Source organism: Microbacterium esteraromaticum (assembly GCF_017303215.1).
GTDB lineage: Bacteria > Actinomycetota > Actinomycetes > Actinomycetales > Microbacteriaceae > Microbacterium > Microbacterium esteraromaticum_C.
The window spans coordinates 1,433,362-1,548,704 of sequence record NZ_JAEMWU010000001.1; the positions used below are offsets into that span (position 1 = coordinate 1,433,362).

Below are 115,343 nucleotides of genomic sequence, written 5' to 3' on the forward strand. Positions count from 1 at the left end.
AAGCTGGCAAGATTCGGAAGCCGCTCGTCGGGCGACCCGGTGAGCTCCGCCTGCGGAACGGAGCGCAGCACTGCGGCGATGAACTCCGCGGTCTGCGCGGCGACAGCGGTGACCGCCTGCTCTCGTTCGGATTCGATCAGGTCGAGTGCGGTGGCCAGCCCGACGGCGCCCGCGACGTTCTCGGTGCCGCTGCGCCGGCCGCGTTCCTGCCCACCGCCGTGCAGCAGGGGCTCCAACGGCACCCTGCCGCGCACCCCCAGCGCACCGATTCCTTTGGGCGTGCCCAGTTTGTGCCCGGCGATCGACACCGCATCAGCACCGAGCCCCGACAGATCGAGCCATCCCGCCGACTGCACAGCATCGACGTGTACCGGCACTGCGAGCTCACGCGCGGTGGCGATCAGGGCTGCAGCATCCTGCACCGTGCCGATCTCGTTGTTCGCGTGCCCGAAGCTGACCAGCGTGGCGCCGTCGGCGAGGGCCCCACCGAGGTCGGCGGGCGAGACGGTGCCAGCGGCGTCGACCGGCAGCAGTGTCACCCGAGCGTCGTGAAAGCGCTGCAGGTAGTGCGCCGACTCCAGAATCGACTCGTGCTCGATCGGCGTCGTGATCACATGCGGGCGGCGGTGCTCCGCCGCCGACATCGCGCCGAGCACGATGCCCTTGACGGCCAGGTTGTTCGATTCGGTGCCGCCCGCGGTGAACACGACATCGCCGGTGCGCATGCCCATCGCCACCGCGACGCGCGAGCGTGCCCACTCCAACGCCTCGGCCGCGGCTTCGCCCACGGTGTGATGACTGGAGGGGTTGCCGAACACACCGGTGAGGTACGGGCGCATCGCCTCGAGCACCTCCGGCCGCACCGGAGACGTCGCGGCGTGATCCAGGTAGAGCACGTCAGTCGATCCGCAGGTCGAGCCCGAGGTCGAGGGCGCGTGCCGAATGAGTGAGCGCGCCCACCGAGATCACCTGCACACCGGTCTCGGCGATGCTGCGCACCGTGTCGAGGGTGACACCACCGGAGGCCTCGGCCACGGCTCGCCCTGACAGCATCTGCACGCCTGCGCGCAGGTCGTCGAGGGAGAAGTTATCGAGCAGGACGGTGTCGGCTCCGCCTTCGAGCACTGCGGCGATCTGGTCGAGTCGATCGACCTCGATCACGACGTGCGTCGTGTGCGGAAGACGTGCGAGCCCGGCCCGCAGGGCCGACGCGAGATCCTGGCCACTCGCCTGCAGCACCGCCAGATGGTTGTCCTTCGCCATCACGGCGTCCGACAACGAGCGCCGATGGTTGCTGCCCCCGCCCGAGAGCACCGCGTGCCGTTCGAACTCGCGCAGGCCCGGCGTCGTCTTTCGCGTATCGGCGATGCGCACACCGGTGCCGGCGACAGCATCCACGTAGCGTGCGGTGAGCGTCGCGATGCCGCACATGCGCTGGGTGAAGTTCAGCGCGACGCGCTCGGCGGTCAGCACGCTGCGGGCGGGTCCCGTGACCGTGGCGAGCACGTCGCCCGCCACGAAGCGCGCACCGTCGGCGACCATGCCGTCGACCTGCACCGCGGAATCGGTGAGGTGGAAGGCGGCGGAGAACACGTCACCACCGCTGAAGACGCCGTCCTCACGCGCGACGAGGTCTGCTGTGGCCGTGGCCTCTTCCGGTAGCAGGGCGGTGCTGGTGATATCGCCCCAGGGGGCGTCCTCTTCCAGCGCGGCGCGCACCGTGCGTTCGAGTACGGCGGGGGTGATCATGCGGCTCCGATCAGGGCGGACGAGTGCGGGGACGACGAGAGATGGTGTGCGCCGCGCGACTGCGTGCGCGCGAGGGCGGCGGATGCCACGGCCCGGGCGACCGTCAGCAGATTGGCATCCTCCTGGGCGGTGGCGTCGCTGCCCGCTGGGACGTTCCAGGCGGACAGGCGCGCGCGGGCATCCGACATCCCGTCGGCATCGCGCAGCAGGCCGACGCTGTCCCACATGAGCTGCTGCAGGGCATTGCGGGAGAAGTCGGTGTGATTCCGGTCGCAGTTTCTCCCGCTTCGCGCGGGCGGTTGCGGGAGAAAGTGCGACGGGAGTGTGGAGGTAGGTGCCGGGTGCGGGAGAAACTGCGACCGGAGCGGGGGAGTGGCCGCCTCGTCGGCCAGCGCATCCGCTGCGCGGGCGCCGAACACCGCGCCTTCGAGCAGTGAGTTCGAGGCGAGGCGGTTGGCGCCGTGCACTCCGGAGCGCGCGGTCTCGCCCACGGCCCACAGCCCGGGCAGCGTGGCGCGCCCGTCGAGATCGGTCGCGATACCGCCCATCAGGTAGTGCGCGGCCGGCGTCACGGGCACCGGATCGCGTGCCCAGTCCAGTCCTCGTGCGCGCAGTTCTCTATCGATGGTGGGGAATCGGCGGGCGAGGGCCGTCGCGCCGAGCATTGTCGCGTCCAGCCGCACCGGAGCGTTCTGCGCGGCCGCCTGCCGGGCGACGGCGCGCGCGACCACGTCCCGTGGCGCGAGTTCGGCATTCGGATGCTGATCGATCAGGAACCGGTGGCCGTCGGCATCCACCAGCACGGCACCCGCCCCACGCACCGCTTCGGAGATGAGGAACGGGGAGCCGAGGGCCAGCACGGTGGGATGGAACTGCACGAACTCCAGGTCGGCGACGGCGGCCCCGGCCCGCAACGCCATGGCGATGCCGTCGCCCGTGCTGCCCGACGGGTTGGTCGTGTGCGCGAACAGCTGACCGGCGCCGCCGGTCGCCAGCACGACGGCATCCGCCTCGAGGGTCGTGCCGTCGAGGAGGCGGATGCCGCGGACGCGGCCGCCGACGACCAGAAGATCCGTCGCGAACGCCTGCTCGTGGATGCTGACCCCCGAGGCGCGCACCTGCGCGACCAGTGCCCGGGAGATCGCCGCGCCGGTGGCGTCCCCGCCTGCGTGCGCGATGCGCGGTCGGCTGTGCGCCGCCTCCAGGCCGCGGGCGATCTCGCCCTGCACTGTGCGATCGAACGGCACGCCGGCCGATAGCAGCCGGCCGAGTGCCGCCTGCGCTCCGTCGACGAGCGCGGCGATCGCCTGCGGATCGCCCAGACCGTCTCCCGCCTGCAGCGTGTCGAGGGCGTGCAGTGCGGGGGAGTCAGACGGGCCGTAGCATCCGGCGATGCCGCCCTGCGCCAACGGGGTGCAGCCGTCCTCCAACCCGCCCTTGACGATGAGATCGACGCGCTGACCCCGAGCCTGAGCGCGCAGCGCCGCGGTGAGCCCGGCGATGCCGGACCCCACGACGATCACACTGCGCCTGGCCACCGCGTCTCGGCTCATCGGGGCTTGGCGGCCAGCATGCGCTCGAGCGCGACCCGTGCGGGCGCTGCGACGTCATCGGCCACCCGGATGCGGTTCTGCACGCGGCCCGCCACGAGTTCTTCGAGCACCCAGGCGAGGTAGCCCGGGTGGATGCGGTACATCGTCGAGCACGGGCACACGACGGGGTCGAGGCAGAAGATCTCGTGCTGCGGGTGCTGGGCGGCCAGCCGCTTCACGAGGTTGATCTCGGTGCCGATCGCGAAGGTCGCAGGCGTGGTCGCGCCGGCGATGGCGCGTCGGATGTAGTCCGTGGACCCGGCCTCATCGGCGGCGTCGACCACCTCCATGGGGCACTCGGGGTGCACGATGACGCGCACGCCGGGGTGCTCAGCGCGGGCGGTGTCGATCTGGTCGACGGTGAACCGCCGGTGCACTGAGCAGAAGCCGTGCCACAGGATGACCTGTGAGTCGATGAGCTCCTGAGCGGACGATCCGCCGAGCGGGCGGCGCGGGTTCCACATCGGCATGCGGTCCAGGGTGACGCCCATCGCCTTCGCGGTGTTGCGGCCGAGGTGCTGGTCGGGGAAGAACAGCACACGGCTGCCCCGCTCGAAGGCCCACTCCAGCACGGTGGCTGCATTGGACGATGTGCACACGATGCCGCCGTGGCGTCCGACGAAGCCCTTGATCGCGGCGGAGGAGTTCATGTACGTCACCGGAATCACCGGCACGCGGCCCTCGGCATCGGGCTTGTCGAGGGGGCCCAGAACGTCGGCCAGCTGCTCCCAGCAGTCCTCGACCTGGTCGATGTCCGCCATGTCGGCCATCGAGCACCCCGCTGCCAGGTTGGGCAGGATCACCGACTGGTCGGGGCCCGAGAGCAGGTCTGCGGTCTCGGCCATGAAGTGCACGCCGCAGAAGACGATCGCCTCGGCGTCGGGGTGTTCGAGCGCGGCGTTGGCGAGCTGGAACGAGTCGCCGACGTAGTCGGCGTGGCGCACGACCTCCTCGCGCTGATAGAAGTGGCCGAGTACGACGACGCGGTCGCCGAGCGTCGCCTTCGCTGCGCGGATGCGGTCTTCGAGCTGCTGTTCGTCGGCTTCGCGGTACTCGGCGGGCAGCTCACCCTGGCGTGGTGCGCCGGTGGGGATGACGTCGCCCATGGACGAGCCGGGACCGTACCCGGGCCGCACATCGAAATCCCACGGCCCTGCGGCCAGGTCGGTGGTGCAGGTGGCATCCGTCGAGGCGCCGGAGACGATCGCCTGAATGGCGTGGTCGACGGACGGATCGGTCGTAGTGGGCATCGCGGCGCCGCCTTCTGGTCACTTCGACACTTAGTGTGTCGAGTTCAGATTATGTCGAAGTGACCCTAAGTGCAATCCGAGGCAGGGCTGATGACCGCGCCGGGGGATGGGTGCGGATGCTGCCGGCGGGCGTGACGGGCGGGTTCAGGCCGTCGCGACGTAGCGGTACAACCGGGCGGGCCGGTGCTTGCCGGTGCGGAACGACTCGGTCGGCACCAGCTCGTCGGAGCCTTCGAGCAGCCGTCGGAAGTTCGACGGGTCGAGGCGCTGACCGAGCACGGCCTCGTACACCTCGCGCAGCTCGGTGAGGGTGAACTCATCCGGCAGGAGGCCTGCGGCGATGCGGCTGTATCCCACCTTGTTGCGCAGTCGCCAGAGGGCGTAGTCGGCGATGCGGTTGTGGTCGAAGGCGAGAGTGGGGATGGCGTCGACATCGAACCATTCGACGTTCTCAGGGGCGCCGGCGGCTGCGCGCTGCGCGTCGACAAGGTCGGAGCGCAGCAGTGCCCAGTAGACGATCGCGATCGCGCGGTCGGGCGCGCGGTCGACGTCGCCGAAGGTGTACAGCTGCTCGAGGTAGCTCGGCTTGAGCGCGGTGGTCTGCGCGAGGGTGCGGGATGCCGCGCTGTCGAGGTTCTCGGTCGGGTCGAGCCAGCCGCCCGGCAACGCCCACTGGCCGAGGTGGGGCTCTCGCGTGCGCCTGACGAGGGGGAGCATCAATCGATCGCCGCCCGGCGCGCTGCGGAGCGTGAAGATCACGGTCGAGACGGCGACGCGGATCTCACCGGTACGGGTTTCTGACACGGTACCTCCTCGCCGACCGATCATAATCTCTCGGTGCCGCCCCTCCCGTTCACCGTCGTGTGTTCGTGTCGATGAAGCAGTATTCATAGGTGTTTCCGAGGAGTTCAAGAAAGGTATACAAGTCGTTCTGATCCGCGCACGAGAGTCGAGACGTTCGCTCACCTCCCCTTCTGAACGGAGCACCATGTCTGCCCCTCGTATGGTCGCCGCCCTCGTCGGCGGCTCCCTCCTCTTCGCCGGTGCCGCTGCGCCGGCCGCCTTCGCCGCCGGCGGGGCCACCGCTGAAGCCGCACCGCCGCGTGCGAGCGTCGACGGTGGTCGTCACATCGGCGCCCAGACCGTCACGCTGACCGCCGAGGCGGATGCCGAGATCCGCTACACGCTCGACGGTACGACGCCCACTCCGCGTAGTCCGCTCTACACCGAACCGCTGCGCATCGATGAGACGTCGACGCTCACAGCAGTGGCCTACACCGATGACGGGCGCAGTGCCCCGTTGCTGGAGGGGTACTTCATCAAGGCTGACGAGGAGCCCCTCGCGCAGTTCGCCGTCATGAGCGACATCCACCTCTCGTCAGACCGCCCCGACCTCGTGGCGAAGTGGGAGACCTACTTCGACGCGCTCGCCCGCATCGCCCCCGAGCCCGACGCGATCATCTCCAACGGAGATCAGATCAACGACAACTACTACAACAGCGCCGCCGACCACCGCTTTCCGCGCGCCATGCTCGAGCAGAACCTCGCCCGTACCGGCATGGACGACACTCAGGTGCTGCTGAGCTTCGGCAACCATGACGACTACGTTCAGCGCATGGCAGCCGAGTACCCCGCCGACTGGTTTCCTCAGGAGACCGAGAACGGCGGGTACTACCAGACCGAGATCGCGGGCTTCCCCGCCTTCATCGTCAACACCGAGCGGTGGAACAGCACGCAGGCGTCCTGGCTGTACGGGCGTCTGTCGTCGTTGACCGCAGATCCCGAGACGGCGGGGTCGCCGATCTTCGTCTTCGGCCACCGGCCGTTGCCGGCCACCGTGTGGGACGGCGCGCAGTCGTCGAACTCGGGGCTTCGCAGCAACCTCGCCGATTTTCCGCAGGTCGTCTACTTCTCGGGCCACTCGCACCTCAACATCAACGATGAGCGCTCGATCCACCAGGATGCCTTCACGTCGGTCAATGACGGTTCCATGTCGTATGGCGAGACCGATTCGGTGTATCAGTCCTTCGGCAACGGGCTCGTCAAGAATGCCACCCTGGCTTCGGCGCAGTCGGTGCTTGTCGAGGTGTACGACGACCGCGTCGAGATCGACCGGATCAACTATGCGGCCGATGAGGGACGCACCTATGACGAGAACGGTGTCTGGGGTTTCCAGAAGAACCCGCCCTTCGCGTCGACGGGTACCGTCGCCGGTCCCACGTGGGTGATCGCCCGCGGCGCCGACGGCGCCGCGACCAAGGCCGCGTTCACCTACACCGCCGCCAATCGCAATGCCGTCGCACCGGTCTGGGCGGATGCTGCCGAGCCGACCGTGCGGCGCACCGACGACGGACTGGTGTTGCGGCTGCCGCAGGCTCAGGACGACCAGTACGTCAAGAGCTACTCCCTGGTGCTCAACGACGTCACTGCCGGTGAGCCCGCGAACTTCCTCACCGCCCGTGACCGCATCAATGCGCAGTACACCCAGATGCCCCGTCCCGACGTGCTGCAGATCCCGCTCGGGCTACGGGCAGGCAACTCCGTGACCGGACCCATCGATCGCGAACTGACGCTCGGCCATGTCTATGAGGCGACCCTCGTGGCGTACGACTCATACGGAAACGCCGCAGAGCCTCGCTCGTTCCGCTTCGTCGCCGGTGCGCTCGACCGCGTCGCCCTCGATGCGGCGCTCGCCGAGGCGGAGGAGATCGCGGCGACCGTGCGCCGTGTGCTGGGGGAGGAGCTCGAGTCGGGCACCGCGGACCTCGGCATCCACATCGCCGACCCGGCCGCCGCGCTCGCCGCGCTTGCCGAACTCGACGAGGCCGTTTCCCAGGCGCCCACCGAGATCCCGGCGGATGCCCCGAGCGGGCCCTCGCAGGATGCCGTCGACGCGTTGGCGGTGCACATCTCGGCGCTGAGCGACGGCATCGCCGACCATCTCGTGGCTGTCGACCGCGCGGGGTTGGCCGACGCTCTTGCCGCGGCCGGTGACACCGTCGCGGCGGTGCGGGGTAAAGCTCCGTGGAAGCGCGCACTGGTCGATGCGTACGCACATGCGGACGCGCTGCGGACGACCCTGAACGTCTCGCAGACACGCCTTGACGCAGCCACCGATGACCTCGAGGCGGCGTTGGCGCACTATCTGGCAAAGATCGACGACTGATCCGCACCACCAAGGCCCTCCCGCCGCTGTGCGGGAGGGCCTTCGCGCGTCGCATCGCAGTGCGGCATCCGCGTCGCACGCCGAGTGGGCTCTGCCGCTATGCTGGGACTGCTAATTGAACACAGGCCGTACGACCTGCGCGGGAGAGCTCGGTGAACGCAACCGGGCACCGAAGGAGCAAGCCTCCCCGCCAATCTCTCAGGTACAGATACCGTGCACGTCCGGCCGCTCTGGAAAGCGATGCGTCAGCATCCGCCGACGGTGAAAGCCCCCTCCAAGACGATCGTGATCGTCGACGGGCCAGGGCGAAGCTCTCAGGCCCGATGACAGAGGGGGAGTTCCGAGGATGCCGACGACGGCATCCTGCCCGAACCAGACCGGGAGAACTCCGTGACCGAACAGCTCGAACCGCAGGGCGACAGCCCGCGCTACACCCCGCTCCGCGAGCGCCATGAGGCGCTCGGGGCGACCTTCACCGACTTCGGTGGCTGGCAGATGCCGGTGCGCTACACGTCGGACCTCGCCGAGCACCGCGCCGTACGCGAGGCCGCCGGCATCTTCGACATCTCGCACATGGCCGAGTTCACGGTGCGCGGCGCTTCTGCGGCGGCGTACCTCGACTTCGCGCTCGCGGGACGTCTGTCGGCCATGACCGTCGGCAAGGCGAAGTACTCGCTGCTGCTGACTGCGGATGGCGGCATCGTCGACGACGTGATCGTGTACCGTCTCGCCGACGACGACTTCCTGGTCATCTCCAACGCCGGAAACCGCGACGCCGTCCGCGAGGCGCTGACCGCCCGCGTCGAGGGCTTCGACGTGACAGTCGAGGACGTCTCCGACGCCTACGGCCTGATCGCCGTGCAGGGCCCCGTCTCCGAGGCCATCCTCGCCGCGACCGAGGCCATTGCCGACGTCAGCGTGCCGTGGGCCGAGCAGAAGTACTACGCGTGGGCGAGCGCCACCTTCAACGGCAAGCCGCTGCTGCTGGCCCGCACCGGGTACACCGGTGAGGACGGCTTCGAACTGCTGGTGGATGCTGCCGACGCGGCGTCGCTGTGGGATGCCCTCGTCGCTGCGGGCGCGGAGCACGGCCTCGTTGCTGCCGGCCTCGCCGCCCGCGACAGCCTGCGTCTTGAGGCGGGCATGCCGCTGTACGGCAACGAGCTCTCGCGAGAGATCCGCCCCGCACAGGCCGGGCTCGGCCGCGTCGTCGTCGCCGACAAGGACGACTTCGTCGGCAAGGGCGCGCACGTCCCCGCCGATGACGCGCGCGTGCTGATCGGTCTCACCGCCGAAGGTCGCCGCGCCGGCCGCGCCGGCTACCCCGTGGTTCTCGCCGACGGAACCGTGGTGGGCGAGATCACCAGCGGGGCGCTCAGCCCCACCCTCGGCCACCCGATCGCGATGGCCTACGTCGACCCCTCCGCAGCCGCGGAGGGCACCGAGCTGTTCCTGGACGTCCGGGGAACGAAGATCCCCGCCACCCGCACCGCCCTGCCTTTCTACCGGAGGAAGAAATGACCGATCTCAACACCCTCAAGTACAGCGAAGAGCACGAGTGGGTCGCCGTCGACGGCGCCACCGCGACGATCGGCATCACCGACTTCGCCGCGGACGCGCTCGGTGACATCGTCTTCGTGGAGCTGCCCGAGGTCGGCACCGACCTCACCCGCGGCGACGTGTTCGGCGAGGCCGAGTCGACCAAGTCGGTGTCCGAGCTGTACTCGCCCGTCACCGGCAAGGTCGTCGAGATCAACGACGCCGTCGTCGACGACCCGGCCCTCGTGAACTCCTCGCCGTTCGAGGACGCGTGGCTGATCAAGGTCGAGATCGCCGAGGGCGCGCTCGATGGTCTGCTCGACCGCGACGGCTACGTCGCGATCACGGAAGGCTGAGAGTGGTCTCTTTCGCGAACCGTCACATCGGTGTCACCGATGAGGCGCAGCAGCAGATGCTCGCCGCACTCGGCGTCGACGGAGACGCGCCGGTCGAGGCGCTGATGCGCCAGGCCGTGCCGCAGTCGATCTTCACCGAGCCGGCCGCCGACTCGGGCATCCCGACCGCCGCCAGCGAAGCCGAGGCGCTCGCCGAGTTGCGCGCGCTCGCTTCGCGCAACACCGTGAACCGGGCCATGATCGGCCTGGGCTACTACGGCACCTTCACGCCGAGCGTGATCCAGCGCAACGTCCTCGAGAACCCGTCCTGGTACACGGCGTACACGCCCTACCAGCCCGAGATCTCGCAGGGCCGTCTGGAAGCGCTGATCAACTTCCAGACCATGGTCGCCGACCTCACCGGGCTCACCACGGCCAACTCGTCGATGCTCGACGAGTCGACCGCCGTCGCCGAGGCGATGCTTCTCGCGCGTCGCGCCGCGAAGTCGAAGTCGAATGTGTTCGTCATCGACGCTGACGCGCTGCCGCAGACCAAGGCGCTCCTGCACACCCGTGCGGATGCCGTCGGCATCGAGCTCGTCGAGCGCGACCTCGCCGGTGGCGAGCAGATGCCGGACGAACTGTTCGGCGCGTTCGTGCAGTACCCGGGCGCTTCGGGGCGCATCTGGGATCCGTCGGCCGTCTTCGATGCGGTACACGTCGCGAACGGCATCGCCGTCGCCGCGGCCGACCTGCTCGCGCTGACGATGCTGCGCTCGCCGGGCTCGCTCGGCGCCGATGTCGCCGTGGGCACCACCCAGCGCTTCGGCGTGCCGATGGGCTTCGGCGGCCCGCACGCCGGCTACATGGCTGTGCGCGGGGGCCTGGAGCGCCAGCTGCCCGGTCGCCTGGTCGGAGTGTCTCAGGACGCCACGGGTCACCCTGCGTACCGTCTGGCATTGCAGACCCGCGAGCAGCACATCCGCCGTGAGAAGGCCACGTCGAACATCTGCACCGCCCAGGTGCTGCTGGCCGTGATGGCCTCGATGTACGCCGTCTACCACGGCCCGGACGGGCTGCGTGCGATCGCCGGTGAGGTGGCCGGCAAGGCCGCCCTGCTGCGCGACTGGCTGATCGAGGCCGGCGCGAGCGTCGTCCACGAGGCGTTCTTCGACACGCTTCTGGTGAGCACGCCCGGTCAGGCCGAGCAGATCGTCGCCCGCGCGCACAACGAGGGGATCCTGCTGCGTCTGGTGGATGCTGACACTGTCGGCATCGCGGTCGACGAGACCACCACGACCGCCGAGCTGCACCGAGTCGCCATGCTCTTCGGTGGCAAGCAGGAGCGTGTGTTCGGTTTTGTCGAGGCGGGGTCGACCGGCGCGCTGCCGCAGGAACTGCTGCGCGACGACGAGTACCTGACGCACCCGGTGTTCCACACGCACCGCTCCGAGACGGCGATGATGCGCTACCTCAAGCAGCTCGCCGACCGCGACTACGCGCTCGATCGCGGCATGATCCCCCTGGGATCGTGCACGATGAAGCTCAACGCCGCGACCGAGATGGCCGCTATCACCTGGCCCGAGATCGCCCAGCTGCACCCGTTCGCTCCGCGCGAGGACGTCGAGGGATCGCTGGCCCTGATCGATCAGCTCGAGGGGTGGCTCGCCGAGGTCACCGGTTACGACGCGGTCTCGCTGCAGCCGAACGCCGGTTCGCAGGGTGAGCTCGCGGGCCTCCTGGCCATCCGCGGCTACCACCTGTCGCGCGGGGATGAGCACCGCACGGTGTGCCTGATCCCGTCGTCGGCGCACGGCACGAACGCCGCGTCGGCAGTGCTCGCCGGTATGAAGGTCGTTGTCGTCGGCACCGACGAGTTCGGCAACGTCGACCTCGACGATCTGCGCGCCAAGATCGAGGTCCACGCCGAGTCGCTGTCGGCCCTGATGATCACCTACCCGTCCACGCACGGCGTGTACGAAGAGCTGGTGACCGACATCACGGCGGCTGTGCACGCGGCCGGCGGACAGGTGTACGTCGACGGCGCGAACCTGAACGCCCTGGTCGGCTACGGCCGCCCGGGTGATCTGGGTGGCGACGTCTCGCACCTCAACCTGCACAAGACCTTCGCCATCCCGCACGGCGGTGGCGGTCCCGGTGTGGGTCCCGTGGCGGCGAAGGCGCACCTCGCGCCGTTCCTGCCCGGGCATCCGCAGGCGCAGAAGAGCGAGCACGCGGGCGGCTACGTCTTCGAGGGCGGTCCGGTCTCGGGCGCACCGTACGGCTCGGCGGGTGTGCTGCCGATCACCTGGGCGTACGTGCGCATGATGGGCGCGGATGGTCTGCGTCGTGCCACGGCGGCGGCCGTGGTGTCGGCCAACTACATCGCCGCGCGTCTGGCCGAGCACTACCCGGTGCTCTACACGGGTGAGCAGGGACGGGTCGCGCACGAGTGCATCCTCGACCTGCGTCCGCTCAAGGAAGCGACCGGTATCACCGTCGACGATGTGGCCAAGCGCCTGATCGACTACGGCTTCCATGCGCCGACCATGTCGTTCCCGGTGGCGGGAACGCTGATGGTCGAGCCGACCGAATCCGAGGACCTCGGCGAGGTCGACCGGTTCATCGAGGCCATGATCAGCATCAAGGCAGAGGCGGATGCCGTCGCCGCGGGCACCTGGCCCGCCGACGACAACCCGCTGGTGAACGCCCCGCACACCGCGGCGAGCCTGATCGCAGGGGAGTGGTCGCACGCCTACCCGCGTGAGATCGCCGCCTACCCGGTGCGCTCGCTCATCGCGACCAAGTACTGGCCGCCGGTGCGCCGCATCGATCAGGCGTTCGGTGACCGCAACCTGGTGTGCGCCTGCCCGCCGATCGAGGCATTCGCGTAGCATCCGATCGCACGGTACCGACACCCCCGCTGTTTTCGCAGCGGGGGTGTCGTCGTCTGTGAACTCAGTAACGGTTCATTAACGGCGGACCCGGGATCCGGTTCACGCAGGGTAGCCTGGCGGCATAGCGGTGCGACGTAGACGTCGTGCTCTTGTACCGGTCCACAGGAGGACATAGCAATGAAGCGAAACAAGATCACCCTCGTCGGGGTCGGTCTGCTCACGGCGGGCACCCTGGTGCTGGCCGGCTGCGCAGGCGGCGACGACGCCGATTCCGGAGACACGGGTGGGGGCGCCGGCGATGCGGGCGCGATCATCACGGCGAACGGCTCCGAGCCGCAGAACCCGCTGATCCCGACCAACACGAACGAGACCGGTGGCGGCAAGATCCTCGACTCGATCTTCGCGGGCCTGGTCGGCTACGCCGCAGACGGCTCGGTGTTCAACGACGTCGCTGAAGAGATCACGGTCGACGACCCGCAGAACCTGACGGTCAAGATCCGCGAGGGTCTCACCTTCACCGACGGTGAAGAGATCACCGCCGACAACTTCATCAAGGCCTGGAACTACGGTGCACTCGCCTCGAACGAGCAGCTCTCCAGCTACTTCTTCGAAGACATCGAGGGCTTCAGCTACGAAGAGGACTCCGAGCTGAGCGGTCTGGAGCAGGTCGACGACTACACGTTCACGATCGCGCTGAACAAGCCGGCGTCGGACTTCGCGCAGCGCCTCGGCTACTCGGCCTACTACCCGCTGCCCGACGTGGCATTCGACGACCTCGACGCGTTCGGTGAGAACCCGATCGGCAACGGCCCCTACATGCTCGACGGCGAGGGTGCCTGGCAGCACGACGTCGGTATCGACCTGGTGGTCAACCCCGACTACGACGGTCCGCGCACCCCGGCCAACGGCGGACTGAACATCAAGTTCTACGCGTCGCAGGATGCCGCGTACGCCGACCTGCTCGGTGGCGAGCTCGACGTGCTCGACGCTCTGCCCGACTCGGCCTTCGCGACCTTCGAGTCCGACCTGGGTGACCGTGCGGTCAACCAGCCGGCTGCGATCTTCCAGTCGTTCACGATCCCCGAGCGCCTTGAGCACTTCAGCGGCGAAGAGGGCAACCTGCGCCGCCAGGCCATCTCGATGGCGATCAACCGCGCCGAGATCACCGATGTGATCTTCCAGGGCACCCGCACCCCGGCCAGCGACTTCACCTCGCCGGTCATCGACGGCTGGTCCGACTCGCTCACCGGCTCTGAGGTGCTCGACTTCAACGAGGCCAAGGCGCAGGAGCTCTGGGCCGAGGCCGACGCCATCAGCCCGTGGAGCGGTGAGTTCCAGCTCGCCTACAACGCCGACGGTGGCCACCAGGCCTGGGTCGACGCCACGGTCAACTCGATCAAGAACGTGCTGGGCATCGAGGCATCGGGCGCTCCGTACCCGACCTTCGCCGAACTGCGCGGCAAGGTCACCGACCGCACGATCGAGACCGCGTTCCGCACCGGCTGGCAGGCCGACTACCCGGGTCTGTACAACTTCCTGGGACCGCTGTACGCGACCAACGCCGGCTCGAACGACGGTGACTACTCCAGCGCCGAGTTCGACGGTCTGATCGCCGACGGCATCTCGTCGACCGACCCCGACACCGCCAACGGCCTGTTCCAGCAGGCTCAGGAAGTGCTGCTGAAGGACCTGCCGGTTCTTCCGCTGTGGTACTCCAACGTCGTCGGAGGCTTCTCCGAGAACGTCGAGAACGTCGAGTTCGGCTGGAACTCGGTGCCGCTGTTCTACCAGATCACCAAGGGCTAACACCCCTCTGATGACGAGGCGGTGGTGTGAATCCACCACCGCCTCGTCATCTTTGTGCCTTACCCGAAGGGAGGTCGAGGGTGGCTCTTTACATCCTCAGACGGATCCTGCAGGCAATCCCGGTGTTCTTCGGCGCCACCCTGCTGATCTATTTCATGGTCTTCGCGATGCCCGGCGATCCGATCGCCGCGCTGTTCGGAGATCGTCAGCCCAACCCGGCTCTGCTTGAGAGGCTGCGCGCGCAGTACCATCTCGACGAGCCGTTCATCGTGCAGTACTTCTATTACATCGCCGGTATCTTCCGGCTCGACTTCGGCACCAGCTTCTCAGGACAGCCGGTCGCTGACGTGCTCGCTCGTACCTTCCCCGTGACACTGCGCCTCGCCGTGATGGCCGTCGGGATCGCCTTCGTGCTCGCCATCGTGATCGGACTGTTCTCGGCGCTCAACAAGGGCCGGTTCTTCGATAACTCGATGCTCGTCGTGGCGCTGATCTTCGTCGCCCTGCCGATCTTCGTGCTCGCCTTCCTGGCGCAGTACTTCTTGGCAGTGCAACTGGGCTGGTTCAAACCGACGGTGGGCGCGAACAATGACTGGGGCGATCTCTGGTTGCCGGCGATCGTGCTGGGACTCAGCGTGTATGCGACCAGCATGCGGCTGACCCGCGCCTCGACGATCGAGACCCTCGGTCAGGACTGGGTGCGCACGGCGTACAGCAAGGGGCTGCCGCGCCGACGCGTCATCCCCGTGCATGTGCTGCGCAACTCACTGATCCCGATGGTCACCGACCTGGGCACCGTGTTCGGCGTGCTGATGGTCGGCGCCACCGTCACCGAGGGCATCTTCAATGTGCCCGGCGTCGGAAACACCCTGTACCAGGCGATCATTCGCGGCGAGAACCCGACAGTGGTGTCGTTCGTCACGGTGTTCGTCGTCGTGTACGTGTTCATCAACATCATCGTGGACCTGATCTACGGCCTGCTCGACCCGAGGATCCGCTATGTCTCGAACTGATTCGACTCCGGAGCACTACGTCGCTCCCGTCGAGACCACCACTGTGCGCGTCGATGCGGTGCGTGTCGACGCAAAGCCCAGCAACCTGTGGCTCGACGCGTGGCGCGACCTTCGGCGCAGGCCGATCTTCTGGATCTCGGCGGCCTTCGTGCTGCTGGTGATCGTCGTGTCGCTGTGGCCGTCACTGTTCACGAACGTGGCGCCGAACAACGGCTGCCAGCTCGCCGACAGCAACGGCGGGCCCGAGCCGGGGCACCCGCTGGGATTCACCCGGTTGGGGTGCGACGTCTACTCGCGCATCATCTGGGGCACCCGCACCTCGCTCGTGGTCGGCGTGCTGGCGACCCTGATCGGCACGGTCATCGGCGTGGTGATGGGCGCGTTCGCCGGGTTCTACGGCGGGTGGCTCGACTCGTTCCTCTCGCGCGTCGGCGACATCTTCTTCACGATCCCCTACATCATCGCGGCGATCGTGGTGATGTCGGTGATCCCGGTGCGCAACGAGTTCGTCCTGGCCTTCGCCATCGGTGGATTCGCGTGGGCCTCGACAGCGCGCATCATGCGCGCCGAGATCCTGCGCGTGAAACAGGCCGACTTCGTGATGGGCGCCGAGGCCGTGGGTATGTCACGGTTCAAGACGTTGCTCGTGCACGTATTGCCGAACGCCATGGCCCCGGTCATCGTGGTCGCGACTCTCGCACTCGCAGGGGCGATCGTCGCCGAGTCGGTGCTGTCGTTCCTCGGTGTCGGCCTCGGCGGCAGCACGATGTCGTGGGGAAATGACATCAGCCAGGCGCAGACCAGCATCCGCACCGCGCCGATGGCGCTGTTCTGGCCGTCGCTGGCTCTGACCCTGACGGTGCTGGCATTCATCACCCTCGGCGAGCTGCTGCGCGACGCCGTCGATCCGAAGGCGAGGGCACAGCGATGAGCGAACCTCTTCTCAGCATCCGCGACCTCAAGGTCGCCTTCCGCAGCGGCAAGAAGACGCGCCAGGTGCTGCACGGTGTCAGCTTCGACGTGATGGCGGGGGAGACCCTGGCGATCGTCGGCGAGTCCGGCTCGGGCAAGTCGACGACGGCGGCGGCCATCATCGACCTGCTGCCAGGAACCGGTGAGGTCACCGGCGGCAGCATCACCCTCGACGGGCGTGAGCTGACCACGGCCGATCGTCGGCAGATGGAGCGCATCCGTGGCCGTGAGATCGGCTACGTGCCTCAGGACCCGATGTCGAATCTCAACCCGGTGTGGTCGATCGGCTTCCAGGTCAAGGAGGCCGTGCGGGCCAACGGGCTGGCGCAGGGCAAGAAGCAGGTGCACGACCGCGCGGTCGAGGTTCTGCAGCAAGCGGGGCTGGCCGACGCTGCCAAGCGCATGCATCAGTTCCCGCATCAGTTCTCGGGCGGTATGCGCCAGCGCGCGTTGATCGGCATCGGGCTCGCGGCTGATCCCAAGCTGCTGATCGCCGACGAGCCCACCAGTGCTCTCGACGTCACCGTGCAGCGGGTGATCCTCGATCACCTCGCCTCGCTCACCAGTGAGCGCGGCACTTCGGTGCTGCTCATCACACACGACCTGGGACTGGCCGCCGAGCGCGCCGACCGGATCATCGTGATGAACCAGGGCGAGATCGTCGAGGCCGGTCCGAGTGTCGAGATCCTCACCAACCCGAGGCATCCGTACACACAGCGTCTCGTCGCTGCGGCCCCGAGTCTGGCGTCGAAGCGGATCGGCAGCAGCACTCGTGCGGCCGAGTCCGTGGCGCCTGCGGATGACGCTCCGGCGGTCGTCGAGGTGCGCGGGCTCGTGAAGGACTACTCGATTCGTACCGGTGGGTTGCGTCACGAGCAGTTCCGGGCGGTCGACGATGTGTCGTTCAGCATCCCGCGGGGCAAGACCCTTGCGCTGGTGGGCGAGTCCGGTTCGGGCAAGTCGACCGTGGCGAAGATGCTGCTGCAACTGGAGAACCCCACCGATGGCGAGATCGTCATCGACGGCAACCCGACGAGCACGCTGTCGCGCGCCGAGGTGTTCGCACTGCGTCGCCGCATGCAGCCAGTGTTCCAGGATCCGTACGGCTCCCTCGATCCGCTGCGCAGCATCGGCAGTCTCATCACCGAGCCGTTGCACGTGCACCGCATCGGATCGAAGGACGAGCAGCACAAGCGTGCGCTCGAGTTGCTCGACCAGGTCGCGTTGCCGCAGGAGCTCGCATCGCGCTACCCGAACGAGTTGTCGGGTGGTCAGCGCCAGCGTGTGGCTATCGCACGGGCGCTGGCGCTCAAGCCCGACATCGTCGTGCTCGATGAGGCCGTCTCGGCGCTGGATGTGCTGGTGCAGGATCAGATTCTGAACCTGCTCTCAGACCTGCAGCAGGAGCTCGGGTTGACGTACCTGTTCATCACGCACGACCTGGCCGTGGTGCGCGTCGCCGCCGACCTGGTGTGCGTGATGGAGAAGGGGCGCATCGTCGAGCAGGGCACCGTCGATGACATCTTCTCGGCACCTCAGGAGGAGTACACCAGGCGACTGCTCGACGCGATCCCCGGGGCGTCGCTGACCCTCGGCGGTGGCGCGGCGTGACGACGGAGAACGACAGATGAGTCGCACGCGGCCGCCGCGGATGTTCCGACGCTCCGGGAGCATGCTGCTTCTGGTGCTGACATCCGTGGTGGCCGCGTTGCTGCTCGTCGACGCGGCGGTGCGGTCGGGCCTAGTGAACACGCTGCTGCTCGCCCCCTGGCCGTTGCTCGTGGTGTGGTGCGTGTACGTGGTCGGGTTGGCCTCGGACGTGCGTGCCGATGAGCGGGGAGTGCAGGTGCAGAACCTGTTGCGTCGCATCGAGATCCCGTGGAGTCGGGTGCAGCGCATCGCGATGCGCTGGCAGCTCGAGATCACTCTTGTCGATGACGCCGTCGTGTCGTGCTTCGGCGGTCCCTCGCGCACGCGCGCGCGGCGTCTTGCGCCGGGACGCGTCAAGGAAGAGGGCGTTGCCGAGACCGACGATGGCATCGCCGCAATGAAGCGGTTGCGTGCGAATGCCGCCGGCTCGGTCGATGCGGATGCCCGAGTGCAGCGCACCTGGGACTGGCCCGCGCTCACTGCGCTCGCGGTTCTTGTGGTCTGGGCCGCCGTCGCGGTGGCCGTCACCCGCTGACGATCGGTGCGGTGGGGCGTCAGCCGGGCAGTCCGAACAGGGACGGCCAGGTCGCCGCTGCCCAGGGGTAGCCCACGAACACGGTCGCGTCGATCAGGAAGTGCGCCACCAGGAACGGCAGCAACCTGCCGGTCCGGGCGAACAGCCAGCCGAACAGCAGGCCCATGGCGAAGTTGCCGATGAACGCACCGGGCCCCTGATACAGGTGATAGGTGGCACGCAGCAGGCTGGTGGCGACGATGATCGGCCACGGTCCCCATCCCAGTTGGCGCAGGCGCGCGAAGAGATAGCCCAGCACCACGAACTCCTCTTGAATCGAAGCGCGTGCCGCCGACAGCAACAGGATGGGGACGGTCCACCAGTGCGCGTCGAGTCCGGCGGGGTCGACGGCGACGAACCAGCCGAGCGTCCGGCCGAGCAGGTAGAGGCCGAGCCCCGGGATGCCGATGGCGAGTAGGAGCAGGGCGCCGCGGCCGATGTCGCGGCCGGGGCGGGTGCCGTCCAGTCCGAGATCAGCGAGGTGCGGCGTACGCGGTTGCCAGAGCAGATAGCAGACGAGCAGCACGGGAACGATGCCGAAGCCGATGGAGAGCAGCTGATAGATGAGGTCGAAGAACTCGCGGTCGCTGCGAGAGGGGTTGAGCGTCGCGGTCTGATCGCCGAGCGGCGTCTCGTCGGTGAGGCGGTAGGCCAGCTGAACCACGGCGTACACCGCCGACTGCCCGAGCCCGAGCGCGAGCACGATTCCGATCTCCCACCAGATCCGTGCCCGACTCATCCCACCGATGCTAGTGCTCGGCACAGCGCGGGTACACGGTCAGCGGGCGGTCAGCGGCCGTGCGTTATTCTGTAACGTCGGCATCCCGGCGCATCCCACCAATTCTCTGAGGAATCCTCAATGGCGCACGCCCTCCGCTCTGATCTCCGAAACGTCGCGATCGTCGCACACGTCGATCACGGCAAGACCACGCTCGTTGACGCGATGCTCCGCCAGACGGGCTCCTTCGGCGAACACGCCCACGTCGACGAGCGCGCCATGGACTCCGGTGATCTTGAGCGTGAGAAGGGCATCACGATCCTCGCGAAGAACACCGCGATCACGTACAACGGTGCTCACACCGACGTGCCGGTGACGATCAACGTCATCGACACCCCCGGTCACGCCGACTTCGGTGGCGAGGTCGAGCGCGGCCTGTCAATGGTCGACGGCGTCGTGCTGCTGGTCGACTCGTCCGAGGGGCCGCTGCCGCAGACCCGCTTCGTGCTGCGCAAGGCGCTCGAGGCGAAGCTGCCGGTCATCCTGCTCGTGAACAAGACCGACCGCCCCGACGCGCGCATCGTCGAGGTCGAGGCCGAGGCACAGGACCTGCTGCTGGGTCTGGCATCCGATCTCGTCGACGACGTTCCCGACCTCGACGTCGACGCACTGCTCGACGTGCCCGTCGTCTACGCATCGGGTCGTGCCGGCGCTGCATCGCTCAACCGTCCCGCCAACGGTGACCTGCCCGACAACGACGACCTCGAGCCGCTGTTCGAGGCGATCCTCAAGCACATCCCCGCTCCGTCGTACGATGACGAGGCGCCGCTGCAGGCCTGGGTCACCAACCTCGACTCCAGCCCGTTCCTGGGCCGCCTTGCGCTGCTGCGCGTGTTCAACGGCACGCTGAAGAAGGGGCAGACGGTCGCCTGGGTGCGTGCCGACGGCACCACGGCCAATGCGCGTATCACCGAGCTGCTGATGACCCGTGCGCTGGAGCGCTACCCGGCCGAGTCCGCGGGCCCCGGTGACATCGTCGCGATCGCCGGCTTCGAGGACATCACCATCGGTGAGACGATCGCCGATCCCGACGACGTGCGCGCGCTGCCGCAGATCCATGTCGACGACCCCGCGATCTCGATGACCATCGGTACGAACACCTCGCCGCTGGTCGGCAAGGTGCGCGGCCACAAGCTCACCGCCCGTATGGTGAAGGACCGCCTCGACCGCGAGCTGATCGGTAACGTCTCGCTGAAGGTCGTCGACATCGGGCGCCCGGATGCCTGGGAGGTCCAGGGCCGCGGTGAGCTGGCGCTGGCGATCCTCGTCGAGAACATGCGACGCGAGGGCTTCGAGCTCACGGTCGGCAAGCCCCAGGTGGTGACCAAGAAGATCGACGGCAAGACGCATGAGCCGTTCGAGCACCTCACCATCGATGCCCCCGAGGAGTACCTCGGCGCGATCACCCAGTTGCTGGCGAACCGCAAGGGCCGCATGGAGGGCATGACCAACCACGGCACCGGTTGGGTGCGCATGGAGTTCGTCGTACCGGCCCGTGGTCTGATCGGGTTCCGCACCGAGTTCATGACCACGACGCGCGGCACCGGTATCGCCAACAGCATCTCGCACGGCTACGAGCCCTGGGCCGGCCTGATCACCACGCGCCAGAACGGCTCGATCGTGGCTGACCGTTCGGGTGTCGTCACGCCGTTCGCCATGATCGCCCTGCAGGAGCGCATGTCGTTCTTCGTCAAGCCGACGCAGGAGGTCTACGAGGGCATGGTCATCGGCGAGAACTCGCGTAGCGACGACATGGATGTGAACATCACCAAGGAGAAGAAGCTCACGAACATGCGTTCGGCGACCGCCGACTCGTTCGAGTCGATGACGCCGCCGCGTGAGCTGTCTCTGGAAGAGAGCCTCGAGTTCGCGCGCGACGACGAATGCGTCGAGGTGACCCCCGAGGTCGTGCGTATCCGCAAGGTGAACCTCGATCAGACCACCCGTGCGCGTGAGGCCTCCCGCCTCAAGCGTCAGGACGCCAACGCGTAAGTCGCGACAGCTCTCGAAGGCCCCGCACGCCGTATCCGGCATGCGGGGCCTTCGCGCTGTCCGAGCGTCCGCCGCCACTAAAGTAACGAACCCATAACACATCTTCCCTTGAGGATGCGGCGCGGATTCTCGGGCGGTGGTCAAGGATTGTCCAGGTGAGGGCAGGGTTTCATCCAGGTGGGTTCGTCAGACTCGTCTCTCGTGCCCGGGCGTTCGCTCCCGATGAGCAGCCCCCCAGCGGGTCCGGGCCGACGACGACCCGAAAGTCGAACCCATGCCCCACCTTCAGATCAGCCGCGCGTCCCGTCGGGCCGTCGCCACACCCTCTGCCCCGTCGACGAAGCGCCGCCCGATGATCGGGCTCGCTGCGGGAGCCGCGATCCTCGCCGCCGTCGCCGCCGGAATCGTCTACGCGCCGGCCGCGCTCGGCGCCGTGCCGAGCGAGACGGCGCTGGAAGAGGCGGCGGATGCTGTCGAAGACGGCAAGCTCGCGCTCGTCAATGCGCAGGCGCTGAACACGGTCGTGCTCGCCTCTGAGGTGCAGCCGGGATCCGTGGCGACGGCGGTGGACTTCGTCGAGCTGCGCAGCAACGTCAACACGCTGTCCGACACCGACGGTCTGTCCGCGGACCGTGTCGCCGAGCTCACTGCGGCGGTCGACCGCGAAGCGGATGCTGTACAGGGTCGCACCTCTGCTCTGCAGAACGCGCTGACCACGGCGAAGGAGATGAAGGTCGCCGAGGATGCCCGGCTCAAGGCCGAGGCTGAACGGATCGCCGCGGAGAAGGCGGCGAAGAAGGCGGCCGAGGACGCCCGTCGTGCCGCTGAGGCGCAGGCGGCCGCCAATACGCCGGAGGGCGCGAAGGCGACGGCACGAGCGATGGCCGCCGAGCGCTATGGCTGGGGCGAGGGAGAGTTCTCGTGCCTGGTCTCGCTGTGGACCAAGGAGTCCGGCTGGGACTACCAGGCGTACAACCCCAACGGCGGTGCCACGGGCATCCCGCAGTCACTCCCGGGCGACAAGATGGCCACTGCAGGCAGCGACTGGCGTACCAACGCGACCACCCAGATCTCGTGGGGGCTGGACTACATCCAGCGCGCGTATGGCTCGCCGTGCGCCGCGTGGGGGCATTCGCAGGCCGTCAACTGGTACTGACCTCTATCGCCGCGCGTCAGCGCAGCTCGGACACCAGTACGGCGCTCGTGCCGGGAAGGTGGGCCTCGAAGACGTGCGCTGCGTCGCCGGCATACGAGAGGTAGTCGCCGGGATGCATGAGCGCGGGCGCCTCGGTCGGGCCGATCAGCGCTTCACCGCTGATCAGGATGACGTGTTCGGTGGTTCCGACGTGGTGGGGGAGCGAACGGCGTGGTTCGCCGGGCTCTGCCTGGATGAGGTAGATGTCGCGGCGGGTGCCGGGGGCCGCGGCTGACAGCAGTGTCGCCAGATACGGAGCTGCGGCGGAAGGGACGCCGGCGTGATCCCCCAGGCGGATCAGACGCGGTGCTGTCGTGCGCTCCTCGACCAGTGTCGCGAACGGCACGCCGAGGGCATCGCCGATGGCCCACAGCGTCTCGACGCTTGGGTTGCCGGAGCCGCTCTCCAATTGCGAGATTGTCGCCTTTGATACGCCGGCGCGGCGCGCCAGCTCCGACACCGACAGCTCGGCTGCCTCGCGTTCGCGGCGCAGGGAGTGGGCGAGTCGTTCGCGCAGGTCCATCTGTTCAGTATGTCAAACGTTCGTTCGGTTTGACTGGATCCCGCTCATCGTTCAGAATGATGGGCATGCGTTCAACGGATCGAACACCGGCGGTCATCGATGATCGCGCGGCCGCGCGTGAAGTGTGGCGCGAAGGGCTGGGCGTGGCCATCGCGACTAGCGCCTACGGCATCTCATTCGGCGCGCTCGCCGTCGCCTCTGGTCTTGATGTCTGGCAGACGTGCGTGCTGAGCCTGGTGATGTTTACCGGCGGATCGCAGTACGCCTTCATCGGCGTCTTCAGCGCCGGCGGGATGGCGGCCCTGCCATCAGCCGTCGCGTCGGCCGCGCTGCTCGGCGTGCGCAACATCGCCTACGGCATGCGCATGTCGCCGATCATCGGCGAGGGATTCTGGCGCCGCACGGCGGCTGCGCAGTTGACCATCGACGAGTCCACCGCCGTCGCGATCTCGCAGGGCTCGACACGACTGCGCAGGCTCGGGTTCTGGATCACCGGACTCGGTGTCTTCATCGGGTGGAACCTGACGACCCTCGCCGGAGCACTGTTGGGCGACGTGCTCGGCGACCCGAAGGCCTGGGGGCTCGATGCCGCCGCCGCGGCGGCCTTCCTGGCGCTGCTGTGGCCGCGCCTGAAGCAGCGTCAGGCGATCGCCGTCGGCGTCGCCGCCGCGGTCGTGGCGGGCTCGCTCACCCCTTTTCTCATGCCCGGGCTGCCGGTGTTGGTGGCCGCTGTCGTCGCGATCGTCGTCGGGTGGTTCAACTGGTTCAGCCGCGATGATGATCGGACCCCGTCGGAGGAGGTCACGGCATGAGCGTCTGGAGCGCGGTACTGCTTGCCGCATGCATCTGTGTGGGCTTGAAGGCGTTCGGCTATCTGATCCCCGCGCGCGTCCTCGAGGCACCGCGCCCGGCGCGCATCTCGGATCTGCTCACCGTGGCGCTGCTGTCAGCCCTCGTCGCCGTGCAATCGTTGGGCGCGGGGCAGGCCGTGGTGGTGGATGCCAGGCTCCCGGCCGTGCTGGTCGCCGCGGGGCTGCTGTGGATGCGTCAGTCGTTCATCGTCGTCGTCGCGGCCGCCGCCGCCGTGGCGGCACTGCTGCGTATGCTCGGCTGGGCGGCCTGACGGTAGCATCCGACGTTCCGACGCACAGGTGCTCGCAGCCCGCGGGCGACTAGGGTTGAGCTGTGCGCAGCATCCTCTCCCGTGGCCTGTCCTGGCTGGCAGCAGCCCTCGTCGGCGCCGTTTACGGCGTCGCGGCCACCATCGCGCACAGCTTCATGCTCGGCCCCGTACCGGTCGGGATGATCGTCGGCGCCATCGGCTGCGCCGCGCTGCTGATCGCCCTGCGCGCGCTGACCGGCGACCGTTGGGCCGCGCTCGCCGCTGGGCTCGGCATGATGGCGCTCATCCTGATCATCTCCCAACGCGGGCCCGGGGGATCGGTCGTCGTGCCGAATACGCCGCTGGGCAACATCTGGATGTACATCGCGTCGGGGATCGTCCTGCTCACGGTGATGTGGCCGGACACGAGCCGGTTGCGCGAACTCTCGTCATCGATGTCGACATCGACGACGCCGCGCACACCCGAGTCCTGACCGCCGCCCCGGGGCACCCTGCGCCGCGGGGGTCGTAGACTGATCATGTGACGTACGTGATCGCCCTTCCCTGTGTCGATGTCAAGGACCGCGCCTGCGTCGACGAATGTCCCGTGGACTGCATCTACGAAGGGGATCGGATGCTGTACATCCACCCCGACGAGTGCGTCGACTGCGGCGCCTGCGAGCCGGTCTGCCCCGTCGAGGCGATCTATTACGAGGACGATCTGCCCGAGGAATGGGCCGACTATTACAAGGCGAACGTCGAGTTCTTCAACGAGATCGGCTCGCCCGGCGGCGCCGCGAAGGTCGGCGTCTACGACTTCGACCACCCCGTGGTCTCGGTGCTTCCCCCGCAGGGGGAGTAGGTGAGCGTCCGCGACCTCGCCGATTACCCGTGGGACGCCGTCGTCCCGTACCGTGAGCGCGCATCCCAGCATCCCGACGGACTCGTCGACCTCTCGATCGGCTCGCCGGTCGACCCGACGCCGGAAGTGATCCGCGCGGCGCTCGCCGAGGCGACCGACGCGCACGCGTACCCGCAGACCACCGGAACACCCAGCGTGCGCCAAGCGATCGTCGACTGGTACGCCCGGCGACGCGGCGTGCCCGACCTGCGTGAAGCGAATGTGCTGCCCACGATCGGGTCGAAAGAACTCGTCGCCCTGCTGCCGACCCTGCTCGGGCTCGGTGAAGGCGACATCGTCGTGCACCCGCGGGTGGCGTATCCGACGTACGCCGTCGGCGCGACGGTCGCCGGCGCGACGCCCGTCGCCGCGGACGACCCGGCCGAATGGCCAGAGGGTTCCAAGCTGATCTGGATCAACACTCCGGGCAACCCCGACGGGCGCACCTGGACGCTCGACGAGCTCCGCGTCGCAGTGAAGCGCGCCCGTGAACTCGGCGCCGTGCTCGCGAGTGACGAGTGCTACGCCGAACTCGGGTGGGACGGCCCCTGGCGAAACGAGTCGATCCCGTCGGTTCTCGACCCACGGGTCACCGGTGGCACGCGATCGGACCTTCTGAGCGTGTACTCGCTGAGCAAGCAGTCCAACCTCGCCGGCTATCGTGCGGCATTCATCGCGGGCTGCGCACGCGTCGTCGGCGGTATTCTCACCGCGCGCAAGCACCTGGGACTCATGCCACCAGCACCCGTGCAGCACGCCATGGCCGTTGCCCTGGGCGATGACGCGCATGTCGCCGCCCAGAAAGAGCTCTACCGGCAACGCCGCGACGCGCTCGTACCGGCGCTGGAGGCCGCGGGGTTCCGCATCGACGGCTCCGAGGCGGGACTGTACCTCTGGGCGACCGAGGGGCGCGACGCCTGGGAATCGATGGGGCGGCTCGCAGAGCTCGGCATCCTGGCAGGTCCCGGCCACTTCTACGGTGCGCACTCGGCACAGCACGTGCGCCTCTCGCTAACCGCACCGTCGGAGCGTGTGCAGCAGGCCGCGGCGCGGCTGATGGCATCCGCCTGAGGCTTTGTGTGGATCGCGCGCAAGCTGCGCTGATCTTTTGGTGGATGTCACAGTAGGCCGAACGCACGGCTAGGCTGTAAAAGCGATGTGAATGCGCGGAGCCCGCGGCCTCGTGTCGGTGCCCCGTGGCCATCGCCCCATGACGATACTGATTCAGCAGGAGGTTGGCGTGAGCGCAGCTCAGCCCGAGAAGGCGACTCTCTCGATCGGCGACACGACGGCGGAGTTCCCCCTGTTGCGCGCAACCAGCGGAATCGACAGCATCGATTTCTCGACGCTGACCCGCCAGACCGGGTACACCGGCCTCGACTACGGATTCGTCAACACCGCCTCGACCAAGTCGGCCGTCACCTACATCGACGGCGACAAGGGCATCCTGCGCTACCGCGGATACCCGATCGAGCAGGTCGCGAAGAACTGCTCGTACCTTGAGGTCGCCTGGTTGCTCATCTACGGCGAACTGCCCACACCCTCGGAACTCGCCGACTTCGACGAGCGCATCCGCCGGCACACGCTGCTGCACGAAGATCTCAAGCGCTTCTTCTCGGCGCTGCCCCACACGGCGCATCCGATGTCGGTGCTCTCGTCGGCCGTCGCGGCACTGTCGACCTACTACGAGGGGCAGACCGACCCGAACAACCCCGAGCACGTCGAGCTGAACATGGTGCGCATGCTCGCCAAGCTGCCGGTCATCGCCGCGTACGCGCACAAGAAGAGCGTCGGGCAGGCGTTCCTGTACCCCGACAACTCGCTGAGCTTCGTCGACAACTTCCTCAAGCTGAACTTCGGTGTGCTCTCTGAGCCGTACGAGGTCAACCCGGTGATGTCGAAGGCGCTCGAGCTGCTGCTGATCCTGCACGAGGACCACGAGCAGAACGCCTCGACCTCGACCGTGCGCCTGGTCGGTTCCACCGGTGCCAACCAGTTCGCCTCGGTTTCGGCCGGTATTCAGGCGCTGTCGGGCCCGCTGCACGGCGGGGCCAACGAGGCCGTTCTCACGATGCTCGGCCAGATCCGCGAATCGGGTCAGAGCGTGCAGCGTTTCGTCGAGCGCGTGAAGAACAAAGAAGAGGGCGTCAAGCTCATGGGCTTCGGCCACCGGGTCTACAAGAACTACGACCCGCGCGCGAAGCTCGTCAAGGAGGCCGCGGACGAGGTGCTCGCATCGCTCGGCGTCAACGACCCGCTGCTCGACCTCGCCAAGGAGCTCGAAGAGATCGCCCTCGCCGACGATTACTTCAAGGAGCGTCGCCTGTACCCGAACGTCGATTTCTACACCGGCGTCATCTACAAGGCCATGGGCTTCCCGACCCGCATGTTCACGGTGCTCTTCGCCATCGGTCGTCTGCCCGGTTGGCTGGCGCAGTGGCGCGAGCTCAACCTCGACCCGCAGAACAAGATCGGCCGCCCGCAGCAGCTGTACATCGGTTCGCCTGAGCGCACCTTCCCGACGCGCTGATCCGCGTCGTCACGCTCTGCCCCTGCCTCGGACGGCGGGGGCTTTGTGTTTTCCTGCTCCCGTAGCAAAAGGTCCCGCTTGCCGGCGCGGCAAGCGGGACCCAGTGGGGCAGGCGTCAGCGACCCTGGGGGCGGCTGACGCGCCGGGAGCCCTGCGGGCGTCCGGATCCTGCGGTCGGGCCGCCGTGGGCCGGACGGGACGAACCGCTCTGCTGCGCGCGCTCGGCGCGAGGAGCGTGCTGTCCGCGTGCAGCCTGATCGCGCGGAGCCTGACGCTCACCCCGAGGCTGCGGGGACGGGTTCTGTGCGCGCTGGCCCTCGCCACGCTGACCACGTGCGCCGCCCGTCGATGCGCTGTTTTGCGCACCAGCCTGCGCGCCGGCCTGGGCGCCGCCACGTCCGCGGCGGCGTCGCGACGAACGGCCTGCGGCCTGTTCGCCGGTCGCGGTGCCGGCTCCCGTCTGGGCGTTGCTCTTCTTCTTGCCCTGCGGCTGCTTGGGCTGCGGCGGAGCGGGCTTGACGTGCGGTGCGCGCTCGCACACCAGCTCGGCGACGGCGTCTGCGGTCGCCGGCTCGGGGGCGACCTTGATGCCTGCCTTGCGCAGCAGGTCATTCACATCGCGGCGCTGCTCGGGCAGCATCAGCGTGACGACGGTGCCCGCGGCGCCGGCGCGTGCGGTGCGGCCCGAGCGGTGCAGGTACGCCTTGTGCTCGACGGGCGGGTCGACGTGCACCACGAGCTCGACGTCGTCGACGTGCACACCGCGGGCGGCGACGTCGGTCGCCACCAGCACCCGCACGCCACCGGCGGAGGGGTCGGCACCGAAGGCCGCGAGGTTGCGCTCACGGGCGTTCTGGCCCAGGTTGCCGTGCAGATCAACGGAGGGGATGCCCGCCGCGGTGAGCTGCTTGGCGAGCTTCTTCGCGTGATGCTTGGTGCGGGTGAACAGGATGCGGCGGCCAAGGCCCGAGGCCAGATCCTGCACGAGCGCCTTCTTCGCGTCGGCGTCGGCGGCAACGAGCACGCGGTGAGTCATCTCGCCGACCGGCACGCTCGCCTCGTCGACCTCGTGGCTGACGGGGTTGTGCAGGAAGCGCTTGGCCAGTGCGTCGATGCCGCGGTCGAGGGTCGCGCTGAACAGCAGGCGCTGCCCGTTCTTCGGGGTCGCTGCGAGGATGCGGGTGACTCCGGGGAGGAAGCCGAGGTCGGCCATGTGATCGGCCTCGTCGAGCACGGCGATCTCGACGGCATCCAGCGAGACGACGCCCTGCTTCATCAGGTCCTCGAGCCGGCCGGGGCATGCCACGACGATGTCGACGCCGCCGCGCATCGCCTGCTCCTGCGGGCGCTGGCTGACGCCACCGAAGATGGTGGTGACGCGCATGCCGGTGGCCGCGGCGAGCGGGGTGATGGTCGCGGCGATCTGCGTCGCGAGCTCGCGGGTGGGGGCGAGCACGAGGCCGCGCGGGTGCCCCGGACGTCGCCGCGTCTCTGATTCTGCCAGGCGAGCGACGAGCGGCAGTGCGAAGGCGATGGTCTTGCCGCTGCCGGTGCGGCCGCGGCCGAGCAGATCGCGCCCGGCCAGGGAGTCGGGCAGCGTATCGCGCTGAATGGCGAACGCCTCGGTCTTGCCGTCGGCCGCGAGAACGTTCGCGAGAGCGGCGGGCACGCCGAGTTCGAGGAAGGTAGGCATAGGAGAACTCCAGGAGGCACGCGAGAGCGTGCGGAAGGTCGAGGGTGGGCGACGGCGCAGGCGTGCGCATCGTTTCGCCGTGCGAAAGGCCGGTCGGATGCCGGTAGGGGAGCGTGATGCTCGCTGTCAGTCTTCGCAGACTCCGTGTCGACGACGCATCGCCCGCTGAGCGGACGACCTGTCAAGTCTAGCAACACCGCGTCGAGAGACCCGACGTGCGCTCACAGCTTGCCGCCTCACAACCAGCCGCGACGCACGGCAGCGACGCCGAGCTGCAGACGTGTGTCGACATCGGCCCGGTCCATCAGCTCGCGCACCCGGCGTTGCACGGTGCGCACCGAGCTGCCCATGCGCAGCCCGATCGCGCGATCGGTCAGTCCCGCATCCATCAGGGCGAGGACTTCGCGCTCCTCGGCGTCGAGGTCCACTTCTTCGATATCGCCGGTGTCGCGGGTGATCAGGTGCGATGAGGCCTGCCAGGTGCGCTCGAACAGTGAGAGGGCGAGTCCGACCAGTCCTCCGGCGTGCAGCAGCAGGGCGCCGCTGGATTGGTCTTCGCCGTCCGCAGCCGAGGGCACCATGGCGATCGTGCGGTCGACGATGAGCATGCGCGTGGGGAGCGAGCCGGCGACGCGCACGTCGAGGCCACCCTCGATGGCACCGCGCACGGCGTCGAGCATGCCGGGCGCTTCCAGGCGTGCGCGTTCGAGAACGTACCGATACCGGATGCCGCGCTGATGCGCGAGCTCCTCCTCGACGTTCTGTTCGCGGTCGATCGCGACGATGTCGCCCTTGACGAACAGCAGCACCTCGCTGCGTGCGCTGCGTTGCAGTTGGTTGAAACGGTGGCCGACGGCCTCGCTGCCGCGCACGACGTCTACGACGTCGGCCTCGCCCGTGCCGGCGTTGCGGTACAGCTGCTCCAGCGCGAGCATCTCTGCCTGTGCCTGTCGGAGGCGGTCCTCGTGGTCGAGGATCAGGCCGCCGAGGGCAACGTCGGGCGGTGCGGCGATGAGGCGGCCCGGCGCCGGACCTTCTCGCGCGACCAGCCCGCGCGTCGTGAGCGCGTCGATCGCCGAGCCGACCTGTGCGTCGCGCAAGCCGAGTTCGATCGCGAGGTCGGCGGCAGAGAGCGCGCGGTGGCGCACGAGGTGCTCGTAGATGCGGTGTTCGACGATGCCGAGACCCAGCACGTCCAGTCCCATCATGTCCTCCACTCTCGCGGCTCGGACGCGGCCCCGTCGACGCCGGAGGGCGACGAGAAATGGCCATGTCGTATATGCGACACCATACGCGCATTCATGAGTGGCACTGTTGTGCCAGACACCCGTTCACTCCCGAGGAGAGTCACCCATGTCCCCCCGCCCCCACACCCGCCGCCACATCGGCGCGGCAGCCGTCGCGGCGACGGCGATGATCGGCACAATGCTCGTGCCGTCGTCAGCGTTCGCCGCGCAGCCGGATGCCTCCGATGTGCTCACCGCCACGACGTCAGACCAACGGCACGCGCTCGCCGCATCCGTGCGACTCGAGCGTCCCGAAGAGATCCGGATCGCCGACGGCGTCGACCTGGAATCCGCCGAGGTCGCGGACTTCGTCGTCGTACTGCGCCAGCCCGCACCGGCCACCGCCCGAGCGCTCGCCAAGATCGACGGCGAGAAGCTCTCGGCGGCCGACGCGAAGCGCGCCGTTGCCGCCTCGCAGAAGCGTCTGCGCGCCCACGCACAGGGCAACGGCATCAAGGTCGTTCGCAGCTACGACCAGGCGATCAACGCCGTGGTCGTGCGCGCCAAGGGCACCGACGTCCGCGCGCTGCTCGCCTCATCCGACGTCGCGTCGGTGTGGCCGAATCAGACGTTCACTGTCGATCTTCCCGAGGCGGATGCCGAGGCCGGAATCACGGGTGGGGGCGCGACGTACGACGAGGTCGCCGCGCTGCGCGCCGAGGGGATCGATGGCGACGGTATCAAGGTCGGTGTGCTCGATACCGGCATCGACTACCGGCACCCGGCGCTCGCCGACGCCTACCGCGGGGGCTATGACGCCGTCGACGATGACGACGACCCGATGGAAACCACGTACGACGACTGGAAGGGCTCCGGCCGTCCCGAGAAGGTGCGCGGCGCCACCTACTACACCAGTCACGGCACGCATGTGGCGGGCATCATCGCCGGCCAGGACAAGTCCTTCGGCGGCCGCAGCGCCTACGGAGTGGCGCCGGACGTCGACCTGTACGCCTATCGCGTGCTCGGCCCCTACGGCGGCGGCACCACCGAGGACATCCTCGAGGGCATGGAGCACGCGCTCGCCGACGGCATGGACATCGTGAACATGTCGCTCGGCGGCTCGTACAACGACCACCGCTCCCCGCTGAGCATCGCCGCTGACAACCTCACCCTGGCCGGCGTCACCACCGTCATTGCAGCGGGCAACGATGGTGAGGGCGGAGCAGCGACGCTCGGCTCTCCCGGTAGCTCGGCGCTCGCCCTCACCGTCGGCGCGAACGACAGCCCGCTCACGCTCGCCACCACCGACGCGACCGTGGGCTCAGCAGTCGCCGGACTGCGCGTGATCGCGCAGAAGCGCGATGATGCCTCGGTCACCGACCTCGCCGGGCGCACGGTCGCACTGGTCGACGTCGGTGACGGCAAACCCGCCGGCTACAGCGGAAAGGACGTCAAGGGCAAGATCGTCCTCATCCAGCGCGGGGCGATCACGTTCAACGACATGGTCGCCAATGCACGCAACCGCGGTGCCGTCGGTGCGATCGTCGTCAACAACCGCGCCGAAGGGCCCATCGATGTGTACCTCGGCGAGAACGACGGGTACGTTCCGACGTTCGGCACGACGGCAGACGCAGGCGAAGCGGTGCGCGGTGCCCTGGTCGACGGTGTCGGAGAGGTCACCTTCGGCGAGTTCGACACGGTGACGACCGAGGCCGACCGCCTGGCGGGCTTCAGCTCGAGGGGACCGGCCAACGGCACCACCGACATCAAACCCGAGATCACCGCTCCCGGTGTCTCGGTCATGTCGACCGTCCCGACCTGGGACGTCGACCCGAAGGCCGACATCCCCTACAGTGAGGCGTACGGCCGCAAGTCGGGCACGTCGATGGCGACGCCGTTCGTCGCGGGGCTCGCCGCACTCATGCTGCAGGCCGACTCCGAGCTGTCTCCTGCCGACATCAAGACGCGGCTGATGAACACCGCCGATGATCTTCGCGATGACAGCGGCGTGTTCGAATCGGGAGCCGGCCAGGTGGATCCGCGGCAGGCCGTTGCCACCACGGTCGACGTGCAGGTGATCGATGAGCTATGGATGCCGGCGCAGCGCGGCGTCAAGGCGATCAACGACATCACCGGAGCGCTGTCGCTGGGGATGGCACCCGCCACGGCCAAGAGCACGATCAGCCGCACGATCGAGGTCACCAACCACGGCTCGCGCACGCAGACGTACGAACTGTCGTACGACACCGCGCACGGTGCCGGCACCGGAGACATCGTCGCCTCGGGCATCCGCGTCGACGTTCCGTCGTCGGTCAAGGTCGGGGCAGGGAAGGCGAAGAAGGTCACGGTGACCGTGGAGGTGCCCGCCGGCGTTGAGGACGGCACCTACGGGGCATTCGTCCTCGTGACCGTCCCCGACGACGACGAGCCGCTGCGCCTGCCGCTCGGCTTGCGCGTCGACGACGCCGAGATCTCGGACTTCACGATGATCAAGCCGGTGATGACGACCGTTGCCGACTCGTACGATCCTGCCGCGAAATTCTCGCTGGGTGTGGCAACGCCGTCTCGTACGCTCGATCTCTTCCTCGTGGACGCCGACAGCGGGGCCGACATCGGCTACGTCGGCGGGATCGATCCGTCGCTGATGAAGGACGGCCTGCGCTACGGACCGTTCGCCTGGTACGGCGACTACCTGCCGCTGACAGGTGACAAGGACTTCCCGATCTCGCACAAGATCGCCACGGTCGCGCCCGGGTTGCACACGTTGCGTGCTGTCGGCAGCGATGACAACGGTGGCGAGTTCTCGCGAACGGTCGACTTCTACGTCGATGTCACGGCGCCGCAGTTCACCGCCGCCTATGAGACCGACTCGGTGCACGAGTTCACTCAGGGACAGTCGAGCTTCCCGCTGACGGGTTCGCTTGTCGACGGTGACGTCGAGACGATCCGTGCGGCGGGCATCGATATCGACCAGAGCGACAACAGCATCCAGCTGTTCTCGGCCCAGATCATGCCCTACAAGTCGATCGCCCCGGCCGCTGACGGTGGCTTCTCGACGGATATCGGGTTGCTGCCGAGCTCGGTGCAGTCGCACCGGTTCCTCGGCGTCGATGCGGCCGGCAACATCGGCGGACGCATCCAGACGATGTGGTTCAAGGACACGCAGGCGTACGTGCTTGGCGATGCTGACAAGACGTCGGCGCGCGTCGGCGACACCGTGACGATGTCGTTCACCACGCACAATGCGAGTGACTTCGGCGAGATGCGATTCGAAGCATACTTCCAGCCCCGTGACACGACGAACATCCGTCCGGTCGCGCAGGACGCGTTCGCCGACTACGGGAGGATCGCCGGCGAGATGACCGTGACTGAGACGAGCTCGGGCGTCAGCAAGCTCAGCGTGCCGATCGTGTTCGACGGCCCGAAGGAGTACACAGGTGATGACCTTCCGCTGATCGACATGGTGTTCGAGGTGGCCGACACGGTCGCCGCCGAGACGACCGGATTCGCGACGGTCAGCACCTACGTGAAGACCACCGGCGGCGCGGGCGTGCAGATGCAGCGTGCGTTCGATCAGGTCGCGGCCGTGGCTCCGACCGGCCTTGCCAGCGGCGGGTTCTTCGCCCAGGGGCTGCTGACCGATGCGGGTGCACCCGACCGCGACCTCGACCACTCGACCGTGGGCGCCGAGGCCACGCTGACAGCATCCGACGGCACGACGCGCTCGATGACCATCGGTGCGAGCGGATCGGTTGAGGCCGGTGGCGTTCCGCTGCGCGACCAGCCATGGCGGATGACGATCACGCTGCCGGGGCACTTCACGTGGTACCAGCCGCTCGCGCTGTCGACGAAGGACAGCGACGGCGGGCTCGCCGGCCAGACCGCGACCTTCACCGCCTCGATGGTCGCCGGTGATGTCAACGGCGACGACGTCGTCGACATTCTCGACGCCATCGCGATCCGCGATGCGCGGGGAACCGACATGCGTGCCGCCGACGTCGATTTCAGTGGCACGGTGGATGCCGACGATCTCGCCTATGTCGAGATGAACTACCTCGTGCGCAACCCCACCGCCGACACGGTTCCGACTCCGAAGAGCAAGCACAAGGGCATCACGCTCGACGAGGTGCTCGCGTCGTTCGCGGACTGACTCGCGTCCTGAAGCAAGACAGCATCGGCGCCGTCGGGAACTCTCCCGGCGGCGCCGTTGCGGTGTGTTCGGTCTCGAAGAACCCGTGCGCTCAGGCGTGCAGCGCGTCGTTCAGCGTGACGCCGTGACCGGAGCGCGACTTCGCCTCGATCGCGCCGGTGACCGAGTTGCGCCAGAACAGGACGCCGGGGCGCCCCGACAACTCGGCCGCCTTGACCGTCGGGCGCGTGCCGTCGGCGGTGCGTGGAGCGTCGCTGAGCACCACCTTCGATCCGGCGGTGACATACAGCCCCGCCTCGACCACGCTGTCGTCGCCGAGCGAGATGCCGATGCCGGCGTTGGCACCGAGCAGGGCCCGCTCGCCGATCGACACCCGGTGGCTGCCGCCGCCCGACAGCGTGCCCATGATCGAGGCACCCGCACCGATGTCGCTGTTCGCTCCGACGACGACGCCCTGCGAGATACGCCCCTCGACCATCGCCGGCCCGAGGGTGCCGGCGTTGAAGTTCACGAAACCCTCGTGCATCACCGTCGTCCCCGGCGACAGGTGCGCGCCCAGGCGCACGCGCGACGCGTCGGCGATGCGCACACCCTCGGGCTGCACGTAGTCGGTCAGCCGGGGGAACTTGTCGAGGCCCTGCACCTGCAGGCCGTGGCGCAGCAGCATGGGGCGCAGTCGGGCAGCGTCCTGGGGCAGCATCGGGCCGCCGTTCGTCCACGCGTTCGTCGGAAGGTGAGCGAAAATGCCTTCAAGATTGATCTCGTTCGGACGCACCAGCAGATGCGAGAGCGCGTGCAGACGCAGATACGCGTCCGGTGTAGAGGCGACCGGAGCGTCGAGATCGATCGACAGACGCACGATCTCGGTGCGCACGGCGCGGCGCTCATCGGCTCCGGCGTACGACTCGAGTGCGGGGTCGTCATCGGCATCCGACTCGCCGAGACCGACGCGGGCGAACCACGCGTCGAGCACGGTGTCGGGTGCGGCGGACTCCGCCGTCGTGATCGTCGCCAGACCGATGCCCCATACGCTGCTCATCCTTCTACGGTAACGCGCGCTCGCCGCGACAGCGCGCGCGTTCGCACCGGCGGCGCGCGGTGCGCGTCGATAGGCTGGAGCGCATGGTGCTCGATCTGACCGCATCCGCCGCCGACCTCACTCGCGCGCTGTGCGACATCCCCAGCGTCTCCGGCGGTGAGAGACCGCTCGCCGACGAGATCGAGACGGCGGTATCGCGCTGCGCCCACCTCGAGGTGAGTAGGCACGGCAACACGGTCGTCGCCCGCACGAACCTCCAACGCCCGCAGCGGGTGGTCATCGCCGGCCATATCGACACAGTGCCGATCAACGGCAACGTCCCGACGCGCGACGTCGTCATCGACGGCGAGGCGTACATTCACGGGCGCGGCACGGTCGACATGAAAGCGGGAGTGGCCGTACAGCTCAAGCTCGCCGCCGAGCTCGTCGATCCCGGTGTCGACATCACGTGGATGTGGTACGACAACGAAGAGGTGGATGAGTCGCAGAACGGCTTGTTCCTGCTGTCGGCATCGCGTCCTGACCTGTTCGCCGCCGATTTCGCCATCCTCGGCGAACCGTCGGACGGGCGGGTCGAGGGCGGGTGCAACGGCACACTGCGCGCCATCGTGCGCACGCACGGTGTGCGCGCCCACAGCGCGCGTTCGTGGGTGGGCGAGAACGCCATCCACGGGGCCGCTCCGATTCTCGCGCGGCTGGCCGAGTACCGCGCGCGCACGATCGACGTCGACGGGCTGTCGTACCGCGAAGGGCTGAGCGCCGTCGGCATCCGCGGCGGGATCGCCGGGAACGTCATCCCCGATCTCTGCGAGGTCGAGGTCAACTACCGCTTCGCCCCGAACAAGAGCATCGACGACGCGCAAGCGCATGTACGCAGCGCTTTCGAGGGGTTCGAGGTGGAGTTCACGGATGCTGCCGCCGGCGCGCGTCCTGGTCTGGACGCTCCGATCGCCCAGCGCTTCCTCGTCGCCGTCAGGGGAGAGGCTCACGCCAAATACGGCTGGACCGATGTGGCGCGCTTCTCGGCGATGGGCGTCCCCGCCGTCAACTACGGACCCGGGGATCCTCACCTGGCCCACCACGATGAGGAGCGTGTGCCGGTGGCCCAGATCGACGACGTCGAGCGCGGGCTGAGGGCGTGGCTGAGCGGGTTCTGACCGCCGGCGGGCGCGGCGGATCGTCGGCGCTGCGCGCCTGGCAGCGGATGCCGGTGGTCGGCCGCATCGCGATCATCTATCTGTGCGCGCGACTGGCCACCACTGGCCTGCTGATGCTGGCATCGAGCTTGTCGTCATCGTCGTCGAGGTTCGGAATCCAGCCCACGCTCGGCGAGTACGTGCTCGGGTGGGACGCGCAGTGGTACTGGTGGGTGGCCGAGAACGGCTACCCGTCGACGCTGCCGCTGACCCCGTCGGGTGAGGTCACCGAGAACGCCTGGGCGTTCATGCCGGTCTACGCCTATCTCGCGAAGTTCGTCGGGCTGGGTGACTGGGGCGTCGGCGCCCTGTTGATCTCGCTGACCGCCGGTTTCTTCGCCTGTCTCGCGCTGTATCGCCTGCTCCGACGACGGATCGGGGTGACGGCGGCGCTGTGGGCGGTCGCGTTCTTCGCGAACGGTCCGCTCGCGGCACTGTTCCAGGTCGGCTACGCCGAGTCGCTCTTCCTCATGCTGTTGCTGCTCGCGATCGACCTGGTCTCCCGGCACCGGTACGCGTGGGTGTACCTGCTGATTCCGGTCATGGGCTTCACGCGCCCCGGCATCCTCGCCTTCGCGCTGTTCCTCGGGCTGCACGGCATCGCGCGTTGGGTGCGCCGCACCAGCGAGCCGCTTCCCGTGCGCGACATGGTGCATATCGTTGCGCTCGGGGCGCTGGCCACGGTCGTCGGATTCAGCTGGCAGGTCATCGCCGGTGTCGTGACCCGAGACCCGGGCGCCTACCTGAAGACCGAGCTGTCGTGGCGCCGCAACTGGTTGGAAGACCCGAACCCGCACTTCTTCCCCTTCGAGGGGTTCGTGCGCGGTGCGGAGTTCTGGGCGCAGCAGTGGGGGATGCCGGCGTGGATGGGCTGGATCCTGCTGCTCGCGCTCGTCGCGGGGGCGGCATGGATGCTGTTGCGCGCGCGGGCCGTACGACGATTGGGCATCGATATCCGGCTGTGGAGCGCCAGCTACCTGCTGTATCTGCTGGCCGTGTTCTTCCCTCAGTCGAGTACGTTCCGCCTGCTGGTTCCACTGGCGCCGCTCGCGGGAGCGCTGGGCGTGCCGAAATCGCGGATCTACCGGTGGGGAGTGCTGCTGTTGTGCCTGTTTCTTCAGGCGCTGTGGATCCTCGCAATGTACGGCTCAGCGCAGACGTACTGGCAGGTGCCCTAGCGTCATACCGCGATATATCGTGTGGTTACGCGCGTAGGACCCCATCCATACCGATAAAGTGGTCTCATACCACCGAGGAAAGGGAGCCACGATGGCAGCGATGAAGCCGAGGACCGGCGACGGACCGATGGAGGCCGTGAAGGAAGGGCGACTCATCATCGTGCGGGTTCCGCTTGAAGGCGGCGGCCGTCTGGTCGTCTCCGTGAACGACGATGAAGCGAAGGAGCTTCACGACGTGCTGGCTGCCGTTGTGAACGCGGCCTGACAACAACGCACAGAAAAAGGGCGATGGAGGATTCCATCGCCCTTCTTCTGTCTTCGCTCTTGTTCGTGTCTGGGGCGCGCGCCGGTGTCAGTCGGCGACTCGGGCCAGCTGCAGCAGTCCTTCGCCGGTCGTCGACAGCGCGGCGATCACCGCCTGAGACTCCTGGGTCTCCTGGATGAGCGAGCGGTAGGCCGTCGTGACCGCATCGCGCTGCACAGGATCGGCGACTTTGCCTCCGGCGAGCACACGGGGGATCAGTACGAGCCCGCCGGTGCGCACCAGGCGCAGGCCGTGGGCCACATACTCGATGACGTTCTCGGGGTCGGCGTCGACGAGCACGATGTCGTAGGCGCCCTCGTTCATGCGGGGGAGCACATCAGCGGCACGACCGGTGATGAACCGCGTGCGCGACGGTGGCACCTTAGCCTCGGCGAGGCACTGGCGTGCGACGCCCAGGTGCTCGGGCTCGTTGTCGATCGTGGTCAGCACCGCTTGGGGAGCGCCACGCAGCAGCCACAGGCCGGAGACACCGGCGCCGGTACCGATCTCGACGATGGAGCGGGCTCCGACCGCAGCGGCCAGCACGGCGCACTGGGCGCCGACGCCGGGACTGATCGGGGTGGCGCCGAGCTCGAGGCCGTGCGCGCGGGCGCGGGCGATCGCCGACGGCTCCACGATGGTTTCGCGGGCGAATCGGGCGTTCGCGTCGTGCTCGCTCATGGTGCTTCTCCTGGAAAAACGGGTTACTGACAGCGTAGGCGCACCCGGTGGCTCAGAACGGGAGGCGCGGCGGGTAGCCTGGTGTGATGAATTGGGGCCTGGACATGGACAAGCTGCTGTTGATCGGCCTTGTCGCTGTGCTCATCATCGGCCCGGAGCGGCTGCCGAAGGCCGCCGAGGCGTTCTCGAAGTTCGTGCGGCGCGCGGGCGAGTATCTGCGTGACACCCGCAGCAAGATGCGCGACGAGCTGGGGCCCGAGATCGATGAGGTCGACTGGCGCAAGCTCGATCCGCGGCAGTACGACCCGCGCCGGATCATCCGCGATGCGCTGATCGAAGAGCCCGACTTCGAGCAGAAGCCGTCAGCGGCGGCGACCCCGGCCACGAGCAATCCCTTCACGAGCGACCCCACGGCGCCGGCGCGTCCGCCGATGACACGCACCGCGTTCTCACGCGCAACGCCGCCCCCGTTCGACGCCGAAGCCACCTGATCCGACCGGTGCGCGCGTCGGCCGGCCGGCTCAGTTCAGAGTCAGAGGCAATGGGCGACCGGCAAGACCGCGACCGTTGCGTGCGATGTCACGGGCCAGGGCGCTGATGGCCTGCGCGGCCACGTCGTCGGGCTGATCCAGGACGACGGGAACGCCCACGTCGCCCCCGTGTCGCAGCGTCGGGCTGAGCGGGATGGATGCCAGGAGTGGCACCTCCGCGGCATCCGCATCTGCGCTGAGCGCGGCAGCGACCTGCGCGCCGCCGCCCGCGCCGAAAAGCTCGAGCGCGGTGCCGTCGGGGAGGGTGAATCCCGACATGTTCTCGACGACGCCGATCACGCGCTGGCCCGTCTGGCGGGCGACCAGTCCCGAGCGGATCGCGACGTCGGACGCAGCCGGCTGCGGTGTTGTGACGACCAGAACCTCGGCGTGCGGCAGAAGCTGCCCGATCGAGATGGCGACGTCGCCCGTTCCCGGGGGCATATCGATCAGCAGCACATCGAGGTCGCCGAAGAACACGTCGGTGAGGAACTGCTGCACGGTGCGGTGCAGCATCGGCCCGCGCCATGCGACGGCCTCCTCGCCTTCGCGCAGGAACATGCCGATCGAGACGGTCTTCACATCGTGCGCCACCGGCGGGAGCATCAGATCGTCGATGCGCGTCGGCTGCGTGCCCGGTGCGATGCCCAACAAGCTCGGGATGGAGAAGCCGTGCACGTCCGCATCCACCAGTCCCACGCGCAACCCCTGCTGGGCGAGCGAGACGGCGAGGTTGGCGGTGAGGGTCGACTTGCCGACGCCGCCCTTTCCGCTGGAGACGAGGATCACTCGGGTCAGTGAGTCGGGACCGAACGGCATCTGCCGGGCCGGGCGGCCCTCGCGGAGCTTCTCGGTCAGCGCACGGCGCTCGTCAGACGTCATGACACCGACCTCGACCGTGACCTGGGCGATGCCCGCAACGGACGCTGCCGCATCGTGAACGTCTTTCTCGATGCGCGCGGCGGCAGGGCATCCCACGATGGTGAGCACGATGCCCACGCGTGCGGTCTCGCCTTCGATGGTGATGTCGCGCACCATGTCGAGGTCGCCGATCGGGCGGCGCAGCTCGGGGTCGCTGACGGCGGCGACGGCGGTGCGTACGCGGTCAGCGAGCGTCATCTGTCTTCTCCTCGTCCTGCAGTTCGGCCAGCATGGCCTTCAGCTCGTTTCTCAGCACGTCGCGGGTCACCGTCTGCGAGCTGCGCTCCTCGAGGGCGAGTCGCAGGGCCACGATCTCGCGGGCCAGGTACTCGGTGTCGGCGAGGTTGCGCTCGGCGCGTTGCCGATCCTGTTCGATCTGCACGCGGTCGCGGTCATCCTGGCGGTTCTGCGCGAGCAGGATCAGCGGCGCCGCATACGAGGCTTGCAAGGACAGCATGAGGGTGAGCGCTGTGAACCCCAGAGCCGCGTCGTCGAAGCGCACGGGCTCGGGCATGACCGTGTTCCATGTGATCCATGCCGCGCAGAACAGCGTGAGGATGACCAGGAACGCCGGGGTACCCATGGCGCGGGCGACCCACTCGGTGAACCGGCCGAACCTGTCACGCGAAGGGGCGGGCATGCGCCCGGTGGAGCGGCCGCCGGAGCGGTTGCGGGGCGTGTCCAGGCGAGGGGAGCGGGCCATCATCATGCACCGCCCTGGGGAGACTCGGACGGGTGCGCGGCGGTGCGCCAGTCGTCGGGCAGCAGGTAGTCGAGTACGTCGTCGACGCTGATGGCGCCGACCAGGCGGTGGGCGCCGTCGATGACCGGCAAGGACACCAGGTCGTAGCTGGCGAGCATGCGGGCGACCTCTTCGGCCGAGGCTCCCACCGATACCGGTTCGAGGCTGTCGTCGAGGATTGCGCCGAGGCGCTCATGCGGTGGGTAGCGCAGCATCCGTTGGAAGTGCACGACCCCCAGCAGGCGTCCGGTCGGGGTCTCGAAGGGCGGCAGGGTGACGAACACGGCCGCCGCGAGGGCAGGGTGCAGCTCATGCCGGCGGATGAGCGCGAGCGCTTCGGCGACAGTCGCGTCGGCCGACAGGATGATCGGCTCGGTCGTCATCAGCCCGCCGGCGGTATCGGGCCCGTATCGCAGCAGGGTGCGCACATCAGCGGCCTCTTCGGGTTCCATCAGCGCGAGGAGATGCTCGAGGCGATCCGGGGGCAGCTGCGCGAGAAGGTCGGCCGCGTCGTCGGGCTCCATCTCATCGAGCACGTCAGCGGCACGCTCGTCGCCGAGCCGGTCGATGATGCCGACCTGGTCGTCTTCGGGCATCTCTTCCAGCGCGTCGGCGAGGCGCTCGTCGGGAAGCTCACCGGCGACCTCGATGCGCCGCTGCTGGGGCAGGTCGAGCAACGAGGTGGCGAGGTCAGCGGCGTGCATCTCGGAGTACGAGGCGACGAGCTGCTCGGCGGACTGGCTCTCGCCGGGCATCCGCAGTTCCGCGACCTCGTTCCACGCAGCGAACGCGGTGGGGCCCTTCGCGAACGGCGAGGGGTTCGTCTTCGGTTTGCGCAGGAACAGTTGCGTGATCGCCCATTCGCCGTGGCGGTCCTGCTCGATCGCGGCGTCCTCGACGGTCGCTGTTTCTGAGCCGTCGATGAGGCGCACGCGCCGGCCGAGGAACTCGGCGAGCACGCGCACCTCGCCGTGCCGGGGCTGGAAGCGGCGCACGTTGATCAGACCGGTGCTGATGACCTGACCCGCGCGGATCGAGGTGACGCGTCCGATCGACAGGAACACCTGGCGACGCCCGGGGATCTCGATCACGAGACCGATGACGCGCGGTGCGGCGGTGCTGCGATACACGACGACGACGTCGCGGACCTTGCCGACGCGATCGCCGGCGGGATCGAACACGGCGCATCCGGCCAATCGCGCGACGAAGACCCGTTGTGTGCTCACGGCTCCAGCGTAGTGCGGAGCTTCGGCGGGATCGGTGCTCTCTGATAGGTGTCGATGGGACAATGGCGGGATGAGCATGCTGAATCGTCCGGTGACCGGCAATGACCTCGGTGAGGTGATTGCGTCGACGCGCGACTACGAAGCCGCCCAGAAGACGGTGTCGAAGCTGATTGCGGGCGAGGTTCCTGCCCGGGACATCGCGATCGTCGGTGAGGGGGTGCGCACTGTCGAGCGGGTGACGGGCCGGCTCGGTTATGCAGCGGCGGCTCGCTCGGGGGCGATCAACGGTGTGCTGATCGGTCTGCTGCTGTCGGCGATCATGCTGTTCGGCAACCCCGAGGCCCCGATCACGCTGTTCCTCGGATTCCTGCTCGTCGGCGTCGCGCTGGGCATGATCATGAGTCTGATCACGTACGCGATCGTGCGGCGCCGTCGGGACTTTGCCAGTGTCTCGCAGATGATCGCCGACCACTACGAGGTGCGTGTGCAGGCGGCGTCGCTCGCCAAGGCGCGTCAGGTGGTGGGGCACGTGCGGCCCGCGTCGACGCGGCCGCCGGTCGATCTGAGCGAGCCGCCGCGCTACGGCGAGCGGATCACTCCGGATGGAGCGCAGGGAGCCGGGGCGCCGGCGGCTGGTGCGCAGTCGTCTGGATCGCAGTCGACTCCGCACGTGGCTGCGCCCGCTCCGCACACGGCTCCGCCGCCCCCGCCGCCGCTTCCGGCGCCGGTCGCTGAGTCGGATGCCGGGGCTGGAAGCGCCTCCGGCTCGGAATCGGATGCTTCAGACGGCGCGAGTTCGGATGCCGCAGCCGGCGGCGACGCGTCGGATGCCGGTGACGGTGTGTCAGGTCAGCAGACCTCTGACCGCTGACGTCGACGTGACGATGAGCGTGCAGGTGGCGCTGCCGAGCGGCGATGTCTCGGTATCGACGGCGTGGGAGCGCCCGGAGGGTGAGTCGCGTGGCGTCGTGGCCATCGCGCACGGTGCGGGCGCAGGGATGGATCATCCGTTCCTGGTGGGATTCGCGGCGGGGCTGCGTGATCGTGGTTTCACGACGGTGCGGTTCAATTTTCCGTACGTCGAGGCGGGGCGGCGTATGCCGGGTCCTGCCGCGCATGCGATCCTGACGTGGCGCGCGGTCGTGTCGGCGATTCGTGCCGATGCCGACGGGGCGTCCGGGGCCGTCTGGGCCTGCGGAAAGTCCTATGGCGGCCGCATGGCGTCGATGGCTGTCGCTGAGGGGCTGGAAGTGGATGGGCTGGCGTATCTCGGGTATCCGTTGCATCCGCTGGGCAAGCCTGAGAAGCCGCGGATCGAGCATCTGCCCGCCGTGCGTCCCGCACAACTGTTCGTCGAGGGAACGAACGACCCGTTCGTTCAGCCGGTGCAGCAGTTGGAGCAGGCGGTTGCGGCGTGCCAGGATGCCCGGATCGCGTGGATCGAGGGCGGCGGGCATTCGTTCGAGGTGAAGGGGCGCAAGCGTCCCGCGGACGAGGTCGGTGCGTCACTGGCGCCGCTCGTCGCAGAGTTCATCGACGAGCGCGGCCGGTCTGCGACGGGGGAGTAGTTCTCTCTGACTTGCGCCGCAGCCTCACGCCGCGGGTGGCGGTCTGAATCTCTGAGGCGGCGGGTCGATGCCCGCCCACGCAGCGACGCGTGCGGCGCGCGGGCGAAGCGGCACAGGCGGTTCAGCACCCGGCGGATGCAACACGAAATCGCCCTTGTGCTCGCGCGTGATGCTCCATCCCCCGTGGTGCAACTGGCCGTGATGGTAGCGGCAGAGCAGGATTCCGCGGTCGATATCGGTGCGGCCCTGCTGGGCGTTCCATTCGTCAATGTGGTGTGCTTCGCAGTACGAGGCGGGGCGATCGCAGCCCCTCCACCGGCATCCGCCGTCACGCATCGACAGGGCGACGCGCTGTGTCGGCGTGAACAGGCGATGCTCCCGTCCGACGTTCAGTGGGTTCCCCGTGGGGTCGACCGTGATCTGCACGGTCCCCGTGTCGCAGACGCGCTGCTCGACGGCGCCGAACGGCAACGGCATGCCGTCGTCCTCGGTGTGCGCGCTGACCGGTGCGCCGGTGCCGGCCTCGTGTACCTGGACCAGTCGCACTCCGGCCTGTCGCGTGCCGAAGACGGTCTCTGATTCGGCGAGCGAACCTGCCCGCAGCAGGTCGATCAGCAGATCGTACGACAGCTGGTCGTTGGTGCGCGTGTCGGCGCTGAGATCGTCGGCCCGTTCTGTCTCTGACGCGTCGACGAATCGGGGGCCGCCCCGTCGTGGCCGCAGCGCGGCATCACGAATCGCACGCATCCAAGCGGCGCCTTCGTCCTCGAACTCGATCCGGCCGCACTCGCGCCCGTCCGCGTCGATCCACGTGCGGAAACAGCGCCGTTCGTACCGCTCCGCGAACCGGCGCGCAGCGCCGTCGGGGTCGAGCTGGTCGCGGATCGCTCGGGCCTGGATACGCAACTCCTCGACGGTGCGTTCCGCTGCGTCGGCGATCAACTGTTCGGCGGCGGCGCTCCACGCCGCGTGGTTGTCTTCGGTGTCGTCGGGCGGGGCGCCGAGGCCCCGCTGGATCGCATCCTGCTGAGTGGACGAGATGAGCCCGCGCATCATGGCCGCCGACAGCGGTGCGTGCCACGGTGTCCTTGTCGCCGCGCGGACGTCTGCGGGCTGTTCATCGATCGGGGACGCCGAGTCACCGGCATCCGATAACCCTGCCTCGAGTACCGACAGGCCGAGCCGAACCTGTCGCTGCGCTTCTGCCCGGCTGATTCCGGTGAGATCCTGCACGAGTGCGGCCGGCGTGCGGTGGCCGCGTGCCTGCGCGAAGCCGCCGTGCCCGTCGTCGCGAGTCGATCGCCGCGCGGTGATGCCAGCACCGACGACGCTGATGCGCTCCAGGGAACGCACGAGCGTCGCGGCTGACGTGACCGCATCCATCAGTTCGTCGCCGGCAAGTTGTGACATGACCGCGCCGAGTTCGGCGCTCTCGACATCGTCACCGAGCAGCGCACGCAAAGCGGCGACATGCTGCTCGATCTCGGTGAAGAGTGCCATGACTTCATTGTGCGCCCGGCCGCCGACATTCGAACGTTTGATCTAGTCGCGGAGTGCTCGCGCCCACTGTTCCCGATGCGTGCGCACGTGGTCGGCGACCGCAGACCAGTGCGCCCCGTGTCCGTCGGAGTGCATGGTTGCCCAGGGTTCGCGTCCGTGTGCGTGAGCGTCGGCAAGCATGTCGCGCATGGCGGCAGTGCGCTCAGCGAGGGCGTTCGGCAACGCGTCGCGTAGCGCATCGTCCGCGCCGTACCCGTCAACGAGCGCACGCAGCCTCGCCGCGGATTCGCCGATCCTCTCGGTGCGGTCGTTCAACGTGAAAGCTGATGCCGAGTACGCGAGATCCCACAGGCGAGTGCTGGGGCCGGCGCCGTCCCAATCGATGAACAGCCAGCGCTCGCCGACGATGAGGTTCCACGGCGCCAAGTCGTTGTGGCAGATCAGTTCAGGCGCTCCCGGTGCGGGCAGCAGCACATCCCAGTCGGCGTCGCCGACGGAGTGGAAGTCGGCCGCGGCGTCGTGGATACTGCGCACCAGCGCTCCCACGCGCGCGAGGTCGGCGAGGTCGAGGTGGTCGGGGGTCACGCCGGGAACGAACTCAAGCACCTGTCGTCCCTGCGCGTCGAATCCGTACGGTTCCGGTGCGGCGACACCGCGCGCCCGAACCGCGCGCAGCAAGGCGTGCACCGCGGGACTGGCGCCGGTCGCCGGCTTTCGCACCGAGCTGCCGATGCGCATCACCTCGTCTGCGACGTTGCCGCCCGTGAGCAGTTCCTCGTCTTCGAACACCGCACCAGCGTACGCGTGAGACGCTGGGACGCATGACGGCGCACACCCGGGGACGCAGAGCATGATTCGCGCGGTTGTCTTTGACCTCGATGGCGTGCTTCGTCACTTCGACCCGTCGCATGTGGGAGAGATCGAAGCGCGGCACGGTCTCGCGAGTGGGAGCATCCACTCTGCGGCTTTCGAAGAGACGCTGTTGTCCGCAGTCACGACGGGAGCGCTGACGCGGGCAGCGTGGATGCTACGCGTCGGTGCCGTGCTGGGTAGTCCCGGTGCTGCGCAGGAGTGGGCGGCTCACCCGTCCGAGCCCGATGAGTCGATGCTGGCGCTCAGCGATGAGCTTCGGGCATCGGGCATCCGCACTGCTGTCCTGACCAACGGAACCGACACGATCCGCACGGAACTGCACGAGCTCGGAATAGCCTCTCGGGTTGACATCGTCTTCAACTCCGCGGAGATCGGCTTCGCCAAGCCTGATGTGCGGATCTTCCAACACCTGCTCGATGCGCTTGCGCTCGAGCCGGACGAGGTGTTCTTCACCGACGACTCGCACTCGAAACTCGCCGGGGCCGTCTCTCTTGGCATTCCGACGCACCACTTCGTCGGACTCGACGGGCTGAGACAGGCGCTGCATGCTGCCGGGGTGCTTGAGTACGCGACGCCACGGGCGCCACTCGTGGGCGGCGTTCGCCGCTCCGACCGCACCCCATAGACACAGGAACTCGCGGGCGATCAGGTCGCCCGCGAGTTCCTCATCGACGGCCGGCGTGCCGTCGAGCACCTGTGACGGTGATCAGCCCTTCAGCCGCGCGATCCATGCCTCGACGTCGTCCGCGGTACGCGGGATGTCAGCCGAGAGGTTGACGGGGCCGTCCTCGGTCATGAGGATGTCGTCCTCGATGCGCACGCCGATACCGCGCAGCTCTTCGGGGACGGTGAGGTCGTCGATCTGGAAGTACAGACCCGGCTCGATCGTGAAGACCATGCCCGGCTCCAGCACGCCGTCGTAGTACATCTCGCGGCGCGCCTGGGCGCAGTCGTGCACATCGATGCCGAGGTGGTGCGAGGTGCCGTGCACCATGTACCGGCGGTGCTGACCGCCCTTGTCAGCGTCGAGCGCCTCTTCGGCGGTCACCGGCAGCACGCCCCACTCGGCGGTGCGCTTGGCGATGATCGACATGGCGGTCTCGTGCACCTCGCGGAACTTGGCGCCGGGCTTCGCCGCAGCGAAGGCGGCATCCGCGGCCTCGAGCACGACGTCATAGACACGACGCTGCACCTCGGAGAACGTGCCGTTGACCGGCAGCGTGCGCGTGATGTCGGCCGTGTACTGGCTGTCGACCTCGACACCGGCGTCGATCAGGATCAGGTCGCCGGGCACGACGGCCCCGTCATTGCGGGTCCAGTGCAGGTAGCAGGCGTGGTGGCCCGAGGCGGCGATGGTGTCGTAGCCCTCCCAGTGCCCGTCGCTGCGTGCGCGCTGGTGGAACGCACCCTCGACGATGCGCTCGCCACGCGGGTGGGCGATCGCCTTGTCGAAGTCGCGGATGATGTCGTCGAATCCGGATGCCGTCACCGCGACCGCATGGCGCATCTCGGCGACTTCGTACTCATCCTTGACCAGCCGCAGCTCGGAGACGAAACGGGTCAGGTCGGCGTCGTTCTCGACGACCAGGTCGTCACCGCCGGCGACGAAGGTGTCGACGTGCGCGGTCGCGACGTCGAGATCAGCGGCAACACCGGCCAGCGACGGGCGCGGACCGATCCAGAACTCACCGATCGTGGCATCCGAGTAGAACTCGCTGGTGGTGCGGTCGGCGCGCTCGCGGAAGTACAGCGTGACGTCGTGGCCGTCGTCGGTCGGGTCGAAGACGAGCAGCGAGTCGGGCTCGGAGTCGTTCGCCCAGCCGGTCAGGTGCACGAACGCCGAGTGGGCACGGAACGGGTAGTCGGTGTCGTTGCTGCGCTGCTTGAACGAACCGGCCGGAACCACCAGGCGCTTGCCGGGGAAAGCCGCAGAGACCTTCGCCCGCCGCGCCGCGGCGAACGGGGCCTGCGCACGGGCCGACGGCATCGACTCGGGGCGGTCGGCCCAACCCGTCGAGATGGTGTCGAGGAACCCCTGGGGGAACGGCTGCTTGCGAGGGTTCTCGGCGACGGCAGCGTCGTCGGAGGTCGTGGCGATCGTGTCGCTGTCAGCGGGAGTACTCATGCACCCATTCTCGCACCCTTCACTGACAGGGCCCGAGTGGGATCACTCGGGCCCTGCGTGCGTGAGATCAGATCACTGCACGGCCTTCAGGGCGTTGACGATCCCGTGACCGTAGTAGCTGTTCATCTCTTCCGTACCCTCGCAGGCCGGGCCATAGTCGTACTGCGGCGCAGAGCACGCCGTCGGTGTGGCATCGTCGCGCAGCTTGTCGATCATCTGCGCCGGCGTCAGCTCGGGGTGTACGGACTTCATCAGCGCGAGCACACCCGCGACGTGCGGTGACGCCATCGAGGTGCCGCTCTTGTACGCCCATCCGCCGGGAACGGTCGACGCGATACGGGAACCGGGGGCGGCGACGTCGATCTCGCCGAGTCCGCGGTTCGAGAAGTACGACAGCTGCCCGGTGTCGGTGAGCGACGACACGGTCACGACGCCCGGCAACTGGGTCGGCAGATCCTTGCAGCCGGAGTTGATGGTGCGCTCCACGGCCTCGCTGTCGTTCGGGCTGCCCGTGTCGACCGTGTTGGTCCGCAGGTCGAGCGCCGAGTTGCCGGCAGCGGCGGCACTGACGACGCCCTTGTCAGCCGACCACCTGACGGCACGCGCCACGGCCTCCTGAACGGCGGCCTGGTCGGGCTGGTCATCGCACCAGAACTCGAACGGGTCGATGTAGTAGCTGTTGTTCGTGACGTCCATGCCTCGCTGGGCGGCCCACATGAAGCCGCAGATCGCATACTCGGGATAGATGTATCCGTCGTCGTTGACGACCTTGACCGAAGCCAGACGCACATTCGGTGCGACGCCGACGATTCCGAGGTCGTTGCGCGCGGCGGCGATCGTGCCCGCCACGTGGGTGCCGTGGTCCGACGTGGTCGGGTACCAGCCGTCCTCGGACTGGTCGGGGCGACCGCCGACCGTGCAGTTGACCGACTCTGCCGGATCGATGTTGGCCACGAGATCGGGATGCGTGGGGTCAATGCCCGAGTCGAGCACGCCGACCAGCACATTGCGGCTGCCATCCGTGATCAGGTTGGCCTCGTCGGCCTGGATCATCTCCATGTCCCACTGCAGTTCGGAGTACAGGTCGGAGCTCGATCCGGGGATCGGCTCGGTGGGCTCATCGCCGTTCACGGGCTTGTTCTTCCCTTGGTTCCAGCCCGACGAACCCGGACCCCACGGGATTCCAGGTCCTGTGACCTTGTCCTTCACCTCTGCGGTGCGTGTGGCACCCACCGAGGCGATGGCGTTCTTGCCGGCGACCGTGACGTCGTCGCGGAACGCCGCACGGTCGGACTGCGCGATGATGACGCCGATCTGCGGCCAGCTCTGTACGACGATGCCGCCCGCCGCGGCTACCGCGTTCTCGGCCTTGCGCGTTTGACCGGGGTTGGCCTGGCCGGTGTTGACGACATAGCTCATCACGGTGCCGTCCGGTGGGGAGATCGGAACGGGCGTTGAGGTCTCGGCGGTGGCGGCGGTGGCGCTCAGGCCACCCGCGACGACGAGTGCGAGTGCGGCAGCGGCACTGATCATGCAGCGCAGCGCTCGACGTGGGGATTGGGGATTCATGACGGCCTTTCATCGTTGGAAGACCGGCTTCTGCCGGAAGGGCGGTGGCCCTCCTGAGCATTTCTATCGGTAGCTCACGGGCGATACAACGGCTTCTCAAAGATGCCGCCTACGGCGCGCTCAGTCCGTGGGCTCCAGCTGCGCAACGATCGCGCGGTGGTCGCTGCCACCGGCATCCGAGAGCACGATCGACCCGGACGCCCGCCACGTCTCACTGGCCATGATGTGGTCGATCGGCGCCCCGGCCAGACGGGGCAGGTCTGCGGGCCAGGTGCCGACCATGCCGTTGCCGGTGTCGATCGCCGCATCGCGGCAGTGCCCCATGGTGCCGTCATGCATGCCGAGCGCGGCCATATGGTCGACTGTGGCGTTGAAATCGCCCGCGAGGATGAAGTCGCCCTCGGGGCACTGGTCGGCGATCCAGGCGAGATCCGATCGCCACTGGTCCATCGCTGCGAGACGAGGGGCGATCGCGTGCACCGCGACGATCGTCGGGCCCTCGCCGTCGACGGGCATCGCGACGGCACTTGGCACGGATCCGGTGTTGCTCGTACCGTCCGTCGAGGACTCGATCACCGAGTAGTCGCCCAGCTCGGCCGAGATGAGGATCGTCGTCTGCCACGCCTGCGGCCCGTCAGGAACATCGGGATGGATGTTGACGTGGTGCACCCACATCGGATTGCCCGACTCGCGCATCATGAGCGCGATCTGCTCACCGACCTCTTCCGACGTCTCGGGGAGGGTGACGACGTCGATCTGCTGCTCCTCGATCACCCCGGCGATCGTCTCGGCCGAAACCGCAGCGCCGGCGGTGTTCCACGTGAGCACGCGCAGGCTGGCATCCGACTTCGCGGGGAGGGCATCGTCGCCGAAACCTCGCACCGCACCCACGATTCCGTTGGCCCCGGCGCCCAGCAACGCGATGATCAGGATTGATGCTGCGAAGCCGCGCAGCGGCCTGGCGAGCATCAGCAGCAGCGCCAGCACGGCGACGACGAGGAACGCAGCTATCAGCACGGGGCGCGCGGCAATGACCTGCGCGATCGGGAACGTCGTCTCGAGCCGGAAGAACTGCGGCCACACGAGTATCGCCGTCGCGATCGCGAACAGCACCGAGATGAGGATTCCGACCGTGCGTAGCATCGGACGAAAGCCTAGGGGAATCGGCTGTGTCCGCCCTGGCGGTACGCTCAGAGGATGACGTCGGATGCTGCGTTCCGCTTCTCGGGGCCGAGTGACCTGCATCTGCATTCGAACCACTCCGATGGCACCGAATCACCTGCGGAGGTCGTGCGCCAGGCACATGCCCACGGGGTGCGCACCTTCGCGCTCACCGACCACGATCGCACCACCGGTTGGGGCGAGGCGGCCGCCGCAGCCGCAGCGCTGCGCATGACCTTCCTGCCCGGCATGGAGTTCTCTGCCAAGCACGAGTGGCGCAGTGTGCATGTGCTCGGCTACCTGTTCGATCCGACCGATCCGGCGTTGACGGCCGAGACGGCGCGGATCCGCGACGACCGGGTGGGCCGGGCCGAACGCATTGTGCGCAACATCTCGCGGGACTACGAACTGGTCTGGGAAGACGTGCTCGCGCACACCACCGCGGATGCCACGGTCGGCCGCCCGCACATCGCCGACGCGCTGATCACCCGCGGGTTCGTCCGTGACCGCACCGAGGCGTTCGAGAGCATCCTGCACCCGCGCAGCGGGTACTACGAGCCGCACTACGCTCCTGACCCACTGACAGCAGTGCGGTTGATCACGCGCGCCGGCGGAGTTGCGATCATCGCGCACCCCGCCACGGCGGGACGCGATCGGATGCTACCGGTGAGCTACCTCGAACGGCTCATCGCCGAGGGGCTGGCCGGATTCGAGATCGATCATCGTGAGAACACTGCGGCAGGCAAGCGGACGTTGCGCGACCTCGCCGTGCGACACGACCTGATCGTCACCGGCTCCAGTGATTATCACGGTCTGACGGGCAAGCCGAACCGTCCCGGCGAGAACACGACCACGGACGAGATGGTGTCGCGTCTCATCGACCGCGCGACGGGGATTGCACCGCAGTACCCCTGAGCGAGCGCTGCGGACGGAGGGCAGTCCAGCGAACGGTCGGGTTGTTCCCGGGGGCCGCTCGGGTGGTGCCGCTAGCGTCCGAACCATGCAATGGGGAACCGCGCTCGAGCAGCGCATCGACGCGATCGCCGATCGGATGCTGCAGGATGCGGCCGCCCGTGGAGCGCGCGTCGCCGCGATCGAGTTCATCGTCTTCGTGCTCAAGCAGGCGTGGGCGTGCATCTTCGGTGCGGCGCTGCTCGTGGCGCTCATCGCGGCGCGACTGCTCTATCCGGATGACGCCGTACTCGCGCGGAACGATGCGCTGACCCTCGCGGCAGTGCTCATCCAGGTTGCGATGCTGGTGTTCGGGCTGGAGACCGTGCGAGAACTGCGGGTGATCGTGCTGTTCCACATCACGGGGACGGTGATGGAACTGTTCAAGACGGATGTCGGGTCGTGGGCCTATGCGGCCGAAGGAGTCCTTCGCATCGGTGGCGTGCCCCTCTTCAGCGGTTTCATGTACGCGGCTGTGGGGTCGTACATGGTGCGGGTGTACCGGCTGTTCGACCTGCGCTTCTCTCGCTACCCCCGTCGGTGGCTGACTGCGATCGTGGCCGCGGCGATCTATGTCAACTTCTTCACGCATCACTTCTGGTGGGATGCCCGATGGGTGCTGTTCGGCGCGGTTGTCGTGCTGTGGGGCGGCACCGTGATGCACGCGCGGATTCGTGTGCGCATCGTACGTCTGCCGCTGTTGCTCGTGTTCGCGGGCGTCGCCCTGTTCCTCTGGGCGGCCGAGAACATCGGCACGTGGGCCGGAGCATGGGTGTACCCGGATCAGGTCGCCGGATGGCAGCTCGTCTCGCTCAGCAAGATGGGCTCGTGGTTCCTGTTGATGATCATCTCGGTGGTGCTGGTCGCATGGGTGTATCCACCGCGCGCGCCGATGGCGTCGTCCCCGGAAGCGATCGAGGCCCCTCCTGTTCAGCAGGAGAGGCCTCGATGACGATCTGGTGTCAGGCACCGCTCGGAGCGGCACCCCCGCTACGGCGACGACGGCGGCGGCGCTGCGGGGCCGGTTTGCCGTCGCGGTGCTCTGAGGTCGCGTCACCGTCGTGCGTGCCCGCACCCTCGGCGTCGCGGTCGGTCGCGTGGGTGCCCGTCGACGGAGCGGATGCCTGAGCCTCTGCCCCCTCGGCGCCCTCGACGAACGTGGCACCGACCTGCTCGGCAGGCGAGCTGCGGCGCCGGCGCCGACGGCGGCGCGTGGTGCCCTCGTCGGTGCCCTCAGCGGCAGCATCCGCCGCCTTCTGCGGCTGACGCTGCTTGCGCTGCGCCGGCTTCTCGGCCTTCGGAGCCGTCCGCAGGCGCCCCTTCGTGCCCTCGGGGATGTCGAGGTCGGTGTACAGGTGCGGGCTCGACGAGTACGTCTCGACGGGCTCGGGCTGGCCGAACTCAAGCGCACGGTTGATCAAGGCCCACTTGTGCAGGTCTTCCCAGTCGACGAAGGTGACCGCGATGCCCGTGCGGCCCGCGCGGCCGGTGCGGCCGGCACGGTGCAGGTACGTCTTCTCCTCATCGGGGATGGTGTGGTTGATCACGTGCGTGATGTCGTCGACGTCGATACCGCGCGCGGCGACATCGGTGGCGACGAGAACATCGCGCTTGCCCGCCTTGAAGGCGGCCATGGAGCGCTCACGCTGCTCCTGGCCCATGTCGCCGTGCACCCCGCCGACATTGAAGCCGCGGTCGCTCAGCTCGTCGACGAGCTTCTGCGCCGCGCGCTTGGTGCGGGTGAAGATCACGGCCTTGCCGCGTCCCTCGGCCTGCAGGATGCGGGCGATGACCTCGTCCTTGTCGAGCGAGTGCGCCCGGTAGACGATGTGCTTGATGTTCGCCTGCGTCAGCCCCTCGTCGGGGTCGTTGGCGCGGATGTGGATCGGGTTGGTCATGAACCGGCGCGCGAGTGCGACGATCGGTCCGGGCATCGTGGCCGAGAACAGCTGCGTGTGACGCACCGGCGGCACCTTCGAGAAGATCTTCTCGATGTCGGCGAGGAAGCCCAGGTCAAGCATCTTGTCGGCCTCGTCGAGCACGACCTCGGTCGCGTTCGACAGGTCGAGCAGACGCTGGTTGGCCAGGTCGATCAGACGACCCGGGGTGCCGACGACGATCTGCGCGCCGGCCTTGAGCTGGTCGATCTGGCCCTCGTACGCCTTGCCGCCGTAGATCGCGACGACGCTCGTCGAGCGGTTCGAGGTCAGCAGGTCCATGTCTTCGTAGACCTGCACCGCCAGCTCGCGGGTGGGTACGACGATCAGAGCCTTGACGCCCGGCTCGGGGTTCTCGCCGAGGCGCTGCACCACGGGGATGCCGAAGCCGAAGGTCTTGCCGGTGCCGGTCTTGGCCTGGCCGATGATGTCCTGGCCCGGAAGGCCGAGGGGGATGGTCTGCTCCTGGATGGGGAACGCGTCGGCGATGCCCTTCGAGGCGAGTGCGTCGACGATGTCCTGATCAATTCCCAGATCAGCGAATGAGGTCACGGTATGTCATTGCCTGTCCGGCGCCCGGGCGGCGGTTGTCGTGCCAGCGGCGCCTCGTTACGGATCCACGCCGTCAAATGCTGCCACAGGCGCGGGGCCCTGCTCCGATGGCAGGACGCGACCAGCCTACCGGAGGGGGAGTCGGAAGCCCGAGAAAACCTGTGGTGCCCGGCCCGTGGCGGGCTGCCAGAATGCGGGGTGCGGTGGGCGAGGGCCCTGCCCGGTAACCTGATCACGTGGTCAACTGGTTCTGGAAGCGTAAACCGGCCCGGCGCACCCTGACGTTGCGCAGCAAGGGCGAGGGCAGTGGCGCGACCCGCGTCGACTTCGCCGAGCTCGCCCCTGAGCTGAACCGCTTCCTCGGACAGGCCGCCTACCTGCAGCTGGGGTACTTCGAGACGCTCACCCGTGGCATCCGCGGAACTCACGAGCTCGCCCGCAAAGAGGCCCTGTCTCGCGCCGCGGGTGCGGCGCTCGACAAGCACCGCGGCATCGTGGCGATCATCTCGGACCTGGGCGACGACCCCACCGAGGTCATGCTGCCCTTTCGTGAGAACCTCGACGCGTTTCGCCGCAAGACCATCGGCGTGCATCAGGAAGAGACGCTGCTGGCCGTGTATCTGACCGCCGGCATGCTCGACGATTTCTATCTCGCCCTCGCCTCGAGCTACGGCGAGACGGGGGAGCGCGTCGCCGCGATCCTGCGCGAGGACGATGGCGGCAGTGAGATCGTGTCGATCATCCAGCAGACGATCGAGAGCGACGATGAATGGCGTTCACTGCTGTCGATGTGGGGGCGTCGCCTGGTCGGTGACACGTTGCTCGTGTGCCGAGGTGCGCTGCGTCCTGGACGCCTCGAAGCGGACGACACACGTATCGAGCCGGTGTACACCGAGCTGATGGGTGCGCACGCGCGGCGGATGGACGCCATGGGGCTCGCTTCGTAGCATCCGACTTCCGCGCTTTGGTCGCGGGGGATTCCGCTGTCTCTGTCTGCGTGGGAAATCTCAGACGAGTCGCGGTGCGCGCGGCGTGTCGTTGGGCGACACGCCGCAGGCGACGCGCTCGGTCTGGGATTTCCGACACTGCGGACGCGTGACGGATGCCGGAAGCGCGGGGCGGATGCCCGGTGCCGGTCTCAGATGCCGAGTGCCTGCTTCTGCGCTCGGTCGTGGTGCGCGCGCTGCGCGCTGATACCGGCCGTCGCGAGGCCGGCGAGCAGCAGACCTCCGCCGATGCTCGCCACCCACAGCCAGACGTTGCCCTCGCCGATGCCCGCCCACTGCATGATCGTGTAGATCGCGGCGGCCGCTGCCGTCGCGACAGCGGGCGTGACCGTGATGCCGCGCAGGTCTCGGCGCGGCATCAGGAAGTGCAGAGCGACGCCGAGCGCGCACGCGGCGATGAGCGCCAGCAGGATGTACATGTCAGGCGACGAAACCGACCCGGCGCGACTCTTCGCTGCCGAGCTCGACGTACGCGAGGTTCGCGGTGGGCACGATGTACGAGCTGCCCTTGGCGTCGGCGAAGCTGAGGTGGCTCGCGTTCTGCTCGAGCGCCTCGGTCACCTGCTTGCGCACCTCGTCGGCGCTGCTGCTGGTCTCGAAGCTGAGCTCACGGCCGGTGTTGACGATGCCGATGCGGATTTCCACGCGATCTCCTGACGTTCTGCGAACATCGGCAACTCTACCGGCTGGCGCCGCGGGGCAGGCGGCGTCAGACGGTGCGTTCGCCAGGGGCGCACAGCGCTCGGTGGTGTGCGCCGGGGGAGTGTCGGCACGCGCCGATAGCGTGGATCTCATGACACAGGATGCTGCGCAGCGGGCCCTCGTCGACGCGCCGGCGGCGACCTCCGGGGTGGTCATCGGCGCACCGGGCACGGGCAAGACGACGGCTCTCGTCGACCGTGTCGTGCACCTGCTCGACTCGGGGCTGCGCCCCGAACAGATGCTGGTTCTGACCCCGAGCAGGCAGGCGGCGACGGTGCTGCGCGACCGCATCGGCGTGCGCATCGATCAGGCGACGCCGGGGCCGCTGGCGCGGTCGCTCGCCTCGTTCGCCTTTCAGATCGTGCGTGGTGTCACGGTGCACCGCGGCGACGACCCGCCGGCGCTGCTGACCGGCGCCGATCAGGACCGCATCTTCGCCGACCTGCTCGCGGGCGACGCCGAGGACGGCCTCCGGGAATGGCCCGAGGCGCTGAGCCCCGGCGTGCGCGCATCGAAGGCGTTCCGTTCCGAGCTGCGCGCGTTCCTGGCCGAATGCACTGAACTGGCCGTCGAACCCGGCGAGCTGGAGCGTTCGGGGCGCGCGACCTGGCAGGCCGCCGCCGACTTCCTCGACGAGTATCGCGACGTCATGGGGGGCATGCGCGTCGCGCACCGTGACATTCCCGAACTGCTCGGTGAGGCCACCGGCATCCTGCACACGGCGGATGCTGCCTCGCTCGGCCCGCTCGCGCAGCTTCGCGTCGTGCTGATCGACGATGCCCAGGAACTCACCCGCGGCGGCATCCGCCTGGTGCGTGCGTTGCGTGCGCGTGAGATCGCGGTGCTCGCATTCGGAGACCCCGATATCTCGTCCGGTGCGTTCCGTGGGGCGAGCCCGCAGCTGTTCGCCGACCTCGCGCAGGCGCTGGGCGAGGTGTTCGTGCTCGACCGGGCGCATCGTCAGAGCCCGGAGCTGACCGCGCTCACCCGTACCATCACGCAGGCGATCGGTGTGGCGGGCCGGGTGGATCACCGGCGTCCTCCCGAGGCAACGGAACCGGTTGTCGGGCATCGCACCGCCGGCGTGCGCACACTGATCGCGCCGTCGCCGTACGAAGAGGTCGATCGCATCGCCGCGACCTTGCGCGAGTGGCATCTGACGGACGGCATCCCGTGGAGCGGGATCGCCGTGATCGCACACGATACGCGGCAGATCGTCATGCTCGAAGCAGAGCTCGCCGCACGCGAGGTGCCCACCAGAGCCGCCGGTGTGCCGCGTCCCCTCGGAAGCGAGCGGATCGTGCGCGAGATCACCGAGGTGGTGCGGCTCGGTCTCACGGCGCCCGAGGACCGCGAGGCCGATCTGCTCGCCGAACTGCTCACCTCGCCGTTCGGCGGTCTCGACGCGGTGGGTCTGCGGCGGCTGCGCGCACGGTTGCGGCATGTCGAACTCGAAGACGGGGGATCAACACCCGCCCGCGAGCTGCTGCGCGAAGCGATGCAGTTCCCGGTTGCGTTCGACCGCGTCGATGCGGCCGATGCGCGCGTCGCCCAACGGTTCGCGCATACCCTCGCCCAGGTGCATGAGGCGGCGACGGCCGGTGCGACGGTGCACGAGCTGCTCTGGACGGTTTGGGACCGCGCCCGCACGATCGGCGGAACACCGTTGCAGAGCGCCTGGCGTGCCGCCGCTGAACAGCCCGGCGGAGCCGAGGTGGCGCGGTCGCTCGACAGTCTCGTCGCCCTGTTCGCCGCGGCCAAGCGCTTCGTCGAGCGCACGCCGCACGAGAAGGCCGCACTCTTCATCCGGGACATCCTCGACAGTGAGGTTCCCGAAGACACCCTGTCCACCCCCGAGCGGCCCGGGCTGGTCACGCTGATGACACCCGCGACCGCGCTGGGCGCCGAGTTCGAGGCCGTCGTCGTGGCGGGGGTGCAGGACGGCATCTGGCCCAACGTTCGGCTGCGTGGCGGAATGCTCGAGACGTGGCGGCTCGCCGAGGCCATCACGGCTGCGCGGGACGGCCTGCCCGAGGAGGTACCCGGGATTCTCGATCGGCGGCGCGCTGCACTGCACGACGAGCTGCGATTGTTCGTGCGCGCCGTATCGCGGGCACGCACGCGCCTGGTCGTGACGGCGGTGGATGACGACGACATGTCGCCGAGCCCGTTCTTCTCGTTCCTGCCGCCGGCGCCGCCCGCCGAGCACGACGAGGAGCGCTACGCGCACCCGCTGACGTTGCGCGGCCTCGTCGCCCGCCATCGTCGTGCGCTGAGCACGACCGACGACCCCGCCGACCTCGCGCACGCTGCCGGACAACTGCGGGTCCTCGCCGAGTCCGGAGTTCCCGGAGCCGCTCCCGACGAGTGGTACGGGCTCACTCCGCCGTCCACCACGGCGCCGCTGCGCGACCTCGACGCGGCACCGGTGCGCGTGTCGCCCTCACGTCTGGAGGCATTCGAGGAATGCGGATTGAACTGGGTGATCTCGTCGCTCGGGGGCGACACCGTCGCCCCGCCCTCTGCCGGCATCGGAACGATCGTGCACGAGGCGATGGAGAAGGTGCCCGATGGCGCGCTCGACGCCATGCGGGCCATCGTTGACGAGCACTGGCCCGAACTCGACTTCGAGACCGCGTGGATCGGACGCAAGGAACGTCGCCGCGCCGACCTCTACGTCGAGCGCGTGCACGACTACGTCGGCGAGGTCGCTCGCGACGGGGGGCGGGTCGTCGGCGCCGAGGCGCGGTTCCGATTCACCGTCGATCTCGAGACGGCGCAGGCGCAGGCGCTTCCCACCGAACCTGCTGCGGATGCTACGGCGACGACGCCCGGTGGAGCGGATGCGACGGTCATCGTCGAGCGTCCGCGTGCGCTGGTCAGCGGCGTGATCGACCGCGTGGAGGTCTACCCGGTGGACGGCGGCGAGCATGCTCCTGCGCGGGGGCAGAAATGGCAGCGGATGGGTGATGGTGACGGAGAGCAACGGGTGATCGTGGTCGACCTCAAGACGGGCAAGTACGAACCCGACACGGAAGCCAATGTGCTCGAGCACGCGCAACTGGCGGCCTATCAGGTCGCGGTGCAGGAGGGGCTGCTCGACGACGCGCCAGCCGAGGCTCTGGCCGGAGCCCGGCTGGTGATCGTATCGAAGACGGTGGGCAAGGCGAACTACCGGGTCGCCCATCAGCACACCCTGGATGACGACGCACGGGCAGCGTTTCTGCGCCGCGTCGCGGATGCCGGTCGCGGAATGGCCGCCAGCAGCTTCACCGCCCAGGTCGAGACGCACTGCGCTGACACCCAGGTGCGCGTCACACCGTGTCACATCCACACCGTGCCGGCGGTGAGCGCGTGAGCGCCGCGTGGGCGCGGCCGTCCGAGATCTCGGCCGAGCACATCGCCCTCGCGCTCGGGCTGCCCGTCCCCACCGAGGCACAACAGTGCGTCATCCATGCGCCGCCCGCGCCCGCGCTCGTGGTCGCCGGTGCCGGCAGCGGAAAGACCGAGACGATGTCCGGGCGCGTGGTGTGGCTGGTCGCGAACGGCCACGTGCGTCCGGACGAGGTGCTGGGCCTGACCTTCACCCGCAAAGCGGCCGGTGAGCTCGCCGAGCGCATCGGCCTCCGACTGGAGATGATCGATCATTTCGGTCGTCGTGGCCTCTTGCCGCACCTGCCCGAGATCGTGCGCACCGACGCCCTGCGCCGGGTGCACGACGCGGCAGCGGGAGCACAGCGCGATACGGTGCGCACACAGGTGCTCGATGACCTGGCCGAGCGCTTCGACACCGGCTGGGATCCGCGCACAGCACGCACGGCCGAGGACCTGCTCGTCAGACCACGCGTGTCGACGTACAACGCCTTCGCCGACAGCATCGTGCGCGAGCACGCCGCGCGGATCGGCCGTGACCCCGAGGCAGCGATGCTGAGCCAATCGGCATCCTGGCTGATCGCCCGAGCGGTCGTGCTGCGCGCCGACCTGCCGGGACTGGAAGAGATCGAACGGTCGCTCGGTTCCCTCATCGACGCCGTGCAGAAGCTCGCCGCGGACGTTCTCGATCACCGCGCCGACCTCGACGAGATCGAGCGCATCACGACGGCGCAGGCCGCCGCCTTCGAGCCGTACCGCACGAACCGCGACGTCGAGACCGCCGCGGTCAACCTGCTGGGGATGCCGGTGCTGGTGCGTCTGGTGCGCGACTACATCGCCGAGAAGCACCGCCGGGGCGTGCTCGATTTCGCCGATCAGGTCGGCGGCGCCTTCGACATCGTCGAGACGGCCCCCGATGTGCGTTCCGAACTGCGCGAGCAGCATCGTGTGGTGCTCCTCGACGAATACCAGGACACGTCGGTGATTCAGACGCGCTTCCTCGCGGCGCTCTTCCGCGACAGCGCCGTGATGGCGGTCGGCGACCCGCACCAGTCGATCTACGGCTGGCGCGGAGCGAGCGCCGACAACCTGTACGCGTTCGGACGCTCGTTCGCGCACGAGCAGTCGGCCACGACGTACAGCCTGATGACGAGCTGGCGCAATGACACCCGCATCCTCGACGTCGCCAACCGTGTGCTCGAACCGCTGCAGCGCGAGGGACTAGACGTTCCCGCGCTCGAACCGCGCCCCGGTGCGGGTGCGGGGCGGGTCGAGGTGCTCTTTCCGCACACCGTCGACGATGAGGCGGAGTGTGTGGCCGAGTGGTTCGGACAGCGGCGCGCGGCGCACGCCGCGTCCGGAGCCGATCGTGCCCACACCGGAGCCATCCTGTTCCGTTCGAAGCGGCACATGCAGACGTTCGCCGGAGCGCTGTCGCGCCACAGTATCCCGCACCGAATCCTCGGGCTCGGCGGGCTGCTGTCGACCCCCGAGGTCGTCGATGTCGTGTCGATGCTGCGCGTCATCCATGACCCGACCGCAGGATCGGCACTGATCCGACTGCTGGTGGGTCCGCGGTTCGCGATCGGCGTCGCCGACATGGCCGCCCTCTACGACCTCGCCGATGTGCTCGCCGGGCGCGACGCCTCGCTCTCGCCGCTCTCGGACGAGGTGCGAGAGCGGCTGCGCTCATCGCGCGGTGCCGACGAGGCCGTGTCGATCGTCGACGCCGTCGACTTCGTGCGCGGCACGCCCGACGACTATCGCGTGCTCGAAGGGATCAGCCCACAGGGGCGAAGCCGGCTGCGCGAGGCCGGTGAGATCCTCGAACGGCTGCGGCGTTCGGCGGGCCTGCCGATTCCCGAGCTGATCCGCCTGATCGAGCTCGAGCTGCGCCTGGACATCGAGCTGGCGGCGAACGAATCCCGCGGCCCTGCACGTGTGGCCGCCACGCAGCTGCGCGCGTTCGCCGATGAGGTGCGCGCGTTCCTCAGCGCCGACGACCGCGGCACGATCGGCAGCCTGCTGGCGTGGCTCGCCAAGGCCGAGAGCACCGACGAGCTCATGCCGCGCCCCGAGCCGCCCGAGCCGGGCGTCGTGCAGTTGCTGACCATCCATGGTTCGAAGGGACTGGAATGGGACGCCGTCGCGGTGGCGCGTCTCGTCGAGGACGAACTGCCCGGTCGCGCTCAAGACACCGCGGGCTGGTTCGGCTTCGGGGTCGTGCCGTTCGCTCTGCGTGGCGATCGCGATGCGCTTCCGGTGTTCCACTGGGATCCACAGGCCGAGATGGACGCGGCGGGTGATACGCCGGCCAAGCGTCACAAAGCGGCGCTTGATGCGCTCGCCGCGGGCGTTACCAAGGCCTACCCGCAGGGCGGGGCACTGCGACGCTTCAAGAACGCCTATCGCCAGTATCAGCAGCAGGAGGAACGGCGACTCGCCTATGTGGCGGTCACCCGCGCGCGGCAGGACCTGCTGCTCACCGGCGCGCACTGGGCCGGGCAGACCAAACCGCGCGTGCCCAGCCCGTTCCTGCGTGAGGCGATCGAGGTGCTCGGCCTCGACGACATCGCACCGGTCGATCCCGAGGAGAACCCTTATGACGGGCCGGGGTTGACCCGGAGCTGGCCGATGGATGCCCTGGGCGACCGTCGCTCCCGGGTAGCGCACGCCGAGCAGCACGCCCGCGCGGCCTATTCGTCGGAGGTCGTCGTCACGCCGTCCGCCCAGTTGGAGCGTCTCCTCGCCGAGCGAGCGGAGCGGTTGGTGGGAACAGCCGAGGAAGCGCCGGTGCGCGTGCCGGCGTCACGGTTCAAGGACTGGGTCACCGACTACCGGGGCACGCTGCGCGATCTCGGGCGTCCGATGCCCGAGCGTCCGTACACGCAGACCCGTATCGGCACGCTGTTTCACGCCTGGGTCGAACAGCGCTCAGGACTGGTCGGGGCGCATTCCGATCCCGAAGGGGCGCTGTGGGAGATCGACGCCGACGCTCCGGACACGTCCGCGCCCTTCGGTGAGATGGTCGCCGAGGGGGCCTCTGACGACGAGCGCGCGTTGGCGCAACTGCGCGAGACGTTCGAACGCAGCGAATGGGCCGGGCTGCAGCCGATCGCCGTCGAGATCGAGATCGACTTCGCTTTCGGCGGCGCCACCGACGCTCGGGGCCACATCGTGATCTGCAAACTCGACGCGGTGTACCGCCGCGAGGACCGCGGCGGACGCATCGAGATCGTCGACTGGAAGACCGGACGCGCACCGCGCAACGCCGAGGAACGCGAAGAGCGGATGCTGCAGCTCGCCCTCTACCGTCTCGCCTACCACCGCCGTTTCGGCGTGCCGTTGGAAGAGATCGACGTGGCGCTCTACTACGTCGCCGATGACCTCGTCATCCGCGGGGAGCGCGTCTACTCGGAACCCGAGTTGGTCCAGCGCTGGAGCGCCGCGCGCGCCGCACGCTGAGCCTCCTCCGCGGAGTCCATGTCGCTGTGCTCGGACTCGTCGCTGTGCTCGGTTTTACCCTGGTCGGCGTCTGCGTGCTCGCCGTCTCCGTGGCGTACGGCAGTGGGCTCGCCCGCGGCATCCGATGCTGTCGTCTCGGGGGAGTCGATGTCCGCTTCGGCCAGGCGCGCGGCGCCGGTGAGGTCCTGCGTCGGCTCCTCCCACGACGGCCGATCGGCTGAAGAGTCTTCCGCCGCGGCGTTCTCGTCCTCGGCAGCATCCGCATCCTCGTCGCCGGCATCGGTGTGCCATACGAGGTCTTCCGGGCGGTACGCGTCGGTCTGCATCGAGGTGTCGACCGACGCGGCCACCGTCTCGGGTACCTGATCCAGCACATCGAGTGCAGAATCCACACCACCGGTGTAGGTGGCGACCACGCGCAGGTCGTCGTTCCGCAGACCGTCGGAGAGCGACTCCAGCAGCGCGGCGGCGTCCTCGACGATCTCCGGACGGCGAAGCTCGGCACCGTGCACGAGCCACCGGGCAAAGCCCAGCTCGGCATGCAGGCGGGCCCGCACCCGCAACGCGTCGTCGATCGCCCGCGTTGATGCGGCCGTGTAGGCGTCGTGCACGTCGGCGCTGGCCTCGGGAGCGCCCGAGAGCCACCCGAGGTCCTCGGCCGGATCGCCGACGGCCAAGCCGCGCCAGCCCAGCACTCCGATGACTCGCGGGCCCGCGTCCGGATCGTCCTCGAACAGGAACGACTGCGCCTGCATTCCGCCCAGCACCACGGTCGTCTCGAAGCGCCACAGGTCGTCATCGGCGGCGGCATCGCGCCAGCGCGTGGTCAACCGCCCAGGGACCCGACCCGTGGCCGCGGCACGATCGATCATCTGCTGCACCTCGGTACGCACGGTCGTCGCATCGTGCATCGCGAGTCCCGCAGCGCGCACCACCGATTCGGGCAGGGCGTGCACCGCGGCGATCGTCTCACCGATCGACACCGCAGCACCGGGCCCCGCCGGAATCAACGGTGCATCGATCTGGAAGCCCGGCATCAGATCGGTCACCTGTGCCCGCGCCTCGCCGACGCGCGTCTCACCGACGTGCGTCGGCGCCCGGAACGGCAGCATCTCGCGGGCGCCCGCGGTGAGCGCCCGCAGCGCGAGCGCCTCCTCGGCGAGCTCCAGCGCGGCCGCGTCGTCCTCTGCGACACGGATCACCAGCTCGCGTCCGTCGGCGAGCGTCGCCACCGCGGAATCGAACCTTCCGTCACCGTCCGAGGTCAGCGCGCGGGCGCCGACGACCTCAGCGCCCGGCAGAGCCGCGGTGACCGCCGCCACTAGAGTGAAAGGAGAGCGTGCCATGTTCTCCAGGGTAGGTCTGCAGCCTCGCCGGTGTGCTCGCGCCACGCCCGCGCCGCGGGATAACCGGGCGGGTCGTGCCCCGCACAGGCGATCGGCGGCACCCGGGGAGCGAACCGTGAACACGGACGCAACGAGAACATGCACGAAGAAACACTGCACGACAACACCAGGGGGAACGCATGATCGCATCGGAAGCCCTCCTCGACAGGGCCGCTGATCTGCGTACTGAGCCAGGCGTCATCGAACGTCTGATCGCCGAACAGGGCACACGTGTGATCGTGGTCAGACAGGCGCGGTTGCGCATCGCCGACGGAACGCTGTTGCGCGTCGACGCCAACACCGTCGGCGACGCTGAGTGGGCACTGCTCGGGCGCGAGGCAGATGGAACCGCCCTGCTCTTGGCATCCGTCCCGCCCCGTACCGACTCGATCGATGCCGCGCCCGACGAAACCTGGCTGGGGCTCCGTGATGTCGGCGGCGACCTGACGCCGTACGACGCCGATGTGTTCGTCACCGCGATCGCGCTCGCCGCGTGGTTGGCCGACGCACGCCACTGCCCTTCGTGCGGCACTCGCCTCACCCTGACCCAGGCCGGCTGGGCGCGCTGGTGTGACCAGTGCCGGCGCGAGCACTTTCCGCGCACCGACCCCGCCGTGATCGTCGCGATCGAGAGCCCCGACGGCGAGCGACTGCTGTTGGGCGCCAACGTCAACTGGCGCGGTCGGATGTACTCCTGCTTCGCAGGCTTCGTCGAGGCCGGAGAGTCGCTGGAGAGCGCGGTGCACCGCGAGATCGAAGAAGAAGCCGGCGTTCGGCTCAGCCAGTTGCACTACATCGGTTCGCAGCCGTGGCCGTATCCGCGGTCGCTGATGATCGGATTCCGTGCCGTCGCCGCTGACGAGAGCGCGGTCGCCGACGGTGACGAGATCGTTGACGTGCGCTGGCTCACACGCGATGAGATCGGTAGCGCGCTCGCCGGTGAGGGACCTGTGGGACTTCCCGGCGAAGCCTCGATTGCGCGGCGGCTGATCTCCGACTGGTACGCCCGTCCGCGTCCCACCGGCGGCACGATGGCGGGGTGCGCGCAGTGAGCGTGCTCGACGCTTTGGATGACCGACAACGCGAGGCCGCTGCGATGCTGCGCGGTCCCGTCGCCGTCCTCGCCGGTGCCGGCACGGGTAAGACGCGAGTGATCACGCACCGCATCGCGCACGGCGTCGACACCGGCGCCTACTCACCCTCACGCGTGATGGCGGTCACGTTCACGGCCAAGGCTGCGGGTGAGTTGCGCGGTCGACTGCGCGCGCTGGGCGTTGCGGGCGTCGCCGCCCGAACGTTCCACGCCGCCGCCCTCCGCCAGCTGAACTTCTTCTGGCCGACCATCACCGGCGACCCCGCCCCGAGCATCATCGACAACAAGGTGCGGATGCTGGGGCAGGCCGCCGATGCAATGCGGTTGCGCCCCAGCACGGCGACGCTGCGCGATATCGCGAGCGAGATCGAATGGCGCAAGGTCTCGATGCTCACGATCGAGCAGTACGCCGAACTCGAACGGCCGATCTCGGGCATCCGCCCCGAGCAGCTCGTCGAATTGCAGGCCGCGTACGAGCAGCTCAAGGACGACCGTCGACAACTCGACTTCGAGGATGTGCTGCTGGCATGTGCGGGCATGCTCGAGAGTGAGCCGCGGGTCGCCGCCGCCGTCCACGAGCAGTACCGGCATTTCACCGTGGACGAGTTCCAGGACGTCTCGCCGCTGCAGAACCGGCTGCTGGAGCTGTGGCTGGGGGATCGCCGCGATATCTGCGTCGTCGGCGACGCGAGCCAGACGATCTACTCGTTCGCGGGCGCGCAGCAGCGCTATCTGCTGGAGTTCGACCGGCGCTATCCCGATGCCACCGTCGTGCGCCTGGAGACGAACTACCGTTCCCAAGCCCCGATCCTCGATGCGGCCAACGCACTGATGCGGGGGCGTCCCGGTGCACTGGCTCTGGTGCCCCGCGCCGCGGGTATCGGCAGCGAGACGCCGACCCTCACCGCCTACGACAGCGAGCGCGAAGAGGCAGACGGAATCGCCGACGCGATCATCAAGCGCATCGGCACCGGCGCATCACCGGCCGACATCGCGGTGCTCTACCGCGCGCACTCCCAGTCGGCGGTGCTGCAGCAGGCGCTCGCCGCGCGCGGCATCGCGACCAGCGTGCTCGGCGGCACCCGCTTCTTCGACATGCCCGAGGTACGTCAATCACTGCTGGCATTGCGGGGAGCGGCTGTTGCGCCGACGGACACCGGATTCCTGCCGACCGTGCGAGACGTGCTGCGCGGCCTCGGCCTGACCGAGGAACCACCCGCGGCCGGTGGGGCGCAACGCGACGGCTGGGAGGCGCGCCGCGCGATCCTGCGTCTGGCTGAGGAGGCACCCGTCGGCACGACCCTGCGGGCCTTCGCCGACGACCTGATGGCGCGCGCCCAGGATCAGCACGAACCGGTGCTGCACACCGTGACGTTGTCGACGTTGCACGCAGCCAAGGGACTGGAATGGCCGCATGTGCTGCTAGCCGGCTGGGCTGAGGGCGCGCTGCCGATCTCGTACGCCTCGACATTCGAGCAGGTCGACGAGGAACGCCGGCTCGCCTATGTCGGCATCACGCGGGCCGCGCGAACGCTGGCGGTGTCGTGGTCGCGCTCGGCAGGTCGAGGGGAACGGCCTCCATCGCGCTTTCTGGCCGAGATCGGAACGACGTCTCGCGGCACCGGCATTCTTCGTGATACCGCACCGAGCGCCAGGCGTTCCGTCCGTCAGGCTCGCCCCGCACCATCAACCCCGCCCCCGGCGTAGGTGTGCGCAGCAGTCGGGTGACCAGCGCGGCGGCGTGCGCGATGCGCGCCGTGCCGATGTCTGCCGACCGGCCGACCAGCTGCGCGTGCAGAGCCGGCCACGCGGCATCCCGATCGCGTTCATGTGCGTCACGGCATGAGAGGCAGGGTGTGCGCCCCGGAACGACGAGCGGACCGACCACGGTCGCCCGTTGCTCGAACGCGACCGGCAGGTGCGGAACGTCATCGCGCAGATAGGGCGCCAACTGCAGTGCGGCGGACGCACCGCCGATCACGACGACCGACACCGCGTCGCCGGCGCCCCGCGGGGCGAGCTCGATCCCCTCATCGACGAGCGCCTGCTGCATGCGCCAGGGCACTCGGCCGTCGGCGATGTTCACCTCGTCGATCCACACCGGGGGAGCGGTGGGCGATTCGCGCTCGAGCACAGGACGCAGAGTCTCCAGCATCCGCCGTGCCGCGAGGCGCGGGGCGCCGACGCCGTGCGCGACGACGTCGAACGAGCCGGCGCGGATGCCCGTCACCAGCTTCTGCAGCAGCGGCTCGACCCAGGGCTCGTCGACCGCCACCTGCACGGCGCCCTCCATGCCGAACTGCCCCTCCAACCCGAACTGCACGGTGCTCTCATCGCGCCACAGCAGGGGGTGGCGCGGGTCCAGACGGGTGAGCGGTTGCGGGGTCAGGCGACTCATGCCACCGATTCTCACCGTGTACCGCAGCGCCTGGGGCGAGTTCCGCGGATCTGTGGATGGATTCCGGTTGGCGTCGACCTGGGGACAACCGGCGGTCAGACCGGGCGGTCGCCCTCGGGGCGCTCGTCACCGGAATCGCCCGAGCCACCACGACCGGGGCTATCGTCGCTGAAGTCCTCGCCGTCGAGCAGGCGCGCGAGTGCTTCGTCGAGTTCGTCGGCGGCAGGCGCCTCGCCGCGTTGCATCGCCTCGAGCCGGGCGATCAGCGCCGTCGGATCATCGATATCCGAGGACTGCGGCATGATGTCGGGGTAGTCCCACAGCGCGTCGCGAGCCGCGATGCCGACGGCGTCGGTCACAGCGCGCCACATGGCAGAGGCCTCGCGCAGGCGTCGCGGACGCAGCTTGAGTCCCACGAGTGCGCCCAGGGCGTCCTCGGCCGGGCCGCCGACGGCACGGCGACGCCGTGCGGCCTCACCGAGACGAGCGCCGTCGGGCAGTCGGGCGATGGCTTGCTCGGTGACCACATCGACCCAGCCGTCGATCGTCGCGATGAGGTTCTCCAGGCGCGTGAGCGCTTCACGCTGCGCCTCGGACTGCGCCGGCAGCAGCGCACCGCCCTCGATGGCTGCGCGGAGCTCTTCGGGGTTGGACGGGTCCAGGCGCGACGCGACGTCTTCGAGGGCGTCGATGTCGACGGTCACGCCACGCGCGAAGTCGGTGATCTGCGACAGCACGTGCAGGTGCAGCCACTTGGCGTGGCGGTACAGACGCGCGTATGCCAGTTCGCGCACGGCCAGGTAGAGGGCGATCTGGTCTTCGGGGATCTCCAGCCCTTCACCGAAGGCGGCGATGTTCTGGGGGATCACGGCGGCGGTGCCGGCCGGAAGCACCGGGATCCCGACGTCACCGCCTGAGACGACCTCGAGCGAGAGGCGTCCGAGCACCTGACCGAACTGGGCGGCGAACAGCGAACCGCCGAGACCGCGCATCAGTTGCCCTGCGCCCTGCACCATGCCCTGCATCTCTTCGGGCACCTGGGTCTCGAGAGCGCCCGTGAGGGCATCCGCGATCGAGGTCGAGACGGGGGCCGCGATCTCTTTCCAGACCGGCAAGGTGCGCTCCACCCACTCGCCGCGGGTCATCGCCTGCGGCGCGGAAGCCAGTTCCGAGATCGTGGTCGACTCGCTCAGCCAGAGGTTCGCCAGGCCGAAAGCCTCGACCAGCGACGATCGCGAGCCATCGGTGATGCCCAGGCCGTCGCGGTTGGCGATGTGCAACGCCTGGCGCTCGGCGTTCTGCCAGGGGTCGCCGCCGAACATGCCCTGCATCTGCGACATGAAGCCGGCCATCTGCGCCGGGTCGAACTGCATGCCGCCAGGGCCACCCATACTCGACAGTGCGTCGCGCAGTGCCTCGGGGTCGACCTGGCCGCCCGACATCATGCGTCGGAGCATTTCTTCGAAGTCCGACGGATCCTGATCGTCCTGTGCCATGCGGATAGCCCTTTCAGCATGCCCGTAGCGTGTGCGTTCTACGCTAGTCACACGATCCTGTGCTCGGACCCAAAGGCCCCGGATCCCTGTACGCCGCTCGCGAACGCCCGGAGGTCTCGTGTCATCACGCCGCAACAACGGCACCATTACCGGTGTCGTGGCACTGAGTGTCGCGCTGGTCGCCCTCGTAGGACTGACGTTCATGCCGACCCAGTACGTGATTCAGCGCCCCGGCCCGATCTACGACACCCTCGGCACGGCGCTGAACGCCGACGGCGAGGAGGTGCCGTTGATCGAGGTCGAGGGTGCCCGTACCTATCCCACCGCCGGAACGCTCGACCTCACCACTCTGCAGGTGGTCGGTAACCGCGAGCGCACGCCCACCTGGTTCGAGCTCGCGATCGCGTGGTTCGATCCGTCGCGCGCGGTCGTCCCTCTCGATTCCGTCTTCCCCGCGGGCGTCACGACCGAGCAGCGCGATGCGCGCAACGCCGATCTGATGGTCGATTCGCAACACGAGGCGACGGCGGCAGCGCTGATCGAGCTCGGTTATGACGTCGGCGCCGAGGTCAAAGTGGTCGAGGCGCTCGTGGACACCCCCTCCGAGGGAGTGCTCGCACCGGGTGACACGATCGTCTCGGTCGACGGGATCGACGTGGACTCCGCCAGCGTGCTGCGCGACAGGATCCAGCAGGGCGAGGGCGACGCGGTCGACCTCGTCGTCGACCGCGCCGGCGAGCAGTTCGAGCTCTCACTCACGCCCGACGAGACGACGGATGCCGCAGGTGACACCTTCTGGCTGATCGGCGTCTCGTTGACGACCGAGTATGACTTTCCGGTGGACGTTCACCTGCAGCTCGACAACGTCGGTGGGCCCAGTGCCGGCATGATGTTCGCGCTCGGGATCATCGACACGATGACTCCGGGCAATCTCAATGGCGGAGAGAACGTGGCGGGTACCGGCACGATCGACGCCACGGGCACAGTGGGGCCGATCGGCGGCATCCGACAGAAGATGCACGGGGCGCGCGACGGCGGCGCCACCGTCTTCCTCGCGCCGGCGAGCAACTGCGACGAGGTCGTCGGGCATGTGCCCGCGGGACTCGACGTGTACAGTACCGACTCGCTGGAGCAGTCGCTGGAGATCCTGGAAGTCGTCGCCGAGGGCGATGACACGGCGCAACTGGCGACCTGCACACCCTGAGGGCGTCCGCGCTGAGCGTACTCGCGGCCACAGCATAGGGGCGCCTCATAGGATGGGACGGTGACCACCACCTCAGCGCCCCAGCCGGCCACACCAAGCACCTCCCGAAGAATCCTCGTGATCTCGGTGGCAGTGATCGCCGCCCTCATCGCGGGGTTCTTCGTGTTCGCCTCCCTATACACCGAATACCTGTGGTTCGATCAGCTCGACTTCGCGTCGGTTCTGACGACGCAGTGGCTCGCCACGGCGACCATGTTCGTCATCGGGTTCCTCGGGATGGCGGTGCCGATCTTCCTGTGCATCCAGCTCGCGTACCGGCTTCGCCCGGTATACGTGCGGCTGAGCTCGCAGCTCGATCGCTACCAGGAGGTGATCGAGCCGCTGCGCCGCCTGGCGATGTGGGGACTGCCGATCTTCTTCGGTGTGTTCGCCGGCTTCGCCGCCGCGGGCAACTGGGAGACGGTGTGGCTCTGGGCGAATGGTGTCTCGACCGGCGCTGTCGACCCCGAGTTCGGCGTCGACACCGGCTTCTACCTGTTCGCAATGCCGTTCTACTCGATGCTGCTCGCGTTCGTCTCGGCGGTGCTGCTGCTGAGCCTGGTGATCACGGCTCTGGTGTCGTACCTGTACGGCTCGGTGCAGATCGGTCAGCGTGAGCTGCGCATCTCGAAGCCGGCGCGCATTCAGCTCGCCGTGCTCGCGGGGCTGTACCTGCTGGTGCAGGCGGTGAGTCTGTGGCTCGACCGCTACCTGACGCTCGTGCAGCCCGAGGGGCGCATCACCGGTGCGGCATACACCGGCGTGAATGCCACCATTCCCGGTCTCGCCGTGCTGTCGATCATTGCCGCCGTCGTCGCGGTGCTGTTCTTCGTGACTGCGATCATCGGACGCTGGCGCTTTCCGCTGGTGGGTACGGCGCTGCTGGTGGTCGCGTCGCTCGTCGTCGGCGTCGGCTACCCGTGGGTAGTCACGACCTTCCAGGTCGCGCCGAACGAGAACGCCTACCAGGCCGAGTTCTACGAGCGCAACATCAACAGCACCAAGGCCGCATACGGCGTCGATGACATGGAGGTCATGCCGTTCAAGGCCACGACCGACACCGAGCCCGGTCAGCTGCGCGCCGACGCCGAGACGACGGCATCGGTTCGCATCATGGACCCGGCCGTGATCAGCCCCACGGTGCGACAGCTCGAGCAGTACCGCTCGTACTACCAGTTCGCCCCCGAGCTCGATGTCGATCGCTACGAGATCGACGGCGAGATGCAGGACACCGTGGTGTCGGTGCGAGACCTCGACATGACCCGCCTCGGTGGCGGTGACAGCTGGAACAACCGTGCCGCGGTGTACACCCACGGCTACGGCCTGGTCGCGATGGCCGGAAACCAGCGCACCGACGATGGCGAGCCGGTGTTCCTCGAGCGCGGCATCCCGACGCAGGGTGTGCTGACCGAGATTCAGGACTACGAGCCCCGCGTGTACTTCGGCGAGTCCTCGCCCGAGTACTCCATCGTGGGTGCGCCCGAGGACGCCGACCCGGTCGAGATCGACTTCCCGCGTGGCCAGGACGGCGCCAGCGACACGAAGACGACCTTCGATGGCGACGGTGGCCCGCAGATCGGCAGCACCTTCCGCAAGCTGCTGTACGCGATGAAGTTCCAGTCCGAGCAGATCCTGTTCTCGAACCTCGTCAACGAGGAATCGCAGATCCTCTACGACCGCGACCCGCGCGAGCGCGTGCAGAAGGTCGCGCCGTACCTGAAGCTCGACCAGGATCCGTACCCCAGTGTGGTCGATGGGCGGATCGTCTGGATCGTCGACGGTTTCACCACGAGTGCGACGTACCCGTATTCGACGACGGTCAGCCTGCAGGATGCCATCGCCGACTCGCGCACGCCGGCATCCGTCGTCGCGTTCGACAACATCAACTACATCCGCAACTCGGTCAAGGCGACCGTCGACGCGTATGACGGTTCGGTGACGCTGTACGCGTGGGATGAAGAGGACCCGATCCTGGAGGCGTGGACAAAGATCTACCCGACCACGGTCGAGCCGATCAGTGAGATGTCCGGCGAGCTGATGAGCCACGTGCGCTACCCGACCGACCTGTTCAAGGTGCAGCGCGAGATTCTCGGCGTCTACCACATCGACAACGCCAACGCCTTCGCTCAGGAGGTCAACCGTTGGCAGACGCCCGACGACCCGCGTGCGAAGGACCGTCTGCAGCCGCCGTACTACCTGTCGATGCAGATGCCGGGCCAGGACGAGCCCAGCTTCTCGATGTTCTCGACGTTCATCCCGGCCGCGCAGCAGGGTGAGAGCCGGGAGGTGCTGATGGGCTACCTCGCGGTCGACTCGGATGCCGGGTCGGAAGCGGGTGTGAAGTCCGACAGTTACGGCACACTGCGAATGCTGGAGATCGATGCGGCCACCACGGTGCCCGGCCCCGGCCAGGTGCAGAACACGTTCGACTCCGACACCCAGATCGCCGATCAGCTCAACGTGCTGACGCTCGGTAACTCCGAGGTGAAGTACGGCAACCTGCTGACGTTGCCAGTCGGTGGCGGTCTGCTCTATGTGCAGCCGGTGTTCGTGCAATCGTCCGAGGGGACGAAGCTGCCGAACCTGCGCAAGATCCTGGTCGCGTTCGGTGACCGGGTCGCGTTCGAGGACACGCTGACCGAGGCGCTCGATGCCCTGTTCGGTGGTGACGCCGGCGCCACCGGTGGTGATGAGGACGTGCTTCCGGCCGATCCGGATGCCCCGACCGAGCCGACCGAGCCCGCCGACCCGGACGAGGGCAGCACGCCCGCGCCGCCGTCGGACGCCATGGCCGCGGCCCTGGAAGATGCACGCAACGCGCTCACGGCGCGCGAAGCCGCTCTCAAGGCCGGCGACCTGGAGCAGTTCGGTATCGAGGACAAGAAGCTGACCGCTGCGATCGAGCGACTGCTCGCTCTGGAGGAGCAGGCTCAGCAGTAGCATCCGCTGTGTGAGAGAGGTGGGCGTCCCTGACGGGGCGTCCACCTCTTTTGCGTGGGGCGCGGTTACGCCCCGCGCGGCACAACGTCGGACTTCTGCGCAATCTCGGATGCCCGAGCCGGAGGCGTCCGAAGTTGTGCAGATCTCCGAGGATGCATCGCGAGACCCCTGGCGAATCAGCGCCGCACGCCGCAGAATGAGGGCACGGAGGTGGTCAGGATGCAGGTGGCAGTCGGATCGCGGATCGTGATCCACGGTGCACATGTGGGAGATGCCGAGCGGCACGGCGAAGTGCTGGAGGTGCGGGGCGACGACGGGGGAGCCCCGTTCCTCATCCGATTTGACGACGGCAGCGAGACGCTGCTGTTCCCGGGGCCGGATCTTCAGATCGAACACCGCGGCGACACGCCCGGCGGAGGCTGAGCGGCCCGCTCGATTCGCCCCGTCTGTACACCCGTGTTAGGCTATAGATGTGCCGCGGGGTGGAGCAGTTCGGTAGCTCGCCGGGCTCATAACCCGGAGGTCGTAGGTTCAAATCCTGCCCCCGCAACAAAGAAGAAGACCCGGTCTCGAAAGAGGCCGGGTCTTCTTGCATTCGCGGCAGCCTGGGCGTTCTAGTGCGCGAATCCTTGCCGCTTCGCTTCGCGGGGGAGCGGCGCCGTGAGTCCGTCGAGGAACGCGACCTCTTCACGGATCGCGGTCAGCAGGTACTCGGCCCGGTCGCGACTCAGGTCCGACCGGACGACGATGCGCTGCACGACCACATCGGCCAGGTCATCGGGCATCGGATACGCCGGCACCAACCAGCCGCGCATGCGCAACCGGTCGGCAAGGTCGTAGAGATCCCAGTAGCGCGAGCCGGCCGTGAGCTTCCACGCGAACACGGGAATGGTGTCGCCCGCACTGATCAGGGCGAAATCGTTCATCTTCGCGATCTCACCGGACAGATACGTCGCGACATCGATCGCCTCTTGCTGAACAGCGCGGTAGCCCGCGCGTCCCAGGCGCAAGAACTGATAGAACTGCAGCAGCACCTGTGAGCCTGGGCGTGAGAAGTTCAGCGCCAGCGTGGGCATGGAACCGCCCAGGTAGCTGACGTGGAAGATGAGGCTCTCGGGGCAGGCGGCCTTGTTGCGCCACACGACCCAGCCGACACCGGGATAGACGAGACCGTACTTGTGCCCGGACGTGCTGATCGAGTTGACCCGATCGATGCGGAAGTCCCAGACCAGATCCGGCTGGCAGAACGGTGCGACCATCGCGCCCGATGCCCCGTCGACGTGGATCCGCACGTCAAGACCTGTGGCAGCCCGAATCTCGTCGAGCTTCGCCGCGATCTGCTGCACCGGTTCGTACAGGCCCGTGTAGGTCTGACCCAGGATTGCCACGACGCCGATCGTGTTCTCGTCGACGTACTTCTCAAGCTCGAACCCGTCGAGCACCAGATGATCCTCGGTGACGGGAACGTAGCGCGCCTCGACGTCCCAGTAGTTGCAGAACTTCTCCCAGACCACCTGCACCCCGGCCGACAGGATGAGGTTCGGGCGCTCGGTCGACGCGCCTTCCGCGCGTCGGCGCTCTTGCCACCGGCGCTTCAACGCGAGGCCACCGAGCATGCATGCCTCCGACGAGCCGATCGTCGATGTGCCGATCATGTCGGACTTGTCGGGAATGTTCCACAGATCGGCGAGCATCCGCCAGCAGCGATCCTCGATCTCGGCAGTCGCCGGGTATTCGTCCTTGTCGATCATGTTCTTGTCGGCTGACTCCAGATGCAGCCGCTTGGCGTTGTCGTCCATCCAGGTGGATACGAAGGTTGCAAGGTTCAGGCGTGCATTGCCGTCCAGCATCGCGGCATCGTGCACGATCTGGTAGGCCGTGTCGGGGTCCATCATCCCCTCGGGGATCTCGTACTTCGCCAGGGTCGTCGCCTCGCCGGGCCGCGTGAACACGGGGTTGATCGAGAACTCCGCGGAGTCATCCGCTGCAATCGCAGCACGGTAAAGCTCAGACATGTGTGCCTCCCGGCGTCGTCAACGGGGCGGTCCTGCGGTCGTTGGTCAACACCCTAGTGCTGAGCGCAGGCGTTGACCACGGGTCGGCGGTTGCTTCGACCTTCTAAGTGGTCGCTGCCGCGTGCCAGGATGGGCACATGTCAGCATCCGCCCCGCTCGTCGCCGTCTGCCAGTTCGCGCCCGGGGCCGACCCGGCGGACAATCGCGAGCGCGTCGCCGCGCTCATCGCGCAGGCGGCGCGGCGCGGCGCGCGCGTGGTCGTGCTGCCGGAGTACTCGAACTACTTCATCCCATCGTTCGATGACACCCTCGTAGCTCATGCCGAGTCGCTCGACGGTGCGTTCGTCGCCGCCCTGCGCGCGGCGGCCACCGCACACGACGTGGTCGTGATCGCGGGCATGATCGAGCCGGCGGACGGTCGGCGGGTGCATAACACCGTCGTCGCGGTGTCGGATGCCGGAGTGCTGGCCGTCTACCGCAAGCAGCACCTGTATGACGCGTTCGGGCAGCGCGAGTCCGACTGGGTCGCGCCGGGCCCGGTTGGCGTGAGCGCCGTGTTCGACGTCGACGGCGTGCGGTTCGGACTGATGACCTGTTACGACCTGCGTTTTCCGGAGGTGGCGCGCACGCTGGCGGATGCCGGGACGGATGCCATGATCGTGCCGGCAGAGTGGGTGCGCGGGCCGCTCAAGGAGCACCACTGGTCGACGCTGCTGACGGCACGCGCCATCGAGAACACCGCCTATGTGGTCGCGGCAGACCATCCGGGTGGTATCGGAGTCGGGCTTTCGCAGGTGATCGACCCGCAGGGTGTCGTCGTCGCCGGGGTCAGCTCGGGGGAGGGCATCGCCGTGGCGCCCGTCGATCCCGAGCTGATCGCTCGGACGCGCACGACGAATCCTGCGCTGGCTCTGCGCCGCTACCGGGTAGAACCCGTGGAGTGAAGCGCGCTCAACCGCCTGGCCGCCTCTTCGAGCACCTCGGTGCGTTTGCACGCGGCGAAACGCACCAGCCCGGCGTAGTCCGCGCGGTGGCCCGCAGAGACGAAAGCGCTCAGCGGGATCGCGACCACGCCCGCCCGCTCGGGCAGAGCACGGCAGAACGCCGCGGTATCGGTCCCGCCGAGCGCGGTGGCGTCGGCGACGGTGAAGTACCCGCCCTGCGGGGTGTGCACGGTGAAGCCCGCTGCCGACAGCGCATCGCCCAGTAGTCGGTGTTTTGCGCGCAGCGCGTCACGGGCATCCGAGAAGTAGGCATCGGGCATCCGCAATCCGACCGCGACCGCCGGCTGGAACGGTGAGCCGTTCACATACGTCAGGTACTGCTTGACGGTCAGCACGGCGGTGATCAGGGCGGCGGGTCCGTGTACCCAGCCGATCTTCCAACCAGTCACCGAGAAGGTCTTGCCCGCCGACGAGATCGTCAGCGTGCGCTCGGCGGCCCCGGGCAGCGTCGCGATCGGTACGTGCGGGCTGTCGAAAGACAGGTGCTCGTACACCTCGTCGGTGACGATGATCGCATCGTGCCGCTCAGCCAGGCGCACCACCTCGGCCTGCACCTGCGGGGTGAAGACCGCGCCGGTCGGATTGTGCGGGTCGTTGACCAGGATGATGCGGGTGCGATCGGTGACCGCCGCCGCGAGCTCGTCGAGATCGGGCTGGAAGCCGGGGGCGCGCAGCGCCACGGTACGCAGCCGCGCACCGGCCAGTGCCACCGCGGCGGCGTAGGAGTCGTAGTACGGCTCGAACACGACGACCTCGTCGTCCGGCCCGTCGATCAGCGCCAGCAGAGTCGCGGTCAGCGCCTCGGTGGCGCCCGCCGTGACGATCACCTCGGTGTCGGAATCGACATCAAGGCCGTAGAAGCGCTGCTGATGCTCGCTGATCGCCGCCCGCAGATCGGGGATGCCACGGCCGGGTGGGTACTGGTTCGCTCCCTGCGCGATGGCGTCTCGCGCGGCGTCGAGCACGACGGAGGGGCCGTCTTCATCGGGGAAGCCCTGCCCCAGATTTATCGCACCGGTGCGCACCGCCGCGGCAGACATCTCTGCGAAGATTGTGGGCGCCACCTCGCCCTGCGGGGAGAGCAGGCCTGCCCCTGCTGCCGTGCGTCGCCAAGCGCCGGGAATGATATCCATGCAGAACAGGCTAAGACCATAGGAGACATCCATCTTCGCCATACCAAACGCACAGACTCACTTGTCACGCTAGTGGGGCGTTGTGAAGGAGCAGATATGAACGACAACAACACCTCCGGCGAAGCCTCCACCCCCGAGCAGCCGAGTGTCGGTGCGACCCCGACGCCCTCGGACGCCCAGGCGTCCGCCCAGCCCGTGCAGCCGGTTCAGCCGGTTCAGCCTGTTCAGCCGGCTCAGCCCGCCGCTGGCGGTCACAGCATCCCGCCGACGTTCGGCTCCCACCAGCAGCCGGCCCCGACCTGGCAGGCCTCGCAGGGGGCGCCCCAGCACGGCGCACCCCAGCAGGGCGCCGCCTTCGGCATGGCACCCCAGACCCCCCAGGGCCCCCAGGCGTCGCACGTGCCGCAGTACGGTGCCACGCAGCCCGTTCCCGACGTGAACGCCACTGCTGAGGCACCGAAGAAGGGCGGAAGCACCGTCAAGTTCGCCGGCCTGCTGCTCGCCGCGGCCATCGTCGGCGGCGTTGCCGGGTTCGGCGGCAGTGCGCTGAGCTCGGCCATGCTGAACCAGCCGGTGTCGCAGTCGGCGACCGGCCCGCAGACGGTGACGGTCAACAACCCCGGTTCTGTCAACGAGACCACCGCCATCGCGACCCAGGTCCTGCCGTCGGTCGTCACGATCGAGGTGGCCGGCAGCCAAGAGGCCGGTAGCGGCTCGGGCGTCATTCTCGACGACGAGGGGCACGTGCTCACCAACGCGCACGTCGCCACGCTCGGTGGCGCCGTCGCCGACCCGACGATCCGCGTGACCACCTCGGACGGACGCATCTACTCGGCGACCCTCGTCGGATCCGACCCGATCTACGACCTCGCCGTGATCAAGCTCGAAGGGGCTGAAGACCTCACGCCGATCGAGTTCGCCGACTCGGGTGAACTGAACGTCGGCGACACCGCCGTGGCCGTCGGCGCGCCTCTCGGGCTGTCGAACTCGGTGACGACCGGTATCGTCAGCGCGCTCAACCGCAGCATCCAGGTCGCATCCTCCGCGCTGCCCGACAACGCCGACGAGTCCGAGCAACCCGGCGACGGTTCCGAGAACGGCGAGGGCGGCCCCTTCCAGTTCGACATCCCCGGCATGGGGGCCCAGCAGGCGCAGCAGTCGATCTCGATCGCCGTGATCCAGACCGATGCCGCCATCAACCCCGGCAACTCGGGCGGTGCGCTCGTTGACAGTCAGGGCCGCCTGATCGGCATCAACGTCGCCATCGCCACCGCAGGAAACGCCGACGAGTCCGGGTCGATCGGACTCGGCTTCGCGATCCCGTCGGTCATCGCCGAGCGCGTCGCGAACGAGCTGATCGAGAACGGTGAGGCGACGCACGGTCTGCTCGGTGCGACGGTGCGCGACGCCTCGACCGTCGAAGGTGCCGTGGTCGCCGGTGCAGTGATCGTCGAGCCGACGCCAGGCGGAGCGGCAGCGACGGCCGACCTGCGGGCCGGTGACATCATCACCGAGTTCAACGGGGCGCCGATCACCAGTGCCAGCGACTTGACCGCGCAGGTGCGCGCCGCTGCAGCCGGTAGCACCGCTGAAGTGACCTACGTCCGTTCCGGGCAGACCTACACCGCCGAGGTCACCGTGGGTGAATTGGTGCTCTGACCCCGGTTCGTTCTCAGATCAGGACGCCACCCCGCGATAGGCTCGCGGGGTGGCGTCCTTCTCATTCGGAACCGGCAACGCGGCCAAGCTGGTCCGGTTGCCGTTGTATGCCCTCGGACGCATAGGTACGTTCCTGGTGCCACGCGGCGAGACCTGGGTGTTCGGCTGCGGCGCCGGCGTGGGCGACGGCGCGCTCGCCCTGCAGCGCGAGGCGTCGGATGCCGGGCACCGCACGATCTGGTTGACCCGGGATGCCCGTGAAGAGGCCGACGCGAAAGCCCTCGGCATCCGCACGCGCCGGCGGGACGGACTGCGCGGTTGGTGGGCGACCGCCCGCGCGGGCGTGCTGGTGGTCACACACGGCCTCGGAGATGTGAACCGCTATGGCAGCAGCGACGGGTTCGTCGTGCAGCTGTGGCACGGCATTCCGCTCAAGCGCATCGGACTGGACTCACCCATCACCGTCCAGGTGCCGAAGGGTATCCCCGGCGCAGCCCTATTGGGCCGTGTGCTCACCGGAATGTATCGCCGTGCGGCGCAGCGCATCCGCATCCTCCCCGCCGCCTCGCACCGTTCGCGTGGGCGCCTCGAATCGGCGTTCGGACTGGGGGATGACCGCGTCATCGTCACCGGCGAACCGCGGGTCGATGTTCTCTCGACGGGCACCGCTGAACAGCGCGTCGCCGACGCGACCGCCGTCCTCACGCGCACCGGGCCGTTGCTGTCCGAGCAGAGCGCCCTGTTGTACGCACCGACGTGGCGCGACGGCGCCGCAGATCCCGCCGTGCCCACCGCCGAGCAGTGGGTGCGGATCGTGCGGCTGCTCGAACAGCACGATGCCGTGCTGTTCATCCGCTCGCATCCGCTGGGCGAGGGAGCGTACGCCCCGCCGTGGTCCAGCGGACGGGTGCGGATGCTGGGAGCAGAGCTGCTGCCGGATGTGACCCCGGCGCTGCCCCGGATCGACGTGCTGATCACCGACTACTCGTCGATGGCCTACGACGTGGGGCTGCTGTCGATGCCGGTCGTGTACCTGGCACCGGACGTCGCCGAGTACTCCGCGACGCGGGGGTTCTACGGACGCTACGAGGACGTCGCCGGCGAGGACTACGCCCAGGACTGGGAGACAGCGATCGATCGGATCGACGAGATGCTCGGTGATCCGGCGGCGTACTCACGGGCATCCGATCGCTCTGCCGCGCTCAGCGCGCACATGCACGCACATCGCGACGGGCGCAATGCGCACCGCGTGTACCAGGCCATCCGCGCGCGGGGGATCCCCGCGCCGAAGGGAGCACGATGACGACCGCTCGGATCGACGAGGACGCGCAGACGCTGATCATCGCGGGCACGGGCGCGCGGCCCGCCGCCGCGAGCCTGGACGGACCGCGCGCACGCCTGGACGCGAAGATGACCGGCGGCGGCAAGACGTGGAAGGCGACCTTTCCGTTGCGCGTCTCGCGGTGGGGCGGCGCAGAACTGCCCCTGCCCTCGGGGCAGTACGCGCTCAGCGTCGACGGCATCGATGTCGACGACCTTGCCGTCGAGCCGGTGTTGCTGCCCTCGCTACGCGTCTCGGTGCACGGCGCCGACGTGACGATCGCCCCGGCCATCGCCCCGATCTACGAGACTCCCGAAGGGCAGCGCACGCTCGAGGAGCGCTACGCGTCGCAGATCGGCGCCGGCGAGAACGCGGTCTTCTTCGAGAGCTTCTACGGGCAGACCGCGGGGTGCAACCCGCGGGCGATCGATCGGGTGCTCGCCGAGCGCGCCCCGGCCGTCACCCGCTACTGGAGTGTCACCGATCTGTCGGTGGAAGTGCCCGACGGCGCCATCGCCGTCATCGAGGGCGGACCGGAGTGGTGGCGGGCGCGTGCCGAGTCGCGGATGCTGATCGTCAACGACTGGCTGCGGCACAGGTTCGTGCGCAAGCCCGGTCAGCGTGTGCTGCAGACCTGGCACGGCACGCCGCTCAAGCGCCTCGCGCTGCACCGGCCCGGATTCGCGCCGCGGCGGATGGCTGCCGTGGTGAAGGAGTCGCGTCGCTGGGACGTGCTGCTGGCGCAGAACACGTACGCGGCGCGCATCCTGAAGAAGGCATACGCGTTCTTCGGCAAGCCGATCTGGGTCGACGGCTACCCCCGCAACGATCTGCTCGCCACAGCAGATCCGGCTCCGATCCGCGCCGCGCTCGGCATCGGCGCCGATGAGCGCGTGCTGCTGTACGCGCCGACCTGGCGCGATGACCGTTCCGAGATGGTCGACTTCATCGACCCGCAGCAACTCGCGGCCGACACCGATTCGGTAGTGCTGGTGCGCGGGCACTCGCGCACCATCAGACCCGGTCGCGACCAGGCTGGCGCGCGGGTGATCGACGTCACCGGCTACCCCGAGACCTCGCGTCTGCTGCTGATCGCCGACGCGCTGATCACGGATTACTCGTCGGTGATGTTCGACTTCAGTGTCACCGGACGGCCGATGTACTTCTTGGTGCCCGACCTGGAGCACTACCGCGGCGAGTTGCGCGGGTTCTACTTCGACCTGGCCGAGCGCGCGCCGGGGCCATTGGTGCACTCGCAGGAAGAGCTCGTGCGGGCCCTGGAAGATGCCGACGTGCCGTCTGCGTACGAACGTCGGTATGGCGCATGGCGGGCGCAGTTCAACCGGCTCGACGACGGCGAAGCGGCCGAGCGTGTCGTCGCGCGCATCCTCGACCAGGGGTGGCTGACCGCCTGACGGTGCCCGCCGGCGCTCAGGGCAGCGGGGTATTGCGGTCGCCGAGCCGTGAGGCATCAACGGTGTCGCCGGCGCCGCGCAGCACCCCGGCGAGGAAGCCGAGCCCCCAGGCGAAGTGCATGGTCGGTAGCACGGCCAGCGTCCAGAGGCGTTCTCGCAGTCCGCGGTGCCCCGACAGTGCGACAACGAGCACGAGTACGGCGTATGCGATCAAGGGCACGTACACGATCGAGGCGAGCACACCCGGAAGGCCGTGCAGCACGCCCGTCAGTTGCAGCACGCCCACGATCAGAGCAAGCGCCGTGACGAGCACCAACGCGGGTGGGGCGAAGAACCGCAGGCCGTTGCTGCGTCCGAAACGACGCACCAGTTCGCCGCGCCAGGCCCCGGTGGCGCGGAACTGGCGCGCCAGGCGCCACCAGTTCTCGCGCGGCCAGTAGGTGACCGAGAGTCGCGGGTCGAACCAGACCAGATGACCCGCCTCACGGATGCGCAGGTTCAGCTCCCAGTCCTCGCCGCGACGGATCGACTCATCGAACAGGCCGACCTCGTCGAGCACCTCGCGGCGCATCACACCGAGATAGGCGGACTCGGCCTCGCCCTCGCGCTCGCTGCCGTGGTAGGCACCGCCGCCGAGCCCGACGGGGGAGTTGTACAGGCGCGCCACGGCGCTCTGAAACGGGGTGCGCCCGTCGGCGCGCATCACGCCACCGACGTTCGCCGCGCCGGTGCGCTCCAGCGTCTCCAGTGCCTGCCGTGCATAGCCGGGCGAGAGCTCGGAATGCGCATCGACGCGGATGACCGTGGGGTAGCGGCTGGCACGGATGGCGGCGTTCAGACCGACCGGGATGTGCGCGGCGGGGTTGTCGACCAGATGCACGCGTGTGTCGGCGGCGGCGAGGCGCTGCGCGAGCTCGGTGGTGCCGTCCGTAGAAGGGCCCAGGGCGAGCACGAGCTCGGTCGGGCCGTCGACGTCCTGTTCGAGCACGGAGCGCACGGCGTGCTCGAGGTAGTCGCGTTCGTTGAGCACGGGCATGACGAAGGAGACCCCGTCGGGCGATGGATGGTCTGTCTCGTGCACGATTCGATCATGTCATGCGGTGGGCGCCGCGCCCGGATGCCGGCACCGGCACGGCCGAGGCGATGGTGTTCGGGGAAGCGCCGTATTCTGGAGGGATGGGTGTCGTCTCGGATGGAAAGAAGGCTTACCGGCTGCTGAGAAAGGCACTCGCCTCTCGCGCCGCGGTGCAGCGGGTCAGGCGAACTCTGGCGCAACGCGAGCCGCACCCGCGCGACACGTACAAGATCGCGGTGTACTTCGCCGACGGCGCGGTCAACATGTATCAGATGCGGCAGTGGTACCGCCCGCTGGCACAGCTGGCTGAACGCTGGCCGGTGGTCGTGCTCTCGCGCAGCGCGACCGGCGCCGAGCAGCTGATCGCTGAGGACGGGCCGCCGGTCGCGTTCGTGCCGACGGTGCGCAACCTCGAGAAGTTCATCGCGAAGCAAGACATCCGGATCGTCTTGTATGTGAACCAGAACACCCGCAACTTCCAGATGTTCCGGTACGGCCGCCGCTGGCACGTGTTCATCAACCACGGTGAGTCCGACAAGATGTACATGACCACCAACCAGTACAAGGCGTACGATTACGCCCTAGTCGCCGGTCAGGCCGCCCGCGACCGGCTCAGCCGCACCCTGTGGGACTACGACATCGACCGGCGCACGATCGAGATCGGCCGTCCGCAGGCCGATCACTACTCCGGCACCCTTCCCTATACCCCGGACGAGCGCACGGTCGTGCTATATGCGCCGACCTGGGAGGGCGATCGCCCTTCTGCGCACTACGGATCGATCGCCACTCACGGCGAGACGCTCGTTCGCGGGCTGCTGGCAACGGGCCGGCACCGCCTGATCTACCGGCCGCACCCGCGTAGCGGTGTGGTCGACGATGCGTACGGTGCGGCGCACCAGCGCATTCTCACCGCGATCGCCGAGGCAAACGCGACCGACGCGACCGCTCACCACATCTACGACGACGGTCCCGAGCTGGGCTGGCAGCTCGCCGCTGCCGATGTCGCGATCGTCGACATCTCGGCGATGGTCTATGACCGACTCGCCTCGGGTAAGCCGTTGCTGATTACCCGCCCTGATGATGAGCGCGCTTCGATCGACACCAAGGGCTATCTGTCGGCGTGTGAATGGCTGACGGTCGATGGCGCCGGCGACATCGTCGCCGAGGTCGATCGTGTGCGCGGCGACGAGGCGGCGATCGAGCGTCTGGACACCTGGGTCACGCACTACTTCGGTGACACCACACCGGGGGCGGCGACGGCTAAGTTCCATGCCGCCATCGAGCAGCTGATGCAGAAGTGGGATCACTGGCACGCGCGTGACAACATGCCGGCCGCGGAAGCATCGGAACACGACACCGCAGATCTCGACGAGGACGCGGTCTGAATGAACCTGCAACGCGCCTCGGGGATCGCCGGTCGTCTGCTGGTACTGCCCGAGTGCGGCTCGACGAACGCCGAGTTGCGTGGGCGCGCGTCGGATGCCACCGCCTGGCCGCATCTGTCGGTGCTGGTCACCGACTCACAGACCGCGGGGCGGGGGCGGCTCGACCGCACCTGGGACACGCCTCCCGGAGCCGCGCTGGCAATCTCGGTGCTGTTGCGAGACCTGCCGGAGAGTGTCGACGCGCGCGGATGGTTGCCTTTGGCTGCCGGTGTCGCGATGACGGATGCTGTCGCCGCACAGCTGCCCGGCCATGACGTGGGCCTGAAATGGCCCAACGACGTGCTCGTCGGCGGCCGCAAGATCTGTGGCATCCTCGCCGAAGTCGTCGGTGACGCGGTGATCGTCGGTGCTGGGGTGAACACCGCGATGACACACGCGCGGCTGCCGGTTCCGACGGCGACGTCGTTCGCCTGCCAGGATGCCGTTGCGGATGCCGATCGGTTGGTCGCCGACTATCTGAACCGACTCGACGCGATCGTGCGCGAGCTGGGCAGAGCGGGCGACGCGATCCGATCGGGTCTGCACGCCGAGGCGACCGCGCGGTGCGTCACGCTGGGACGTGCGGTGAACGTATCGCTGCCGGACGGCACATCGATGCACGGACGCGCGGTGCGCCTGGCCGACGACGGCAGACTCGTCGTCGCCGAGGAATCCACCGAGGCGGGCTGTGCAGAGAGCGAACGTGCGGTGTCGTCGGGCGATGTCGTGCACGCGCGGCTGGCCTGACGCGGCACGCTGACACGCCCTGCGGGTGCCGGGGATGTCGCATCCTGACGGCACAATGGAGGCATGACTCAGCCGGTGATGCTCGGAGGGCGTCCGATGATGCCCCCGCCTGGCGCGCCCGCCGAGGAACTGATCGTCGCGCGCTTTCGTGGCCATGCTCGGCGGCTGTTCTGGTCGGCACTCGTGCTGATCGCCGTGTTCGGCGCGACAGCCTACTTGTATGGCAACCTGCCCTCTCCGTATGAGAACTGGATGCTGCTCGCCGCGGCAGGCCTGCTGGTGCTGCTTCTCGTCGTCGCGCCGTATTTGCGCTGGCTGTCACGTACGTACACGATCACCACCCGGCGAGTGATCGTCCGCGACGGGCTCGGCGCGCGCAGCCGTCAGGAGCTCTCGCACACGCGCGGCTATTCGATCGCCGTGCGCCGCGGACTTCTGCAGCGTCTGTGGGGCGCCGGCACGGTCGTCCTCAGCAACGGCGTCGACGCACCGTTGCGCCTGGTGAACGTCCCCAGCGTCAATCTCGTGCATGAGGCACTGGCTGATCAGGTCGAGGTCAACCAGATCCTCGCCCACCGCGACGCGGAGCCCGGAACGTTCTGACCACCCGCGCCCTCGGAGTACGCGAGAATGGGAACGACGAAAGGGGCGCGGATGTCGGTGCGCGTAGGTGTGATCGGTGGTGGACAGCTCGCCAGGATGATGATTGCTCCGGCGGTCGAACTCGGACTCGACGTGCGTGTGCTCGCCGAGGACGAGGGGATGTCGGCCGCGCTGGCAGCGACGGCCGTCGGTGACTATCGCGACCTGGACGCGGTGCGCGCCTTCGCGCGTGACGTCGACGTCATCACCTTCGACCACGAGCACGTGCCCCAGCAGGTGCTGCGCGCCCTCGTCGCCGACGGTGTGCAGGTGCACCCGGGGCCCGATGCGTTGCAGTACGCGCAGGACAAGCTCGTGATGCGTGCCCGCCTCGCCGAGCTCGGTGTGCCGCAGCCGGACTGGGCCGCGGTGCACGATGCTCGCGAACTGCAGGCGTTCATCAACGATCACGGCGGCCGAGCCGTCGTGAAGACTCCGCGGGGCGGGTACGACGGCAAAGGTGTACGCGTCGTACGCGCGGGCCTCGAGGCCGCCGATTGGTTCGAGCAGGTGCCGGAGGGGGAGGCGCTGCTGGCCGAGGAGATGGTGTCGTTCACCCGTGAACTCGCCCAGCAGATCGCGCGGCGCCCGAGCGGCGACGTGGTCGCGTACCCCGTCGTCGAGACGGTGCAGCGCGGCGGCGTGTGCGCAGAGGTCATCGCCCCCGCGCCGAACGCTACGGAGCGTCTGGCCGAGGTCGCCGAGCAGATCGGACGGCAGATCGCCGAGGGAATCGGCGTCACAGGCATGCTGGCTGTCGAACTGTTCGAGACCGACGATGAGCGCATTCTGGTCAACGAACTGGCCATGCGTCCCCACAACAGCGGACACTGGAGCCAGGACGGTGCCGTGACGGGCCAGTTCGAGCAGCACCTGCGGGCCGTCGCCGATCTGCCGCTGGGCAGCACCGCACCTCGAGCACCCTGGACCGTGATGGTGAACATCCTCGGCGGACCCGCCGAGGGCACGCTCACCTCGTGCTTCGCACCGGCGATGGAGCAGCACCCCGAGGCCAAGATCCACACCTATGGCAAGGCGCCGCGTCCGGGACGAAAAGTCGGCCACATCAACGTCGCCGGCGCTGATCTCGATGACGTCGTCTACACCGCCCGCGCCGCCGCAGTGCATTTCGAGTGAGTGATCCGCGTCGCTGCGAGTGCGCGCCGTTGCGCCGTTCTCCCAGCGGCGAGCACTAGCCTGTACGAGTGACTGAGCCGCTGCATTCCTCGAGCTCGCCGCTGGTCGGCGTCGTGATGGGTTCCGATTCCGACTGGCGGGTGATGAGTGACGCGTCCCAGGCGCTCACCGACTTCGGCATCCCGCACGAGGTCGAGGTCGTCTCGGCCCACCGCACACCCGACAAGCTGATGAGCTATGGCCGGGAAGCGCGCAGCCGTGGCATCCGCGTCATCATCGCCGGCGCCGGAGGAGCCGCTCATCTGCCGGGCATGATCGCCTCGGTGACCGCGCTGCCCGTCGTGGGTGTGCCCGTGCCGCTGGCGTACTTGGACGGCATGGACTCGCTGCTGTCGATCGTGCAGATGCCGGCCGGAATCCCCGTCGCGACCGTGTCGATCGGCGGGGCGCGAAACGCAGGGCTCCTCGCCGCACGGATCCTGGGCACGTCCGATCCGGAACTCGCCGACCGCGTAGAGGCGTACGCACGTGAACTCGAAGGCCAGGTGGAGCAGAAGAACCAGCGGTTGAAGGACTCGCTGTGACATTGGCAGCACCGCGTGCCTCCGATCAGGGCGCACGCCCGCTGATCGAGACGCGGCCGCTGCTCAACCCCGATGCCTCTGATGCCGACCTGATGGGTCGGCGTGCCTGGTGGCTGGTCGTGCTGAACGTACTTGTCCCGGGCTCGGCGCAGGTGCTCGCCGGCAACCGCAGGCTCGGCCGCTTCGGACTCGGTGCGACCCTGTTCGGCTGGTTCCTGCTGCTGGTCGCCGCGGGCCTTGGTCTGTTCGCCCGGCCCGCGCTGGTCTGGCTCTTCGCCGGACCGCTCGCGTGGTTCATGCTGACGCTCGTGCAGGTGTTGCTGCTGGCTTATGTGGTGCTGTGGGTCGTGCTGACGATCGACACCCTGCGGCAGGTGCGCCTGGTCAAGGTGCCACCGATCTCGCGGTGGGCGATTCCGCTGGCATCCGTTCTCGTACTGGCCCTGGTGGCGTCGGCGACGGTGTATGCCTCGTCGGCGGTGGCGTCGGGGCGCGGGGCTCTGACGACGCTGTTCGGCAGCGGCGGGCCCAGCCTGCCGCCCAGCGACGGCTACTACAACATCCTGCTACTCGGCGCCGACAGCGGCGACGGGCGCGACTCGATGCGCTTCGACAGTATCTCGGTCGTCTCGGTCAATGCCGACACCGGTGCCGTCACGATGACGGGCATCCCACGCGAGCTCGCCGGTGCGCCGTTCAGCGAGGGCAGCCCCATGCGTGAGCTGTACCCGGATGGTTTCGAAGGGCATTCGGACCAGGCCTGCGGCTGGGAGCCGTGGATGAACCACATCCGCAATGCCGCCGAGGTCTGTCGGGACGATAAGGGAACGGGGCTGTATCCCGATGCGGCGACGCACGGGTCCGCTCCCGGTATCGAGGCGACGAAGGATGCCGCCGAGGGGGTGCTCGGTATCGAGATCCCGTACTACGTCTTCGTCGACATGGATGGTTTCGCAGCGCTCATCGACGCGCTGGGTCGCGTTGACATCACCGTCACCGAACGGCTCCCCAAGGGCGGTGGGCCGGCTTACCCGAACCAGCCCGCCGCGGACTGGGCGATCGGGTGGATCGAGTCGGGAGATCAGCACATGGACGGCGACACGGCGCAGTGGTACGCCCGTTCGCGGTACACCACCAGCGACTACGACCGCATGAGGCGTCAGCGCGAACTGCAGGTCGCCATCCTGCAACAGTTCACCCCGCAGACGGTGGTGACACGGTTCAACGAGATCGCGGCCGCGGGCACGCAGCTGATGGAGACCGACCTTCCGCAGGACAAGCTGCCCGAGTTCTTCGACCTGATGATGAAGGCGAAGGAGCAGCCCGTCACCGAGATCGAGCTCGTGCCAGACAACGGCATCGTCGAGGGCGACCCCGACTTCGAGTTGATCCATCAGATGGTGCGCGATGCCCTGCATCCGCCAGAAACGGACGCGCCTGCCGAGTGACCTCACGCGCCCGCGGCGGTGCGTCGGAGGCTCTCAGGAAGGCGTCGATAGCATGACGACATGAGTGTGCAGTTGCGGGTTGTTCTCGATCAGACGGTGCAGGTCGTCGACGCCGATCAGGCGCGTGCGGCGCTGGCACTGACCGTCGGATTGGTGCAAACAGCGCCGCGCGGGTGCGCCGTTTCGGCGATCGTGCCGAGCGGGGCCGACGTGCAGGTGCCGGGTATCCAGGACGTGCGGACGCTGGCACTCGGGCGCCGTGAACTGGCCGGCGCGTGGCAACTGGGAATCACCCCCGGCGTCGGAGGTGGGCTCATCCATTCCCCGAGTCTGATGGCGCCGCTGGTGCGTCACGACCGGCTGCACGACAACGACCAGACCACCGTCACGCTGTGGGACCTGGATGCGTGGGAGGCGCCGCACGTGCTGTCGAAGTCTGTGGTGGGCTGGCACAAGGCGATGCTCAAACGGGCGGTGAAGCACGCGGACGCCGTCGTTGTGCCCTCGCACACGATGGCCGAGCGCGTCGCGGGCCTGGGGCGGTTGTCGGACCGCATCCGGGTCATCGCCGGCGCTGCTCCGCAGGGTTTCGCGGAGCCGGCCGATGCGGCGCAGCGCCGCGACGATCTGCAACTGCCCGAACGCTACGTGGTCGTGACGGGTGATGTCGAATCGATGACTGGCGGACTATCCGCAGCCGCGCGAGCCGATATCGACGTCGTGGTGCTCGATGCTGCCGACGGGACCGAGCCGCAGATCGCGGATGCGGCTGCAGCTGCCGGGTTGGCCGAACGGCGCGCGCACATCCGCGGACGCCTCGACGACGCCGACCGGGCATCTGTTCTCGCCGGAGCGGCCGCTGTGGTCGCCACCTCCACCTCGACGGCGTGGCCGTGGCGTGCGGTCGAGGCGATGGCACTGGGCGTGCCCGTTGTCGCCGTCGACTCGGGGACTCACCTCGACGTCATCGCCGACGGAGGGCTTGTCGTGCCGGCGGATGAGATCACGGATGCGCTCGAGGACGCTCTCGGCGCGGGGGAGAAGCGGCAGCGGGTACTCGCCGCCGACCGTGCACGTGCGTTCTCGTGGGCGAGCTCCGCTGAGCGGGTGTGGGCGTTGCACGCCGACCTCTGAGCCAGTCTGCGAAGCACCTGACAGGGCGGGGGACACGCCGCGGAAATCGCCCGATATTCTGCATCAGTGGCATCATCGTGCAACTTCAGTCACACTAATAACATGGCTTCACCTGGCATCCGTAGCGCGCGCGTGACTCTACCAGTGCGCTGGGCGGTGACGTTGCTGACGATTCTCGGTCTTGTGATCGGCACCGCGGCGCCCGTTTCGGCAGCATCCGTGCCGGTGGCTGCGCCGGCCCCGGCGGCGGCCGGTCTGGCAGCTGGACCGGTGAAGACGTCTCTTGTGGGCTGGAACGCCGGGAACATCATCAGCGATGCGGTCTTCACCAACGAAGCCACGATGACCGAATCGCAGATCCAGTCGTTCTTCAACTCGAAGGTGTCGACCTGCCGTGGCGGCAGCGATCAGTACGGGCCGATCATCTGCTTGAAGGACTTCCGCATCGATTCCGTTTCGATGCCGGCCGACAAGTACTGCAAGGGCTATACGGGGGCGAGGAACGAGAGCGCGGCCCGCATCATCTACCGGGTGTCGCAGGCATGTGACATCAACCCCCAGGTGCTCATCGTCATGCTGCAGAAGGAGCAGGGGCTGGTCACCCACACGTGGCCCAGCAAGTGGCGCTACGACATCGCCCTCGGGCAGGGGTGCCCAGACACCGCACCGTGTGATCCGAAGTTCGTCGGCTTCTTCCACCAGATCTACGGCGCTGCCCGCCAGATGCAGCTCTACATGGAGGGGCGCTACTTCACCTGGTATGCGCCGGGTAAGACGTGGAACGTGCTGTACCACCCGAACTCGGCCTGCGGTACGGCACCCGTCAAGATTGTCAACAAGGCGACCTCAGCGCTCTACTACTACACGCCGTACCAGCCGAACGCCGCGGCGCTTCGGGCGGGCTACGGAACCGGCGACTCGTGCTCGAGCTACGGAAACCGTAACTTCTACAACTACTTCACCGACTGGTTCGGGTCGACGCAGTACAAGGTCCCGAACGCGCCGTCGGGCGTCAAGGCCACGGCGGGTGACGCGCGTGCGACCGTGGCCTGGTCCGCTCCGACATCAGACGGCGGAGCCAAAGTCACCAAGTACACGGTAACCGCGCAGCCCGGCGGCAAGACCGCTACGACGACAGGTGCCACGAAGGTCGACGTCACCGGACTGGCGAACGGCACCGCGTACACCTTCACGGTCACCGCGACGAACGCTGCGGGTACGTCACCGGCATCGGTGAAGTCTGCTGCGGTCACACCGAAAGCGCCGCCGCCGCCTGGGTCGGTGGTTCGCCAGGGTGGCGCGAACAGGTTTGATACCGCGGTGGCGGTGTCGAAGGCGGCGTATCCGACGCCGGGCGTTCCGGTTGTCTATGTGGCCAGTGGTGAGGACTTCCCGGATGCGCTGGCCGGTGCTGCGGCGGCGGGCGCGCTGGGGGGCCCTGTGCTGTTGACACAGACGAACGCGTTGCCGAGCGCGGTCGCGGCGGAGTTGGATCGTCTGAACCCTGCGCGGATCGTGATTCTCGGCGGTACCGGTGTGATCTCGTCGGACGTCGAGAGTCGGGTGAAGGTGTTCTCGCCTTCGGTGGTTCGTCAGGGTGGCGCGAACAGGTTTGATACCGCGGTGGCGGTGTCGAAGGCGGCGTATCCGACGCCGGGCGTTCCGGTGGTCTATGTGGCCAGTGGTGAGGACTTCCCGGATGCGCTGGCCGGTGCTGCGGCGGCGGGCGCGCTGGGGGGCCCTGTGCTGTTGACACGGTCGAACGCGTTGCCGAGCGCGGTCGCGGCGGAGTTGGATCGTCTGAACCCTGCGCGGATCGTGATTCTCGGCGGTACCGGTGTGATCTCGTCGGACGTCGAGAGTCGGGTGAAGGTGTTCTCGCCTTCGGTGGTTCGTCAGGGTGGCGCGAACAGGTTTGATACCGCGGTGGCGGTGTCGAAGGCGGCGTATCCGACGCCGGGCGTTCCGGTTGTCTATGTGGCCAGTGGTGAGGACTTCCCGGATGCGCTGGCCGGTGCTGCGGCGGCGGGCGCGCTGGGGGGCCCTGTGCTGTTGACACAGACGAACGCGTTGCCAAGCGCGGTCGCGGCGGAGCTGGATCGTCTGAACCCTGCGCGGATCGTCGTACTGGGCGGGACTGGCGTGGTGTCTGTGAACATCGAGAAACAGGTCGCTGATTACATCGGGGGATGAGGAGTCCCGGTGGCCTTTCCCTCTCAGGCCTGATCCGTTTCGTTGGATAGGATGATTCCTGCTACCCCTCCGGCTGGAGCCCACTCGATGATCAACGATCACTTCGCTCTCGTGCCGCGCACCGAATTCGAGGTCCCTGGCAAGAGCCATGGACTGATCGACGTGGTGCGCTGGCGCTATCTCTTGCGCCTTCTCGTTCGCACGGGCGTGACGACGCGATACCGCAACTCCGTCCTGGGGTGGGTGTGGTCGTACGTGCGTCCGGCCGCACAGTTCCTGGTGTTCTGGATCGTCCTCGGCATCTTCATGAACCTCGATCGGGTGCCGAACTACGCCGTATACCTGTTTTCGGGCATCGTCGTCATCAACCTCTTCTCCGAGGGATTCAAGAACGCGACGACGTCGATCGTCGGCAACGCTGCGCTAGTACGCAAGGTGTTCCTGCCGCGGCAGTTGTTCGCCGTCTCGGCCGTGATGGTCTCGTTCGTCCACTTCCTCCCGCAAGTCGGACTACTTCTCATCGTGTGCATCCTGATGGGATGGATCGGCCACATCACCATCCTCGGCGTCCTCGCCGCACTTGCCGGCATGGCGATCGTCATGGTGTTTTCGCTCGGACTTGGGTTGTTCTTCGGAGCGGTGAACGTGCGCTTCCGAGATGCGGAGAACATCGTCGAGCTCCTGCTGCTGCTCGCGACGTGGGCTTCTCCCGTGCTGTACGCGTGGACGATGGTCCAGGATGCCGTCGTCGACAAGCTCCAGTGGCCGGCATGGCTCGTAGACGTCTACATGCTCAACCCGATCACGCAGGGCGTTGAGCTGTTCCACTACGCATTCTGGCGCCCGGCCAGCCAGGATCTGGTCGCCGCCGCAGACTACGTAGGCGAACCGCTGACGATGCTCCCGCCGAACCTGCTCGTCAACACGGCATGGACTGCGATGATCGCCGTGGGCACGCTGTTGATCGGGCAACTCGTGTTCCGCCGCCTCGAGGGAAAGTTCGCACAGGATCTATGAGTGACACCGCACGTCGGCCGAGCATCATCGTCGAGGGGGTTCGCAAGACCTTCACGCTGAATCATGCCTTCTCCCTGAAGGACACCGTCGTTTCGTGGATCAGACGCCGCAAGCTCTCCTCGACATTCGAGGCGCTCAAAGGGGTTGACCTCGTTATCGGCGAGGGCGAATCGGTCGCGATCCTGGGGATGAACGGCTCCGGGAAGTCGACTCTTCTCAAGCTCATCTCCGGCGTCATGGCGCCCGATGCGGGTGACCTGCTCACGCGCGGACGCGTCGCCGGCCTGATCGAGGTCGGTGCGGGTTTCCACCCGGAGCTCAGCGGCCGTGAGAACGTCTATCTCAACGCCGCGATCCTGGGGATGAAGAGAGCCGAGATCGACGCGCGATACGACGAGATCGTGGCTTTCAGTGAGATCGGTGAGTTCATCGATCAGGAGGTCAAGCACTATTCGTCGGGCATGTTCCTGCGCCTGGCGTTCTCGGTGGCCATTCACGTCGAACTGGACGTCCTGTTGATGGATGAGATCCTCTCCGTCGGCGACGTGCCGTTCCGTGAGAAGTGCCGCGAGAAGTTCGTCGAACTCATCGCGGCGGGCAAGACACTCGTCGTGGTCAGCCACGACATGGAGATGGTCAGGGAACTCTGCACGCGTGGTGTGGTGATCAGCAAGGGCGAGGTCATCTTCGACGGCGAACTCGAGGGTGCCATCGCCCTGGTGGACGCGTGATCCTGGACTGGGTCGCACAGCTGCCGGTCCTCGGGCTGGGTGCGGCCGTCGTGTTCCTGCCCGGGCTCGCCGCGCTGTGGTTCGTCGGTATGCGAGGGCTCGCCCTCGCGGCATTCGCACCCGTCGTCAGCGTCGCCGTCACCGCTGCAGCGGCCATCGTGTACGGAGTCGCTGGCGTGCCGTGGAGCATCCTCACCTGGCTCCTCGCGGTCGTCGTCGCCGTGGGCGCCGCAGCCCTCGTCGGGCGGTGGGCACCGGGCCGGCTCGTGACCGACGCCGGGCCAACGCCGCGGTGGGTTCTTCCCGTCGCGCTCGTGCTCGGAGCCGCATTCACCACCTGGCGCCTGATCGCCTATATCCAGGCTCCCGATGCCATCTCACAGACCAACGATGCGGTGTTCCACCTGAACGCCCTGCGATTCATCTTGGAGACGGGGGACGCTTCCTCGCTGCACGTGAGCCAGGTGATCGGGGGACGTGGTTTCTACCCCGCCGCGTGGCATGCCCTTGCGGCGCTCGTCGCGATGGCGACCGGAGTCGAGATCGCAATCGTCGTGAACATGCTCACCCTGGTGATCGGGGCCGGCATCTGGACGCTCGGTATCGCGTGGCTGGCACTCACCGTGACTCGTTCCACCGCTGTCGCCGCCCTCGCCGCGATCCTCGCCGGCGCTCTTCAGGTGTTCCCACTGTTGCTGTTCCAATGGGGCGTGCTGTACCCGAACGCCTTGTCCACGGCCATGCTGCCCGCCGCCGTGGTCGTGGTACTCACTATTCCCGACTGGGTGGGGACCGCGAAGCGCGCTGCGACCGTGGTGCGGATCGTGCTTCTCGTCGGGGTCGCCGCCGTAGCCTTGTTGCTGTCTCAGCCTTCCGGTCTGCTCCCGTGGGCGGCCATGTTGGTGGTGTGGGCAACGTCCCAACTCGTTCTCCTCCGCATCCGCCGCGGCGCGCTGGTTCTCGCCCTCCTCGGGAGCTGGCTGGCCCTGGGCGTCATGTGGGTGCTGCTGTCGCGGAGCACCTCGGGCTCGCACTGGCCGCCGTTCCGCGGCAAGGCCGAGGCTGTCCTTGACGTGCTGCTCAACGGTCATTTGCGCATCCCGTTCGCGTACGCGATCAGCGCACTGATGATCGTCGGACTCGTGGAGTGCGTCCGGCGGGTGCACCTGCGCTGGTTCGCCGGGGTGTGGCTCGGAGTCTCCGCACTCTACGTACTCGTCGCCTCGGCCGGTAGAGACATCTTCCGAGAGGACGTTCTCGGCGCCTGGTACGCCGATCCGTATCGGATTTCCGCTCTCTCGGCCGTCGTCGTGATCCCGCTGGCCGCGATCGGGGCCGACGCGCTGATCGGGTGGGCAGTGCGTGCGTGGCGCCCGAACACCGGGAAGGGCGCAACGGCCGTGATTGGCATCGCGGCAGCCTCGGTCCTGATGATCGTGCTGGTCCTGGTCCGTCCGGTAGCGATGCCTGCCGTCACGCAGGATTCCTTCGATCGCGACTCCCGCTACTTGATGACGAACGATTCGTTCCTCGACCCCGACGAGCGCACGCTACTCGAGCGACTCGATGAGAACGTCCCAGGCGACGCCAGGGTGCTCGCAAACCCGTCGACCGGATCCGGGTTCGGGTACATGCTCAGCGGCATCGACGTGTATCCGCGCACCTGGTCATGGCCGGGCAACGCTGCATGGCAGACGCTCGCTACTCGACTGAGGTTCGCCGCCGAGGATCCGGAAGTGTGTGATGCCCTGGCGGAGTACAACTATCCAGAGTTCGTTCTCGACTTTGGGCCGGGGGAGGCGGGGCCCGGGCGCTACCGCGCTGGCGGCATGACTGAGTTCGAAGGCCAGGCAGGGTTCGAGCTTGTCGACGAGGTAGGAGACGTCTCACTGTGGCGGATCACGGCGTGCGCTCAGTAGCCGCCCGGTCATGCTCGGTAGGATCATCAATGATGCGCCCGGTTTCGTTGCCCGTTCTCGTCGTGATTCCGGCGTTGAACGAAGAGGATTCCGTCGCGGACGTGGTCCGCGACGTCATGAGAGCCATCCCTGCGGCACATTGCCTCGTCATCGACGACGGTTCGATCGACGACACGGGCCGAGCGGCGAAAGCCGCCGGGGCCGATGTCCTTCGCCTGCCGTTCAATCTCGGAGTCGGCGGCGCGATGCGGGCCGGCTTCCGGCACGCGCGTGCGTACGGCTACGGAGTGGTCGTCCAGGTGGATGCCGACGGCCAGCATGATCCCGCCGCGATCGCGGAGATGATCGAGGGGTTGGCGAACGCCGACCTCGTCATCGGTGCTCGCTTCGCCGGGCTCGGGGACTACGGCGTGCGCGGCCCACGCAAGTGGGCTATGAAGATGCTCGCCGCGGTGATGAGCCGCGTTGCGCGCACTCGCCTCACCGACGTGACCAGTGGCTTCAAGGCGTCCGGCCCCCGAGCCATCGAACTTTTCGCAGAGGAGTTCCCCGCGGAGTACCTCGGCGACACGATCGAGGCTTTGGTCATCGCAGCGCGAGCGGGTCTGCACATCCAGCAGGTGCCGGTGCAGATGCGTGAACGACAGGGGGGCGAGCCCTCGCACAGCCCGGTGCGGGCTGCGGTCTACCTCGTGCGCGCCTGCGCGGCCTTCGCGCTCGCGATGCTGCGGCCCCGCGCACACGTCGGAGGCAACGCATGAACACCGTGACCTACGTCTTCGGAATCGTCGCTGCGGTGCTGGCGCTGATCGCCATCATCGAACTCATGCGTCGCGGCACCCTGCGTGAGCGCCATGCGGTCTGGTGGTTCATCGGCGGACTGCTGGCGCTGATCATCGCCATCTTCCCACAGACGCTGGGATGGGCGGCGCGAAGCCTCGGCATCGTGCTACCGGTCAACCTGGTGTTCTTCGTCACGATCGCATTGCTCTTTCTGGTCAGCCTGCAGTACGGCGCCGAACTGACCCGTATCGAGGAGAAGCTACGCGTGCTAGCGGAAGAATCGGCGTTCCACGAGCGACGCCTCCAGTCCCTCGAAGCACCGGATGCCACGGACGACGAGACGCCGGCCGGCGCACCGGACGCACCCGAACCCATCGACCCGCAGACAGGAGCGCAGACATCGTGAGTGCGTTTCCCCACGTGGTCATCGCGTCGCGCCTGTTCCCACCGGAGGTGAGTGCGGGGGCGTTTCGTCTGGGCGCTCTCGCCCGTGTGCTGGCAGAGAAGCACGCCGACGTGACGGTGCTCACCACGAAACCACCGTCCCACGCGCCGGAGATCTCGGACGCGGAGGGCGTATCGGTACGACGATGGCCTGTCCTGCGGGATGCCGGCGGCAACGTCCGCGGGTACATCCAGTACCTCAGCTTCGACGTCCCGCTCGCCGTTCGACTGCTCGCTACCCGCTTCGACGTGGCCGTCGCCGAGTCGCCTCCCACGACAGGGCTGGTCGTCGCCGTGATCGCCGCTCTGAAACGTCGCCGATTCGTGTACTACGCCGCGGACGTCTGGACGGACGGCGTCATCTCCATGGGCGCACCCTCCATCGTGGTGTCGCTGATGCGGTGGATGGAACGGATCGTGTTGCGAAAGGCTGCCAGCATTATCTCGGTGTCGGACGAGGTCACTGAGCGCCTTAAGCTGCTTGGTGCCGCTGCGGAACGCGTCGTCACGGTCGGGAACGGTATCGACACCGACGTCTTCACTCCTGACGCCGTTGCCCCATCCGATGAACGGTACTTCGTCTACACCGGCACCATGTCCGAATGGCAACAGCCCGACATCTTTATCCGCGCCTTCGCCCAGATCGCCGACGAGGCCACCGACGTGCACTTGCGGTTCTTCGGTCAGGGCGCCGTCGAACAGAATCTTCGCACGCTCGCTTCGGAACTCGTGCCGGGGCGGGTGCACTTCGGGGGGGTGGTGAGCCCACTGAACTCGGCATCCTGGATCCGCGGCGCGGTGGCATCCCTAGTGAGTATCGTGCCGGGCATCGGCTACGACTTCGCCAAACCTACGAAGACCTACGCTGCGGCGGCGGTCGGCACGCCCGTGTTGTTCGCCGGACCAGCTGCCGGCGCAGCGCTCGTGCGGGATGCAGGGCTCGGGCACGCCGTGGATTTCACGCCCGAGGCCGTGGCGGATGCGATGCGTTCGCTGCTCGTCTCGGCCACGGACGGCGGCACAGAACGAGAGCGTCCGCACCGCTCTGGATGGGCACTTCAGCACGTCTCACTGCGCGCCGTCGCCGAGCGTGTGGCTCAAGCTGTCACACAGGTCGCTGGACGACGCACGAGTAAACTCGAACTCATCTCCCGCACGGAACGCCACGGGAGCGAAAGGCAGACATCGTGACTCATTCCTCTGCCGTGCGGATCGTCGAGTCCGCCGACGTCTCGCCGGATGCTCAGGTCGGCGACGGGTCGTCGATCTGGCATCTTGCCCAGGTACGCGAGCACGTGAAGATGGGCGAGAATTGCATCGTCGGTCGCGGGGCCTACATCGGCACTGGCGTCGAGATGGGCGACAACTGCAAGGTGCAGAACTACGCCCTCGTGTACGAGCCGGCACGACTCGCCGACGGCGTGTTCATCGGCCCGGCCGTGGTACTCACCAACGACACCTACCCGCGCGCCATCAACGCCGACGGCACGCTGAAGAGTGCTCACGACTGGGAGCCCGTCGGGGTGACCATCGAGCGTGGAGCGGCGATCGGCGCCCGCTCCACCTGCGTCGCTCCCGTCACGATCGGCGCATGGGCAACAGTCGCCGCCGGTGCGGTAGTCGTGAAAGACGTGCCCGCCTACGCGCTCGTCGCCGGTGTTCCCGCGCGACGCATCGGCTGGGTGGGGGAATCCGGTGTACCGCTGGCGGCGGGCGAAGAGGCAGACACCTGGATCTGCCCGGCTACGGGCGACCGATTCATCGAGACCAACGGAATTCTGACCAAGGAGATCGTGTGAGCGAGTTCATTCCCCCGGCGAAGCCGATCATCGGCGACGAGGAGCGTGAGGCGGTCGACCGTGTCCTGCGCAGTGGCATGGTGGCTCAGGGGCCCGAGGTGGCGACGTTCGAGGAGGAGTTCTCCGCCCACTTCGTTCCCGGCCGTCCATCGGTGGCCGTCAACTCCGGTACTGCTGGTCTCCACCTTGGTCTGCTGGCCGCGGGTGTCGGCCCCGGGGATGAGGTCATCGTCCCGTCGTTCACCTTTGCAGCGACCGGCAACTCCGTCGCGCTGACCGGAGCCACCCCAGTTTTCGTTGACATCGAGCCCGAGACTTTTACGCTCGATCCGGAGGCTGTCGCGGACGCGATCACGTCTAAGACGAAGGGCATCCTCCCGGTGCACCTGTACGGTCACCCTGCCCACATGCGCGAACTGGAGGCGCTCGCAGCCGACCGCGGCCTAGCGCTCTACGAGGATGCGGCGCAGGCCCACGGCGCAGCGTTGGACGGTCGTCCCGTCGGCTCGTTCGGTGAGTTTGCGATGTTCAGCCTGTACCCGACGAAGAACATGACCAGCGGCGAGGGCGGCATGGTCACCACGGCCACCGCTGAGATTGCGCGCCAGGTCAAGCTGCTGCGCAACCAGGGCATGGAGCGGCAGTACGAGAACGAAGTCATCGGTTTCAACGCCCGCATGACCGACATCCACGCAGCGATCGGTCGTGTCCAGCTGACGAAGGTCGACGCCTGGACGGCGACCCGCCAGCAGAACGCAGCCTTCCTCGACGCCAACCTCCGTGGCGTGGTCGTCCCGCCGGTCGCGAACGGTGCGGTGCACGTCTATCACCAGTACACGGTGCGCGTTCCCGAAGACCGCGACGGATTCGTCAAGGCGCTGAAGGAAGAGCACAACGTCGGGGCCGGGGTCTACTACCCGATCCCGAACCACCGTCTGCCCTCGCTAGCCCCGTACGCTCCGGGTCTGGACCTGCCTGCGACCGAGCGCGCGGCCCGCGAGGTTGCCTCTCTTCCGGTGCACCCGTCGCTGTCGCAGAACGACCTGGAGCGCATCGTCGCCGCAGTCAATGCCGTCGCCGGAGCGGGTGCCTGATGGCCCTGCGCGCAGGCCTCCTCGGCGTCGGGATGATGGGACGCCACCACGCCCGGGTGCTGCGTGAACTCGATGGCGTCGATCTCGTCGCCATCGCCGACCCCGGCGGTGACCCGCACGGAGTCTCTGGAGACCTCGAGGTGCTGCCCGATATCGATGCCCTCATCGCGCAAGGCATCGATATCGCTGTCGTCGCCGTCCCGACGCGTTTCCACGAGGATGCGGCGCTCAAACTGTCCGCCGCCGGCGTGCACACGCTCGTGGAGAAGCCGATCGCACACAGCCTTGAGGCAGGGCGACGTATGGTCGCCGCCTTCGCCGACGCCGGGCTCGTCGGCGCGGTCGGGCACATCGAACGCTTCAACCCCGCCCTGCAAGAGCTGCGGCGACGTATCGAAGCGGGCGAACTCGGCGCCGTCTACCAGGTCGTTACGCGCCGGCAGGGGCCCTTCCCCGCACGTATCGCCGACGTCGGCGTCGCGAAAGATCTCGCATCCCATGACGTGGACCTCACCGCGTGGGTGGTGCAATCCGACTACGACCGCGTGTTCGCGCAGACGGCATTCAAGTCCGGGCGCGAGCACGAGGACATGATCACCATCACGGGCCGTACGACGTCCGGCGTCATCGTCAACAACATCGTCAACTGGCTGAGCCCCATGAAAGAGCGCCTCACCGTCGTCACGGGGGAGAAGGGCGCCTTCGTCGCCGACACCTCGACCGGTGACCTCACCTTCTACGCCAACGGCACCATCCCGCTGGAGTGGGAATCCGTCTCTTCGTTCCGTGGGGTGTCCGAGGGGGATGTCACCCGGTATGCCTTCGCCAAGCGCGAGCCGCTGAAGGTCGAGCACGAGGCATTCCGCGACGCCGTGCTCGGACACCAGACGGATGTTGTCACCATGGAGCAGGGATTGCGTACCCTCACCGTTGTAGAGGCGGCGCTGGAATCGGCACGTACCGGCGAATCCAAGACCGTCTGAACTGTTCATGAAGCTCATCCTCACCACGCTCCGACGGCTCATGCCGTACTTGCCGGCGAACGCGCGCCGCTTCCTCATCGGCTACGGTGCGCTGACCGCACTGCTCTCGGTGATTGACGTGATCGCTCTCATGCTCCTCGCGCTCGTGCTCGCGGCGGCCGCCGCGGGCAACGCCGTCTCGTTGCCGGTGGTCGGTGAGCTCCCCCCAGACAGTCTGCCGTGGTTGATTGCCGTGCTGTCCGTCCTCGTAGTGGCGAAGTCGGCAGCCAACGTCGGCTTGCAGTGGGTGGCAACGCGTCGTTTCGCGTCATACGAGCTTGCTATCGGAGAGCGTCTCTTCTCGGCGTACATCCGTGCTCCGTGGACCGAACGCCTTGGACGGAACACGGCGCAGATCGTGCAGATGGCAGACACCGGTATCGCGAACGTGGTCGCCGGATTCCTCCTGCCGGTCACGACCCTGCCCGGCCTCGTCGTCACTTCTCTCGGTGTGGCAGGGGTCATCGTTTTCGCCCAGCCTCTGACCGCACTCATCACCGTGGTCTACCTCGGTGGAATCGCGATGTTGCAGTACGCCGTCCTCGGCAGCAAGACCCGCCAAGCGGGCCGCGTCGCCCGTGACTCGGCGCTACGTGTGGCCGCGTTGATCTCGGGTATGGTCGCTGCGCTGAAGGAGATCACGCTGCGTGGCAAGGCCGGCGAAGTAGAGACGGTTGTCCGGAACCAACGCGCCCTCACCGCACGTGCGCGAGCCAACGTCAGCTTCCTGTCAGCCGTGCCGCGCTTCGTTTTCGACTCGGCCATCATCGGCGGATTCCTGCTCACCGGAGGCGTTGCCTTCGTCGTTGACGGGATCGAGGGTGCCATCGCTGCGATCGCCCTCTTCGGTATTGCCGGATTCCGACTCGTCCCCGCGCTGACCGGATTTCAATCCGTCATCACCAGGACGGTCACGGCCGCGCCGTACGTGGATGCCGTTATCGGTGACATCGATGCCAGTGAGGTGTACCTGCGTGAGCAGGAACAGCTGGGGCAGAAGCCGCTCCCGGCACAGCCGCGCGTGTTGTCCCTGGCGGACGTCGGATTCACCTACCCGGGCTCCGGGGTCCCTGCCGTGGCCGACGTCAGCCTGACAGTGCCGATGGGGGGAACGGTCGGCATCGCAGGCTCCTCGGGTGCCGGTAAGTCCACGCTCGTCGACCTGCTCCTCGGACTCATCACCCAGACGGACGGGACGATCGATATCGACGGCCAGCCTCTGGAGGAAGTGCTCGCCGCCTGGCGGCGCCATGTCGGGTATGTACCCCAGGATGTGACGCTTTTCGACGGCACCATCGCTCAGAACATTGCACTGACCTGGGGCGACGATGCAGATCTCGAACGTGCGGAGCGGGCGGCCCGTAGGGCGCAGCTGTGGGACGTGATCGCCCAGCGCGACGGCGGCTTGCACTCGCGGGTCGGAGAGCGCGGTCTGACGCTCTCCGGCGGACAGCGCCAGCGTTTGGGCATCGCGCGCGCCCTTTACGCGGAGCCTCTCGTGCTCGTCCTCGACGAAGCGACGAGCGCGCTGGATACAAAGACCGAGGCCGATGTCAGCGAGGCGATTCGCAACCTCCACGGCGAGGTCACGGTCATCGCTGTTGCTCATCGACTGTCGACCATCCGCAACTTCGACCAGATCGTCTTCATGAAAGACGGCGGCGTCGCCGCCGCGGGGACATTCGACGAGGTTGTGGCGCTCAGTGACGACTTCGCCGTACAGGCTCGACTCGCGGGGCTCGCGTGAGCCGCATCGTCGCGTCGTTGACGTCCAAGGCACGGATCGCACTCCGCCTCGCAAAGGCGCGGCTGCCCGATCGACTGTCCGTTCTCACCCTGGCTGAGCAGGATCGCTATGATCCCGCCGCGATCCCCGATCCGATTCAGCCGCCCGAAGGGAACGTTCGGGTGATGATCGGCCCCGCGAACTTCGCCGGGCAGGGTCACGCATGGGCACGTGCCGCTGAGCGACTCGACGGGGTTGCCGCGCTGAACATGCAGTATCGGAGCCGTGCGGACTACGGATTCCCCGCGGACTACGCGGTGCCCGAGTCGATCTGGTCGTTCTCACGTCGCTGGGGTGTTCGACAGCGTGCTGCCGTGGGGGCAGGATTCACCCACGTACTCTACGAAGCCGAACGAGCGCTCTTCGGTGCCGCAAACGACAAGATCGTGACTCGAGAGGCGAGGTGGCTTCGACGGCATGGCGTCAATGTCGGCATGATCTGCCATGGCACCGACATCCGATTGCCATCACGCCACCGCGAGATCGACCCTTACTCGCCCTTCCACGACGCGGATCCGGATTGGGTCGCGTCGTTGGAGGCACGTGCCCGCGCGAACCATGCGGTCCTCGATCGGGTCGGTGCCCCTGTCTTCGTGTCCACTCCCGAGATGGTGTTGGATCGACCGGACGCCACATGGTTGCCAGTGGTCGTGCACGCAGATCGCTGGGTGACGTCCGCGCCGGTGCTCAGCCGCGAGGTGCCGGTCGTGCTGCACGCACCCACCAACCCGCAAGTGAAGGGAACCCATCGCATCGAGCCGGTCGTCGATGCGCTGCACGGCGAGGGGCTGATCGACTACCGCCGCGTCATCAAGGTCCCGGCCGCTGAGATGCCCGCCCTGTACGCAGACGCCGACATCGTCCTCGAGCAGTTCGCGCTCGGCATGTACTCCGTGACCGCCGTCGAGGCCATGGCCGCAGGGCGCCTCGTGATCGCCCACGTGCACGAACAGGTGCGCGATCATGTCCGCGAGATCACGGGCCTGGAGATCCCGGTCGTTTCCGCGACGCCCGACACGCTTGACGCGGTGCTGCGCGATGTGCGAAAGAACCGCGAACACTACCAGGAGATCGCGGCCCGCGGCCCAGAGTTCGTGGATGCGGTGCATAACGGCGATCTCGCCGCTCGTGTGCTCGCACCGTTCCTTGGGGCAACGGCATGAAACCACACCTCCTTCTCACCGCATGGGCGTTCCCGCCGGCGCGGACCAGTGGAGTTCACCGTGCTGCCGGCCTAGCGAGAGCCTTCGTCGCGGGGGGCTGGGATGTCACCGTCCTCACCGCCCCGCGGGAGACCTTTGCTCGTCAGGCACTGATCGACGAGAGCGCCGCTGCGGGTCTCGCGACTGCCGTTCGCATCGTCGAGGTGCCGTTCGCCTCGCAGGCGTACGACCTGGACGTCTCCGAGTGGTCGTGGATGCGAGCGCGCCAGCCCGAGCTGTGGAACGGTTTGCGGCTCACCCGAGAACGCAGGAGCTTCCCTGAGCCGGGCTTCGGTTTGTGGCGCCGTGAGCTCGAACGTGCCGCGGAGAACGTGCACCGCGAGCGTGCGGTGGACCTCGCGCTCGGCACCGCCAATCCCCATGTCGACTTCACACCCGGTCATCACCTCAAGCAGCGTTTCGGAGTGCCAACAGTGATGGATTTCCGGGACGCTTGGACCGTCGACGTCTTTAGCGGCAACGATCGTACGGACGCCTCAGAAGCCGAACGCAAGGTCGAGCGAGAGCTTCTCCTCTCCGCCGACCGTGTCTGGTTCGTCAATGAGCCCATCCGGCGCTGGCATGCGGAACGTCACCCGAGTGTCTCCGAACGCATGCGCGTCGTCTCTAACGGGTTCGACCTCGTCGACGGACGCTCACCCGCGGTTCCTTACCGGAGGATCGACGCCGAGGCAGGGCTCACCTTCGGGTACGTGGGCACCATCAACTTCGGGCAGTTCCCCGCCGAAGCTCTTTTCGCCGGTTGGTCTCTGGCACGCTCACAAGACCAGCTGATGGCCAGGTCACGACTCATTCTGCGTGGCCACCTCGGCCGCACCGGGGTGGCGAGCCCGCAACTTCAATCGCTCCTCGACGCGGCGTCCATCGACGACGTGGTCTACCGAGGCCCGGTCGCCAAATCCGACCTTGCCGATACTTACGCGCAATTCGACGCCCTGGTGCTCGCGCTCGCGAGCGGGCCCGGTGTCACCAGTGGTAAAGTCTTCGAATTCGCTGCTACCGGACTCCCTGTCGTGTCCGTCCACGACCCGGACAGCGCGGCGACGGACATCATGCGAACCTCGCCCGCTTGGGAGGCCAGCACTTCTCTGGAGGCCCAGGACATCGCCGACGCGTTCATTCGCACCGCTCGACGTGCGCGTGAGCAGTCCCCAGCGGAACGCGATGCGACGATCGCGTGGGGTGCCCAGTGGGAACGGGGCGCGCAACTCGCAGAAGGTGTCCGCGAACTGACGGCGTTCGTGAACGAAAGGAAGTCGAAGTGAAGATCGTGATCCTTGCTCCGGGAGGTGGGTACGATGCTTCGGCACTGCCGATGATCCCGACGGACTCTCAAGTGAGCGTCCTCGGATTCGAGTCTTCGCCCGAGGTCGTCGGCACAGTTGTCCCCTTGCAGCGCCCCGGTGGGTGGCGAGCAAAGCTGACCGCCGCCGCGGCAAGGACGATGCTAGGGCGCGTGCTGCTCCGGCTGACCCCGCTTGATCCCGGGGTGGTCTACTGGCGCGCTACGCAGGCCTCTGACGTGGCTCGCAAGGCCATCCGTGACGCTGACCTGCTTGTGGCCTCCGAACGGGATGCCGCCTACGCAGCCTGGAGGTGGCATCGCGCACATGCGAAGGTCGGTCGTCAGGTGGGATCCGTTTTCGGCTACCCGGCCGCGCGGGCAGCGATCGAGCGAGCATCCGCATGACCCGTCCGCACCTGCTTTACACGGCTTGGAGCTTCCCGCCTAGCCGGGCCGGCGGCGTCTACCGAGCTCTCGCGACCGTGAACGCCTTCGTCGACGCCGGCTGGGACGTGACCGTGCTCACGGTGCCACGGTCGATCTTCGTCGACTCCACGGGCGCGGACTTCCGGCTGGAGGAACAGGTGCGCCCCGGTGTCGTTGTCGTGCGCGATGAGCCGAATGTGCCTGCCTACCAGAACGACATCGGTCGCTGGCCTTGGTCGCGGGCACGACACACGGAACTGTTCAAGCTGGCCGACCTCCGCCGTGACTTCCTCCACTTCCCTGAACCCAACTACGGTCGCTGGCGCCCCTCGTTGGAGCGCGCCGCTGAGCGCATCCACCGTGAGCACCGGGTCGATCTGGCCATCGGCACCGCCAACCCGCACGTCGACTTCATTCCAGGCTGGCACCTGCATCGACGTTTCGGCGTGCCCTATGTCATGGACTACCGCGACGCCTGGCAGCTTGATGTCTTCACCGGGCGCAAGCTGATCACCGCGCTACCAATCGTCGATCGCTGGGAAGCGCGCCTCATGGCTGACGCGGCCGAGATCTGGTTCGTCAACGAACCGATCCGTCAATGGCACGAGGCGAAGCATCCCGAGTCCGCCTCTCGGATGAAGGTTGTCGCGAACGGGTTCGAGGAATACGGCGACTCCCTGGCCGTGCCTGTTCGTCCCGGACGCGATGCCGGCCTGGTGTTCGGGTACATCGGTACGATCACCGACAAGGTGCCGTTCCGCGAGCTGGTGGACGGCTGGGCGATCGCGCGGGAGCGCGGGGGCGACATGGCGACCGCGCGTCTGGAGCTGCGCGGATACCTCGGACATTTCGGTACCGTCAGTGAGCGACTGCAGGCGGACCTCGACAGGGCGCGGGGACTCGGCATCACCTATGCCGGGCCGGTTAGCAAGGCCGACATCGCGCGCGCCTACGAGGGCTTCGATGCACTGGTGCTGGCGCTGGGAACCGGTAGGTATGTCACGAGCGGCAAGGTCTACGAGTACGCCGCCACCGGCCTTCCCATCGCCGCGATCCACGATCCGGGCAACGCTGCGACCGACGTGCTGAAGGGGACGCCCGTGCATGTGCCCATCGATGCGGTCACACCCGCGGCGATCGCCACCGCGCTGGAGGAGACGGCACGTATGGCTGCCTCGCAGACTGTGGAAGAGCGCCGGGCCGCGCAGAACGCAGCCGCACGTTACTCGAGGACGGCGCAACTGGCGCCCCGCATTGATGCGTTGCGCCCGTGAGCAGATGTGTGCCCGCTGACTGGTCAGTCGACGGTGGAGTAGATCGACCCGAGGAGGCTGCGCACGCGCTCCGCTGAGAACAAACCACGCACCGTCGCGGCGACGTCTTCACTTGCGAGTTCTGCGGTCTTCGCGTGCAGTGCTGCCACGGCATCGGCATAGGCGATGCCGGTCTGCTCCTCGACGAAGACGCTTACCGAGGGTGCGCAGTAGTCCACAGCTCCGGTGTTCGCGCCGCTGACGACGGGGCGTCCGTGCACGAGGGCTTCGGCTGTCACGACGCAAAAGTTGTCACCCTGCGTTGGAAGGAGGAACAGCGTCGCCTTGGCGAGCTCGTCGGACACGCCGGTAGAGGGAAGGCTTCCGGTGAAGGTGACGGACGACTCCAGTCCTTCGGCAGCAACCTGACATTCCAGATCCTGACGTTGGGGGCCGTCGCCCACCCAGGTAAGGCGCGCGTCAGTTCCGCGATCGCGCAGGACCTTCACCGCATCTAGTGCGAGACCTGGCCCCTTGCGGGGGATGAGTCCGCCGACGGACACGATCCTTAGCACCTCATCGGCTGCTGGCCGATCCGGTGGAGTGATGCTGTCGACAATGCAGGGCACAAGCTCGACTCGCCCCTTTCTGTGGCGGCGAACGGCGTCTGCAAGACGCTGGCATTCGGTGATGACTACGTCGGGCCGGCGCAGGATCGGCAGCAGCGCTTGTCGGACGGCGCGCTGGGCCAGGGGCAACGTTTCCGGCGACGTCAGACCCGACCAGTGTTCGGTGTGCACCCAAGGGCGTTTCGACGGACGCCCTACGATCCATGGCAGGAGTCCGGGAAGCGCATGCGTGTGGACGACATCAGCATCGCGTGCCGCCTGGTTCACCAGCTTGCGAGCACGTCGTAGCGACGCCGGGGAATAGAGCCGCACAAACTCGCGGGAGACGCCCACGCCGGGAGGGATGACGGACTCCCCAGGAATCCCGATCGCGTCGAAATGAACAACCGTGACGTCATGCTCGGCCGCGAGTGCCTCCGCCTCCCGCGCGACGAAGATGCCGGATTCGGGAAGATCCGACGTCGGAAACCACGGAGTGACGATGAGGATGCGCACCGGTCAACGATACCGAGTGTGTGTATGCCGGCCGTCCGATACGTACACTTGGTCGTTGTGAAGATCGTCAGTGTGGTGGGTGCTCGCCCACAGTTCGTCAAGCTCGCTCCGATCCACAAGGCGGCTGTCGCCGCCGGGGTCGAGCATGTCATCGTCCATACGGGTCAGCACTACGACCCGATGCTCTCCGACGTCTTCTTCGAGGACCTCGGTATCGGCACGCCCGACGTGCACCTCGGCGTGGGCAGCGGCTCGCACGGCGTCCAGACCGGCGCTATGCTCGCCGCCCTAGACGCAGTGTTCGACGAGCACCGCCCGGACTGGGTGCTCGTCTACGGCGACACCAACTCGACGGTGGCCGCGGCGCTCAGTGCTGTGAAGTTGCACATTCCGGTGGCTCACCTCGAGGCAGGGCTGCGGAGCTTCAACCGGGCCATGCCCGAGGAGCACAATCGCGTCATGACTGACCATGCCGCCGACGTGTTGCTTGCGCCGACCCAGGTCGCCGTAGAACACCTGTCTACCGAAGGCCTCGCCGCCCGTACCGTCCTGGTCGGCGACGTCATGACGGACGTTCTGTTCGAGGTGCGCGATCAGGTCGGCGACACTCGCTCCGTGCTCCTGGAGGAGTTGAACCTGGAACCGGGCGGCTACTACGTGGCCACCATTCACCGGGCAGAGAACACCGACGACCCGGCGCGCCTCGCAGAGGTGGTCGCCGGACTCGCCGGACTCGCCAAGCCGGTGATCCTGCTGGCTCACCCTCGGTTGGTCGCGAAGGCTGCCAGCCACGGCATCGCGCTCACTCAGGGGGCGCTGATTGCCCACGCGCCACTGGCATACCCGGAGCTCATCGCAGCTGCGCTGTCTAGTGCTGGGGTGGTGACGGACTCTGGCGGCCTGCAGAAGGAGGCCTTCCTGCTCGGGGTGCCGTGCACGACGGTGCGCACCGAGACGGAGTGGGTCGAGACGGTGGAGTTGGGCTGGAATGTGCTGGCGAACACGGCGGCCGAGATCGCTGCGGGGGTCACCCGCCCCATTCCCGCGCCCGCGGATGCCGCGCCGTACGGCGACGGCCACGCCGCCGATCGCGTCGTCCAGGCGCTGTTCGCCTGGCAGCGCTGATCGCAGCCGAAGCGCGGCTGAGAGGCCGGGCACCGCGAGAACCGTAGAATAGGGATCATGCGTATCGCTGTTGTGGCCCTTGGGAAGATCGGCCTGCCTCTTGCTGTCCAGTTCGCTTCGTCTGGTCATGAGGTGATCGGGGTGGACGTCAATCAGAAGGCGGTGGACTCGATCAACGCCGCCCGGGAGCCGTTCCCGGGCGAGGCGGAGCTGCAGGAGCGTCTGGAGGAGTTGATCCCCGCGGGGCGGCTGCGGGCGACGACAAACTACGCGGAGGCGATTCCGGGTGCTGATGCCGTGGTGCTTGTGGCGCCGGTGTTCGTGAACGATGAGACCTGGGAGCCGGATTTCAAGTACATGGACGCCGCGACGAAGTCGCTGGCGGAGCACCTCACTCCGGGCACGCTGGTCTCGTACGAGACCACCCTTCCGGTGGGCACGACCCGTACGCGCTGGAGGCCGATGCTCGAAGAGGGGTCGGGCCTGACCGAGGGCGTGGACTTCCATGTGGTCTACTCGCCCGAGCGAGTGCTGACCGGCCGGGTCTTCGAAGACCTGCGCAAGTACCCCAAGCTCATCGGCGCGCTCTCTGATGAGGGCACCCGACGGGCGCGGGAGTTCTACGAGGCGGTGCTGCAGTTCGACGAGCGCCCCGACCTCGCGCAGCCGAACGGCGTGTGGGACCTCGGCTCGACCGAGGCATCCGAGATGGCGAAGCTTGCCGAGACGACCTACCGCGACGTGAACATCGGGCTGGCGAACCAGTTCGGCCTGTTTGCGGCATCGCACGGCATCGACGTGTACAAGGTGATCGAGGCATGCAACTCGCAGCCCTACAGTCACATCCACCGTCCCGGCATTGCCGTCGGCGGACACTGCATCCCGGTGTACCCGCGGCTGTACCTGTCGACGGACCCCGACGCTGACATCGTGCGCGTCGCCCGTCAGCTCAACGCGTCGATGCCGGAGCGTCTGGTCGCCCAGGCCGAGGGGATCCTGGGGGATCTCACCGGCCGGCGGGCAGTGGTGCTGGGAGCGGCGTACCGCGGGGGAGTGAAGGAGACCGCGTTCTCGGGCGTCTTCCCGACCGTCGACGCGCTGCGCTCGCGCGGTGCGGAGGTGCTCGTGCACGACCCGCTGTACACCGACGACGAGCTGCGCGGTCTCGGCTTCGAGCCGTACGCGATCGGCGGGGCCGCCGACCTGGCTATCCTGCAGACCGACCACGCCGACTACAAGACCCTGACACCGGCCGACATCCCCGGGGTGAAGCTGCTCGTCGACGGGCGCAACGCCAGCGACGCAGGCCTGTGGGCCGGCACCCCCCGCATCGTCGTCGGCACCGCCGGCTGAGCCGAGCTCTTGGTCGCCGTCTCCGTCATCGTCCCCACCTACAATGAGGGGCCGAACGTCGCACCCCTCGTGGCGCGGCTCAGCGTTCTCCCGCACATCGCGGAGATCATCTTCGTCGACGACTCCACTGACGACACGCCCGCTGAGATCGAGCGGATCGCAGCCGAAGCGGACGTACACGTGCAGTTGCTGCACCGTGAGGAGGCCACCGGAGGGCTGGGTGGTGCGGTGCTGTGCGGCTTCGATGCCGCGACGTCGGATGTCTGCATCGTCATGGACGGCGATCTGCAGCATCCGCCCGAGGTCATCCCGCAGCTGATCGGACGCTACGACCAGGGCGAGACCGATGTGGTGGTCGCTTCGCGCTACGCCGGCGAGGGCTCCGCCGCCGGGCTGGCCGGCTTCACGCGGGTCGCAGTGTCCCGTGGATCGACGCTGCTCACGAAGGCGATGTTCCCGCGGCGCCTGTACGGCTGCAGTGATCCGATGACCGGGTTCTTCCTGGTGGACCTGAAGAGCATCGATCGCAGCCTGCTGCGTCCGCAGGGGTTCAAGATCCTCCTTGAGATCCTCGCCCGCCACACGCTGCGCATCGCCGAGGTCTCCTTCGACTTCGCAGATCGGAACGCGGGAGAATCTAAGGCGTCGCTGAAGCAGGGCATCCGATTCCTGCGTCAGCTCTCGTCATTGCGCTTCGGCAAGATGCCGGCGTTCGCGCTCGTCGGTGGGATCGGCGCGGTCGTCAACGTCTTCATCGTCTGGCTGCTCACCGCCCTCGACGTCGGTTACCTGTGGGCCGCGATCGTCGGCGCCGAGATCACCATCGTCGGGAACTTCCTCATCCTCGACCGCTACGTGTTCTCCGAACTGAAGGCCGAGGCGGCGTCGTTCTGGCGTCGGTTCAGCCAGTCATTCCTGTTCAACAACACCGAGGCGATCATCAGGATCCCCGTGATGGCTCTGCTGGTCGAGAGTTGGCACATCTCCGCGGCGCTGGCCACAGCTGCCACGCTGGCCGTCGCCTTCATCGTGCGGTTCGTCTTCCATTCGCTCGTGGTCTACCGGCCGCGTCCTTCCGACCGAACCGGACGCGACCTGAAGGAGACCGCGGCGGCAACGACCCCGTCCGGCGTCGAGGGATGATGTCGGCGTCGTCCTTCCGGGCAGCCCTCCGGGGCGCCATGCCGGCCTTGGCCGGCTACCTCGCCATTCGGATCCTCGGCGTCGTAGCGCTCTGGTGGGCGCTCGGCCGATCCTGGCCCGAGCTGTGGCATTCCCTGACCGCTCGCTACGACGCGGGGCATCTACTGCGCATCGCGGCCGAGGGCTATGACGGCGGTGACGTCGTCCCCAGCAACCTCGCCTTCTTCCCGCTCTACCCGATGCTGGTGCGCCTGATCGGCGGTGCGGTCGGCGTACCCGCAGCGGGCCTGATCGTGAGCTGGGCTGCCGGTGCGGCATGTGCGATCGCGCTGTATGCCATCGGACGACGGCTGGGTGATGCCCGCACGGGAACCACGCTCGCTGTGCTCTGGGGCGCCCTGCCGCACGGTGTGACCGAGTCGATGGCGTACACCGAGACAACCTTCACCGCCCTCGCGGCGTGGGCGCTGTTCGCGCTGCTCGGCAGGCAATGGGTGCTGGCGGGGACACTCACGTTCTTCGCGGGGCTCACGCGCCCGACAGCGATGGCACTCATCGCTGTCGTCGGGATCGCTGCGATCGCCGAACTCGTGCGGCTACGGGGCCGCTCCTGGCGGGCATGGGTGGGCGGTGCGATCTCGCCGCTGGGCTGGTTGGGATACATCGCCTGGGTCGCCGCCCGGACCGGGGGCATCGACGGCTGGCTGGCCGTGCAACGAGGATGGGGCGCCTCCTTCGACGGCGGTCTGTACACCATGCGCACATTCGCGGGCCTGCTGGACGGTCAGACCACGCTCCAGCTGATGATGGTCTCGGCGGTGCTCGCCGCGGCGATCGGCTTGGTCGCGATCTCAGCAGTCGAGCGGGTTCGATGGGAGCTCCAGCTCTACGGTGTGCTGGTGCTGTTCATGACCGTCGGAACGGCCGGCTACTACCAGTCCAAGGCGCGGCTGCTCGTGCCCGCCTTCACGCTGCTGATCCCCGTCGCGATGGGGCTGGCGCGCGCACGCCGCGGCACCTGTCTGATCATCATCACCGCTCTGGCACTGGTCTCGGCCTGGTATGGCGCATATCTGCTGGTGTGTGCGCCGTACTCGCCCTGAGCGGAGCGGCTCCGCTGTCGGCTCGGGGCTCCCTCGCCGCGCGCCACTGTCGCGAGTTCCCAGCCTGCCGCCGATACGATGGATGCCATGGATCTTCTCGTCGTAGGGTCGGGTTTCTTCGGCCTCACCATCGCTGAGCGCGCCGCTGCTGCTGGTCGCAAAGTGACCGTCATCGATCGTCGGCCCCACATCGGCGGCAACGCCTACAGCGAGGCCGAGCCCGAGACCGGTATCGAGGTGCACCGCTACGGCGCTCATCTTTTCCACACGTCCAACCCGACGGTGTGGGAGTATGTCAACCGCTTCACGACCTTCACCGACTACGTGCACCGGGTGTACACGACCCACAAGGGCGTCGTGTACCCGATGCCGGTGAACCTCGGCACGATCAATCAGTTCTTCCAGTCGGCGTACACGCCCGACCAGGCGCGTGAGCTGGTGCGTCAGCAGGCGGGCGAATTCGATGTCAAGTCGGCGCAGAACTTCGAGGAGAAGGGCATCGCGCTGGTCGGGCGGCCGCTGTTTGAGGCGTTCTTCCGTGACTACACGGCAAAGCAGTGGCAGACCGACCCCCATAAGCTCTCGGGCGATATCGTGAGTCGTCTCCCTGTGCGATACACGTATGACAACCGCTACTTCAACGACACGTGGGAGGGACTGCCCACCGATGGCTACACGGCGTGGCTGGAGCGGATGGCTGACCACCCCAATATCGACGTCAAGCTCAACGTCGACTACTTCGACACGTCGCAGCCGTTGAACAAACAGGCCACCGTGGGTCAGCTTCCGGTGGTTTACACGGGCCCCGTCGACCGCTACTTCGACTACGCCGAGGGCGCGCTCAGCTGGCGCACGCTGGACTTCGAGCAGCAGGTCCTTGACACGGGTGACTTCCAGGGCACGAGTGTGATGAACTACCCGGATCTGGACGTGCCGTACACGCGTATCCACGAGTTCAAGCACTTCCATCCCGAGCGCAAAGAGATCTTCAACGGCGACAAGACCGTCATCATGCGCGAGTTCTCGCGCTTCGCCGAGCGCGAGGACGAGCCGTACTACCCGGTGAACACCCCCGCCGACCGTGAAGGTCTGCTTGCCTACCGCGAACTTGCGCAGAGCGAGGCCGACGTGCACTTCGGTGGACGCCTCGGCACCTACCAGTACCTCGACATGCACATGGCCATCGGGTCGGCGCTGTCGATGTGGCGCAACCAGCTCGCCGGCGAGAGCGACTGAGGTGGCGACTACGGCAGGAGCGCCGGGGACGACCCGGCGCTACTTCCACTCGCTCTGGCTGCTGTCGGCGCGAGACCTCAAGGTGCGCTACTCGACCAGCGCCCTCGGATATCTCTGGTCGGTGCTCGATCCCCTGGTGATGAGCGCGATCTACTGGTTCGTGTTCACCCAGGTGTTCCAGCGGACGGTCGGTGAGCAGCCCTACATCATCTTCTTGATCAGCGCGCTGTTGCCGTGGGTGTGGTTCAACTCCGCGGTGGGCGACTTCACTCGTGCATTCAAGAAAGATGCTCGACTCGTGCGTTCGACCGCGATACCGCGATCGATCTGGGTCAACCGGATCGTCCTCAGCAAAGGGCTCGAGTTCGTCTTCTCGATGCCGGTTCTGCTGATCTTCGTGCTGGTCAACCGACTCACAGAGACCGATCCGGCCCAGATTGCGCAGATCAGCTGGGGCGTGCTCTGGCTTCCGGTCGCGATCATTCTACAGGCCACCCTGCTGATCGGCCTCGGGTTGCTGGTCGCTCCGCTGTGTGCGCTTTACACCGATCTCGAGCGCACCACGGCACTCATCCTGCGTGCCATGTTCTACGCCACTCCGATCATCTACAGCGTCAAGGATCTGCCCGGCCCATTCGAGACCATCGGAATGTTCAATCCCCTCGCGGGCATCATGACCCTGTACCGGATGGCGTTCTTCCCCAGCCAATGGGACTTGGCCCCCGTGGTCATCAGCGCTGTGATGAGCCTGATCATCCT

The 115,343-nt window shown here is 67.9% G+C and carries 95 protein-coding genes, 1 tRNA gene and 2 riboswitches (2 of these 98 only partly in view); of the genes, 68 read left to right on the forward strand and 28 right to left on the reverse strand.

Features of this window, described 5'->3' with window-relative positions:
* The 5 genes from JF543_RS06525 to JF543_RS06545 form a co-directional block, all read right to left on the reverse strand.
* Positions 1–896: the 5' portion of an aminotransferase class V-fold PLP-dependent enzyme gene (locus JF543_RS06525; RefSeq protein WP_206823332.1), read on the reverse strand. Its footprint begins 247 nt before the window's first position; only the first 896 of its 1,143 coding nucleotides appear in the window; the start codon lies at positions 894–896; its stop codon lies beyond the left edge, outside the window.
* Position 897: 1 nt separating this feature from the next.
* A complete protein-coding gene (gene nadC, locus JF543_RS06530; RefSeq protein ID WP_206823333.1) occupies positions 898–1,749 on the reverse strand; it encodes a carboxylating nicotinate-nucleotide diphosphorylase in 852 nt (283 codons plus the stop codon).
* The gene (gene nadB / locus JF543_RS06535) at positions 1,746–3,287 is read right to left on the reverse strand and encodes an L-aspartate oxidase (RefSeq protein WP_347401310.1); all 1,542 of its coding nucleotides are present in this window, start codon (positions 3,285–3,287) and stop codon (positions 1,746–1,748) included. The genes nadC and nadB overlap by 4 nt, the downstream gene beginning before the upstream one ends.
* A gap of 11 nt (positions 3,288–3,298) precedes the next feature.
* Complete coding sequence (gene nadA, locus JF543_RS06540) at positions 3,299–4,591, reverse strand: quinolinate synthase NadA (RefSeq protein ID WP_206823337.1); 1,293 nt, start codon at positions 4,589–4,591, stop codon at positions 3,299–3,301.
* Positions 4,592–4,735: 144 nt separating this feature from the next.
* Positions 4,736–5,419: an NUDIX hydrolase gene (locus JF543_RS06545; protein WP_179411369.1), complete on the reverse strand. Its 684-nt coding sequence runs from the start codon at positions 5,417–5,419 to the stop codon at positions 4,736–4,738.
* Positions 5,420–5,579: 160 nt separating this feature from the next.
* Between JF543_RS06545 and JF543_RS06550 the strand changes: the two genes are divergently transcribed.
* The 9 genes from JF543_RS06550 (at position 5,580) to JF543_RS06590 (ending at position 18,504) form a co-directional block, all read left to right on the forward strand.
* Positions 5,580–7,757 (forward strand): chitobiase/beta-hexosaminidase C-terminal domain-containing protein, encoded by a 2,178-nt coding sequence (locus JF543_RS06550; RefSeq protein WP_206823340.1) that lies wholly within the window; start codon positions 5,580–5,582, stop codon positions 7,755–7,757.
* A gap of 130 nt (positions 7,758–7,887) precedes the next feature.
* Positions 7,888–7,981, forward strand: a riboswitch (glycine riboswitch).
* A riboswitch (glycine riboswitch) is annotated at positions 7,982–8,097 on the forward strand.
* Between the two features lie 50 nt (positions 8,098–8,147).
* Positions 8,148–9,278 (forward strand): glycine cleavage system aminomethyltransferase GcvT, encoded by a 1,131-nt coding sequence (gene gcvT / locus JF543_RS06555; protein WP_206820787.1) that lies wholly within the window; start codon positions 8,148–8,150, stop codon positions 9,276–9,278.
* Entirely contained in the window at positions 9,275–9,652 is a 378-nt protein-coding gene (gcvH, locus tag JF543_RS06560) for a glycine cleavage system protein GcvH (RefSeq protein WP_179411366.1), read from the forward strand. The genes gcvT and gcvH overlap by 4 nt, the downstream gene beginning before the upstream one ends.
* Before the next feature lie 2 nt (positions 9,653–9,654).
* Positions 9,655–12,525 (forward strand): aminomethyl-transferring glycine dehydrogenase, encoded by a 2,871-nt coding sequence (gene gcvP / locus JF543_RS06565; RefSeq protein WP_206823343.1) that lies wholly within the window; start codon positions 9,655–9,657, stop codon positions 12,523–12,525.
* A gap of 180 nt (positions 12,526–12,705) precedes the next feature.
* Positions 12,706–14,334 (forward strand): peptide ABC transporter substrate-binding protein, encoded by a 1,629-nt coding sequence (locus tag JF543_RS06570; protein ID WP_206823345.1) that lies wholly within the window; start codon positions 12,706–12,708, stop codon positions 14,332–14,334.
* An 80-nt stretch (positions 14,335–14,414) separates the two neighbouring features.
* On the forward strand, positions 14,415–15,347 hold the full coding sequence (locus JF543_RS06575; protein ID WP_179411363.1) for an ABC transporter permease: 933 nt from the start codon (positions 14,415–14,417) through the stop codon (positions 15,345–15,347).
* The gene (locus JF543_RS06580) at positions 15,334–16,278 is read left to right on the forward strand and encodes an ABC transporter permease (protein WP_179411362.1); all 945 of its coding nucleotides are present in this window, start codon (positions 15,334–15,336) and stop codon (positions 16,276–16,278) included. The genes JF543_RS06575 and JF543_RS06580 overlap by 14 nt, the downstream gene beginning before the upstream one ends.
* Positions 16,275–17,930 (forward strand): ABC transporter ATP-binding protein, encoded by a 1,656-nt coding sequence (locus JF543_RS06585; RefSeq protein WP_179411361.1) that lies wholly within the window; start codon positions 16,275–16,277, stop codon positions 17,928–17,930. Before JF543_RS06580 ends, JF543_RS06585 begins: the two co-directional genes overlap by 4 nt.
* 61 nt (positions 17,931–17,991) lie before the next feature.
* Positions 17,992–18,504 carry a PH domain-containing protein gene (locus JF543_RS06590; RefSeq protein ID WP_206823353.1) on the forward strand — a complete coding sequence of 171 codons (513 nt, stop codon included), beginning with the start codon at positions 17,992–17,994 and terminating at the stop codon, positions 18,502–18,504.
* Between the two features lie 19 nt (positions 18,505–18,523).
* Here JF543_RS06590 and JF543_RS06595 read toward each other — a convergent pair whose 3' ends face one another.
* Positions 18,524–19,282: a CPBP family intramembrane glutamic endopeptidase gene (locus JF543_RS06595; protein ID WP_206823356.1), complete on the reverse strand. Its 759-nt coding sequence runs from the start codon at positions 19,280–19,282 to the stop codon at positions 18,524–18,526.
* A 120-nt stretch (positions 19,283–19,402) separates the two neighbouring features.
* On the opposite strand from JF543_RS06595, the gene typA reads away from it, so the two are divergent.
* Both typA and JF543_RS06605 read left to right on the forward strand, forming a co-directional pair.
* Positions 19,403–21,313, forward strand: coding sequence for a translational GTPase TypA (gene typA / locus JF543_RS06600; protein ID WP_179411358.1), 1,911 nt, complete (start codon positions 19,403–19,405; stop codon positions 21,311–21,313).
* 274 nt (positions 21,314–21,587) lie between these two features.
* The gene (locus JF543_RS06605; RefSeq protein ID WP_206823363.1) at positions 21,588–22,469 is read left to right on the forward strand and encodes a phospholipase; all 882 of its coding nucleotides are present in this window, start codon (positions 21,588–21,590) and stop codon (positions 22,467–22,469) included.
* A 16-nt stretch (positions 22,470–22,485) separates the two neighbouring features.
* On the opposite strand, the gene JF543_RS06610 is transcribed toward JF543_RS06605, so the two are convergent.
* On the reverse strand, positions 22,486–23,031 hold the full coding sequence (locus JF543_RS06610) for an XRE family transcriptional regulator (RefSeq protein WP_206823365.1): 546 nt from the start codon (positions 23,029–23,031) through the stop codon (positions 22,486–22,488).
* Positions 23,032–23,096: 65 nt separating this feature from the next.
* Between JF543_RS06610 and JF543_RS06615 the strand changes: the two genes are divergently transcribed.
* The 6 genes from JF543_RS06615 to JF543_RS06640 all read left to right on the forward strand — a co-directional run bounded on the left by JF543_RS06615 (position 23,097) and on the right by JF543_RS06640 (position 27,564).
* Positions 23,097–23,843 carry an AzlC family ABC transporter permease gene (locus JF543_RS06615; RefSeq protein WP_206823366.1) on the forward strand — a complete coding sequence of 249 codons (747 nt, stop codon included), beginning with the start codon at positions 23,097–23,099 and terminating at the stop codon, positions 23,841–23,843.
* Positions 23,840–24,154, forward strand: a complete 315-nt coding sequence (locus JF543_RS06620) for an AzlD domain-containing protein (RefSeq protein ID WP_179411354.1) — start codon at positions 23,840–23,842, stop codon at positions 24,152–24,154. The genes JF543_RS06615 and JF543_RS06620 overlap by 4 nt, the downstream gene beginning before the upstream one ends.
* 62 nt (positions 24,155–24,216) lie before the next feature.
* The gene (locus JF543_RS06625) at positions 24,217–24,627 is read left to right on the forward strand and encodes a histidinol dehydrogenase (RefSeq protein WP_347401112.1); all 411 of its coding nucleotides are present in this window, start codon (positions 24,217–24,219) and stop codon (positions 24,625–24,627) included.
* 47 nt (positions 24,628–24,674) lie between these two features.
* Positions 24,675–24,995: a ferredoxin gene (fdxA, locus tag JF543_RS06630; RefSeq protein ID WP_179411353.1), complete on the forward strand. Its 321-nt coding sequence runs from the start codon at positions 24,675–24,677 to the stop codon at positions 24,993–24,995.
* Positions 24,996–26,105: a succinyldiaminopimelate transaminase gene (dapC, locus tag JF543_RS06635; RefSeq protein WP_206823367.1), complete on the forward strand. Its 1,110-nt coding sequence runs from the start codon at positions 24,996–24,998 to the stop codon at positions 26,103–26,105. It abuts the gene before it with no gap.
* A gap of 139 nt (positions 26,106–26,244) precedes the next feature.
* Entirely contained in the window at positions 26,245–27,564 is a 1,320-nt protein-coding gene (locus tag JF543_RS06640) for a citrate synthase (protein ID WP_179411351.1), read from the forward strand.
* 115 nt (positions 27,565–27,679) lie between these two features.
* Here JF543_RS06640 and JF543_RS06645 read toward each other — a convergent pair whose 3' ends face one another.
* A complete protein-coding gene (locus tag JF543_RS06645; protein ID WP_206823369.1) occupies positions 27,680–29,257 on the reverse strand; it encodes a DEAD/DEAH box helicase in 1,578 nt (525 codons plus the stop codon).
* A 236-nt stretch (positions 29,258–29,493) separates the two neighbouring features.
* Positions 29,494–30,465 (reverse strand): helix-turn-helix domain-containing protein, encoded by a 972-nt coding sequence (locus JF543_RS06650; RefSeq protein WP_179411349.1) that lies wholly within the window; start codon positions 30,463–30,465, stop codon positions 29,494–29,496.
* A gap of 145 nt (positions 30,466–30,610) precedes the next feature.
* Between JF543_RS06650 and JF543_RS06655 the strand changes: the two genes are divergently transcribed.
* Positions 30,611–34,633, forward strand: coding sequence for a S8 family serine peptidase (locus tag JF543_RS06655; protein WP_206823372.1), 4,023 nt, complete (start codon positions 30,611–30,613; stop codon positions 34,631–34,633).
* A 91-nt stretch (positions 34,634–34,724) separates the two neighbouring features.
* Here JF543_RS06655 and JF543_RS06660 read toward each other — a convergent pair whose 3' ends face one another.
* The gene (locus tag JF543_RS06660) at positions 34,725–35,672 is read right to left on the reverse strand and encodes a DapH/DapD/GlmU-related protein (protein WP_206823376.1); all 948 of its coding nucleotides are present in this window, start codon (positions 35,670–35,672) and stop codon (positions 34,725–34,727) included.
* Positions 35,673–35,755: 83 nt separating this feature from the next.
* On the opposite strand from JF543_RS06660, the gene dapE reads away from it, so the two are divergent.
* The 3 genes from dapE to JF543_RS06675 all read left to right on the forward strand — a co-directional run bounded on the left by dapE (position 35,756) and on the right by JF543_RS06675 (position 38,311).
* The gene (gene dapE, locus JF543_RS06665) at positions 35,756–36,829 is read left to right on the forward strand and encodes a succinyl-diaminopimelate desuccinylase (RefSeq protein ID WP_206823377.1); all 1,074 of its coding nucleotides are present in this window, start codon (positions 35,756–35,758) and stop codon (positions 36,827–36,829) included.
* Positions 36,811–38,046: a hypothetical protein gene (locus JF543_RS06670; protein ID WP_347401113.1), complete on the forward strand. Its 1,236-nt coding sequence runs from the start codon at positions 36,811–36,813 to the stop codon at positions 38,044–38,046. The genes dapE and JF543_RS06670 overlap by 19 nt, the downstream gene beginning before the upstream one ends.
* A 91-nt stretch (positions 38,047–38,137) precedes the next feature.
* The gene (locus JF543_RS06675) at positions 38,138–38,311 is read left to right on the forward strand and encodes a DUF3117 domain-containing protein (protein ID WP_179411345.1); all 174 of its coding nucleotides are present in this window, start codon (positions 38,138–38,140) and stop codon (positions 38,309–38,311) included.
* An 87-nt stretch (positions 38,312–38,398) separates the two neighbouring features.
* Here JF543_RS06675 and JF543_RS06680 read toward each other — a convergent pair whose 3' ends face one another.
* A complete protein-coding gene (locus tag JF543_RS06680; RefSeq protein WP_179411344.1) occupies positions 38,399–39,031 on the reverse strand; it encodes an O-methyltransferase in 633 nt (210 codons plus the stop codon).
* Positions 39,032–39,117: 86 nt separating this feature from the next.
* Here JF543_RS06680 and JF543_RS06685 point away from each other — a divergent pair, with 86 nt between their 5' ends.
* Positions 39,118–39,522, forward strand: coding sequence for a twin-arginine translocase TatA/TatE family subunit (locus JF543_RS06685; protein ID WP_206820776.1), 405 nt, complete (start codon positions 39,118–39,120; stop codon positions 39,520–39,522).
* A 30-nt stretch (positions 39,523–39,552) separates the two neighbouring features.
* Here the strand turns inward: JF543_RS06685 and JF543_RS06690 are convergent, their stop codons facing one another.
* From JF543_RS06690 to JF543_RS06700, 3 genes are read right to left on the reverse strand one after another with little or no spacing between them, the layout of a single operon-like run.
* Positions 39,553–40,680, reverse strand: a complete 1,128-nt coding sequence (locus JF543_RS06690; protein WP_206820775.1) for an Mrp/NBP35 family ATP-binding protein — start codon at positions 40,678–40,680, stop codon at positions 39,553–39,555.
* Positions 40,667–41,185 carry a DUF1003 domain-containing protein gene (locus JF543_RS06695; protein ID WP_206820774.1) on the reverse strand — a complete coding sequence of 173 codons (519 nt, stop codon included), beginning with the start codon at positions 41,183–41,185 and terminating at the stop codon, positions 40,667–40,669. The genes JF543_RS06690 and JF543_RS06695 overlap by 14 nt, the downstream gene beginning before the upstream one ends.
* 2 nt (positions 41,186–41,187) lie before the next feature.
* Positions 41,188–42,450: a magnesium transporter gene (locus tag JF543_RS06700; protein ID WP_206550181.1), complete on the reverse strand. Its 1,263-nt coding sequence runs from the start codon at positions 42,448–42,450 to the stop codon at positions 41,188–41,190.
* Positions 42,451–42,520: 70 nt separating this feature from the next.
* On the opposite strand from JF543_RS06700, the gene JF543_RS06705 reads away from it, so the two are divergent.
* A complete protein-coding gene (locus JF543_RS06705) occupies positions 42,521–43,321 on the forward strand; it encodes a general stress protein (protein ID WP_242519409.1) in 801 nt (266 codons plus the stop codon).
* 13 nt (positions 43,322–43,334) lie between these two features.
* Entirely contained in the window at positions 43,335–44,018 is a 684-nt protein-coding gene (locus tag JF543_RS06710) for an alpha/beta hydrolase family protein (RefSeq protein WP_206824255.1), read from the forward strand.
* Positions 44,019–44,042: 24 nt separating this feature from the next.
* Here JF543_RS06710 and JF543_RS06715 read toward each other — a convergent pair whose 3' ends face one another.
* Positions 44,043–45,518, reverse strand: coding sequence for a DUF222 domain-containing protein (locus JF543_RS06715; RefSeq protein ID WP_206823378.1), 1,476 nt, complete (start codon positions 45,516–45,518; stop codon positions 44,043–44,045).
* A 42-nt stretch (positions 45,519–45,560) separates the two neighbouring features.
* Entirely contained in the window at positions 45,561–46,307 is a 747-nt protein-coding gene (locus JF543_RS06720) for a phosphotransferase enzyme family protein (RefSeq protein WP_347401114.1), read from the reverse strand.
* A 61-nt stretch (positions 46,308–46,368) separates the two neighbouring features.
* Here JF543_RS06720 and JF543_RS06725 point away from each other — a divergent pair, with 61 nt between their 5' ends.
* Positions 46,369–47,016 (forward strand): HAD family hydrolase, encoded by a 648-nt coding sequence (locus JF543_RS06725; protein WP_206823388.1) that lies wholly within the window; start codon positions 46,369–46,371, stop codon positions 47,014–47,016.
* Between the two features lie 81 nt (positions 47,017–47,097).
* On the opposite strand, the gene JF543_RS06730 is transcribed toward JF543_RS06725, so the two are convergent.
* The 3 genes from JF543_RS06730 to JF543_RS06740 form a co-directional block, all read right to left on the reverse strand.
* On the reverse strand, positions 47,098–48,516 hold the full coding sequence (locus tag JF543_RS06730; RefSeq protein WP_179411337.1) for an aminopeptidase P family protein: 1,419 nt from the start codon (positions 48,514–48,516) through the stop codon (positions 47,098–47,100).
* Between the two features lie 72 nt (positions 48,517–48,588).
* On the reverse strand, positions 48,589–50,049 hold the full coding sequence (locus JF543_RS06735) for a S8 family peptidase (RefSeq protein WP_224817539.1): 1,461 nt from the start codon (positions 50,047–50,049) through the stop codon (positions 48,589–48,591).
* 156 nt (positions 50,050–50,205) lie between these two features.
* The gene (locus tag JF543_RS06740; RefSeq protein ID WP_179411335.1) at positions 50,206–51,228 is read right to left on the reverse strand and encodes an endonuclease/exonuclease/phosphatase family protein; all 1,023 of its coding nucleotides are present in this window, start codon (positions 51,226–51,228) and stop codon (positions 50,206–50,208) included.
* Between the two features lie 54 nt (positions 51,229–51,282).
* On the opposite strand from JF543_RS06740, the gene JF543_RS06745 reads away from it, so the two are divergent.
* Together JF543_RS06745 and JF543_RS06750 are read left to right on the forward strand one after the other, a co-directional pair.
* On the forward strand, positions 51,283–52,161 hold the full coding sequence (locus JF543_RS06745; protein ID WP_179411334.1) for a PHP domain-containing protein: 879 nt from the start codon (positions 51,283–51,285) through the stop codon (positions 52,159–52,161).
* Positions 52,162–52,246: 85 nt separating this feature from the next.
* Positions 52,247–53,149 (forward strand): DUF817 domain-containing protein, encoded by a 903-nt coding sequence (locus tag JF543_RS06750; protein ID WP_206823391.1) that lies wholly within the window; start codon positions 52,247–52,249, stop codon positions 53,147–53,149.
* A gap of 10 nt (positions 53,150–53,159) precedes the next feature.
* Here the strand turns inward: JF543_RS06750 and JF543_RS06755 are convergent, their stop codons facing one another.
* Positions 53,160–54,686, reverse strand: coding sequence for a DEAD/DEAH box helicase (locus JF543_RS06755; RefSeq protein ID WP_179411332.1), 1,527 nt, complete (start codon positions 54,684–54,686; stop codon positions 53,160–53,162).
* Positions 54,687–54,922: 236 nt separating this feature from the next.
* On the opposite strand from JF543_RS06755, the gene JF543_RS06760 reads away from it, so the two are divergent.
* Complete coding sequence (locus JF543_RS06760) at positions 54,923–55,633, forward strand: ferritin-like fold-containing protein (RefSeq protein WP_179411331.1); 711 nt, start codon at positions 54,923–54,925, stop codon at positions 55,631–55,633.
* Between the two features lie 191 nt (positions 55,634–55,824).
* On the opposite strand, the gene JF543_RS06765 is transcribed toward JF543_RS06760, so the two are convergent.
* Together JF543_RS06765 and JF543_RS06770 are read right to left on the reverse strand one after the other, a co-directional pair.
* A complete protein-coding gene (locus JF543_RS06765) occupies positions 55,825–56,112 on the reverse strand; it encodes a hypothetical protein (protein ID WP_206823393.1) in 288 nt (95 codons plus the stop codon).
* A gap of 1 nt (position 56,113) precedes the next feature.
* Positions 56,114–56,338, reverse strand: a complete 225-nt coding sequence (locus JF543_RS06770) for a DUF3107 domain-containing protein (protein ID WP_179411329.1) — start codon at positions 56,336–56,338, stop codon at positions 56,114–56,116.
* Positions 56,339–56,486: 148 nt separating this feature from the next.
* On the opposite strand from JF543_RS06770, the gene JF543_RS06775 reads away from it, so the two are divergent.
* Complete coding sequence (locus JF543_RS06775; RefSeq protein ID WP_206823395.1) at positions 56,487–59,753, forward strand: ATP-dependent helicase; 3,267 nt, start codon at positions 56,487–56,489, stop codon at positions 59,751–59,753.
* Positions 59,717–63,232 carry a UvrD-helicase domain-containing protein gene (locus JF543_RS06780; RefSeq protein ID WP_431522693.1) on the forward strand — a complete coding sequence of 1,172 codons (3,516 nt, stop codon included), beginning with the start codon at positions 59,717–59,719 and terminating at the stop codon, positions 63,230–63,232. Before JF543_RS06775 ends, JF543_RS06780 begins: the two co-directional genes overlap by 37 nt.
* Here the strand turns inward: JF543_RS06780 and JF543_RS06785 are convergent.
* Positions 63,178–64,578, reverse strand: coding sequence for a phosphotransferase (locus JF543_RS06785; protein ID WP_206823397.1), 1,401 nt, complete (start codon positions 64,576–64,578; stop codon positions 63,178–63,180). The two genes, JF543_RS06780 and JF543_RS06785, sit on opposite strands and share 55 nt — an antisense overlap.
* 179 nt (positions 64,579–64,757) lie before the next feature.
* Here JF543_RS06785 and nudC point away from each other — a divergent pair, with 179 nt between their 5' ends.
* Positions 64,758–65,669 carry an NAD(+) diphosphatase gene (gene nudC, locus JF543_RS06790; RefSeq protein ID WP_206823400.1) on the forward strand — a complete coding sequence of 304 codons (912 nt, stop codon included), beginning with the start codon at positions 64,758–64,760 and terminating at the stop codon, positions 65,667–65,669.
* On the forward strand, positions 65,666–67,417 hold the full coding sequence (locus JF543_RS06795) for an ATP-dependent helicase (protein ID WP_179411915.1): 1,752 nt from the start codon (positions 65,666–65,668) through the stop codon (positions 67,415–67,417). The genes nudC and JF543_RS06795 overlap by 4 nt, the downstream gene beginning before the upstream one ends.
* Positions 67,418–68,203: 786 nt before the next feature.
* Here JF543_RS06795 and JF543_RS06800 read toward each other — a convergent pair.
* The gene (locus JF543_RS06800) at positions 68,204–69,604 is read right to left on the reverse strand and encodes a zinc-dependent metalloprotease (RefSeq protein WP_179411325.1); all 1,401 of its coding nucleotides are present in this window, start codon (positions 69,602–69,604) and stop codon (positions 68,204–68,206) included.
* Positions 69,605–69,722: 118 nt separating this feature from the next.
* Between JF543_RS06800 and JF543_RS06805 the strand changes: the two genes are divergently transcribed.
* The 4 genes from JF543_RS06805 (at position 69,723) to JF543_RS06820 (ending at position 74,337) form a co-directional block, all read left to right on the forward strand.
* The gene (locus JF543_RS06805) at positions 69,723–70,808 is read left to right on the forward strand and encodes a YlbL family protein (RefSeq protein ID WP_347401115.1); all 1,086 of its coding nucleotides are present in this window, start codon (positions 69,723–69,725) and stop codon (positions 70,806–70,808) included.
* 60 nt (positions 70,809–70,868) lie between these two features.
* The gene (locus JF543_RS06810; protein WP_206823403.1) at positions 70,869–73,787 is read left to right on the forward strand and encodes a UPF0182 family protein; all 2,919 of its coding nucleotides are present in this window, start codon (positions 70,869–70,871) and stop codon (positions 73,785–73,787) included.
* Between the two features lie 219 nt (positions 73,788–74,006).
* Complete coding sequence (locus tag JF543_RS06815; RefSeq protein ID WP_179411323.1) at positions 74,007–74,210, forward strand: DUF1918 domain-containing protein; 204 nt, start codon at positions 74,007–74,009, stop codon at positions 74,208–74,210.
* A gap of 53 nt (positions 74,211–74,263) precedes the next feature.
* A tRNA-Met gene (locus tag JF543_RS06820) sits at positions 74,264–74,337 on the forward strand.
* A 64-nt stretch (positions 74,338–74,401) separates the two neighbouring features.
* Here the strand turns inward: JF543_RS06820 and JF543_RS06825 are convergent.
* Positions 74,402–75,802 (reverse strand): glutamate decarboxylase, encoded by a 1,401-nt coding sequence (locus JF543_RS06825; protein WP_206823406.1) that lies wholly within the window; start codon positions 75,800–75,802, stop codon positions 74,402–74,404.
* A 137-nt stretch (positions 75,803–75,939) separates the two neighbouring features.
* On the opposite strand from JF543_RS06825, the gene JF543_RS06830 reads away from it, so the two are divergent.
* Positions 75,940–76,746, forward strand: coding sequence for a carbon-nitrogen hydrolase family protein (locus JF543_RS06830; protein ID WP_206823409.1), 807 nt, complete (start codon positions 75,940–75,942; stop codon positions 76,744–76,746).
* Here the strand turns inward: JF543_RS06830 and JF543_RS06835 are convergent.
* Positions 76,722–77,939, reverse strand: a complete 1,218-nt coding sequence (locus JF543_RS06835) for a pyridoxal phosphate-dependent aminotransferase (protein WP_206820763.1) — start codon at positions 77,937–77,939, stop codon at positions 76,722–76,724. The two genes, JF543_RS06830 and JF543_RS06835, sit on opposite strands and share 25 nt — an antisense overlap.
* A 96-nt stretch (positions 77,940–78,035) precedes the next feature.
* On the opposite strand from JF543_RS06835, the gene JF543_RS06840 reads away from it, so the two are divergent.
* Genes JF543_RS06840 through JF543_RS06850 form a run of 3 tightly spaced genes read left to right on the forward strand, consistent with a single transcriptional unit; the run spans position 78,036 to position 82,334 of the window.
* Positions 78,036–79,598 carry a S1C family serine protease gene (locus tag JF543_RS06840; RefSeq protein ID WP_206823411.1) on the forward strand — a complete coding sequence of 521 codons (1,563 nt, stop codon included), beginning with the start codon at positions 78,036–78,038 and terminating at the stop codon, positions 79,596–79,598.
* 49 nt (positions 79,599–79,647) lie between these two features.
* Positions 79,648–80,901: a CDP-glycerol glycerophosphotransferase family protein gene (locus tag JF543_RS06845; RefSeq protein WP_206823421.1), complete on the forward strand. Its 1,254-nt coding sequence runs from the start codon at positions 79,648–79,650 to the stop codon at positions 80,899–80,901.
* On the forward strand, positions 80,898–82,334 hold the full coding sequence (locus JF543_RS06850; protein ID WP_206823423.1) for a CDP-glycerol glycerophosphotransferase family protein: 1,437 nt from the start codon (positions 80,898–80,900) through the stop codon (positions 82,332–82,334). The genes JF543_RS06845 and JF543_RS06850 overlap by 4 nt, the downstream gene beginning before the upstream one ends.
* Positions 82,335–82,350: 16 nt before the next feature.
* Here the strand turns inward: JF543_RS06850 and JF543_RS06855 are convergent, their stop codons facing one another.
* The gene (locus JF543_RS06855; RefSeq protein ID WP_274368682.1) at positions 82,351–83,415 is read right to left on the reverse strand and encodes a glycosyltransferase family 2 protein; all 1,065 of its coding nucleotides are present in this window, start codon (positions 83,413–83,415) and stop codon (positions 82,351–82,353) included.
* 95 nt (positions 83,416–83,510) lie between these two features.
* Here JF543_RS06855 and JF543_RS06860 point away from each other — a divergent pair, with 95 nt between their 5' ends.
* The 22 genes from JF543_RS06860 (at position 83,511) to JF543_RS06965 (ending at position 107,521) form a co-directional block, all read left to right on the forward strand.
* Positions 83,511–84,794: a CDP-glycerol glycerophosphotransferase family protein gene (locus tag JF543_RS06860; RefSeq protein WP_179411912.1), complete on the forward strand. Its 1,284-nt coding sequence runs from the start codon at positions 83,511–83,513 to the stop codon at positions 84,792–84,794.
* On the forward strand, positions 84,795–85,580 hold the full coding sequence (locus tag JF543_RS06865) for a biotin--[acetyl-CoA-carboxylase] ligase (RefSeq protein ID WP_206823425.1): 786 nt from the start codon (positions 84,795–84,797) through the stop codon (positions 85,578–85,580).
* A gap of 63 nt (positions 85,581–85,643) precedes the next feature.
* Positions 85,644–86,183, forward strand: a complete 540-nt coding sequence (locus JF543_RS06870) for a PH domain-containing protein (RefSeq protein WP_179411315.1) — start codon at positions 85,644–85,646, stop codon at positions 86,181–86,183.
* A gap of 51 nt (positions 86,184–86,234) precedes the next feature.
* Positions 86,235–87,359, forward strand: a complete 1,125-nt coding sequence (locus JF543_RS06875) for a 5-(carboxyamino)imidazole ribonucleotide synthase (protein ID WP_206823428.1) — start codon at positions 86,235–86,237, stop codon at positions 87,357–87,359.
* 116 nt (positions 87,360–87,475) lie between these two features.
* Positions 87,476–87,943: a 5-(carboxyamino)imidazole ribonucleotide mutase gene (purE, locus tag JF543_RS06880; RefSeq protein WP_179411911.1), complete on the forward strand. Its 468-nt coding sequence runs from the start codon at positions 87,476–87,478 to the stop codon at positions 87,941–87,943.
* Positions 87,940–89,391: an LCP family protein gene (locus JF543_RS06885; RefSeq protein ID WP_347401116.1), complete on the forward strand. Its 1,452-nt coding sequence runs from the start codon at positions 87,940–87,942 to the stop codon at positions 89,389–89,391. Before purE ends, JF543_RS06885 begins: the two co-directional genes overlap by 4 nt.
* A gap of 60 nt (positions 89,392–89,451) precedes the next feature.
* A complete protein-coding gene (locus tag JF543_RS06890) occupies positions 89,452–90,525 on the forward strand; it encodes a glycosyltransferase (RefSeq protein ID WP_179411313.1) in 1,074 nt (357 codons plus the stop codon).
* Between the two features lie 102 nt (positions 90,526–90,627).
* Entirely contained in the window at positions 90,628–92,718 is a 2,091-nt protein-coding gene (locus JF543_RS06895) for a cell wall-binding repeat-containing protein (protein WP_206823431.1), read from the forward strand.
* Between the two features lie 87 nt (positions 92,719–92,805).
* Positions 92,806–93,735, forward strand: a complete 930-nt coding sequence (locus tag JF543_RS06900) for an ABC transporter permease (RefSeq protein WP_179411311.1) — start codon at positions 92,806–92,808, stop codon at positions 93,733–93,735.
* The gene (locus JF543_RS06905; RefSeq protein ID WP_179411310.1) at positions 93,732–94,466 is read left to right on the forward strand and encodes an ABC transporter ATP-binding protein; all 735 of its coding nucleotides are present in this window, start codon (positions 93,732–93,734) and stop codon (positions 94,464–94,466) included. The genes JF543_RS06900 and JF543_RS06905 overlap by 4 nt, the downstream gene beginning before the upstream one ends.
* The gene (locus JF543_RS06910; RefSeq protein WP_206823434.1) at positions 94,463–96,385 is read left to right on the forward strand and encodes a DUF6541 family protein; all 1,923 of its coding nucleotides are present in this window, start codon (positions 94,463–94,465) and stop codon (positions 96,383–96,385) included. The genes JF543_RS06905 and JF543_RS06910 overlap by 4 nt, the downstream gene beginning before the upstream one ends.
* Before the next feature lie 29 nt (positions 96,386–96,414).
* Positions 96,415–97,146, forward strand: a complete 732-nt coding sequence (locus tag JF543_RS06915) for a glycosyltransferase family 2 protein (protein ID WP_206823437.1) — start codon at positions 96,415–96,417, stop codon at positions 97,144–97,146.
* Positions 97,143–97,574 (forward strand): DUF2304 domain-containing protein, encoded by a 432-nt coding sequence (locus JF543_RS06920; RefSeq protein ID WP_206823440.1) that lies wholly within the window; start codon positions 97,143–97,145, stop codon positions 97,572–97,574. The genes JF543_RS06915 and JF543_RS06920 overlap by 4 nt, the downstream gene beginning before the upstream one ends.
* Complete coding sequence (locus JF543_RS06925; RefSeq protein ID WP_206823443.1) at positions 97,571–98,803, forward strand: glycosyltransferase; 1,233 nt, start codon at positions 97,571–97,573, stop codon at positions 98,801–98,803. The genes JF543_RS06920 and JF543_RS06925 overlap by 4 nt, the downstream gene beginning before the upstream one ends.
* Complete coding sequence (locus tag JF543_RS06930) at positions 98,800–99,411, forward strand: DapH/DapD/GlmU-related protein (protein ID WP_218847982.1); 612 nt, start codon at positions 98,800–98,802, stop codon at positions 99,409–99,411. The genes JF543_RS06925 and JF543_RS06930 overlap by 4 nt, the downstream gene beginning before the upstream one ends.
* Positions 99,408–100,505: an aminotransferase class I/II-fold pyridoxal phosphate-dependent enzyme gene (locus JF543_RS06935; protein WP_206823445.1), complete on the forward strand. Its 1,098-nt coding sequence runs from the start codon at positions 99,408–99,410 to the stop codon at positions 100,503–100,505. The genes JF543_RS06930 and JF543_RS06935 overlap by 4 nt, the downstream gene beginning before the upstream one ends.
* Positions 100,505–101,488: a Gfo/Idh/MocA family oxidoreductase gene (locus JF543_RS06940; protein ID WP_423494888.1), complete on the forward strand. Its 984-nt coding sequence runs from the start codon at positions 100,505–100,507 to the stop codon at positions 101,486–101,488. The genes JF543_RS06935 and JF543_RS06940 overlap by 1 nt, the downstream gene beginning before the upstream one ends.
* A gap of 7 nt (positions 101,489–101,495) precedes the next feature.
* Positions 101,496–103,274 (forward strand): ABC transporter ATP-binding protein, encoded by a 1,779-nt coding sequence (locus JF543_RS06945; RefSeq protein ID WP_206823446.1) that lies wholly within the window; start codon positions 101,496–101,498, stop codon positions 103,272–103,274.
* Positions 103,271–104,476, forward strand: a complete 1,206-nt coding sequence (locus JF543_RS06950) for a glycosyltransferase (protein ID WP_206823449.1) — start codon at positions 103,271–103,273, stop codon at positions 104,474–104,476. Before JF543_RS06945 ends, JF543_RS06950 begins: the two co-directional genes overlap by 4 nt.
* Positions 104,473–105,801, forward strand: a complete 1,329-nt coding sequence (locus JF543_RS06955; protein ID WP_206823452.1) for a glycosyltransferase — start codon at positions 104,473–104,475, stop codon at positions 105,799–105,801. Before JF543_RS06950 ends, JF543_RS06955 begins: the two co-directional genes overlap by 4 nt.
* Positions 105,798–106,226: a hypothetical protein gene (locus tag JF543_RS06960; protein ID WP_179409013.1), complete on the forward strand. Its 429-nt coding sequence runs from the start codon at positions 105,798–105,800 to the stop codon at positions 106,224–106,226. Before JF543_RS06955 ends, JF543_RS06960 begins: the two co-directional genes overlap by 4 nt.
* A complete protein-coding gene (locus tag JF543_RS06965; RefSeq protein ID WP_242519410.1) occupies positions 106,223–107,521 on the forward strand; it encodes a glycosyltransferase in 1,299 nt (432 codons plus the stop codon). Before JF543_RS06960 ends, JF543_RS06965 begins: the two co-directional genes overlap by 4 nt.
* A gap of 23 nt (positions 107,522–107,544) precedes the next feature.
* Here the strand turns inward: JF543_RS06965 and JF543_RS06970 are convergent, their stop codons facing one another.
* Positions 107,545–108,624 (reverse strand): glycosyltransferase, encoded by a 1,080-nt coding sequence (locus JF543_RS06970; protein ID WP_206823457.1) that lies wholly within the window; start codon positions 108,622–108,624, stop codon positions 107,545–107,547.
* A 57-nt stretch (positions 108,625–108,681) separates the two neighbouring features.
* Here JF543_RS06970 and wecB point away from each other — a divergent pair, with 57 nt between their 5' ends.
* The 6 genes from wecB to JF543_RS07000 form a co-directional block, all read left to right on the forward strand.
* Entirely contained in the window at positions 108,682–109,749 is a 1,068-nt protein-coding gene (gene wecB / locus JF543_RS06975) for a non-hydrolyzing UDP-N-acetylglucosamine 2-epimerase (protein WP_206823460.1), read from the forward strand.
* 57 nt (positions 109,750–109,806) lie between these two features.
* Positions 109,807–111,102 (forward strand): nucleotide sugar dehydrogenase, encoded by a 1,296-nt coding sequence (locus JF543_RS06980; protein WP_206823466.1) that lies wholly within the window; start codon positions 109,807–109,809, stop codon positions 111,100–111,102.
* A gap of 9 nt (positions 111,103–111,111) precedes the next feature.
* Positions 111,112–112,245 carry a glycosyltransferase gene (locus JF543_RS06985; protein ID WP_179411299.1) on the forward strand — a complete coding sequence of 378 codons (1,134 nt, stop codon included), beginning with the start codon at positions 111,112–111,114 and terminating at the stop codon, positions 112,243–112,245.
* A 38-nt stretch (positions 112,246–112,283) separates the two neighbouring features.
* Complete coding sequence (locus tag JF543_RS06990) at positions 112,284–113,348, forward strand: hypothetical protein (protein WP_206823467.1); 1,065 nt, start codon at positions 112,284–112,286, stop codon at positions 113,346–113,348.
* 87 nt (positions 113,349–113,435) lie between these two features.
* Positions 113,436–114,584 carry a UDP-galactopyranose mutase gene (gene glf / locus JF543_RS06995; RefSeq protein WP_179411297.1) on the forward strand — a complete coding sequence of 383 codons (1,149 nt, stop codon included), beginning with the start codon at positions 113,436–113,438 and terminating at the stop codon, positions 114,582–114,584.
* A gap of 1 nt (position 114,585) precedes the next feature.
* On the forward strand, positions 114,586–115,343 hold the 5' portion of the coding sequence (locus tag JF543_RS07000; protein WP_179411296.1) for an ABC transporter permease. Its footprint extends 58 nt past the window's final position; only the first 758 of its 816 coding nucleotides appear in the window; the start codon lies at positions 114,586–114,588; its stop codon lies off the right edge, out of view.

Bases quoted from the DNA above. Each gene is read 5' to 3' on its own strand.
- JF543_RS06900 (WP_179411311.1), top strand. From the start codon at position 92,806: ATGATCAACGATCACTTCGCTCTCGTGCCGCGCACCGAATTCGAGGTC.
- JF543_RS06550 (WP_206823340.1), top strand. From the start codon at position 5,580: ATGTCTGCCCCTCGTATGGTCGCCGCCCTCGTCGGCGGCTCCCTCCTC.
- dapE (WP_206823377.1), top strand. From the start codon at position 35,756: ATGGTGCTCGATCTGACCGCATCCGCCGCCGACCTCACTCGCGCGCTG.
- JF543_RS06735 (WP_224817539.1), bottom strand. From the start codon at position 50,049: ATGATCAGTGCCGCTGCCGCACTCGCACTCGTCGTCGCGGGTGGCCTG.
- JF543_RS06945 (WP_206823446.1), top strand. From the start codon at position 101,496: ATGAAGCTCATCCTCACCACGCTCCGACGGCTCATGCCGTACTTGCCG.
- JF543_RS06650 (WP_179411349.1), bottom strand. From the start codon at position 30,465: ATGATGGGACTGGACGTGCTGGGTCTCGGCATCGTCGAACACCGCATC.
- JF543_RS06710 (WP_206824255.1), top strand. From the start codon at position 43,335: ATGAGCGTGCAGGTGGCGCTGCCGAGCGGCGATGTCTCGGTATCGACG.
- nadA (WP_206823337.1), bottom strand. From the start codon at position 4,591: ATGCCCACTACGACCGATCCGTCCGTCGACCACGCCATTCAGGCGATC.
- JF543_RS06660 (WP_206823376.1), bottom strand. From the start codon at position 35,672: ATGAGCAGCGTATGGGGCATCGGTCTGGCGACGATCACGACGGCGGAG.
- gcvH (WP_179411366.1), top strand. From the start codon at position 9,275: ATGACCGATCTCAACACCCTCAAGTACAGCGAAGAGCACGAGTGGGTC.
- JF543_RS06590 (WP_206823353.1), top strand. From the start codon at position 17,992: ATGCTGCTTCTGGTGCTGACATCCGTGGTGGCCGCGTTGCTGCTCGTC.
- JF543_RS06765 (WP_206823393.1), bottom strand. From the start codon at position 56,112: ATGTACATCCTGCTGGCGCTCATCGCCGCGTGCGCGCTCGGCGTCGCT.
- typA (WP_179411358.1), top strand. From the start codon at position 19,403: ATGGCGCACGCCCTCCGCTCTGATCTCCGAAACGTCGCGATCGTCGCA.
- JF543_RS06695 (WP_206820774.1), bottom strand. From the start codon at position 41,185: ATGGCCCGCTCCCCTCGCCTGGACACGCCCCGCAACCGCTCCGGCGGC.
- JF543_RS06860 (WP_179411912.1), top strand. From the start codon at position 83,511: ATGGGTGTCGTCTCGGATGGAAAGAAGGCTTACCGGCTGCTGAGAAAG.
- JF543_RS06905 (WP_179411310.1), top strand. From the start codon at position 93,732: ATGAGTGACACCGCACGTCGGCCGAGCATCATCGTCGAGGGGGTTCGC.
- JF543_RS06775 (WP_206823395.1), top strand. From the start codon at position 56,487: ATGACACAGGATGCTGCGCAGCGGGCCCTCGTCGACGCGCCGGCGGCG.
- JF543_RS06705 (WP_242519409.1), top strand. From the start codon at position 42,521: ATGAGCATGCTGAATCGTCCGGTGACCGGCAATGACCTCGGTGAGGTG.
- JF543_RS06725 (WP_206823388.1), top strand. From the start codon at position 46,369: ATGATTCGCGCGGTTGTCTTTGACCTCGATGGCGTGCTTCGTCACTTC.
- JF543_RS06580 (WP_179411362.1), top strand. From the start codon at position 15,334: ATGTCTCGAACTGATTCGACTCCGGAGCACTACGTCGCTCCCGTCGAG.
- JF543_RS06785 (WP_206823397.1), bottom strand. From the start codon at position 64,578: ATGGCACGCTCTCCTTTCACTCTAGTGGCGGCGGTCACCGCGGCTCTG.
- JF543_RS06545 (WP_179411369.1), bottom strand. From the start codon at position 5,419: ATGATCGGTCGGCGAGGAGGTACCGTGTCAGAAACCCGTACCGGTGAG.
- JF543_RS06690 (WP_206820775.1), bottom strand. From the start codon at position 40,680: ATGACGCTCGCTGACCGCGTACGCACCGCCGTCGCCGCCGTCAGCGAC.
- JF543_RS06685 (WP_206820776.1), top strand. From the start codon at position 39,118: ATGAATTGGGGCCTGGACATGGACAAGCTGCTGTTGATCGGCCTTGTC.
- JF543_RS06800 (WP_179411325.1), bottom strand. From the start codon at position 69,604: ATGGCACAGGACGATCAGGATCCGTCGGACTTCGAAGAAATGCTCCGA.
- JF543_RS06675 (WP_179411345.1), top strand. From the start codon at position 38,138: ATGGCAGCGATGAAGCCGAGGACCGGCGACGGACCGATGGAGGCCGTG.
- JF543_RS06745 (WP_179411334.1), top strand. From the start codon at position 51,283: ATGACGTCGGATGCTGCGTTCCGCTTCTCGGGGCCGAGTGACCTGCAT.
- JF543_RS06840 (WP_206823411.1), top strand. From the start codon at position 78,036: ATGAACGACAACAACACCTCCGGCGAAGCCTCCACCCCCGAGCAGCCG.
- JF543_RS06715 (WP_206823378.1), bottom strand. From the start codon at position 45,518: ATGGCACTCTTCACCGAGATCGAGCAGCATGTCGCCGCTTTGCGTGCG.
- JF543_RS06570 (WP_206823345.1), top strand. From the start codon at position 12,706: ATGAAGCGAAACAAGATCACCCTCGTCGGGGTCGGTCTGCTCACGGCG.
- JF543_RS06875 (WP_206823428.1), top strand. From the start codon at position 86,235: ATGTCGGTGCGCGTAGGTGTGATCGGTGGTGGACAGCTCGCCAGGATG.
- JF543_RS06940 (WP_423494888.1), top strand. From the start codon at position 100,505: ATGGCCCTGCGCGCAGGCCTCCTCGGCGTCGGGATGATGGGACGCCAC.
- nadC (WP_206823333.1), bottom strand. From the start codon at position 1,749: ATGATCACCCCCGCCGTACTCGAACGCACGGTGCGCGCCGCGCTGGAA.
- JF543_RS06990 (WP_206823467.1), top strand. From the start codon at position 112,284: ATGCCGGCCTTGGCCGGCTACCTCGCCATTCGGATCCTCGGCGTCGTA.
- JF543_RS06605 (WP_206823363.1), top strand. From the start codon at position 21,588: ATGCCCCACCTTCAGATCAGCCGCGCGTCCCGTCGGGCCGTCGCCACA.
- JF543_RS06830 (WP_206823409.1), top strand. From the start codon at position 75,940: ATGTCAGCATCCGCCCCGCTCGTCGCCGTCTGCCAGTTCGCGCCCGGG.
- JF543_RS06850 (WP_206823423.1), top strand. From the start codon at position 80,898: ATGACGACCGCTCGGATCGACGAGGACGCGCAGACGCTGATCATCGCG.
- nudC (WP_206823400.1), top strand. From the start codon at position 64,758: ATGATCGCATCGGAAGCCCTCCTCGACAGGGCCGCTGATCTGCGTACT.
- JF543_RS06680 (WP_179411344.1), bottom strand. From the start codon at position 39,031: ATGAGCGAGCACGACGCGAACGCCCGATTCGCCCGCGAAACCATCGTG.
- JF543_RS06610 (WP_206823365.1), bottom strand. From the start codon at position 23,031: ATGGACCTGCGCGAACGACTCGCCCACTCCCTGCGCCGCGAACGCGAG.
- JF543_RS06825 (WP_206823406.1), bottom strand. From the start codon at position 75,802: ATGTCTGAGCTTTACCGTGCTGCGATTGCAGCGGATGACTCCGCGGAG.
- JF543_RS06920 (WP_206823440.1), top strand. From the start codon at position 97,143: ATGAACACCGTGACCTACGTCTTCGGAATCGTCGCTGCGGTGCTGGCG.
- JF543_RS06895 (WP_206823431.1), top strand. From the start codon at position 90,628: ATGGCTTCACCTGGCATCCGTAGCGCGCGCGTGACTCTACCAGTGCGC.
- JF543_RS06835 (WP_206820763.1), bottom strand. From the start codon at position 77,939: ATGGATATCATTCCCGGCGCTTGGCGACGCACGGCAGCAGGGGCAGGC.
- JF543_RS06585 (WP_179411361.1), top strand. From the start codon at position 16,275: ATGAGCGAACCTCTTCTCAGCATCCGCGACCTCAAGGTCGCCTTCCGC.
- JF543_RS06865 (WP_206823425.1), top strand. From the start codon at position 84,795: ATGAACCTGCAACGCGCCTCGGGGATCGCCGGTCGTCTGCTGGTACTG.
- JF543_RS06955 (WP_206823452.1), top strand. From the start codon at position 104,473: ATGAAACCACACCTCCTTCTCACCGCATGGGCGTTCCCGCCGGCGCGG.
- purE (WP_179411911.1), top strand. From the start codon at position 87,476: ATGGGTTCCGATTCCGACTGGCGGGTGATGAGTGACGCGTCCCAGGCG.
- JF543_RS06740 (WP_179411335.1), bottom strand. From the start codon at position 51,228: ATGCTACGCACGGTCGGAATCCTCATCTCGGTGCTGTTCGCGATCGCG.
- JF543_RS06615 (WP_206823366.1), top strand. From the start codon at position 23,097: ATGCGTTCAACGGATCGAACACCGGCGGTCATCGATGATCGCGCGGCC.
- JF543_RS06595 (WP_206823356.1), bottom strand. From the start codon at position 19,282: ATGAGTCGGGCACGGATCTGGTGGGAGATCGGAATCGTGCTCGCGCTC.
- JF543_RS06915 (WP_206823437.1), top strand. From the start codon at position 96,415: ATGATGCGCCCGGTTTCGTTGCCCGTTCTCGTCGTGATTCCGGCGTTG.
- JF543_RS06620 (WP_179411354.1), top strand. From the start codon at position 23,840: ATGAGCGTCTGGAGCGCGGTACTGCTTGCCGCATGCATCTGTGTGGGC.
- JF543_RS06730 (WP_179411337.1), bottom strand. From the start codon at position 48,516: ATGAGTACTCCCGCTGACAGCGACACGATCGCCACGACCTCCGACGAC.
- JF543_RS06890 (WP_179411313.1), top strand. From the start codon at position 89,452: ATGAGTGTGCAGTTGCGGGTTGTTCTCGATCAGACGGTGCAGGTCGTC.
- JF543_RS06645 (WP_206823369.1), bottom strand. From the start codon at position 29,257: ATGCCTACCTTCCTCGAACTCGGCGTGCCCGCCGCTCTCGCGAACGTT.
- JF543_RS06640 (WP_179411351.1), top strand. From the start codon at position 26,245: ATGACGATACTGATTCAGCAGGAGGTTGGCGTGAGCGCAGCTCAGCCC.
- glf (WP_179411297.1), top strand. From the start codon at position 113,436: ATGGATCTTCTCGTCGTAGGGTCGGGTTTCTTCGGCCTCACCATCGCT.
- JF543_RS06870 (WP_179411315.1), top strand. From the start codon at position 85,644: ATGACTCAGCCGGTGATGCTCGGAGGGCGTCCGATGATGCCCCCGCCT.
- JF543_RS06750 (WP_206823391.1), top strand. From the start codon at position 52,247: ATGCAATGGGGAACCGCGCTCGAGCAGCGCATCGACGCGATCGCCGAT.
- JF543_RS06655 (WP_206823372.1), top strand. From the start codon at position 30,611: ATGTCCCCCCGCCCCCACACCCGCCGCCACATCGGCGCGGCAGCCGTC.
- JF543_RS06815 (WP_179411323.1), top strand. From the start codon at position 74,007: ATGCAGGTGGCAGTCGGATCGCGGATCGTGATCCACGGTGCACATGTG.
- JF543_RS06980 (WP_206823466.1), top strand. From the start codon at position 109,807: ATGCGTATCGCTGTTGTGGCCCTTGGGAAGATCGGCCTGCCTCTTGCT.
- JF543_RS06965 (WP_242519410.1), top strand. From the start codon at position 106,223: ATGACCCGTCCGCACCTGCTTTACACGGCTTGGAGCTTCCCGCCTAGC.